Source organism: Burkholderia sp. BCC1640 (genome assembly GCF_902833125.1).
Lineage (GTDB): Bacteria > Pseudomonadota > Gammaproteobacteria > Burkholderiales > Burkholderiaceae > Burkholderia > Burkholderia diffusa.
In genome coordinates this window covers 1-113,040 of record NZ_CADFEF010000022.1, presented here as the reverse complement: position 1 = coordinate 113,040, position 113,040 = coordinate 1, and the positions used below count along the sequence as shown (strand labels likewise).

General features: G+C 68.3%; 102 protein-coding genes, 1 pseudogene and 1 riboswitch (1 of these 104 only partly in view). Of the genes and pseudogenes, 49 read left to right on the top strand and 54 right to left on the bottom strand.

From position 1 onward, the window contains the following. A protein-coding gene (locus HWX25_RS23035) for a biosynthetic peptidoglycan transglycosylase (protein WP_175910690.1) crosses the window boundary here: on the top strand, nucleotides 1–1,007 show its 3' portion. It extends 2,086 nt beyond the left edge of the window; only the last 1,007 of its 3,093 coding nucleotides appear in the window; the start codon falls outside the window, past its left edge; it ends in the stop codon at nucleotides 1,005–1,007. A gap of 34 nt (nucleotides 1,008–1,041) precedes the next feature. Here the strand turns inward: HWX25_RS23035 and HWX25_RS23030 are convergent, their stop codons facing one another. Continuing rightward, a complete protein-coding gene (locus tag HWX25_RS23030; protein ID WP_175910688.1) occupies nucleotides 1,042–1,389 on the bottom strand; it encodes a GFA family protein in 348 nt (115 codons plus the stop codon). 108 nt (nucleotides 1,390–1,497) lie between these two features. Here HWX25_RS23030 and HWX25_RS23025 point away from each other — a divergent pair, with 108 nt between their 5' ends. Further along, nucleotides 1,498–1,743, top strand: a complete 246-nt coding sequence (locus HWX25_RS23025) for a DUF1272 domain-containing protein (protein ID WP_059528077.1) — start codon at nucleotides 1,498–1,500, stop codon at nucleotides 1,741–1,743. Between the two features lie 21 nt (nucleotides 1,744–1,764). On the opposite strand, the gene HWX25_RS23020 is transcribed toward HWX25_RS23025, so the two are convergent. Beyond that, nucleotides 1,765–2,484 carry a FadR/GntR family transcriptional regulator gene (locus HWX25_RS23020; protein WP_236873194.1) on the bottom strand — a complete coding sequence of 240 codons (720 nt, stop codon included), beginning with the start codon at nucleotides 2,482–2,484 and terminating at the stop codon, nucleotides 1,765–1,767. Between the two features lie 119 nt (nucleotides 2,485–2,603). On the opposite strand from HWX25_RS23020, the gene dgoD reads away from it, so the two are divergent. Further along, a complete protein-coding gene (gene dgoD / locus HWX25_RS23015; protein ID WP_040144789.1) occupies nucleotides 2,604–3,752 on the top strand; it encodes a galactonate dehydratase in 1,149 nt (382 codons plus the stop codon). Nucleotides 3,753–3,891: 139 nt separating this feature from the next. Here the strand turns inward: dgoD and HWX25_RS23010 are convergent, their stop codons facing one another. Then, nucleotides 3,892–4,824 (bottom strand): CopD family protein, encoded by a 933-nt coding sequence (locus HWX25_RS23010; protein ID WP_175910686.1) that lies wholly within the window; start codon nucleotides 4,822–4,824, stop codon nucleotides 3,892–3,894. A 377-nt stretch (nucleotides 4,825–5,201) separates the two neighbouring features. On the opposite strand from HWX25_RS23010, the gene HWX25_RS23005 reads away from it, so the two are divergent. From HWX25_RS23005 to HWX25_RS22995, 3 genes are all read left to right on the top strand, one after another. Further along, on the top strand, nucleotides 5,202–5,966 hold the full coding sequence (locus tag HWX25_RS23005) for a c-type cytochrome (RefSeq protein WP_059528087.1): 765 nt from the start codon (nucleotides 5,202–5,204) through the stop codon (nucleotides 5,964–5,966). Nucleotides 5,967–5,985: 19 nt separating this feature from the next. Next, the gene (locus HWX25_RS23000; RefSeq protein ID WP_059528091.1) at nucleotides 5,986–7,284 is read left to right on the top strand and encodes a cytochrome c; all 1,299 of its coding nucleotides are present in this window, start codon (nucleotides 5,986–5,988) and stop codon (nucleotides 7,282–7,284) included. Between the two features lie 128 nt (nucleotides 7,285–7,412). Continuing rightward, nucleotides 7,413–8,858: a DEAD/DEAH box helicase gene (locus tag HWX25_RS22995; RefSeq protein WP_175910684.1), complete on the top strand. Its 1,446-nt coding sequence runs from the start codon at nucleotides 7,413–7,415 to the stop codon at nucleotides 8,856–8,858. On the opposite strand, the gene HWX25_RS22990 is transcribed toward HWX25_RS22995, so the two are convergent. From HWX25_RS22990 to HWX25_RS22980, 3 genes are all read right to left on the bottom strand, one after another. Beyond that, the gene (locus HWX25_RS22990) at nucleotides 8,852–9,361 is read right to left on the bottom strand and encodes a hypothetical protein (protein ID WP_175910683.1); all 510 of its coding nucleotides are present in this window, start codon (nucleotides 9,359–9,361) and stop codon (nucleotides 8,852–8,854) included. The genes HWX25_RS22995 and HWX25_RS22990 overlap by 7 nt on opposite strands. A 71-nt stretch (nucleotides 9,362–9,432) precedes the next feature. Continuing rightward, nucleotides 9,433–10,260: a ferritin-like domain-containing protein gene (locus tag HWX25_RS22985; protein WP_175910682.1), complete on the bottom strand. Its 828-nt coding sequence runs from the start codon at nucleotides 10,258–10,260 to the stop codon at nucleotides 9,433–9,435. A gap of 319 nt (nucleotides 10,261–10,579) precedes the next feature. After that, entirely contained in the window at nucleotides 10,580–12,220 is a 1,641-nt protein-coding gene (locus HWX25_RS22980) for a gamma-glutamyltransferase family protein (protein WP_175910681.1), read from the bottom strand. A gap of 223 nt (nucleotides 12,221–12,443) precedes the next feature. Here HWX25_RS22980 and HWX25_RS22975 point away from each other — a divergent pair, with 223 nt between their 5' ends. Both HWX25_RS22975 and HWX25_RS22970 read left to right on the top strand, forming a co-directional pair. After that, on the top strand, nucleotides 12,444–13,223 hold the full coding sequence (locus HWX25_RS22975) for a DeoR/GlpR family DNA-binding transcription regulator (protein ID WP_044846783.1): 780 nt from the start codon (nucleotides 12,444–12,446) through the stop codon (nucleotides 13,221–13,223). Nucleotides 13,224–13,525: 302 nt separating this feature from the next. After that, the gene (locus tag HWX25_RS22970; protein ID WP_040144790.1) at nucleotides 13,526–13,723 is read left to right on the top strand and encodes a hypothetical protein; all 198 of its coding nucleotides are present in this window, start codon (nucleotides 13,526–13,528) and stop codon (nucleotides 13,721–13,723) included. Between the two features lie 88 nt (nucleotides 13,724–13,811). Here HWX25_RS22970 and HWX25_RS22965 read toward each other — a convergent pair whose 3' ends face one another. Continuing rightward, nucleotides 13,812–14,180 (bottom strand): hypothetical protein, encoded by a 369-nt coding sequence (locus tag HWX25_RS22965; RefSeq protein ID WP_059820372.1) that lies wholly within the window; start codon nucleotides 14,178–14,180, stop codon nucleotides 13,812–13,814. A gap of 162 nt (nucleotides 14,181–14,342) precedes the next feature. Between HWX25_RS22965 and glpD the strand changes: the two genes are divergently transcribed. From glpD to HWX25_RS22945, 4 genes are all read left to right on the top strand, one after another. After that, nucleotides 14,343–15,866, top strand: coding sequence for a glycerol-3-phosphate dehydrogenase (gene glpD / locus HWX25_RS22960; protein ID WP_175910680.1), 1,524 nt, complete (start codon nucleotides 14,343–14,345; stop codon nucleotides 15,864–15,866). A gap of 105 nt (nucleotides 15,867–15,971) precedes the next feature. Beyond that, entirely contained in the window at nucleotides 15,972–17,474 is a 1,503-nt protein-coding gene (gene glpK, locus HWX25_RS22955; RefSeq protein WP_059465737.1) for a glycerol kinase GlpK, read from the top strand. A gap of 96 nt (nucleotides 17,475–17,570) precedes the next feature. Beyond that, on the top strand, nucleotides 17,571–18,287 hold the full coding sequence (locus tag HWX25_RS22950; protein ID WP_175910679.1) for an MIP/aquaporin family protein: 717 nt from the start codon (nucleotides 17,571–17,573) through the stop codon (nucleotides 18,285–18,287). 257 nt (nucleotides 18,288–18,544) lie between these two features. Then, the gene (locus tag HWX25_RS22945) at nucleotides 18,545–19,231 is read left to right on the top strand and encodes an HAD family hydrolase (protein WP_059528111.1); all 687 of its coding nucleotides are present in this window, start codon (nucleotides 18,545–18,547) and stop codon (nucleotides 19,229–19,231) included. A 90-nt stretch (nucleotides 19,232–19,321) separates the two neighbouring features. Here HWX25_RS22945 and ribB read toward each other — a convergent pair whose 3' ends face one another. From ribB to HWX25_RS22930, 3 genes are all read right to left on the bottom strand, one after another. Next, nucleotides 19,322–20,032, bottom strand: coding sequence for a 3,4-dihydroxy-2-butanone-4-phosphate synthase (ribB, locus tag HWX25_RS22940; RefSeq protein ID WP_059690639.1), 711 nt, complete (start codon nucleotides 20,030–20,032; stop codon nucleotides 19,322–19,324). A 118-nt stretch (nucleotides 20,033–20,150) separates the two neighbouring features. Beyond that, a riboswitch (FMN riboswitch) is annotated at nucleotides 20,151–20,299 on the bottom strand. A gap of 182 nt (nucleotides 20,300–20,481) precedes the next feature. Beyond that, nucleotides 20,482–21,165: an XRE family transcriptional regulator gene (locus HWX25_RS22935; protein WP_059465738.1), complete on the bottom strand. Its 684-nt coding sequence runs from the start codon at nucleotides 21,163–21,165 to the stop codon at nucleotides 20,482–20,484. A gap of 212 nt (nucleotides 21,166–21,377) precedes the next feature. Next, nucleotides 21,378–22,553 (bottom strand): MFS transporter, encoded by a 1,176-nt coding sequence (locus tag HWX25_RS22930; protein WP_175910678.1) that lies wholly within the window; start codon nucleotides 22,551–22,553, stop codon nucleotides 21,378–21,380. 147 nt (nucleotides 22,554–22,700) lie between these two features. Between HWX25_RS22930 and HWX25_RS22925 the strand changes: the two genes are divergently transcribed. From HWX25_RS22925 to lnt, 8 genes are all read left to right on the top strand, one after another. Further along, nucleotides 22,701–23,633, top strand: coding sequence for a LysR family transcriptional regulator (locus HWX25_RS22925; RefSeq protein ID WP_175910677.1), 933 nt, complete (start codon nucleotides 22,701–22,703; stop codon nucleotides 23,631–23,633). Between the two features lie 267 nt (nucleotides 23,634–23,900). After that, nucleotides 23,901–25,274: a tRNA (N6-isopentenyl adenosine(37)-C2)-methylthiotransferase MiaB gene (gene miaB, locus HWX25_RS22920; protein ID WP_059528119.1), complete on the top strand. Its 1,374-nt coding sequence runs from the start codon at nucleotides 23,901–23,903 to the stop codon at nucleotides 25,272–25,274. Between the two features lie 33 nt (nucleotides 25,275–25,307). After that, nucleotides 25,308–26,354, top strand: a complete 1,047-nt coding sequence (locus HWX25_RS22915; RefSeq protein WP_059820376.1) for a PhoH family protein — start codon at nucleotides 25,308–25,310, stop codon at nucleotides 26,352–26,354. A gap of 152 nt (nucleotides 26,355–26,506) precedes the next feature. Beyond that, nucleotides 26,507–27,292 (top strand): rRNA maturation RNase YbeY, encoded by a 786-nt coding sequence (gene ybeY / locus HWX25_RS22910; protein WP_059528125.1) that lies wholly within the window; start codon nucleotides 26,507–26,509, stop codon nucleotides 27,290–27,292. Nucleotides 27,293–27,305: 13 nt separating this feature from the next. Further along, nucleotides 27,306–27,938, top strand: coding sequence for a gamma-glutamylcyclotransferase (locus HWX25_RS22905; RefSeq protein ID WP_059701730.1), 633 nt, complete (start codon nucleotides 27,306–27,308; stop codon nucleotides 27,936–27,938). A 53-nt stretch (nucleotides 27,939–27,991) separates the two neighbouring features. After that, the gene (locus tag HWX25_RS22900) at nucleotides 27,992–28,141 is read left to right on the top strand and encodes a hypothetical protein (protein WP_175910676.1); all 150 of its coding nucleotides are present in this window, start codon (nucleotides 27,992–27,994) and stop codon (nucleotides 28,139–28,141) included. Between the two features lie 284 nt (nucleotides 28,142–28,425). Next, a complete protein-coding gene (locus HWX25_RS22895; protein WP_059447841.1) occupies nucleotides 28,426–29,313 on the top strand; it encodes a transporter associated domain-containing protein in 888 nt (295 codons plus the stop codon). A 52-nt stretch (nucleotides 29,314–29,365) separates the two neighbouring features. Further along, on the top strand, nucleotides 29,366–31,057 hold the full coding sequence (lnt, locus tag HWX25_RS22890; protein ID WP_175910675.1) for an apolipoprotein N-acyltransferase: 1,692 nt from the start codon (nucleotides 29,366–29,368) through the stop codon (nucleotides 31,055–31,057). Between the two features lie 37 nt (nucleotides 31,058–31,094). On the opposite strand, the gene HWX25_RS22885 is transcribed toward lnt, so the two are convergent. Further along, complete coding sequence (locus tag HWX25_RS22885; protein ID WP_175910674.1) at nucleotides 31,095–32,732, bottom strand: hypothetical protein; 1,638 nt, start codon at nucleotides 32,730–32,732, stop codon at nucleotides 31,095–31,097. 343 nt (nucleotides 32,733–33,075) lie between these two features. Here HWX25_RS22885 and glyQ point away from each other — a divergent pair, with 343 nt between their 5' ends. Genes glyQ through HWX25_RS22860 form a run of 5 tightly spaced genes read left to right on the top strand, consistent with a single transcriptional unit; the run spans nucleotide 33,076 to nucleotide 38,539 of the window. Further along, a complete protein-coding gene (gene glyQ / locus HWX25_RS22880) occupies nucleotides 33,076–34,080 on the top strand; it encodes a glycine--tRNA ligase subunit alpha (RefSeq protein WP_080294533.1) in 1,005 nt (334 codons plus the stop codon). Nucleotides 34,081–34,102: 22 nt separating this feature from the next. Beyond that, on the top strand, nucleotides 34,103–36,202 hold the full coding sequence (gene glyS / locus HWX25_RS22875) for a glycine--tRNA ligase subunit beta (protein WP_175910673.1): 2,100 nt from the start codon (nucleotides 34,103–34,105) through the stop codon (nucleotides 36,200–36,202). Between the two features lie 10 nt (nucleotides 36,203–36,212). Next, entirely contained in the window at nucleotides 36,213–36,776 is a 564-nt protein-coding gene (gmhB, locus tag HWX25_RS22870; RefSeq protein ID WP_175910672.1) for a D-glycero-beta-D-manno-heptose 1,7-bisphosphate 7-phosphatase, read from the top strand. Nucleotides 36,777–36,819: 43 nt separating this feature from the next. Continuing rightward, nucleotides 36,820–37,584 (top strand): lysophospholipid acyltransferase family protein, encoded by a 765-nt coding sequence (locus HWX25_RS22865; protein ID WP_059528144.1) that lies wholly within the window; start codon nucleotides 36,820–36,822, stop codon nucleotides 37,582–37,584. Between the two features lie 46 nt (nucleotides 37,585–37,630). Then, nucleotides 37,631–38,539, top strand: coding sequence for a SprT family zinc-dependent metalloprotease (locus HWX25_RS22860; protein ID WP_175910671.1), 909 nt, complete (start codon nucleotides 37,631–37,633; stop codon nucleotides 38,537–38,539). 105 nt (nucleotides 38,540–38,644) lie between these two features. Here the strand turns inward: HWX25_RS22860 and gloA are convergent, their stop codons facing one another. Then, a complete protein-coding gene (gene gloA / locus HWX25_RS22855) occupies nucleotides 38,645–39,034 on the bottom strand; it encodes a lactoylglutathione lyase (protein ID WP_011657880.1) in 390 nt (129 codons plus the stop codon). Between the two features lie 358 nt (nucleotides 39,035–39,392). Here gloA and HWX25_RS22850 point away from each other — a divergent pair, with 358 nt between their 5' ends. Continuing rightward, nucleotides 39,393–40,328 (top strand): DMT family transporter, encoded by a 936-nt coding sequence (locus tag HWX25_RS22850; RefSeq protein WP_175910670.1) that lies wholly within the window; start codon nucleotides 39,393–39,395, stop codon nucleotides 40,326–40,328. Nucleotides 40,329–40,451: 123 nt separating this feature from the next. On the opposite strand, the gene rsmA is transcribed toward HWX25_RS22850, so the two are convergent. From rsmA to HWX25_RS22830, 4 genes are read right to left on the bottom strand one after another with little or no spacing between them, the layout of a single operon-like run. Then, nucleotides 40,452–41,282 (bottom strand): 16S rRNA (adenine(1518)-N(6)/adenine(1519)-N(6))-dimethyltransferase RsmA, encoded by an 831-nt coding sequence (rsmA, locus tag HWX25_RS22845; RefSeq protein ID WP_059690644.1) that lies wholly within the window; start codon nucleotides 41,280–41,282, stop codon nucleotides 40,452–40,454. 55 nt (nucleotides 41,283–41,337) lie between these two features. Beyond that, nucleotides 41,338–42,327 (bottom strand): 4-hydroxythreonine-4-phosphate dehydrogenase PdxA, encoded by a 990-nt coding sequence (gene pdxA / locus HWX25_RS22840; protein WP_175910669.1) that lies wholly within the window; start codon nucleotides 42,325–42,327, stop codon nucleotides 41,338–41,340. An 11-nt stretch (nucleotides 42,328–42,338) separates the two neighbouring features. After that, nucleotides 42,339–43,697 carry a peptidylprolyl isomerase gene (locus tag HWX25_RS22835; protein ID WP_059528154.1) on the bottom strand — a complete coding sequence of 453 codons (1,359 nt, stop codon included), beginning with the start codon at nucleotides 43,695–43,697 and terminating at the stop codon, nucleotides 42,339–42,341. A gap of 51 nt (nucleotides 43,698–43,748) precedes the next feature. Beyond that, nucleotides 43,749–46,109, bottom strand: a complete 2,361-nt coding sequence (locus tag HWX25_RS22830; protein ID WP_175910668.1) for an LPS-assembly protein LptD — start codon at nucleotides 46,107–46,109, stop codon at nucleotides 43,749–43,751. A 223-nt stretch (nucleotides 46,110–46,332) separates the two neighbouring features. Here HWX25_RS22830 and HWX25_RS22825 point away from each other — a divergent pair, with 223 nt between their 5' ends. Continuing rightward, nucleotides 46,333–47,382 (top strand): phosphotransferase, encoded by a 1,050-nt coding sequence (locus HWX25_RS22825; protein ID WP_059820383.1) that lies wholly within the window; start codon nucleotides 46,333–46,335, stop codon nucleotides 47,380–47,382. Between the two features lie 22 nt (nucleotides 47,383–47,404). Next, complete coding sequence (gene murU, locus HWX25_RS22820) at nucleotides 47,405–48,127, top strand: N-acetylmuramate alpha-1-phosphate uridylyltransferase MurU (RefSeq protein ID WP_175910667.1); 723 nt, start codon at nucleotides 47,405–47,407, stop codon at nucleotides 48,125–48,127. A 209-nt stretch (nucleotides 48,128–48,336) separates the two neighbouring features. Here murU and HWX25_RS22815 read toward each other — a convergent pair whose 3' ends face one another. Beyond that, nucleotides 48,337–50,208, bottom strand: coding sequence for an ABC transporter ATP-binding protein/permease (locus HWX25_RS22815; protein ID WP_175910666.1), 1,872 nt, complete (start codon nucleotides 50,206–50,208; stop codon nucleotides 48,337–48,339). Nucleotides 50,209–50,383: 175 nt separating this feature from the next. Between HWX25_RS22815 and HWX25_RS22810 the strand changes: the two genes are divergently transcribed. Further along, nucleotides 50,384–50,779 (top strand): acyl-CoA thioesterase, encoded by a 396-nt coding sequence (locus HWX25_RS22810; protein WP_059528170.1) that lies wholly within the window; start codon nucleotides 50,384–50,386, stop codon nucleotides 50,777–50,779. 37 nt (nucleotides 50,780–50,816) lie between these two features. On the opposite strand, the gene HWX25_RS22805 is transcribed toward HWX25_RS22810, so the two are convergent. Continuing rightward, nucleotides 50,817–51,299, bottom strand: coding sequence for a nitrate reductase associated protein (locus tag HWX25_RS22805; RefSeq protein ID WP_059528173.1), 483 nt, complete (start codon nucleotides 51,297–51,299; stop codon nucleotides 50,817–50,819). Nucleotides 51,300–51,418: 119 nt separating this feature from the next. Between HWX25_RS22805 and fdhD the strand changes: the two genes are divergently transcribed. Further along, entirely contained in the window at nucleotides 51,419–52,243 is an 825-nt protein-coding gene (gene fdhD / locus HWX25_RS22800) for a formate dehydrogenase accessory sulfurtransferase FdhD (RefSeq protein WP_175910665.1), read from the top strand. Between the two features lie 22 nt (nucleotides 52,244–52,265). On the opposite strand, the gene HWX25_RS22795 is transcribed toward fdhD, so the two are convergent. The 18 genes from HWX25_RS22795 to HWX25_RS22710 all read right to left on the bottom strand — a co-directional run bounded on the left by HWX25_RS22795 (nucleotide 52,266) and on the right by HWX25_RS22710 (nucleotide 74,325). Further along, on the bottom strand, nucleotides 52,266–53,033 hold the full coding sequence (locus HWX25_RS22795; protein ID WP_059820386.1) for an enoyl-CoA hydratase: 768 nt from the start codon (nucleotides 53,031–53,033) through the stop codon (nucleotides 52,266–52,268). A 90-nt stretch (nucleotides 53,034–53,123) separates the two neighbouring features. After that, on the bottom strand, nucleotides 53,124–54,323 hold the full coding sequence (locus HWX25_RS22790) for an acetyl-CoA C-acyltransferase (protein ID WP_059528179.1): 1,200 nt from the start codon (nucleotides 54,321–54,323) through the stop codon (nucleotides 53,124–53,126). Nucleotides 54,324–54,345: 22 nt separating this feature from the next. Beyond that, nucleotides 54,346–56,781 carry a 3-hydroxyacyl-CoA dehydrogenase/enoyl-CoA hydratase family protein gene (locus HWX25_RS22785; protein WP_175910663.1) on the bottom strand — a complete coding sequence of 812 codons (2,436 nt, stop codon included), beginning with the start codon at nucleotides 56,779–56,781 and terminating at the stop codon, nucleotides 54,346–54,348. Nucleotides 56,782–56,894: 113 nt separating this feature from the next. After that, entirely contained in the window at nucleotides 56,895–58,682 is a 1,788-nt protein-coding gene (locus HWX25_RS22780; RefSeq protein ID WP_175910661.1) for an acyl-CoA dehydrogenase C-terminal domain-containing protein, read from the bottom strand. Between the two features lie 58 nt (nucleotides 58,683–58,740). Next, nucleotides 58,741–59,340 (bottom strand): TetR/AcrR family transcriptional regulator, encoded by a 600-nt coding sequence (locus tag HWX25_RS22775; RefSeq protein WP_006751498.1) that lies wholly within the window; start codon nucleotides 59,338–59,340, stop codon nucleotides 58,741–58,743. Nucleotides 59,341–59,539: 199 nt separating this feature from the next. After that, nucleotides 59,540–60,814 carry a cardiolipin synthase ClsB gene (gene clsB / locus HWX25_RS22770; protein ID WP_175910659.1) on the bottom strand — a complete coding sequence of 425 codons (1,275 nt, stop codon included), beginning with the start codon at nucleotides 60,812–60,814 and terminating at the stop codon, nucleotides 59,540–59,542. Continuing rightward, nucleotides 60,811–61,305 (bottom strand): dihydroneopterin triphosphate diphosphatase, encoded by a 495-nt coding sequence (gene nudB / locus HWX25_RS22765; protein ID WP_059528191.1) that lies wholly within the window; start codon nucleotides 61,303–61,305, stop codon nucleotides 60,811–60,813. The genes clsB and nudB overlap by 4 nt, the downstream gene beginning before the upstream one ends. A 156-nt stretch (nucleotides 61,306–61,461) precedes the next feature. Beyond that, nucleotides 61,462–63,264 (bottom strand): aspartate--tRNA ligase, encoded by a 1,803-nt coding sequence (gene aspS, locus HWX25_RS22760; protein WP_059820390.1) that lies wholly within the window; start codon nucleotides 63,262–63,264, stop codon nucleotides 61,462–61,464. Nucleotides 63,265–63,331: 67 nt separating this feature from the next. Next, the gene (locus HWX25_RS22755) at nucleotides 63,332–63,982 is read right to left on the bottom strand and encodes a DUF502 domain-containing protein (protein ID WP_006477842.1); all 651 of its coding nucleotides are present in this window, start codon (nucleotides 63,980–63,982) and stop codon (nucleotides 63,332–63,334) included. 61 nt (nucleotides 63,983–64,043) lie between these two features. Next, on the bottom strand, nucleotides 64,044–64,382 hold the full coding sequence (locus tag HWX25_RS22750; protein WP_175910657.1) for an FmdB family zinc ribbon protein: 339 nt from the start codon (nucleotides 64,380–64,382) through the stop codon (nucleotides 64,044–64,046). 95 nt (nucleotides 64,383–64,477) lie between these two features. Next, entirely contained in the window at nucleotides 64,478–65,104 is a 627-nt protein-coding gene (locus tag HWX25_RS22745) for an SAM-dependent methyltransferase (RefSeq protein WP_059528340.1), read from the bottom strand. A 17-nt stretch (nucleotides 65,105–65,121) separates the two neighbouring features. Continuing rightward, nucleotides 65,122–66,699 (bottom strand): ubiquinone biosynthesis regulatory protein kinase UbiB, encoded by a 1,578-nt coding sequence (gene ubiB / locus HWX25_RS22740; protein ID WP_175910655.1) that lies wholly within the window; start codon nucleotides 66,697–66,699, stop codon nucleotides 65,122–65,124. Between the two features lie 12 nt (nucleotides 66,700–66,711). Next, a complete protein-coding gene (locus HWX25_RS22735) occupies nucleotides 66,712–67,338 on the bottom strand; it encodes an SCP2 sterol-binding domain-containing protein (RefSeq protein ID WP_175910653.1) in 627 nt (208 codons plus the stop codon). A gap of 163 nt (nucleotides 67,339–67,501) precedes the next feature. After that, nucleotides 67,502–68,542, bottom strand: a complete 1,041-nt coding sequence (locus tag HWX25_RS22730) for a TIM44-like domain-containing protein (protein ID WP_175910651.1) — start codon at nucleotides 68,540–68,542, stop codon at nucleotides 67,502–67,504. Between the two features lie 41 nt (nucleotides 68,543–68,583). Further along, nucleotides 68,584–69,315 carry a bifunctional demethylmenaquinone methyltransferase/2-methoxy-6-polyprenyl-1,4-benzoquinol methylase UbiE gene (gene ubiE / locus HWX25_RS22725; protein ID WP_059528209.1) on the bottom strand — a complete coding sequence of 244 codons (732 nt, stop codon included), beginning with the start codon at nucleotides 69,313–69,315 and terminating at the stop codon, nucleotides 68,584–68,586. 52 nt (nucleotides 69,316–69,367) lie between these two features. Next, complete coding sequence (locus HWX25_RS22720; RefSeq protein WP_011886002.1) at nucleotides 69,368–69,781, bottom strand: DUF971 domain-containing protein; 414 nt, start codon at nucleotides 69,779–69,781, stop codon at nucleotides 69,368–69,370. Then, a complete protein-coding gene (locus HWX25_RS22715) occupies nucleotides 69,778–70,221 on the bottom strand; it encodes an HIT family protein (RefSeq protein ID WP_044846840.1) in 444 nt (147 codons plus the stop codon). The genes HWX25_RS22720 and HWX25_RS22715 overlap by 4 nt, the downstream gene beginning before the upstream one ends. A gap of 87 nt (nucleotides 70,222–70,308) precedes the next feature. Further along, entirely contained in the window at nucleotides 70,309–74,325 is a 4,017-nt protein-coding gene (locus tag HWX25_RS22710; RefSeq protein WP_175910649.1) for a DUF3683 domain-containing protein, read from the bottom strand. Nucleotides 74,326–74,901: 576 nt separating this feature from the next. Between HWX25_RS22710 and ilvA the strand changes: the two genes are divergently transcribed. Together ilvA and queF are read left to right on the top strand one after the other, a co-directional pair. Beyond that, entirely contained in the window at nucleotides 74,902–76,425 is a 1,524-nt protein-coding gene (gene ilvA / locus HWX25_RS22705) for a threonine ammonia-lyase, biosynthetic (RefSeq protein ID WP_059820394.1), read from the top strand. A gap of 12 nt (nucleotides 76,426–76,437) precedes the next feature. Then, on the top strand, nucleotides 76,438–77,262 hold the full coding sequence (gene queF, locus HWX25_RS22700) for an NADPH-dependent 7-cyano-7-deazaguanine reductase QueF (protein WP_175910647.1): 825 nt from the start codon (nucleotides 76,438–76,440) through the stop codon (nucleotides 77,260–77,262). A gap of 84 nt (nucleotides 77,263–77,346) precedes the next feature. Here the strand turns inward: queF and HWX25_RS22695 are convergent, their stop codons facing one another. From HWX25_RS22695 to HWX25_RS22685, 3 genes are all read right to left on the bottom strand, one after another. Beyond that, nucleotides 77,347–77,733, bottom strand: a complete 387-nt coding sequence (locus tag HWX25_RS22695) for a Rid family hydrolase (protein ID WP_006751946.1) — start codon at nucleotides 77,731–77,733, stop codon at nucleotides 77,347–77,349. 123 nt (nucleotides 77,734–77,856) lie between these two features. Further along, nucleotides 77,857–79,338, bottom strand: coding sequence for a D-aminoacylase (locus tag HWX25_RS22690; RefSeq protein WP_175910645.1), 1,482 nt, complete (start codon nucleotides 79,336–79,338; stop codon nucleotides 77,857–77,859). A 2-nt stretch (nucleotides 79,339–79,340) separates the two neighbouring features. Beyond that, complete coding sequence (locus HWX25_RS22685) at nucleotides 79,341–80,273, bottom strand: MurR/RpiR family transcriptional regulator (RefSeq protein ID WP_059528223.1); 933 nt, start codon at nucleotides 80,271–80,273, stop codon at nucleotides 79,341–79,343. Between the two features lie 119 nt (nucleotides 80,274–80,392). Here HWX25_RS22685 and HWX25_RS22680 point away from each other — a divergent pair, with 119 nt between their 5' ends. Together HWX25_RS22680 and HWX25_RS22675 are read left to right on the top strand one after the other, a co-directional pair. Next, nucleotides 80,393–81,673: an amino acid deaminase gene (locus tag HWX25_RS22680; RefSeq protein WP_175910644.1), complete on the top strand. Its 1,281-nt coding sequence runs from the start codon at nucleotides 80,393–80,395 to the stop codon at nucleotides 81,671–81,673. Nucleotides 81,674–81,836: 163 nt separating this feature from the next. After that, the gene (locus tag HWX25_RS22675; protein ID WP_014896064.1) at nucleotides 81,837–82,418 is read left to right on the top strand and encodes a DJ-1/PfpI family protein; all 582 of its coding nucleotides are present in this window, start codon (nucleotides 81,837–81,839) and stop codon (nucleotides 82,416–82,418) included. Between the two features lie 121 nt (nucleotides 82,419–82,539). Here the strand turns inward: HWX25_RS22675 and HWX25_RS22670 are convergent, their stop codons facing one another. Both HWX25_RS22670 and HWX25_RS22665 read right to left on the bottom strand, forming a co-directional pair. Further along, nucleotides 82,540–82,986, bottom strand: a complete 447-nt coding sequence (locus tag HWX25_RS22670; protein WP_175910642.1) for a MarR family transcriptional regulator — start codon at nucleotides 82,984–82,986, stop codon at nucleotides 82,540–82,542. A gap of 34 nt (nucleotides 82,987–83,020) precedes the next feature. Continuing rightward, complete coding sequence (locus HWX25_RS22665; protein ID WP_175910640.1) at nucleotides 83,021–84,616, bottom strand: MDR family MFS transporter; 1,596 nt, start codon at nucleotides 84,614–84,616, stop codon at nucleotides 83,021–83,023. 107 nt (nucleotides 84,617–84,723) lie between these two features. On the opposite strand from HWX25_RS22665, the gene HWX25_RS22660 reads away from it, so the two are divergent. Next, nucleotides 84,724–85,566, top strand: a complete 843-nt coding sequence (locus HWX25_RS22660) for an EcsC family protein (RefSeq protein ID WP_059528235.1) — start codon at nucleotides 84,724–84,726, stop codon at nucleotides 85,564–85,566. Here HWX25_RS22660 and HWX25_RS22655 read toward each other — a convergent pair. From HWX25_RS22655 to HWX25_RS22635, 5 genes are all read right to left on the bottom strand, one after another. Beyond that, nucleotides 85,536–86,498, bottom strand: a complete 963-nt coding sequence (locus HWX25_RS22655; protein ID WP_175910638.1) for an alpha/beta hydrolase — start codon at nucleotides 86,496–86,498, stop codon at nucleotides 85,536–85,538. The genes HWX25_RS22660 and HWX25_RS22655 overlap by 31 nt on opposite strands. A gap of 103 nt (nucleotides 86,499–86,601) precedes the next feature. After that, the gene (locus HWX25_RS22650; protein ID WP_059701698.1) at nucleotides 86,602–87,036 is read right to left on the bottom strand and encodes a CHRD domain-containing protein; all 435 of its coding nucleotides are present in this window, start codon (nucleotides 87,034–87,036) and stop codon (nucleotides 86,602–86,604) included. 363 nt (nucleotides 87,037–87,399) lie between these two features. Continuing rightward, nucleotides 87,400–88,173: a class II aldolase/adducin family protein gene (locus HWX25_RS22645; protein WP_175910636.1), complete on the bottom strand. Its 774-nt coding sequence runs from the start codon at nucleotides 88,171–88,173 to the stop codon at nucleotides 87,400–87,402. 236 nt (nucleotides 88,174–88,409) lie between these two features. Continuing rightward, on the bottom strand, nucleotides 88,410–90,035 hold the full coding sequence (locus HWX25_RS22640) for a phospholipase D family protein (protein WP_175910634.1): 1,626 nt from the start codon (nucleotides 90,033–90,035) through the stop codon (nucleotides 88,410–88,412). A gap of 224 nt (nucleotides 90,036–90,259) precedes the next feature. Continuing rightward, complete coding sequence (locus tag HWX25_RS22635; protein ID WP_175910632.1) at nucleotides 90,260–90,976, bottom strand: FadR/GntR family transcriptional regulator; 717 nt, start codon at nucleotides 90,974–90,976, stop codon at nucleotides 90,260–90,262. Between the two features lie 131 nt (nucleotides 90,977–91,107). On the opposite strand from HWX25_RS22635, the gene HWX25_RS22630 reads away from it, so the two are divergent. From HWX25_RS22630 to HWX25_RS22615, 4 genes are read left to right on the top strand one after another with little or no spacing between them, the layout of a single operon-like run. Next, entirely contained in the window at nucleotides 91,108–91,908 is an 801-nt protein-coding gene (locus HWX25_RS22630; RefSeq protein WP_175910631.1) for a (Fe-S)-binding protein, read from the top strand. Beyond that, complete coding sequence (locus HWX25_RS22625; protein WP_175910629.1) at nucleotides 91,905–92,618, top strand: LUD domain-containing protein; 714 nt, start codon at nucleotides 91,905–91,907, stop codon at nucleotides 92,616–92,618. Before HWX25_RS22630 ends, HWX25_RS22625 begins: the two co-directional genes overlap by 4 nt. After that, entirely contained in the window at nucleotides 92,615–94,060 is a 1,446-nt protein-coding gene (locus HWX25_RS22620; RefSeq protein WP_175910627.1) for a LutB/LldF family L-lactate oxidation iron-sulfur protein, read from the top strand. Before HWX25_RS22625 ends, HWX25_RS22620 begins: the two co-directional genes overlap by 4 nt. A gap of 51 nt (nucleotides 94,061–94,111) precedes the next feature. Beyond that, complete coding sequence (locus HWX25_RS22615; RefSeq protein ID WP_175910625.1) at nucleotides 94,112–95,812, top strand: lactate permease LctP family transporter; 1,701 nt, start codon at nucleotides 94,112–94,114, stop codon at nucleotides 95,810–95,812. A gap of 113 nt (nucleotides 95,813–95,925) precedes the next feature. On the opposite strand, the gene HWX25_RS22610 is transcribed toward HWX25_RS22615, so the two are convergent. From HWX25_RS22610 to HWX25_RS22590, 5 genes are all read right to left on the bottom strand, one after another. Then, nucleotides 95,926–96,687, bottom strand: a complete 762-nt coding sequence (locus tag HWX25_RS22610; RefSeq protein ID WP_059528256.1) for a M48 family metalloprotease — start codon at nucleotides 96,685–96,687, stop codon at nucleotides 95,926–95,928. A gap of 150 nt (nucleotides 96,688–96,837) precedes the next feature. Next, nucleotides 96,838–97,644: a glycosyltransferase family 2 protein gene (locus HWX25_RS22605; RefSeq protein ID WP_059528258.1), complete on the bottom strand. Its 807-nt coding sequence runs from the start codon at nucleotides 97,642–97,644 to the stop codon at nucleotides 96,838–96,840. Nucleotides 97,645–97,754: 110 nt separating this feature from the next. Then, nucleotides 97,755–99,044: an endoribonuclease L-PSP gene (locus HWX25_RS22600; RefSeq protein ID WP_175910623.1), complete on the bottom strand. Its 1,290-nt coding sequence runs from the start codon at nucleotides 99,042–99,044 to the stop codon at nucleotides 97,755–97,757. 97 nt (nucleotides 99,045–99,141) lie between these two features. Further along, on the bottom strand, nucleotides 99,142–99,858 hold the full coding sequence (gene fabG, locus HWX25_RS22595; RefSeq protein WP_175910621.1) for a 3-oxoacyl-ACP reductase FabG: 717 nt from the start codon (nucleotides 99,856–99,858) through the stop codon (nucleotides 99,142–99,144). A gap of 115 nt (nucleotides 99,859–99,973) precedes the next feature. Further along, nucleotides 99,974–100,258: a phosphopantetheine-binding protein gene (locus HWX25_RS22590; protein ID WP_082722004.1), complete on the bottom strand. Its 285-nt coding sequence runs from the start codon at nucleotides 100,256–100,258 to the stop codon at nucleotides 99,974–99,976. A 567-nt stretch (nucleotides 100,259–100,825) separates the two neighbouring features. On the opposite strand from HWX25_RS22590, the gene HWX25_RS22585 reads away from it, so the two are divergent. From HWX25_RS22585 to HWX25_RS22540, 10 genes are all read left to right on the top strand, one after another. After that, complete coding sequence (locus tag HWX25_RS22585; protein WP_175910619.1) at nucleotides 100,826–101,470, top strand: hypothetical protein; 645 nt, start codon at nucleotides 100,826–100,828, stop codon at nucleotides 101,468–101,470. A gap of 65 nt (nucleotides 101,471–101,535) precedes the next feature. Continuing rightward, nucleotides 101,536–103,296 (top strand): AMP-binding protein, encoded by a 1,761-nt coding sequence (locus HWX25_RS22580; RefSeq protein ID WP_175910702.1) that lies wholly within the window; start codon nucleotides 101,536–101,538, stop codon nucleotides 103,294–103,296. Next, complete coding sequence (locus HWX25_RS22575; protein ID WP_059820411.1) at nucleotides 103,293–104,267, top strand: acyl-CoA synthetase; 975 nt, start codon at nucleotides 103,293–103,295, stop codon at nucleotides 104,265–104,267. Before HWX25_RS22580 ends, HWX25_RS22575 begins: the two co-directional genes overlap by 4 nt. Beyond that, a complete protein-coding gene (locus HWX25_RS22570; protein ID WP_175910616.1) occupies nucleotides 104,264–104,908 on the top strand; it encodes an outer membrane lipoprotein carrier protein LolA in 645 nt (214 codons plus the stop codon). The genes HWX25_RS22575 and HWX25_RS22570 overlap by 4 nt, the downstream gene beginning before the upstream one ends. After that, nucleotides 104,908–107,391 (top strand): MMPL family transporter, encoded by a 2,484-nt coding sequence (locus HWX25_RS22565; protein ID WP_175910613.1) that lies wholly within the window; start codon nucleotides 104,908–104,910, stop codon nucleotides 107,389–107,391. Before HWX25_RS22570 ends, HWX25_RS22565 begins: the two co-directional genes overlap by 1 nt. Next, a complete protein-coding gene (locus tag HWX25_RS22560) occupies nucleotides 107,388–108,272 on the top strand; it encodes a polysaccharide deacetylase family protein (RefSeq protein ID WP_175910611.1) in 885 nt (294 codons plus the stop codon). The genes HWX25_RS22565 and HWX25_RS22560 overlap by 4 nt, the downstream gene beginning before the upstream one ends. A 63-nt stretch (nucleotides 108,273–108,335) precedes the next feature. Then, entirely contained in the window at nucleotides 108,336–109,559 is a 1,224-nt protein-coding gene (locus HWX25_RS22555) for a beta-ketoacyl-[acyl-carrier-protein] synthase family protein (RefSeq protein ID WP_175910609.1), read from the top strand. Next, the gene (locus tag HWX25_RS22550) at nucleotides 109,556–110,374 is read left to right on the top strand and encodes a beta-ketoacyl synthase chain length factor (protein ID WP_175910607.1); all 819 of its coding nucleotides are present in this window, start codon (nucleotides 109,556–109,558) and stop codon (nucleotides 110,372–110,374) included. The genes HWX25_RS22555 and HWX25_RS22550 overlap by 4 nt, the downstream gene beginning before the upstream one ends. Next, nucleotides 110,371–110,907 carry a hotdog family protein gene (locus HWX25_RS22545; protein ID WP_175910605.1) on the top strand — a complete coding sequence of 179 codons (537 nt, stop codon included), beginning with the start codon at nucleotides 110,371–110,373 and terminating at the stop codon, nucleotides 110,905–110,907. Before HWX25_RS22550 ends, HWX25_RS22545 begins: the two co-directional genes overlap by 4 nt. Before the next feature lie 22 nt (nucleotides 110,908–110,929). Then, the gene (locus HWX25_RS22540; protein WP_059447900.1) at nucleotides 110,930–111,223 is read left to right on the top strand and encodes a hypothetical protein; all 294 of its coding nucleotides are present in this window, start codon (nucleotides 110,930–110,932) and stop codon (nucleotides 111,221–111,223) included. A gap of 80 nt (nucleotides 111,224–111,303) precedes the next feature. Here the strand turns inward: HWX25_RS22540 and HWX25_RS22535 are convergent, their stop codons facing one another. From HWX25_RS22535 to HWX25_RS22525, 3 genes and pseudogenes are all read right to left on the bottom strand, one after another. Next, on the bottom strand, nucleotides 111,304–111,504 hold the full coding sequence (locus tag HWX25_RS22535) for a hypothetical protein (protein ID WP_059528278.1): 201 nt from the start codon (nucleotides 111,502–111,504) through the stop codon (nucleotides 111,304–111,306). 199 nt (nucleotides 111,505–111,703) lie between these two features. Next, the gene (gene phbB / locus HWX25_RS22530; protein WP_175910603.1) at nucleotides 111,704–112,447 is read right to left on the bottom strand and encodes an acetoacetyl-CoA reductase; all 744 of its coding nucleotides are present in this window, start codon (nucleotides 112,445–112,447) and stop codon (nucleotides 111,704–111,706) included. 216 nt (nucleotides 112,448–112,663) lie between these two features. After that, nucleotides 112,664–113,040 (bottom strand): annotated as a pseudogene (locus HWX25_RS22525) (acetyl-CoA C-acetyltransferase); the annotation flags it as partial.

Here is a 113,040-nt window from a genome sequence, read left to right as displayed (position 1 = left end):
GCGTCGCGCCGAACGAATCGCTCGCGTGGTTCAGCGCGCGGATGCGCGCGCAGCTGAAGGGCACGCCGGCCGCGACGCTGTCGGACGACGATCTCGCCGCGCTCTACGCGAAGTACGCGATCGACCGGTTCAACCTCAACGATCGCGGCTATATCGCGAGCGTCCACCCGCTCGCGCTGTGGACGCTCAATTATCTGCGCGCCCACCCGAACGCGCCGCTCGGCGATGTTCAGCGCGACAGCCGCGATGCGCGCTTCTACACGTACTCGTGGCTGTACAAGACGCGCTACCACGCGACCCAGGACCGGCGCATTCGCCACATGGTCGAGCTGCGCGCGTACGGGGAGATCACGAAAGCGTGGCGTGCGCTCGGCTACCCGTTCGCGGAAGTCACGCCGTCATACGCGGCCGCGATCGGCGCATCGGGCGACCAGCCCGACGCGCTCGCGAAACTGATCGGCCTGATCGCGAACGGTGGCCAGAAGGCGCCGACCGAGACGATCACGCGCCTCGACTTCGCGAAGGGCACGCCGTACGAAACGCGCTTCGTGCGCGCGGCCGCGCAGCCGCAGCCGATGCTGTCGCCGGAGATCGTCGACGTGGCGCGCACGCTGCTGCGCGACGTCGTGCTCAACGGCACCGCGCGGCGTCTCGCGGGCGGCTTCACGCTGCCCGACGGCAAGACGCTCCAGGTGTACGGCAAGACCGGGACGGGCGACCAGCGCTTCAACGTCTACGCGCGCGGCGCGCGGCTGATCGAGTCGCGCAAGGTCAATCGCAGCGGCACGTTCGTGTTCGTGCTCGGCGGCCGCTTCTTCGGCGTGCTGACGGCGACCGCGCACGAGCCGTACGCGGCACGCTACGACTTCACGAGCGCAATGGCCGTCCAGCTGCTGAAGTCGATGGCGCCGGCGCTCGCGCCGCTGATCGAGCGTCCCGTCACGGCGGGCCCGGCGCCGCAGGCGGAAACGCCGGCGCCGCAGGCCGCGCCGGTCGAGCCGTCCTGACGACGGCCCGTGCGCTCACGCGACGACGCGCCGCTCAGTGCGAGCGGCCGTCGTAGTGCGTGACCGGCAGCGCGTCGATATCGACATCCTCGAGGCATCGCACGTTGATCGCGGCCATCGCGGTGCCGTCCGGATGGGTCCCCTCGCCGAACGTATGAATCCCGCAGCGCTTGCAGAAGCGATGGCGGATCACGTGCTTGTTGAACGTATAGGTCGCGAGATGTTCGTCGGGCGTGAGGAGCTTCATGTGATCGCGCGGCACGAACCACATCAGCGCGCCCTTGCGCCGGCAGATCGAGCAGTTGCAGGCCATCACGCCCTGCAGGTCGCCTTCCACCTCGAACTTCACGTCGCCGCAGTGACAGCTTCCACGATAAAGCATGGTCGTCTCCCGGGGCGGCTCAAACGAGTACAGTAGCGCGCACCCGCGTCGCTCGCAACGTGCCGCGGCACCTGTCCCGACCCCACTCCGACCACGAGGAAAACCACCATGCTCGAACTGCGCCCCGGCTGCGAATGCTGCGACAAGGACCTGCCGCCCGATTCGCCGGACGCACGCATCTGCACCTTCGAATGCACGTTCTGCGCGACCTGCGCGGACGACGTGCTGAAGGGCCGCTGCCCGAACTGCGGCGGCGACCTGGTGGTGCGGCCGCGCCGTCCGGCGAGCCTGCTCGCGAAATATCCGGCGTCGACGCAACGCGTGCTGAAGCCGGGCGGCTGCGCGAACCACTGACGGCCCGCACTCCCCTCCCCGTCAGGACATCTCGATCCGCGCGCGCGTCACCGCGAGCAGCGACGCCATCGCGCGGCGCGCACCGTCCTCGTCGCGCACGCGAATCGCGTCGCTGACGGCCGCGTGCTCGGCGAGCGACGCATTGAACACATGCGCCCGGCGCGCGTTCAGATGCAGCTGCGCCTCGAGCGTGCGATCGATCAGCGCGCCGAGCGGCACCAGCAGTTCGTTGCCGCCGGCCTCCAGCACGCTCAGGTGAAAGCGCAGGTCCGCGCGCACCCATTCGTCCACGTTGCGCGCGGCGGCCATCGCGCGCACCGCGTCCTCGATCGCGTCGAAGGCGCCCGGCCCGTGCGCGCGCGCGGCCAGCGCGGCCGCATGCGGCTCGATCATCTCGCGCATCTCCTGCAGCTTCAGCGCGAACGCGAGCGGCGGCGCGACACGCGCGTACCAGTCGAGCAGGTCGGCGTCGAGCAGGTTCCATGCGCGGCGCGGCCGTACGCGCGTGCCGACCTTCGGCCGCGATTCGACCAGCCCCTTCGACGTCAGCGTGCGCAGCGCCTCGCGCAGCACCGTGCGGCTCACGCCGAACATCTCCATCAGGTCCGGCTCCCGCGGCAGCAGCGATTCGGGCGGATAGTCGCCGCGCAGGATCGCCGTCGCCAGCCGGAAGGCCGTCTGTCCATGCAGGTCGCGTTGAATGATCGTTCTCCGGTGACGGGCAACGCCGCGGCTGCCCACTATCTGCACAATAGTGCTATTAATACTATTTTTTATCGGGCTACGCTAGGATAACCGTCACGCATTCGACCGGCGCCGCATCGGCACGTCCGCGCCGGTCACCCCTGGAGACTCGCGACATGAAAATCACCCGCCTCGAAACCTTCGTCGTCCCGCCGCGCTGGCTGTTCCTCAAGATCGAAACCGACGAAGGGATCGTCGGCTGGGGCGAACCGGTCGTCGAGGGCCGCGCGCACACGGTCGAAGCCGCCGTGCACGAACTCGCCGATTATCTGGTCGGCAAGGATCCGCTGCTGATCGAGGATCACTGGCAGGTGATGTATCGCGCGGGCTTCTACCGCGGCGGCCCGATCACGATGAGCGCGATCGCGGGTGTCGACCAGGCGTTGTGGGACATCAAGGGCAAGCATCACGGCGTGCCCGTGCACGCGCTGCTCGGCGGCCAGGTGCGCGACCGCATCAAGGTGTATTCGTGGATCGGCGGCGACCGGCCGAGCGACGTCGCGAACAACGCGCGCGCGGTGGTCGAGCGCGGCTTCAAGGCCGTGAAGATGAACGGCTCCGAAGAGCTGCAGATCGTCGACACCTACGACAAGGTCGAGCAGGTGATCGCGAACGTCGCGGCGGTGCGCGACGCGGTCGGCCCGCACGTCGGGATCGGCGTCGACTTCCACGGCCGCGTGCACAAGCCGATGGCGAAAGTGCTCGCGAAGGAGCTCGATCCGTACAAGCTGATGTTCATCGAGGAGCCGGTGCTGTCGGAGAACGCCGAGGCGCTGCGCGACATCGTCAACCAGACCAACACGCCAATCGCGCTCGGCGAGCGGCTCTACTCGCGCTGGGACTTCAAGCACATCCTCGCGGGCGGTTACGTCGACATCATCCAGCCCGATGCGTCGCACGCGGGCGGCATCACCGAGTGCCGCAAGATCGCGACGCTCGCGGAAAGCTACGACGTCGCGCTCGCGCTGCACTGCCCGCTCGGCCCGATCGCGCTGGCCGCGTGCCTGCAGCTCGATGCGGTGAGCTACAACGCGTTCATCCAGGAACAGAGCCTCGGCATTCACTACAACCAGGGCAACGACCTGCTCGACTACCTGCGCAATCCCGAAGTATTCCGCTACGAAGACGGCTTCGTCGCGATCCCGCAGGGCCCGGGGCTCGGCATCGACGTCAACGAGGAGAAAGTGCGCGAGATGGCGAAGACGGGGCATCGCTGGCGCAACCCGGTGTGGCGTCACGCGGACGGCAGCGTCGCCGAATGGTGATGAGGGAGTGAGATGAGGCGCGTTGCGCGGCGTGCATGCCGCGCAACGGCTTCGCGACGGCTGCCCGACAGGCGGCCGTTTTTGTATCTGCAGCACGCGACGCGCGGGCACCCGGCCCGCCACCGCGCCGCCCCGGCCGTCAGCCGAGCGCCGCGAACCCCGGCACGCTGAACGACAGCACGGCGGCCGCGACGAACACGCCGATCATCGTCAGCGCCTCGAGATGCAGGATGTTGCGGAACGTGTACGCGTCTTCGGTCGACGCGGTCCGGCGCAGGCGCGGCAGCGCCGAGAAGCGGTTCAACCCGCCGAGCACGAGCGCGAGCGCGACGAGCAGCAGCTTGAGCAGCAGCACGCGCCCCCACGTGGTGCCGTCGAGCGGTGCGAGCGAGCCGCCGAGCCCGCGCAGCGCATTGAGCACGCCCGTGCCGAGCACGAACACGACCGCGATCGTCGACGTACGCGACAGCTGCTGACCGATCCGGATCAGCGCGCCGCGCGCGACCGACGAGCCGAGCACCGGCAGCACCGCGAGCCCGCCCGCGAGCACGAGGCCGCCCCACACCGCGGTGGCGAGCAGGTGCAGCGTCTGCACGCCGACCGCCGCGGACAGCGGGCCGGTGTCGGCCGCATGGCCGAGCGACGCCTTGCCGGCCGCGACCACGATCACCGCGAGCCACAGCACCGCATGCGCGACCGGGCCCTCCGGCTTTGCCAGCGCGACGATCGCGAGCACGACGGCGCCGGCGAACGCGACGCTCCATGCGAAGCCCGTGTGCGTCTGCGCGAGCATGACGGGAATCGCGGCGAACGCACCGCCGAGCCCCGCGCCGCTCATCGACGCGGCTTCGTACACCAGCCAGCCGAGATCGGCGAGCACGAGCGCCAGCGCCGCCGCGACCAGCGAATGTTGCGCGCGCAGCCATGCGGGATGCGACGGCGCGACGACCGGCCGCGCGCCGTCCTTGCCGAGCCACGCCTTGAGCAGCGCCGAGCCGACGGCCATCGCGAAGGTCGCGTCCATCAATGCCGCCAACGCGACCTGCCCGATCCACAAGCTGTCGATCCTCATCGCGCGCGCCCTCCCGGGAACGGCCGGCCCGCAACGCGGCGGCAAGTGGAACGACAGCGGGAAGACGGCAACGGCACGGTAGGGAACGTCATCGATGAATCCGGAAACGGGAGAAATGACTGGGTCTGCGGCGGAGGCGGCGCCGCGCGACCCGCGAGTGTACGGTCTTCGATGGTCAAAGCGCACGCCGGTTCACACAACCCGTGCACGAAGCGCGTCAAATTGTCGCAAGTCGCAAACAGGCAGGAACCGATGTCCTTTTGCCAAATAGCCGTCATTACCCATCGATGATAGAATGCCGCGTCGCAGCAGCCCGGCTGTCCTGCCGTCCATGCGCCGAGCCGATCGTAGCCCGGACAGGTCCCCGACGAATAAACATGGAGTCTCGTGTGTCTTCAAGACGCCTCTTCCGTCCGTTGCTTGCCGTTCTCCTGATCGGTGGCGCGGGCCTTACGAGCGCTGCTCAAGCGCAGACCAAGCCCACGGAGCAAGCGCACGCCCAGCAGGCGCCGCTCAAGGCACCCGATACGATGGCCGAGCGTGTGCGCGGCTGTACCGCATGCCATGGCGTTCACGGCCAGGGTACGGACAACGACTATTTCCCGCGGCTTGCCGGCAAGCCGGCGGAGTACCTGTACAACCAGCTCGTCAACTTCCGTGATGGCCGGCGCAAGTACCCGCCGATGAACTATCTGCTGACGTACCTGAACGACGATTACCTGAAAGAGATCGCCGAGCACTTCTCGGCCGAGCGTCCGCCGTACCCGACGCCGGCCAAGCCGACGCTGCCGGCCGCCACGCTCGCGCGCGGCAAGCAGCTCGTCACGCAAGGCGATCCGTCGCGCAAGCTGCCGGCCTGCGTGGCCTGCCACGGCGCTGGGCTGACCGGCATGCAGCCGGCGATCCCGGGCCTCGTCGGCCTGCACGCCGATTACCTGAGCGCACAGCTCGGCGCATGGCGCTCGGGCAACCGCCACGCGAAGGCACCGGATTGCATGCACGAGATCGCGTCGAAGCTGTCGGACGAAGACGTGACGGCCGTGACCGCATGGCTCGCCGCGCAACCGGCGCCCGCCAACCCCGTGCCGGCCCCGGCGCGTTCGATGAAGACTCCGCTCGCCTGCGGCAGCGAACCGCAATAAGGCAAGGGAGACAGACACAATGAAACGCAAGTCCCTGTTTGCACTCTCGGCCGTCGCGATCGTCGCGGCTGCCGCCCTCGTGCCGGTCCTCTGGCCGGGCAACGACACGCTGCACGGCAACGCTGCCGTCGCGGCCACGCCGGCCGACCAGGCCGCGCTGATCAAGAAGGGCGAATATCTCGCGCGCGTCGGCGACTGTATCGCGTGCCACACCGTGCGCGGCGGCAAGTCGTTCGCGGGCGGCCTGCCGATGGCGACGCCGTTCGGCACGATGTACACGCCGAACATCACGCCGGACGACAAGGACGGTATCGGCAAGTGGACGTCGGACGACTTCTACCGCGCGATGCACACCGGCCGTTCGAAGGACGGCAGCCTGCTCTACCCGGGCTTCCCGTTCGCGAGCTACACGAAGGTCACGCGTGCCGACTCGGACGCGATCTACGCGTACCTGCGTTCGGTCCCGCCGGTCTCGGTGCCGAGCCGTCCGCATGAACTGAAGTTCCCGTTCAACAACCGCAACCTGCTGATCGGCTGGCGCACGCTGTTCTTCAAGGAAGGCGAATACAAGCCGGATCCGACCAAGTCGGTCGAATGGAACCGCGGCGCGTACCTCGTCGAAGGCCTCGGCCACTGCTCGATGTGCCACACGTCGATCAACATGATGGGCGGCCCGGTGAGCTCGGCGGCCTTCGCAGGCGGCCTGATCCCGCTGCAGAACTGGTATGCGCCGTCGCTGACGAACGACAAGGAACTCGGCCTCGGCGACTGGCACGTGCAGGAGCTGTCGGACCTGCTGCAGGCCGGCGTGTCGAACAAGGGCGCGGTGTTCGGCCCGATGGCCGACGTCGTGCACAACAGCCTGCAGTACATGAGCGACGAAGATACGCGCGCGATGTCGACGTACCTGAAGTCGATCCCGCAGAAGGCTGAAGCGCCGAAGAACATGCAGTACGAGCCGTCGAAGCAATTCGGCAACGCGCTGTTCGACCAGGGCAAGAAGATCTACGCGGATAACTGCGCGACCTGCCACGCCGAAACCGGCGCGGGCAAGCCGCCGGCGTATCCGCCGCTCGCGGGCAACCATTCGATCGTGATGGAATCGGCGGTCAACCCGATCCGCATGGTGCTGAATGGCGGCTATCCGCCGAGCACGTTCAAGAATCCGCGTCCGTACGGGATGCCGCCGTTCGCGCAGTCGCTGTCGAACCAGGAAGTCGCGGCGGTCGTCACGTATATCCGGATGTCGTGGGGCAACAACGGTACGCCGATCTCGCCGCAACAGGTGAGCGACCTGCGTTCCGCGCCGCTTGACTAAATAACGCGCGACACACACGGGGGCGCGGCTGCGGGAAACCGCAGCCGCGCCCCTTTGCTTTTTGCGACGCCGTTCCCCGCGCGGGCCGCGCGAGGCGTCGCCGATCATAAAACTCAAGAGTGGTATCTATGTCTTTCGAATCTCTCGGCTTGGCCGAACCGCTCGTCAAGGCGGTCAACGAGCTCGGCTACACGTCGCCGACTCCCATCCAGCAGCAGGCGATCCCCGCCGTCCTCGGCGGCGGCGACCTGCTCGCCGGCGCCCAGACCGGCACCGGCAAGACCGCCGGCTTCACGCTGCCGATCCTGCAGCGCCTGCACACGTTCTATGCCGAGCATCGCGGCGCGAAGCGCGCGGTGCGCGCGCTGATCCTCACGCCGACGCGTGAACTCGCCGCCCAGGTCGAGGAAAGCGTGCGCGCGTACAGCAAATACCTGAAGCTGCGCTCGACCGTGATGTTCGGCGGCGTCAGCATCAATCCGCAGATCGATGCGCTCAAGCGCGGCGTCGACATCGTCGTCGCGACGCCGGGGCGTCTGCTCGACCACATGCAGCAGAAGACGATCGATCTGTCGGATCTCGACATCCTCGTGCTCGACGAAGCCGACCGGATGCTCGACATGGGCTTCATCCACGACATCAAGCGCGTGCTCGCGAAACTGCCGCCGCAGCGCCAGAACCTGCTGTTCTCGGCGACCTTCTCGGACGAGATCAAGTCGCTCGCCGACAGCCTGCTCGATTCGCCCGCACTGATCGAGGTCGCACGCCGCAACACCACCGCGGAAAGCGTCGCGCAGAAGATCCACCCGGTCGACCGCGATCGCAAGCGCGAGCTGCTCACGCATCTGATCCGCGAACACAACTGGTTCCAGGTGCTCGTGTTCACGCGCACCAAGCACGGTGCGAACCGGCTCGCGGAACAGTTGACGAAGGACGGCATCAGCGCGATGGCGATCCACGGCAACAAGAGCCAGTCGGCCCGCACGCGCGCGCTCGCGGAATTCAAGAACAGCACGCTGCAGGTGCTGGTCGCGACCGACATCGCCGCACGCGGGATCGACATCGACCAGCTGCCGCACGTCGTCAACTTCGACCTGCCGAACGTGCCGGAGGATTACGTGCACCGGATCGGCCGCACGGGCCGCGCGGGCGCGACGGGCGAAGCCGTGTCGCTCGTGTGCGTCGACGAGAAGCAGCTGCTTCGCGACATCGAGCGGCTGATCAAGCGCGAGATTCCGCAGGAAGTGATCGCGGGCTTCGAACCCGATCCGAACGCGAAGCCGGAGCCGATCCAGCAACGCCGCGGGCAGCCGCCGCGCGGCGGCAACGGCGGCGGCGGCGGCAATCGCCAGCCGCGTGCAGGCGGCGCTGGCCAGCCGGCCGCGAAGCGCGACGGCAATGCACAACCGAAGGCCGCGAAGGCGGCCAAGCCGCGCACGGCCGGCGGCGCGAGCGGCAATGCCGGTGGCGGCGGCGGTCGCCCGTCAGGCGGCAACGGCGCGCGTCCGGCGAACGGCAACGCCGCGCACGCCAACCGCAACCGTTCGTCGCGCAGCGGCCAGCGCGGTCACTGAAGCCGCGCGGCCGCGCGCCGCAGGTGCTCGACCTGGCGCTGCCAGCGCGCGAGCACCTCGGCGCGCGCCTGCCCTTCCAGCGCGAACGTGACGCCCGTCGCGAGACGCCCATAGCCGACCCGCTGCGCATCGCCATGCGCGATCGTCGCGGCGAACCCGGCCAGTCCGCCGAAGTCCCCTTCGAGCGGCTCGATCCTCAGTTGTGCCTGAAAGAATGCGCCGTCCGCGACGAGCGTCAACGCGGCCGCGCGCCGTTGCGCCAGCGCGCGCGCCGCGCGCGATTGCGGCCATAGCGCAAGCAGCAGCGTGTGCGCGTCGCGTGCATGAATCTCGCCGACGCTGAGCAGCGTCGTGCGCAACTGGCCATCGTCGGTCGCGACGATCAGCGATGCGGCGAAGTCGGCATGGCGTTCGAGCGCGGCGCCGTCGAACAGCGAAACGACGGCAGGCGGCCACGCGTCGAACGTCCATTGTTCGAGCGCGTGGCGATGGGTATCGGTCATGATGGCGGGCCCGGTGAAAAGCAGACGATGATGCCGAAGCATACGCGCGCCGCCGGACCGCGCGGTGACGATCAGCGCATGAACACGTGCCGCGTGATCTTCGTCAGCGGATAGTGGACACTCGGCTGGATCTTCGCGGGCAGGTCGAGTGGCTTGAGCAGCATCTTCACGCACATGTCGGCCGACAGGTTGCGCCGCACGAGCGAGCTGATGCGCGCGACGCGCTCGCGGTTGTACTGGCTGTCGCCGACACGGTCCGGGTAGCGAATCGCGAACACGTGGCGCAGCGCGATCTCCGAATCCTCGTTCTTGATTTCCAGCACGCGGCGCGTCAGCGCGCCGAGCACCGCGAACCGGCCGTTGCCTTCGAGCTTGTTGTACTTCTTGAAGAACTTGAAGAAGTGCTTGTAGTGGCGCACCTCGTCCGATCGGATGTTGTCGGTGATTTCCTTCAGCACCGGCTCGTCCGAGCATTCGTTGATCGCGCGATAGAGCGTGGCCGTGCCCGTCTCGACAACGCAGCGCGCGACCATCTCGAGCGCGCGGGTCTTCTCGAATGCGTCGACCGAGCAGGTCTTCGAGTACTCGGCGAAGAAATTCGCGAACGCAGTATCCCAGTCGAACTCGGGCCACACGTGCGCGATGTACGCCTTCAGCGCGCGCCCGTGCTGCAGTTCCTCGTGCTCCCACGCAGTGTTGAGCCACGCGGACACTTCCGGATCGTCGTTGAAGAACTCGCTCAGGTTGCTCGTGTAGAGATCCGAGCCGCTTTCGATGAACGACGACGCGCACAGCAACAGCAGCAGATCCTCGTTCGCGGCGGCGCGCTGACGATCGATCCGGTTGAGGTCGATGTCCTCGATACGCCACGGCATGACATGCGTCGTTTCAGTAGGCATGGTGGTGCGCTCCCAGTCGTCGCGCGGCCGGCCGGCCCCGATCTTCGGCACAGGCCCGGCGCGCCCGCAGGCGACGTTTTGCTTGCATTTTTAGTGAGTTGGTCCGGCCGAACCATCCTGGCATCTTAGCCGGACTTTTATGTTCGTGCTTCAAAGCACTGACCATACCCGACGGGCGCAGTTCCGCCGCGCATGTTGCGGTTCGTTAGACGAGTTGTTCGAACCGGTTCGCGCACGTTCGACGAGATGCGCCGCGTCAAGCGAAACGGGCGGCCATCCGGCCGCCCGTCGAGCGCAAGACTGGACTGGAAGCGTTCCGTCAGAAACCGGCCGCGAGGCCGTCGCGACGGCTGTCGCTCGCGGCCACGTAGCCGCGCTCGGGATCGTCGCGATCGAGCCGCCACACGAACTGCCCCGAGCCGAAATCCATGTAAGGATCGTCGATCGACTTGATCGTATGGCCGCGCGCGGCGAGCGCATCGACCGTGTCGCGATTCATCGTCGACTCGACGTCGAGCGTGAAGTCGCGATTGACCTTCCAGCGCGGCGCGTCGCAGGCGGCCTGCGGCTGCTGCCCGTAGCCGAGCATGCGCACGACGGTCTGCAGGTGGCCCTGCGGCTGCATGTCGCCGCCCATCACGCCGAAGCTCATCACGGCCTCGGTGCGGCCGTCGACTTCCTCGGTGACGAACGCCGGGATGATCGTATGAAACGGCCGCTTGCCGCCCGCGACGACGTTCGGCGACGCCGGGTCCATCGAGAAGCCGTGCCCGCGGTTCTGCAACGCAATGCCCGTACCCGGCACGACGAGCCCCGAACCGAAACCCATGTAGTTCGACTGAATGAAGCTCACCATCATCCCGCGCTCGTCCGCCGCCGACAGATAGATCGTGCCGCCCGAATGCGGCCGGCCGGCAGCGAAGTGCGTCGCGCGTGCACGATCGATCAGCTTCGCGCGTTCCGCGAGGTACGCGTCGTCGAGCATCTGCGCGGGCGTCACGTCCATCGCGCGCGGATCGGCGACGTAGCGATAGACGTCCGCGAACGCGAGCTTCATCGCCTCGATCTGCAGGTGCTGCGAGTCGGCCGAATCGACCGGACATTCGGCCACGCCCGCATGCTCGGCGATCCCGAGCGCGATCAGCGCGGCGATGCCCTGCCCGTTCGGCGGGATCTCGTGAATCGTGTGCCGCCCGAAGCGCTTGCCGATCGGCTCGACCCATTCCGGCCGGTATGCGCGCAGGTCGGCTTCGGTCAGCGCGCCGCCGCCTTCGCGCGCGAATGCCGCGATCTGCCCGGCGAGCGCGCCCTCGTAGAACGCGCGCGGACCGTCCTTCGCGAGGGTGCGCAGCGTCCGCGCGTGGCCCGGCAGGCACATGCGCTCGCCAACCAGCGGCGCGCGCCCGCGCGGCATGAAGGTATCGGCGAAGCCCGGCAGCCCCTGCAGTTCGGGCACCGCGGCGGCCCACTTGTGCGCGACGATCGGCGACACCGAGTAGCCGCGCTCGGCGATCTCGATCGCCGGCTCGAGCAGGTCCGCAAACGGCAGCGAACCGAACTTCGCGTGCAGCGCTTCCCAGCCCGCGATCACGCCCGGCACCGTGACAGTGTCCCAGCCGCGCGTCGGCTTGTTCGCGATGCCGCGTGCGTCCTCGCCGTGGCGCTGGCGGAAGTAGCCGGGGTTCCACGCGGCCGGCGCGACGCCCGACGCATTCAGCCCGGACAGCCGCTCGCCGTCCCACACGAGCGCGAACGCATCGCCGCCGAGCCCGCACGACACGGGCTCGACCACCGTGATCGCGGCTGCCGCGGCCAGCGCCGCATCCACGGCATTGCCGCCCTTCCACAGCATCCGCAGCCCGGCCTGCGCCGCGAGCGGGTGCGACGTCGACACGACGTTGCGCGCGAATACCGGAATGCGGGTCGTCGGATACGGGTTGTGCCAGTTGAAGCCAGTCATCGGTGCCACCTCGTCGAAAGCTGAATGAACGCGCCGGACGCACGGCCGGCGTGCGCGGACAGTCCGCCATTGCAGCGCGATCCGCGTGATCGCACAAATTCATTTGTCACATGAATCCATGTACTTTGCGCATGAATTCCGCGCAGCGATACGCCGCAGGCCGGTCGAACGCCCTTCCCGCCCTTACAATACCCGCTCCGCCTCACGACCTGACCGCCGAGCCATGACCCGAGATCCCCGCCTCACCCTCAACGCGCGCCAGCAGGAACTGCTCGAATGGGTGCAGCGCGACGGCTTCGTGACCGTCGACGATCTCGCCGCGCACTTCGCGGTCACGCCGCAGACGATCCGCCGCGACGTGAACTGGCTCGCCGACCTGAACCTGCTGCGCCGCTATCACGGCGGCGCGAGCCTGCCGACCAGCTCGGAAAACGTGTCGTACACCGCGCGCCAGCGGATGTTCCACGACGAGAAGCGACGCATCGCGGCGCTCGCCGCGTCGCACATCCCCGACCAGGCATCGCTGTTCATCAACCTCGGCACCACGACCGAGGAGGTTGCGCGCGCACTGAACCGCCATCACGGGCTCCACGTGATCACGAACAACCTGAACGTCGCGTCGATGATGAGCGGCTACCCGGACTGCGAGGTGCTGATCACGGGCGGCATCGTGCGGCCGTGGGACAAGGGCATCGTCGGCGAACTCGCGATCGACTTCATCCGCCAGTTCAAGGTCGACTACGCGATCATCGGCACGTCGGCGATCGAGGCCGACGGCACGCTGCGCGACTTCGACACGCGCGAGGTGCGCGTGGCCGAGGCGATCATGCAGCATGCGCGCACGGTCTACCTCGTCGCCGACCACTCGAAGGTCGGCCGCCCGGCGCTGGTGCGCCAGGGACACCTGAGCCAGGTGCATGCGCTCTTCACCGACAAGCCGCTGCCGCCGGAGATGGCCGATGCGGTGGCGAACGCGGGCACCCAGGTGTACGTCGCGGAATGACACTTGCGATGCTGCACCGCACCTGAAACTTCAAGTGAAATCAAGAAGTTGGCGCGCCGGCTGAACCGCTTGCGGCATACGTCCCTGTCAAACTGAAAATTAACGGGGCACGATTTGTCGTTGCCCGCGCGCTCGACTAGACTCCAGTTCCCCGGCCCGTTCGCCCGATACGCCCGTGCCAAGGCGTGTGCGAATCCCAAGGCCGGCGAATACAGCTTTCCCCCCAAGCCATACCCCGTGGGGTATCGCGCACCGGCGTTCGCGCCGGCCGCGCGGGCAGACCGATTGCCATGGAGAGAACGATGCTGAGTCCGCATGAATTCGCCACGCTACTGCTTGTGAAGGACGCCCCTGACCAGGGCGACATGGATCGGGATGAACTCGACGCGCTGCTCGAACAGCAGCTCGTGCGGCTGGAAGGCCTGGGATCGGGACGCAAATACTGCGTGACCGAGACCGGCGACGCCGCGCTGCGATCCATCAAATACCGTTATTCCTGAAGCTCCGCTGTTCCTGACCTGAGCGCGCCGGCCGGATTTCCGGCCGCGCCGCTTTTCCGGTTTTCCCGCCTACCGCAGCTTTGCCGCGTCAGCCGCCGCGCAGCGTCGGATCGACCGCGGCCCGCCAGCTGACGGCCTGCGCGCGTGCACCGTTGAAATAGGCGACCCAACCGGCGCGCCCCGCCGCGTCGGGTGCCGCGTAGTGCGTTGAAAGTTCGTTTACGAACGCGCAATAGTTCGCCTGCGTCAGCCCGCGATACCGTTTCGCCACATACGCGTCGTACAGCGTCGCGTAGACCGGCTGCGCGTCCGCGCCCCAGTCGCGCGCGGTGCCGCCGCACGACGTCTGCAGGTCGACGAACGACGGCGCACGCCAATTGCCGGCCAGCGGCGGCATACCGGCGCTGCACCCTGCCAGAACGACGGCGCACGCACCGGCCCACATCCCAATACGCATGATTCACCTCGCGAAACGGTCGATTCCGCCAGTATCGTCCGGGATCGCGCCGCGCGCTACTGGCCCCGCTTTTTCGAACTTTACTTTTTCGATTTCGTTCGTTAAATTTCGAATTCGAACATTTCGTGTTCGCCCATTTCCATCAGACGATAAGGACAGCAGGTGACCCAACCGAATCGCTACGATCTGCTCGTCGTCGGCGGCGGCATCAACGGCGCGGGCATCGCGCGCGATGCGGCCGGCCGCGGCCTGTCGGTGCTGCTCTGCGAGCAGGACGACCTCGCGTCGCACACGTCGTCGTCCAGCACGAAGCTGATTCACGGCGGCCTGCGCTACCTCGAATACAACGAATTCGGCCTCGTCCGCAAAGCGCTGCAGGAGCGTGAAACGCTGCTGCGCGCGGCGCCGCACATCATGTGGCCGCTGCGCTTCGTGATGCCCCACATGCCGAACCTGCGGCCGGCCTGGCTGATCCGCATCGGGCTGTTCCTCTACGATCACCTCGCGAAACGCGAACTGCTGCCCGGCTCGCGCGGCATCGACATGCGCCGCCATGCGGCCGGCGCACCGCTGATCGACTCGATCAAGCGCGGCTTCGTATATTCGGACGGCTGGGTCGACGACGCGCGACTCGTCGTGCTGAACGCGCTCGATGCGAAGGAGCGCGGCGCCGAGATCCTCACGCGCACGAAGCTCGTGTCGGCGGAACGCCGCGGCGACGAATGGGAAGCTCGGCTGCGGCACGCGGACGGTTCGATCCGCGTCGTGCATGCGCGCGCGGTCGCGAACGCGGCCGGCCCGTGGGTCGGCGAGGTGCTGCACGGCGCGCTCGGCCGCGGCGCGCAACACAGCGTGCGGCTCGTGAAAGGCAGCCACATCATCACGCGCCGCCTGTTCGATCACGATCACGCGTACATCTTCCAGAACCCGGACAAGCGGATCATCTTCGCGATTCCGTACGAGCACGACTTCACGCTGATCGGCACGACCGACGTCGAATACACGAACGATCCCGCGAAGGTCGCGATCGATCGCGACGAGACGCAGTATCTGTGCGATTCGATCAACCGCTACTTCAAGCGCAAGATCTCGCCCGCCGACGTGCACTGGACCTATTCGGGCGTGCGCCCGCTGCTCGAGGACGAAAACGCGGCGAACGCGTCGGCCGTCACGCGCGACTACCGCCTCGAGATGGACGACGGCGCCGGCGCGCCGCTGCTGTCGGTGTTCGGCGGCAAGATCACGACCTTCCGCAAGCTCGCGGAAGAAGCCGGCGACCTGCTGTGCAGCGCGCTCGGCCGCGACGCGAAAACCTGGACGGCCGGCGCGCCGCTGCCCGGCGGCGACATCGCGAACGCGAAGTTCGACGTGTTCGCCGACGCGTTCGCGAAGCGCCATCCGTGGCTGCCCGCCGCGCTCGCGCGCCGCTACGCGCGCGCATACGGCACGCGCGCGGAACGCGTGGTCGACGGCGCGACGTCGCTCGCGGACCTCGGCGCGGAAATCGCGCCGGGCATCCACGACGCCGAACTGCGCTACCTGCGCGACGTCGAATGGGCGACCTGCGCGCAGGACGTGCTGTGGCGCCGCTCGAAGCTCGGCCTGCACGTCACGCCGGGCACGCTCGACGCGGTGACGGCCGCGGTCGACGCGTGGTTCGCCGCCGTGCACGCGCCGCACGCGTGATGCGTTTGCAGTTGCAATTGTCTGACCGACGTTGATTCACCGACGCGCCGCGTAACATGCGGCGCGCATCACAACTACGCCAATCCACGGATGGAGATGAGAGACATGCAGGATCAGTACATCCTCGCGCTTGACCAGGGCACGACGAGCTCCCGCGCGATGCTGTTCGATCGCCAGGGCAACATCGTATCGATCGCCCAGAAGGAATTCGAACAGATCTACCCGCAACCCGGCTGGGTCGAGCACGACCCGCAGGAAATCTGGTCGACGCAAGCCGGCGTCGCCGCCGAAGCGGTCACGCGCACGGGCCTGAACGGCACGTCGATCGCCGCGATCGGCATCACCAACCAGCGCGAGACGACGATCGTCTGGGATCGCGAGACGGGCCAGCCCGTCTACAACGCGATCGTATGGCAGGACCGCCGCACCGCCGACTTCTGCGATTCGCTGAAGAAGCAGGGCCTCGAAGCGAAGGTGCGCGCGAAGACCGGCCTGCCGATCGACTCGTACTTCTCCGCGACCAAGATCCGCTGGATCCTCGACAACGTGCCGGGCGCGCGCGACAAGGCGCGCCAGGGCAAGCTCGCCTTCGGCACCGTCGACAGCTGGCTCGTGTGGAACTTCACGAAGCACGAACTGCACGTGACCGACGTGACCAACGCGTCGCGCACGATGCTGTTCAACATCCACACGCGCGAGTGGGACAGCGAGCTGCTCGAGCTGCTCGACATCCCGCGCAGCATGCTGCCGGAAGTGAAGGCGTCGTCGGAAATCTACGGCCATACGAAGACCACGGTGTTCGCGTCGAAGATCCCGCTCGCGGGCATCGCCGGCGACCAGCACGCCGCGCTGTTCGGCCAGATGTGCACGACGTCGGGCATGGTGAAGAACACCTACGGCACCGGCTGCTTCCTGATGATGAACACCGGCGACAAGCCGATCGAGTCGAAGAACAACCTCGTCACGACGATCGCCTGGCAGATCGGCGACGACGTGCAGTACGCGCTCGAAGGCAGCATCTTCATCGCGGGCGCGGTCGTGCAGTGGCTGCGCGACGGCGTCGGCATCATCAAGACGGCCGCCGAGATCGAAGCGCTCGCCGCGAGCGTGCCGCATACCGACGGCGTCTATCTCGTGCCGGCGTTCGCGGGCCTCGGCGCGCCGCACTGGAATGCGCGGGCGCGCGGTTCGGTGTTCGGCGTCACGCGCGGCACGACGTCCGCGCACCTCGCGCGCGCGGCGCTCGACGCGATCGCTTACCAGTCGCTCGACGTGCTGGCCGCGATGGAAGCCGACTCCGGCATCAGCATCGGCGAGCTGCGCGTCGACGGTGGCGCAAGCGCGAACAATCTGCTGATGCAGTTCCAGGCCGACCTGCTCGGCGTCGACGCGGTGCGTCCGCAGATCACCGAGACGACCGCGCTCGGCGCGGCCTACCTCGCGGGCCTCGCGATCGGCTACTGGAAGAACCTCGACGAAGTGCGCAGCCAGTGGCAGCTCGATCGCCGCTTCTCGCCGTCGATGCCGAAGGAGCAGGTCGAGCGCTGCATGGCCGGCTGGCAACGCGCGGTGCGCGCCGCCAAGGCGTGGGCCGACGACACGCAGTAACCCGCAGCAGCCGAAACCAGAAGCAATCCGAACGAAATAAAACAACACCGGCGGACCGCGCGGCGCGCGAGTCCGCCGTCATCTACGAGAGACAACATGTCACCTTACATTGCGGAATTCATCGGCACGGCGATCCTCGTGCTGCTCGGCAACGGCGCGGTCGCCAACGTGCTGCTTGCGAAGACCAAGGGCAAAGGCGCGGACCTCATCGTGATCGTCATGGGCTGGGCGATGGCGGTGTTCGTCGCCGTCTACGTGACCGCGTCGTTCAGCGGCGCACACCTGAACCCGATCGTCACGATCAGCCTCGCGCTCGCGGGCAAGTTCGCGTGGTCGAAGGTCGGCGGCTACATCCTCGCGCAGATGCTCGGCGGGATGGCCGGCGCGCTGCTCGTGTGGCTCGCGTATCGCCAGCACTTCGCGAAGGAAGTCGATGCGGACCTGAAGCTCGCGGTGTTCTGCACGGCGCCCGCCATCCGCAGCACCACGCACAACGTGCTGACCGAAGCGATCTGCACGTTCGTGCTGATCCTCGGCGTGCTGTACCTCGCGTCGCCGCAGGTCGGTCTCGGCGCGCTCGACGCGCTGCCCGTCGGCCTGCTCGTGCTCGGCATCGGCATCTCGCTCGGCGGCCCGACCGGCTATGCGATGAGCCCGGCGCGCGACCTGTCGCCGCGCATCATGCACGCGCTGCTGCCGATTCCCGGCAAGCGCGACAGCGACTGGCGCTATGCGTGGGTGCCGGTGATCGGCCCGCTGCTCGGCGGCGCCGCGGCGGCCTGCCTGTACCTGCGTCTGCACGCGATGGCCTGATCGCGGTTTCGATCGAGCTTGAGCCTGGGCGCGCGGCAGCGGCTGCCGCGCGCTTCCGCCCTCCCCTTTCGTCACACGAGCGACGACGAGCCCGCCTCGCTCGCGCCGGCCGAGGCCGCAACGGCGCGTCGGCGCGTCGGCCAACGGAGGGCGTAGCCGGGACCGGACGCAGGCGCCAAGCGGTTCGCGGCGCACCTTCGAAAGCACGTATCATGGCGGGATGCTCGGCGTCGCCGACACCCCGCTTCTTCACCATCATGCTCGATCACCTTATCTGCGACTGCGACGGCGTCCTCGTCGACAGCGAAGTCATTGCCGACCGCGTGCTGTTCGACACGCTGTCCGCCACCTTCCCTCACCTCGATTTCGAAGAGGCCGCGAAGTCCGCCTTCGGCCAGCAGACGTCGCGCTTTCTCGCCGGGCTCGAAGCGCATTTCGGCATCCGGATGCCCGACAACTTCATCGAGACCGTCGAGCGCAACATCGAGACCGGTCTCGCACAATCGCTCGCGCCGATCACCGGCGTGCGCGACGCGCTGCTGAAGGTCGGCCTGCCGGCCGCGGTGGTATCGAACAGCCGGCTCGTGCGCGTGCGCAGCTCGCTGAAGCGCGCCTCGCTCACCGAAATCTTCGGCGATCGCGTGTTCAGCTCCGAGCAGGTCGCACGACCGAAGCCCTACCCCGACGTGTACCTGCACGCCGCGCGGACGCTCGGCGTCGCGCCGGCGCGCTGCGTCGTCGTCGAGGACAGCGTGTCGGGCCTGAACGCCGCGCGCGCGGCGGGCATGAAGACGATCGCGTTCGTCGGCGCGAGCCACATCCCCGACAACTACGCGGACGCGCTGCGCGCGATGGGCATCACGCGGATCATGCGCAGGATGGATGAACTGCCGGCGCTCGTCGCGGCCGGCCTGCGCGGCGAATTCGGCGACGTGCAGTCCTGACGGACGGCCGCGCCGGATCGCCATGACCGGCGTGCGGCTCGATGCGCACGCCGTCCCGCGGGCGCATCGGCACGCCCGCCACACCTGCCGTCAGGCCGGCTCGCAGCAGCGCTCGCGCACGGCCGCCAGCGCCTCGCGGAATTCGACGAGCTCCGCGATCGTCAGCATCGGCAACCCGTGCTGCCGCGCGAAACGCTCGACGTCGTCGCCGCGCGTCATCGTGCCGTCCGGATTCATCAGCTCGCACAGCACGCCCGCCGGCTTCAGGCCAGCGAGGATCGACAGATCGACCGTCCCTTCGGTGTGACCGCGGCGCGCCAGCACGCCGCCGGGTTGCGCACGCAACGGAAACACGTGGCCGGGGCGCACGATGTCGTACGGCTTCGCATCGTCGGCGATCGCCGCGCGGATCGTCGTCACGCGGTCGGCCGCGGACACGCCGGTATGCACGCCTTCGCGTGCCTCGATCGACACGGTGAACGCGGTGCCGTTGCGGCTCTCGTTGGTCTGCACCATCGGCGGCAGCTCGAGCGCGCGGACCTTGTCGTCGGTCAGGCACAGGCACACGATGCCGCTGCACTCGCGGATCAGGAGCGCCATCGTCTCGGGCGTGATGCGCTCGGCAGCGACGATCAGGTCGGCCTCGTTTTCACGGTCGTGATCGTCCTGCAACACGACCGCGCGGCCCGCGCGCAACGCGTCGAGCGCAGCGGCGATGCGCGGCGGCACCGGTTCGGAATCGAGCAACGGGAGATCGGCAAAGGCGTCGGCGGGTGCCGACGAAACGGACATGAAGGACATGTGAAACGCTCCTCGCAATTACGATTTGGGCGAAAAACGTTTCAGGGCATTGCAAACAGACAGAACGACAACCCGCTTCGCACGCATGGCAAAGCGGCCCTGACGGACATGACTATCTGCACATCTTCTCTCATCCGGACTATGACCGTCGGCTCTGGCATTCGACCAGATCTGCTGACCCCGCGCGGATGCGCGGGCGCTCGCGGGCTCGCCGGCTTTCGCCAGCCTACCGCCGGTGGGGAATTTCGCCCCGCCCTGAAGACGCACTGATTACCGGCCGGGGTCTACCCCGGAGCCGGCGGGCCAAGCATACATCAGCCGCGCGCACCGCGCAGCGAACCACACCTAAAACCTTACTGACGACTCCGTCTAACGGCATCGTCCGAACGGCCGGCACCCGGACTGCGCGCCGTCCGGAACGGAACCGGCGCCGACCCGGCGACCCGCGCTCAGCCGGCCGCGTGCGCGGCGTCGGGCACGAGCCAGCGCGGCGGCACCTCCGGGCTCACCGTCACGCGGAACGCGCGCGCCTCGCTGTCGCCAGGATTGCGCAGGCTGTACGGCTGGTCGGCGTCGAACACGATTGCATCGCCGGTCGCGAGCAGCTGGCGCCGATCGTGCACGCTGACTTCGAGCGTGCCTTCGCTGACGACCAGGTTGACCGTCGTGCCGGGCGCGCGGCGCGTGCCGGGTTCCGTGTGCAGCGGCGCGATCCGCAACTCGTGGAATTCGGCCGCGGCCGGCTCGCCCTCCGGATACAGCGCGCGCGCCGAGAAGCGGCCGTTCGAACTGACGACGCGCGCCGCGCGCTCGGCCGCCAGGTGCTCGAAGCCGTTCACCGCGTGACGGCGCAGGAATGCGGCCACCGACACCTTCAGCGCCGCGGCGATCTTGCAGAGCACCTTGATCGACGGCACGCTGCGCGCAGATTCGATCTGCGCGAGCATCGCGCGCGACACGCCGGACAGCCGCGCGAGCGCATCGAGCGACAACTGCCGCTCGGCACGCAAGCGCGCGAGATTCACGCCGACGACCTGCTCGAGGACGTCGAGCGACGCGGACGTCCGCGCGTCGGCGGCATTGCCGGACTCGAAGGAAGACACGTCGCGCACCAGCGCCAGGGGTGAAGACATAGCATGGCCTCCGGGCCGCCGCGCGGCCCTGCGAATGGGGTAAGCCGAAATCGGGTTGCGCCACGAACGGCGCGTATCGAAACGCTATCACCCGGCCCCGCCCCGGCAAACGAAGTTATCTTCACACCGTTATCAGCATCGCGGAGGAATGCGTTTCTCGCGAACCTTTTCCTGTCGCCATAGCGCCGGCACGCCGCCGCCCGGTGCTCCGCTCAATGCGCGGCCGGTGCCGCGCCGCGCGCCGGAGCGCGCGCATCGAGCCGCATCGCGAACCACGTGACGACGAGCGCCGCGAACGTCACCGCGACGGCGACCCACGGCAACGCATCGAGCGCGAAGCCGTGCCCCAGCGCGAGGCCGCCGAGCCACGCGCCGCCCGCGTTGCCGACGTTGAATGCGCCGATGTTCAGCGTCGACGCGAGATGCGGCGCGCTCGCGGCCTTTTCGACCACGCGCGCCTGCAGCGGCGGCACCGTCGCGAACGCGGCGATCCCCCAGACGAATACGGTCACCGCGGCCGCGACCGGCAGGTGGCTCGTCTTCGCGAACACGGCCATCACGGCCATCAGCGCGACCAGGATCGCGATCAGCGACGGCATCAGCGCGCGGTCGGCGAGCCTGCCGCCGAGCGTGTTGCCGACCGTCAGCCCCGCGCCGAACAGCACGAGGATCAGTGCGACCGCACGCGGCGAAAAACCGGTGACGGTTTCGAGGATCGGCGCGATGTACGTGAACACGACGAACACGCCGCCGAAGCCGAGCACGGTCATCAGGAGCGCGAGCCAGACCTGCGGCTCCTTGAGCACGCGCACTTCGTGGCCGAGGCCGACGGGCCCGCTGTCGTGGCGGTTCGGCACCAGCAGCGCGACGCCGCCGAGCGACAGCACGCCGAGCGCGGCGACGATCCAGAACGACGCGCGCCAGCCGAGCAGCTGGCCGACGAACGTGCCGAACGGCACGCCGAGCACGTTCGACAGCGTGAGGCCCGTGAACATCAGCGCGATCGCGCTCGCGCGCTTGTCGGCCGGCACGAGCGACGCGGCCACCACCGCGCCGATCCCGAAGAACGAGCCGTGCGCGAACGACGTGACGACACGTGCGACCATCAGCATCGCGTAGCCGGACGCGGTCGCGCACAGCACGTTGCCGACGATGAAGATCGCCATCAGCAGCTGCAGCGCGGCCTTGCGCGGCATGCGGCTCGTCAGCACCGCGAGCAGCGGCGCGCCGACCGCGACGCCGAGCGCGTAGCCCGTGACCAGCAGGCCGGCCGACGGCAGCGACACGGCGAGGTCGTGCGCGACTTCGGGCAGAAGTCCCATGATGATGAATTCGGTGGTGCCGATGGCGAAGGCGCTGATCGCGAGCGCCAGTAGTGGAATGGGCATGACGTTCTCCGAAAAGGCGGCGGACGCGGCATCCGGTCCGTACCGCACCGCACAAGAAGCGGGATGTGCGCGCATTGTCCCGAATACGCCTATCTTTGATAATTGGCGCGGCATTTGAACCATTTTCAAAAAATTCTGGAAAATCCGATGGATCGACTGGGCGACATCCGGCTGTTCGTCGAGGCGGCGGAACTGGGCAGCCTGTCCGCGGCGGGGCGCAAGCTGAACCTCACGCCGGCCGCCGCGAGCGCGCGCCTCGCGAAGCTCGAGGCGAAGGTCGCGACGCGACTGTTCGAGCGCTCGACGCGGCAGCTGCGCCTCACCGACGAAGGCCGGCTCTACCTGAACTGCTGCCGCCAGGCGCTACAGGCGCTCGACGACGCGCACGCGCTGCTGCAGGAAGGCCGCAACGTGGTGGCCGGCAAGGTGCGGCTGTCGTCGACGTCCGATTTCGGCCGCAACCAGCTGCTCGACTGGCTCGACGAATTCACCACGCTGCATCCGGGCGTCACCTTCTCGCTGACGGCGTCCGATTCGTCGTCGAACCTGTGGCAGGACGAGATCGACCTCGCGATCCGCTTCGCCGCCCCGCCCGACGGCGCGCTGATCGCACGCCGGCTCGCCGCGAACCGGCGCGTGCTGTGCGCGGCGCCGTCGTTCGTCGAGCGCCATGGCGTGCCGGCCGATCCGCACGATCTGGCTCGTTTTCCCTGCAACGTGATCACGATCGCATCGGGCCCGATGAACACGTGGCGCTTCACGCGCGGCGACGAGGTGCAGACCCACACGGTGCCGGTGTCGACCGCGTTCGAGACCAACGACGGCGGCCTCACCCGCGAATGGACGCTGCGCGGCCACGGCATCGCGCTGAAGTCGCTGTGGGACATCGGCGACGACGTGCGCGCCGGCCGGCTGCGCGTGCTGCTGCCCGACTGGCGTCATCAGGACGCGCCGCTGCACGCGCTCTATCACGGCAAGCGCTACATGGCGCCGCGCGTGCGCGTGCTGCTCGACTTCCTCGCCGAGCGCTTCGCGCGCGAGGAAGCGGCGCTCGACGACCTGCTGAACGCGTGCCGCTGAGGCCTGCCGCGCCGCCATATCGGGGTCGGAGCGCCACGCCGGCGTCGCGCGGCCGCAACCCGCGGCCCGCCCGCGGCGGCGCGTAAAGCTATAATGGAAAGCTTTCCCGACGGCTTTTCACGCATTCGCGAGGTTTCGCGACATGCCCGCTCGACGCGCGCCCCGGTCCGCCACGCGGCACCGGCACGAGCCGCTGCACCGGCAGCAGCCGTCCCGATTCACCCTTGACGACGCCCCCAGGTCAACCACTGCGAACGGCGAATCCCCATGACCAAGAAAGTTTACGTAAAGACCTTCGGCTGCCAGATGAACGAGTACGACTCGGACAAGATGGTGGACGTGCTCAATGCGGCCGAAGGCCTCGAAAAGACCGATACCCCGGAAGACGCGGACATCATCCTGTTCAACACGTGCTCGGTGCGTGAGAAGGCGCAGGAAAAGGTGTTCTCCGACCTCGGCCGCGTGCGCGAGCTGAAGGAAGCGAAGCCGGGGCTGCTGATCGGCGTCGGCGGCTGCGTCGCCAGCCAGGAAGGCGCGTCGATCGTGTCGCGCGCGCCGTACGTCGACCTCGTGTTCGGCCCGCAGACCTTGCACCGCCTGCCGCAGATGATCGACGCGCGCCGCGAAAGCGGCCGCGCGCAGGTCGACATCACGTTCCCCGAGATCGAGAAGTTCGACCACCTGCCGCCCGCGCGCGTCGAGGGGCCGAGCGCGTTCGTATCGATCATGGAAGGCTGCTCGAAGTACTGCAGCTACTGCGTCGTGCCGTACACGCGCGGCGACGAAGTGTCGCGTCCGCTCGACGACGTGCTGACCGAAGTGGCCGGCCTCGCCGACCAGGGCGTGCGCGAAGTCACGCTGCTCGGCCAGAACGTGAACGCGTATCGCGGCGCGCTGACGGCCGGTTCGACCGAAATCGCCGATTTCGCGACGCTGATCGAATACGTCGCCGACATCCCCGGCATCGAGCGGATCCGCTACACGACGTCGCATCCGAAGGAATTCACGCAGCGCCTGATCGACACCTACGCCAAGGTGCCGAAGCTCGTGAGCCACCTGCACCTGCCCGTCCAGCACGGCTCCGACCGCATCCTGATGGCGATGAAGCGCGGCTACACCGTGCTCGAATACAAGTCGGTGATCCGCAAGCTGCGCGCGATCCGCCCGGACCTGTCGCTGTCGACCGACATGATCGTCGGCTTCCCCGGCGAGACCGAGGAGGATTTCGACAAGATGATGGCGCTCGTGCACGAGATGAGCTACGACACCAGCTTCTCGTTCATCTACAGCCCGCGCCCCGGCACGCCGGCCGCGAACCTGCACGACGACACGCCGCGCGAGGTCAAGCTCAAACGCCTGCAACATCTGCAGGCGACCATCGAGGAAAACGTCGCGCGCATCAGCCAGTCGATGGTCGGAAAGGTCGAGCGGATCCTCGTCGAGGGCCCGTCGCGCAAGGACCCGAACGAACTGTCGGGCCGCACCGAGAACAACCGGGTCGTGAATTTCCCGGCGCCGCTCGCATCGCACCCGCGCCTGATCGGCCAGATGATCGACGTGAAGATCAACCATGCGTACCCGCACTCGCTGCGCGGCGAGCTGCTGCTCGTGAGCGACGACGCGAGCGCGGCCACCCACTGACCGACTGACGTTCAACAGGAGCCCGACGCTACTTTGAAGACCGTCCAAGCACTGGAATTCACCGCGCCGCGCGACGACAACGCGCGCCTCGCCAACCTCTGCGGCCCGCTCGACGAGAACCTGCGGCAGATCGAACAGGCGCTCGACGTCACGCTCGCGCGGCGCGGCCACCGGATCACGATCCGCGGGCGCGGCGCGAAGCTCGCGCTCGCGGCGCTCGAGAACTTCTACAACCGCGCGCGCGATCCGCTGTCGGTCGACGATATCCAGCTCGCGCTGGTCGAAGTGCGCCATACGTCCGGCAACGGCCGTCAGGACACGATCGACGTGCGCTTTCGCGGCGACCCTGACCATCCGTTCGACGAGCCCGTCGTGCAGCTCGACGCGGACATGCCGGACGAAGAACCCGCGCCGAAGCTCTATACGCGGCGCGCCGACCTGCGCGGCCGCACGCCCGCGCAGCGCGAATACCTGAAGCAGATCCTGTCGCACGACGTGACGTTCGGCATCGGGCCGGCCGGCACCGGCAAGACCTACCTCGCGGTTGCGTGCGCGGTCGACGCACTGGAGCGCGACCAGGTCAAGCGGATCGTGCTGACGCGCCCGGCCGTCGAGGCCGGCGAGCGGCTCGGCTTCCTGCCGGGCGATCTCGCGCAGAAGGTCGACCCGTACCTGCGGCCGCTGTACGACGCGCTGTACGACCTGCTCGGCTTCGACAAGACCGCGAAGATGTTCGAGCGCCAGATGATCGAGATCGCGCCGCTCGCGTACATGCGCGGCCGCACGCTGAACCACGCGTTCATCATCCTCGACGAGGCGCAGAACACGACGCCCGAGCAGATGAAGATGTTCCTCACGCGGATCGGCTTCGGCTCGAAGGCCGTCGTCACCGGCGACACGAGCCAGGTCGACCTGCCGCGCGGACACAAGAGCGGCCTCGTCGAGGCGCAGCAGGTGCTCGGCGGCGTGCGCGGCATCGCGCTCACGCGCTTCACGAGCGCGGACGTCGTGCGGCATCCGCTCGTCGCCCGCATCGTCGAAGCGTACGACGACTTCCACGCGCAGCACCGGGACGCGTAACGAGCCGGCGGCGCCCGCGCGCCGCACCGGCCGACGGCCCGGCCCGCCCGACGGCGCGCCGGGCCTTTTTTCGCTTGGGGGCGGCCGGTTCGAATTCGGGAGCGATCGGCCGTTTGGTGTATCCTCAACGCGTTCCAATCGCCGCACCCGTCATGAAATCTTCCCGTTCTCGCAAGTCCGGGCGCGACCAGTCCGCCGCGCCCGATTTCCCCCGTCTCTCGCTGTTCGATGCGAAGGGCAAGGCCCGAACCGTCAGCGCGCAAGGGCTTCGAATCGACTTCCCCGACGGCCGCAGCCTGATGTTCGACCTGTCGGGCAGTTCCGGCGAGGCCGCCGTCGCGATCGTCGCGCAGCACAACGATCCGGCGATGCGCGCGAAGCTCGCGCTGCAGCCCGAGCACTACGACAGCGTGACGCTGCACGTGGGTGCCGAACCCGCGCCGCTCGACGAGGAACTCGCGGAAATGGCGAACGAGGTGCGCGAGCTGGAGCTCGACCTGTCCGTGCAGTACGGTGACGAAATCACCGGCGACATCCGCAAGACGCTTCCCAAGCGCAAGCTGATCGCCGAATGGATCGAACCGGCGCTGTTCGCGAGCGCGCAGCTCACCGTGCGCTTCGTCGGCGAGGAAGAAGGCCGCACGCTGAACGCCGGCTACCGCCACAAGGACTACCCGACCAACGTGCTGACCTTCGCCTACGACCCGGCGCCCGACGGCACCGTGATCGGCGACCTCGTGCTGTGCTGCCCGGTCGTCGAGAAGGAAGCGCACGACCAGGGCAAGCCGCTCGCGGCCCACTACGCGCACCTGCTGGTGCACGGCGCGCTGCACGCGCAGGGCTACGATCACGAGACGAGCGACGAGGACGCCGCCGAAATGGAAGCGCTCGAAGTCGACATCCTCGCGAAACTGGGCTTTCCGAACCCGTACCAGTAAAGTCGTCCGCACCATGCACCACGCCGCGATGCTGCCGCCCGCCTACCCGCCGTCGATCGGCGAGGGACGGCTACTGACGGAAGACGAGCTCGCCGCGTCGCTCGCGCACACGATGCGCGACTGGGACGGCCGGCAGGATCTCTGGCTGTTCGGCTATGGCTCGCTGATCTGGAACCCCGGGCTGCCGACCGTCGCCGCCGTGCGCGGCAAGGTGCACGGCTATCATCGCGGGCTCTACCTGTGGTCGCGCGTGAACCGCGGCACGCCCGAACGGCCGGGCCTCGTGCTCGCGCTCGATCGCGGCGGCTCGTGCTCGGGCATCGCATTCCGGCTCGCGGGCCCGACCGCGCAACCGCATCTCGAGACGTTGTGGAAACGCGAAATGCCGATGGGGTCGTACCGGCCCGCGTGGCTGCCGTGCTCGCTCGAGACCGGCGAACGCGTGAACGCACTCGCGTTCGTGATGCGCCGCGACGTACCCACTTACACCGGCAAGCTGAGCGACCCCGTCGTCAAGGAAGTGTTCAGCTGCGCGGCCGGCCGCTACGGCACGACACTCGACTACGTGAGCCGCACGGTGGACGCGCTGCGCGCGAGCGGCATCCCCGATCGCGCGCTGGAAGGGCTGCTCGCGCGATGCCGGTGAAGCTCGACCAGCCGGCCCGCGCCGCTCGTGCACGCGAAGGAGGCTCCGCGCTCATGAAACCGTCACGCAAATCGCGCATCACGCTGGCCGTGCTGCTCGTCGCCGCGAGCGTTGCGCTGTCCGGCTGCGGCATCCTCGGCTGCGGCGGCGCCGCGACCAACGGCGCGGCTGCCGGCGGCTGCTCTGCCGGCATGCGCTTCTGAGGGTCCGAATGTCGGCCCGGCGTGTCCCGCACGCGACGAAATGCCGCTGACGCCGGCAGCCCGGCCGGTCGCCCCCGCTTTTTTGCCGCCGCTGCCCCGCCGCGCCTTTCTGAGATAGGATGGAGACGAAGGACGGCGCCGCGCCCGGCGCGGCCGTTCCCGAGCGGGGCTCGCGCACCGCATGCCCTGGCCGGACGGCCGGTGTGACACGGCCGCGCCATGCCCTTGGTGTATCCTTGCCTACTCCGTGACCGCGCGCTCCGGCATGACCCGGGCGCACCACCATGAACGATTCGTATCCCAGTCGTAAGCTCACCGACAAACCGCAAGAAAAGCGCTCGCTGCTCGAGCGCCTGACCGACTTCATCTCGCCCGAGCCGGAATCCCGGACCGAGCTGCTGGAAATCCTCCAGGACGCCCACGAACGCAACCTGATCGACGCCGATTCGCTGTCGATGATCGAAGGCGTGTTCCAGGTGTCCGACCTGTGCGCCCGCGACATCATGGTGCCGCGCGCGCAGATGGACGCGATCAACATCGCCGACAAGCCCGAAGACTTCATCCCGTTCGTCCTCGAGAAGGCGCACTCGCGCTACCCCGTGTACGAGGAGAACCGCGACAACGTCATCGGCGTGCTGCTCGCGAAGGACCTGCTGCGCTTCTATGCCGAAGAGGAATTCGACGTGCGCGGGATGCTGCGTCCCGCCGTATTCATTCCCGAATCGAAGCGCCTGAACGTGCTGCTGCACGACTTCCGCGTGAACCGCAACCACCTCGCGATCGTCGTCGACGAATACGGCGGCGTCGCGGGCCTGATCACGATCGAGGACGTGCTCGAGCAGATCGTCGGCGACATCGAGGACGAATACGACTTCGACGAGGAAGCCGGCAACATCATCTCGGGACCGGACGGCCGCTACCGCGTGCGCGCCCTCACCGAGATCGAACAGTTCAACGAAACGTTCGGCACCGACTTCCCCGACGACGAGGTCGACACGATCGGCGGACTGATCACCCATCACTTCGGCCGCGTGCCGCACCGCGGCGAGAAGCTGCAGCTCGGCAACCTCGTGTTCGAGATCCAGCGCGGCGATGCGCGCCAGGTCCACGTGCTGCTGGTGCGCCGCAACCCGCTCGCGAGCCGCCGCGCCGAAACCTCGCACGAGGACTGACCGTCTCGCGCCGGCCGCGTCTCCTTCAACCGCTCGCCCTTTTTCGCTTCACATGGACGATCCGATCCCGTCCCGCCCGGCTGGCGGCCTTTTTGCGCCGGCCCCCGGCCGCACGCTGCCGCGCTGGCACTATCCGGCCGCTCTGCTCGCCGGCGCGGCCAATACGCTCAGCTTCGCACCGACCCCGCACGGCGGCTGGCTGCAGCTCGCCGTATTCGTCTGGTTTTTCGCGCAGCTGACGCGCACGTCGAGCTGGCGCGGCGCCGCGCTCACCGGCGGCGCGTTCGGCTTCGGCAACTTCATCAGCGGCATCTGGTGGCTGTACATCAGCATGCACGTGTACGGCGAAATGGCCGCGCCGCTCGCGGGCGGCGCGCTGGTGCTGTTCTCGCTTTACCTGTCGCTGTACCCGGCGTTCTCGGCGGGGCTCTGGTCGTTCTGCGCGGGCCATGCGTGGCATCGCCGCGAACCCGATCCGCGGCCGTTCTCGCCGACCTGGCACGGCGCGTTCGCCTTCGCGAGCGCATGGGCGCTCGGCGAATGGCTGCGCGGCACCGTGTTTACCGGCTTTCCGTGGCTCGCGAGCGGCTATCCGCAGGTCGACGGCCCGTTCGCGGGCTTCGCACCGGTCGTCGGCGTGTACGGGATCGCGTGGGTGCTCGCGCTGTTCGCCGCGCTGGTCGTGCAGGCGCTCGTCGCCGCGCGCCGGTCGCCCACATCCGAATCCAGCGGCGCCGGCAATGCGCGCGTGCGCGTCGTCGCGCCGGCCGGCATCGCCGTCGCGCTCGTCGCGGCCGGCATCGGGCTGTCGCAGGCCACGTGGACCGTGCCCGCGAACGCGCCGCTCACGGTGCGGCTGCTGCAGGGCAACGTGAAGCAGGACATCAAGTTCGAGCAGGAAGGCATCGACGCGGCGATCAAGATGTACACGCAGATGATCGTCGAGAAGCCGGCCGACCTGATCGTCACGCCGGAGACCGCGATCGCGGTGATGATCCAGGAGCTGCCCGAGCCGTTCGCCGTCGCGATCCGCAAGTTCAGCGACACGACGGGCTCGGCCGTGCTGTTCGGCGCGGTCGGCGCGTCGGTGACGCCGGACGGTCATTACGTCGACTACACGAACAGCCTGTACGGCGTGACGCCGCATTCGCGCGACATCTATCACTACGACAAGCACCATCTCGTGCCCTTCGGCGAATTCATTCCGTGGGGCTTCCGTTGGTTCGTCGACCTGATGAAGATGCCGCTCGGCGACTTCGCGCGCGGCGCGCCGGTGCAGAAGCCGTTCCTCGTGCACAACCAGCCGGTGATGGCCGACATCTGCTACGAGGACTTGTTCGGCGAGGAAATCGCCGCGACGATCCGCGACAACCCGAAACCGCCCGGCGTGCTCGTCAACGTGACGAACCTCGCGTGGTTCGGCGACACGATCGCGCTCGACCAGCATCTGCAGATCGCGCGGATGCGCGCGCTCGAAACGGGCCGGCCGATGCTGCGCTCGACCAACACGGGGATGACGGCCGCGATCGACGCGCACGGCCGAGTGCTCGGCCAGCTGAAGCCGTTCACGATCGGCTCGCTCGACGTGCGCATCGAAGGCACGAGCGGCTTCACGCCTTACGTGACGAGCGGCAACAACATCGTGCTCGCGGTGTCGCTGGTGTTGCTCGCGTTCGGCTTCACGTTCGGGCCGGGCCTGCGCCGCCGCAACGGCGCAAAGGCCGGCGACGACCGCGACGCCTGACGCATCGGGCGGCCGTCGCACGCGGTGCGGCGGCCGCTCAGCCGCTCCGCTTCGCGTCCGCGGCCAGGCCGCGCAGATCCCGCCCGAGCGCTTCCATCACCGGCGCCCATGCGCCGAACGTCGGCTGCCGGTAAAGCGTCGCGGTCGGATACCACGGGCTGTCGGTGCGCTCGAGCAGCCACGGCCAGTGCGGATTCACGTCGAGCAGCACCCAGGTGCGCGCGCCGAGCGCGCCCGACAAGTGCGCGACCGACGTGCACACCGTGATCACCAGATCCAGCGCGCCGATGAACGCGGCCGTATCGTCGAAACTCTTCAGTTCGGCGGTGAAGTCCTCGATCGCGAAACCGGCCGCGCGCGCCGCGGCGACATCAGCGTCCGCTCCCGGCTGCAGCGAATGGAACGCGACGCCGTCGATACCGCGAAATGCATCGGCGTAGCGTTCGAGCCCGACGCGCCGGAACGGATTGCGCTGGTGCCCCGCGCTGCCCGTCCACACGAGCCCGACCTTCAGCCGGCCGTCGCCCGCGAGCCGCGCCCGCCATGCATCGCGCGCGTGCGGATCGGCATGCAGGTACGGCACCGACGCGCCGAGCGTCGACGTCTCCATCCCGAGCATCAGCGGCAGGCCGATGAGCGGCACTTCGTAGTCGAAGGCAGGCAGCTCGTCGACGCCGCCGCCCGCGCTGAATGCGTCCGCGTGCGCGCCGAGGCTGCGCCGCATCAACGTGCCCACTTGCGGAAACGTGTTCCACGCGAGCCGGCCGCCCTCGCGGTGCACGCGCTCCGCGAGTGGCACGACGAAGCGCGCGAACTGCAGCACGTCGCCGAGCCCCTGCTCGCCCCAGACGAGCAGCGTCTTGCCCGCGAGCGGCTCGCCCTGCCAGCGCGGGCCGGGCAGCGCCGGCCGGCGGCCGCGCAGCTCGCCGGCGCCGTCCCAGCGTGCCTCGTGGCCGCGCCAGCCGGCCGCATAGTTGCCGCGCACGAGCTGGATGATCGCGAGGTTGAAACGGAACGACGCGTCGTCGGGCGCCAGTTCGCACGCGCGCGCCGCGTAGCGCTCGGCGTCGTCCCAGCGCTGCGCCTCCTTCATCGCCATCGCGATGTTGTTCAGCGCGAGCGCATTGTCGGGCGCGATCTCCGCAAGCCGTGCCGCACCGGCGAGCGCGCCGTCGAGGTCGAGCGTCGCGAGCCGCGCGACGATCAGGTTGATCCACGCCTGCACGTCGTGCGGGTCGGCTTCCACGGCTGCGTCGAGCAGCGCGATTTCCTCGCGGCGGTCGCCGCCCGACAGCCGCAGCGCGATCGCCAGGTTGTTGCGCAGCGACGGCCAGCGCGGATCGAGCGCATAGGCGGCGCGGTATGGCGCGACGGCCTCCGCGTGACGGCCGAGCATCTGCAGTGCGTAGCCGTGATTGAAACGGGCTCCGGCGTCCGAATAAATGCGCACCGCGCACTCGGCCAGCGCGAGCGCGTCGGCCGTGCGCTGCCGCGCGACGAGCTTCACGGTCAGCTGCGAGAGCGCAGCCGTGTCGACCGCGTGCAGATGGCCGGCGGCGGCGAGCCAAAGTGCGTGCGCGCCGTGCTCGCCGCGCGCTTGCGCGTCGGCAGCCTGCCCGAGCAGCGCGAGCAGCGGCGGCATCAGCGGAATGAGGAGGTCGTTCGAATCGTCCATGCGGTCCGGAGTGGAAAATCGGTCGCGCGGCAGGCGTCGCGCGCACTTCGATACGCGCATCTTAACGCCCGCGCAACGCGGCGCGGCAGGCGGTGCCACCAGCGCATCGCAACGCCGCCGGCCCGACGCACCGCGATACCGGCAACCCGCGCACAGGCTGCGCACGGCTCGCCGAAACACCGCCGGCAGCCCCTTCGTCCGCGTTCCGGCCGCATCCGCCCGCCGATCCGGTAAAATTGCACGTTTCAGCACACTAACAAGCCGCGCCGCCGCGCGAGCCGACCCTCCGGGCCCCGCCCGGAGCGCCGCCCGCAACGGAGCGCCAGCGCCACGAAGGCTCTTCATGCTTACGTTTCAGCAAATCATCCTGACGCTGCAGTCCTACTGGGACAAGCAGGGTTGCGCCCTGCTCCAGCCCATCGACATGGAAGTCGGCGCGGGCACGTCGCACGTTCACACGTTCCTGCGCGCGGTCGGCCCCGAGCCGTGGCGCGCCGCCTACGTGCAGCCGTCGCGCCGCCCGAAGGACGGCCGCTACGGCGAGAACCCGAACCGCCTGCAGCATTACTACCAGTACCAGGTCGTGCTCAAGCCGGCGCCGGAAAACATCCTCGACCTGTACCTCGGCTCGCTGGAAGCGCTCGGCTTCGACCTGAAGCAGAACGACGTGCGCTTCGTCGAAGACGACTGGGAGAACCCGACGCTCGGCGCGTGGGGCCTCGGCTGGGAAGTGTGGCTGAACGGGATGGAAGTCACGCAGTTCACGTATTTCCAGCAGGTCGGCGGCCTCGACTGCAAGCCCGTGCTCGGCGAGATCACCTACGGCCTCGAGCGCCTCGCGATGTACCTGCAGAAGGTCGAGAACGTGTACGACCTCGTGTGGACCGAGTGGGAAGAGCAGGGCCCGAACGGCCCCGAGCTGCGCCGCCTGTCGTACGGCGACGTCTACCACCAGAACGAGGTCGAGCAGTCGACCTACAACTTCGAGCACGCGAACGTCGACCTGCTGTTCACGTTCTTCAACAGCTACGAAGCGGAAGCAAAGAAGATGATCGACGCGCAGCTCGCGCTGCCCGCGTACGAACTCGTGCTGAAGGCCGGCCACACGTTCAACCTGCTCGACGCGCGCGGTGCGATCTCGGTGACGGAACGTGCGGCGTACATCGGCCGCATCCGCGCGCTGTCGCGTCTCGTCGCGCAGGCTTACTACGACTCGCGCGAGAAGCTCGGCTTCCCGATGCTCGGCAACCCGCCGGGCGTGCCGGGCCTCACCACCGACGCCCAGGACGCCGCCCAGCCGGCATGGGCGCCGCCGCTCAAGGTCGAACGCAAGATCGATCAGGACTGACGAGACGAGATTTATTCCAGACATGACGCACAATCATCCCGCCCCCCTGCTCGTCGAACTGCTGACCGAAGAGCTGCCGCCGAAGGCCCTCGCGCGCCTCGGCGACGCATTCGCCGAAGGTCTCGCGCAACGCCTCGCGGCGCGCGACCTCGTCGAAGGCGACCTCGTATTCGAACGCTACGCCACGCCGCGCCGCCTCGCGGTCGTCGTGCAGAACGTGCGCGCCGTCGCACCGGAAAAGCAGGTCCGCGAAAAGGTCCTGCCCGTGTCGGTCGCGCTCGACGCCGAAGGCAAGCCGACCGCCCCGCTCGCGAAGAAGCTCGCGGCGCTCGGTCATCCGAACCTGTCGATCGCCGATCTCGAGCGCGCGCAGGACGGCAAGGCCGAAGCGTTCTTCGTCAACTACTCGGCCGCCGGCGTGACGCTCGCCGACGGGCTGCAGGCCGCGCTCGACGAAACGCTCGAGAAGCTGCCGATCCCGAAGGTCATGACCTACCAGCGCCCGGACGGCTCCGACGTGAAGTTCGTGCGCCCGGTGCACCGCCTGACCGTGCTGCACGACGATCGGATCGTGCCCGTCACGGCGTTTGGCGTCGACGCCGGCGACACCACGCTCGGCCACCGCTTCCTGTCCGACGGCCTCGTCGCGATCCAGCACGCACGCGCGTATGCCGACACGCTGCGCGACAAGGGCCGCGTGATCGCGCACTTCGCCGATCGCCGCGAAACGATCCGCACGCAGCTGAACGAGCACGCGAACGGCGACACCGTCGTGATGCCCGAATCGCTGCTCGACGAAGTGACGTCGCTGGTCGAATGGCCGGTCGTCTATCCGTGCCGCTTCGAGGACGAATTCCTGCAGGTTCCGCAGGAATGCCTGATCCTCACGATGCAGACGAACCAGAAGTATTTCGCGCTGACCGACATCGCCGGCAAGCTGCGCTCGCGCTTCCTGATCGTGTCGAACATCGAGACGAAGACGCCGGACGAGATCGTCGAAGGCAACGAGCGCGTCGTGCGCCCGCGCCTCGCCGACGCAAAGTTCTTCTTCGAGCAGGACAAGAAGAAGCCGCTTGCCGACCGCGTGCCGCTGCTCGCGAACGTCGTCTATCACAACAAGCTCGGTTCGGCGCTCGCGCGCGTCGAGCGCCTCGAAGCGCTGGCCGGCGAGATCGCGCCCGCGATCGGCGCCGACGCCGCGCACGCGAAGCGCGCCGCGCGCCTCGCGAAGGCCGACCTGCTGACCGACATGGTCGGCGAGTTCCCGGAACTGCAGGGCACGATGGGCACGTACTACGCGCGCCACGACGGTGAACCCGACGACGTCGCGCTCGCCTGCGCCGAGCACTACCAGCCGCGCTTCTCCGGCGACGCGCTGCCGACCACGCCGGTGTCCACCGCCGTCGCGCTGGCCGACAAGCTCGAGACGATCGTCGGCATCTGGGGCATCGGCCTCGCGCCGACCGGCGAGAAGGATCCGTTCGCGCTGCGCCGTCACGCGCTCGGCGTGCTGCGCCTGCTGGTCGAGAAGCAGTTGCCGCTCGATCTCGTGTCGCTGCTGCGCACGGCCCACGCACGCTTCGAAGGCGTGCCGGGCGTCGCGGAATCGACCGACGCGATCCTCGCGTTCTTCATGGACCGCCTGCGCGGCCTGCTGCGCGAGCGCGGCTACACGGCCGGCGAAGTCGACGCGGTGCTGAGCCTGAACCCGACGCGCGTCGACGATCTCGTCGCGCGCCTCGACGCGGTGCGCGAATTCACGCGCCTCGCGGAAGCCGAAGCGCTCGCGGCCGCGAACAAGCGGATCTCGAACATCCTGAAGAAGTCGGAAGGCGGCGCGAACGGTGCCGTGCAGCCGACGCTGCTCGTCGAGGCCGCCGAAAAGGCGCTGCACGAACAGCTCGCGGCCGTGACGCCGCACGTGCAGTCGCAGCTCGAGGCGCGTGCGTACACGGGCGCGCTGTCGGCGCTCGCCGCGCTGCGCGCGCCGGTCGACACGTTCTTCAACGACGTGATGGTCAACGCCGAGGACCCCGCGCTGCGCGCGAACCGTCTCGCGCTGCTGTCCGCGCTGCATCAGCAGATGAACTGCGTCGCCGACATCTCGAAGCTCGCCGCATAAGGGCCGAACGATGCCGACCAGCCCCAACCGCAAGCTCGTCGTCCTCGACCGGGACGGCGTGATCAACGTCGATTCTGACGCGTTCATCAAGACGCCCGACGAGTGGATCGCGCTACCCGGCAGCCTCGAGGCGATCGCACGACTCAACCACGCGGGCTATCGCGTGGTCGTCGCGACCAACCAGTCCGGCATCGGCCGCGGGCTGTTCGACATGGCCGCGCTCAACGCGATGCACCTGAAGATGCATCGCGCGGCGGCCGCCGTCGGCGCGCGCATCGACGCGGTGTTCTTCTGCCCGCACGTGTCGGAAGACCACTGCGACTGCCGCAAGCCGAAGCCCGGCATGATGCAGATGATCGCGGAGCGCTTCGAGGTCGACCCCGGTCACACGCCGGCCGTCGGCGATTCGCTGCGCGACCTGCAGGCCAGCGTCGCGGTCGGCTTCAAGCCGCACCTCGTGCTGACCGGCAAGGGCAAGAAGACGCTCGCCGCGGGCAATCTGCCGGACGGCACGAAGGTCCACGACGACCTGCGCGCATTCGCGCTCGACTTCCTTTCACACGAACACGAGTGATGCGGCCGCCGCGCGCATCCTCCCTACTGTCAGACCCACGCCGATGCGCTTCGTCCGCTCCCTGCTGCTGCTGATCTACTTCATCGTGTACACGGTGCCTTACGCCACCGCGTGCTTTATCGCGTTCCCGTTCATGCGTCCCGACGCGCGCTACTGGATGGCGGCCGGCTGGTGCAAGTCGACGCTGTGGGTCGTGCGCTGGCTGAACGGCATCCGCTACCGGATCGAAGGGATGGAAAACCTGCCCGACGGCCCGGCCGTGCTGCTGTCGAAGCACCAGTCGGCGTGGGAGACGCTCGCGTTTCCGGCGCTGATGCCGAAGCCGCTCTGCTACGTGTTCAAGCGCGAACTGCTGTACGTGCCGTTCTTCGGCTGGGCGCTCGGGCTGCTGCACATGGTCAACATCAACCGCAAGGAAGGCAAGAACGCGTTCGCGTCGGTGATCCGTCAGGGCAAGAAGCGCCTGTCGGAAGGTGCCTGGATGATCATGTTCCCGGAAGGTACGCGCACGCCGGTCGGCAAGCAGGGCAAGTACAAGACGGGCGGCGCGCGCTTCGCGATCGAAACCGGCACGCCGGTCGTGCCGATCGCGCACAATGCAGGTCGCGTGTGGCCGCGCAATTCGTTCACGAAATTCCCGGGCGTCGTCACCGTGTCGATCGGCAAGCCGATTCCCGTCGACGGCAAGACGCCCGACGTATTGAACTCGCAGGTCGAAGCATGGATCGAAGCGGAAATGCGCCGCATCGATCCCGATGCCTATCGCCAGCCGGGCAATGCCGGCGCGCGCGATGCCGCGCGCGTCTGAATCACCCGGATTGCAGCCGTTGCGAACGACGAAACGAAGCGAACTGATGAAAAAGCGTCCGCGGCCACGGCCTGCCGTCGTGGCCCTCGATCATCGCCAGATGGATCTGCCGCTCTTCGACGGGCCGACGGCATCGCCGGCACCGTCGGCGCCCGCCGCACCGCCCTCGCCGCCTGAAGCGGCCACGGCCCCCGCGGTGCCCACGGCGCCGCTCGATCCGGGCCCCGCGCCCGATCGCTCCCGCGTCCGCACGTTCGCACTCGACAGCCGTGTGCTCGAATATCGGCTGAAGCGCTCCGCGCGCCGCACGATCGGCTTCACGATCGACGGCAGCGGGCTGTCAATCACCGCGCCGCGCTGGGTCACGCTCGCCGACATCGAAGCGGCCATCGCCGAGAAGCAGCGCTGGATCTTCGCGAAGCTCGCGGAGTGGAAAACCCGCACCGAGCAGCGTGCGCTGCCGCAGATCGACTGGCGCGACGGTGCGCAACTCCCGTATCTCGGCAAGACGATCACGATCGCGCTCGGCGCCGGTGCGGTCGCCTTCGACGCCGATGCGCAGCGGCTGTCGCTGCCGCTGCCCGCGCAAGCCGACATGCAGCAGATCAAGGATCGCGTGCAGGGCTGGCTGCAGGGCGAAGCGAAGCGGATCTTCGGCGAACGCCTCGTCGTCTATGCGGAAATGCTCGGCGTCACGTATTCGATGTACGCGCTGTCGTCGGCCGCGACGCGCTGGGGCAGCTGCTCGAGCGACGGCAAGATCCGGCTGAACTGGCGGCTGATCCATTTCCCGATGTCGATCATCGACTACGTCGTCGCGCACGAACTGTCGCACCTGCGCGAAATGAACCACAGCCCGGCCTTCTGGCAGACCGTCGAGTCGATCTTCCCGGAATTCCGCGAAGCGCGGCACACGCTCAAGCATCACCCGCCCGAGTTGCTGCCGTCGCTGTAACGCGATCGGTCGCACCGAAAATGCGAACGGGCGATGCGGATTCCGCATCGCCCGTTTTCTTTGCGCGCCACGCCCATCGTGCGTCGCGCGCCGCTCATCCCGCGCTCAGTGCGCCTTCTTCTGGATGAACTCGATCTTGTAGCCGTCCGGATCCTCGACGAAAGCGATCACGGTCGTGCCGTGCTTCATCGGACCCGCTTCGCGGGTCACCTTGCCGCCTTGCGCCTTGATCTTGTCGCAGGCCGCGTACGCGTCGTCGACTTCCACCGCCAGATGGCCGAAGCCGTTGCCGAGATCGTAGGACGGCGTATCCCAGTTATGGGTCAGCTCGATCACGGTGCCCGTGCTTTCCGCTTCATAGCCGACGAACGCGAGCGTGAACTTGCCTTCCGGATAATCCTCGCGACGCAGCAGCTTCATGCCGAGCAATTCGGTGTAGAACTTGATCGAGCGGTCGAGATCGCCGACTCGCAGCATCGTATGCAGCAAACGCATGTGTTGTACTCCTGTGGGGACTTTCCAGAAGCGGAAATTCTACCGGAGTCGGGTGAATCCCGCCGTCGGCGCCCCGTCCGCCGTCGGCCGATACCGGCTTCCGGACGGCGAGCCCGATGCCCGTGCGGCGGCAGTCATCACCGCACCCGACAGCACCCCGCAAGTCCATCGATCGGGTAACATCCTCCCACCTCGCACCAAAAGCGGGCATGCCGTCCGCCGCTTGAACGCGACCACCACCTCAATCAGCCACACAGCCTGCCGTGCGAAACCGCCGAATCGAGCGCGCCGGACCCGACCTCCGTCCGCCGCTGCCATTGTCCGTGCCCCCTTCCCGCCGCATCGGCGAGGTCCGCCGATGACCGCGCTCGCCGGCACGCCCGCGCGCCGCGCGCTCGACACGCGCGCCATCGGCGTGATGCTCCTGCTGTGCGCGATCTGGGGCTTCCAGCAGGTCGCGATCAAGAGCACGAACGCGGCGATCCCGCCGATGTTCCAGGCCGGGCTGCGCTCGGTGATCGCCGCGCTCCTGCTGTGGGGCTGGGCTCGCTCGCGCGGCACGCCGCTGTTCCGCGCGGACGGCACGCTCGGCGCGGGCATCGCGGCGGGCGCGCTGTTCGCCGGCGAGTTCGTCTGCGTGTTCTTCGGGCTGACGCTGACGAGCGCGTCGCACATGGCGATCTTCCTGTACACGGCCCCGTGCTTCACGGCGCTCGGCCTGCACCTGTTCGCACCGGGCGAGCGGCTGCAGCGCGTCCAGTGGGCCGGCGTCGGCCTCGCGTTCGCCGGCATCGCGCTCGCGTTCGCGGACGGCTTCCTCAAGCCGCGCGCGCCCGGCGCATCGGTATTGGCCGGGCTCGCCGGCGACGCGCTCGGCATCCTCGGCGGCGCGATGTGGGCCGCGACGACGGTCGTCGTGCGTTCGACGTCGCTCGCGCGGGCCAGCGCGAGCAAGACGCTGTTCTACCAGCTCGCGGTGTCGGCCGTCGTGCTGATCGCGCTCGCCGCGCTACTCGGCCAGACGTCGTTCGCGCAGGTCACGCCGATCGCGCTCGCGAGCCTCGCATACCAGTCGGTGATCGTCGCGTTCGTCAGCTATCTGTCGTGGTTCTGGCTGCTGACGCGCTACAGCGCGTCGCGGCTGTCGGTGTTCACGTTCCTGTCGCCATTGTTCGGCGTCGCGTTCGGCGTGCTGCTGCTCGGCGAATCGGTCGGCTGGCGCTTCATGTCCGCGGCCGCGCTGGTGCTGACCGGGATCGCGCTCGTCAACGTGCCGCCGCGAGGGCGCGCGTAACGCCGCCCGGCCGCGGTCAGACCTCGACGAGAACGGCGCGGAAAAACAAAAAAGGCTGCCCGTCAGGACAGCCTCATGAATCTCGAGCCGGCGGGCACCTCGTGCGTTGCCCGCGTGGCCCTGCTACTCCGCGGCCTTGCGCACCTTCGCCAGGGCCTGCGCGACGCCGACATATTCGGCCACGCTCACATCCTCCGCGCGTCGCGCGAGGTCGAAGCCGAGCCCGTCGAAATCGATCGTCTCGCGGTAGTCGCCGAGCGTGTTGCGCAGCATCTTCCGACGCTGCGAGAACGCTGCCGTGACCACTTCGCCGAGCAGCACGGGATCGACGTCCGGCAGTTCGTGCGGCTCGTACGGAATCATCCGGACGATCGCCGAATCGACCTTCGGCGGCGGCTGGAACGACTCCGGCGGCACGTCGAGCATCTTGTCCATCACGTAGCGGTACTGCAGCATCACCGACAGCCGCGAGAACGCCTTCGTGCCCGGCTCCGCGACCATCCGTTCGACGACCTCGTTCTGCAGCATGAAATGCTGGTCGATGACCACACCGGCGAACGTCATCAGGTGAAACAGCAGCGGGCTGGAAATGTTGTACGGCAGGTTGCCGACGATCCGCAGCGACGGCTTGTCGCCGGGCGCCGCGAGCGAGCCGAAGTCGAACGCGAGCGCATCGCCCGCGTGCAGCTCCAGCAGTGCGCCGAAGCGCTGCTTCAGGCGCCCGATCAGGTCGCGGTCGAGCTCGACCGCGTGCAGCGGCGACTCGGGCGTCGCGAGACGCGCGATCAGCGGCTCGGTCAGCGCACCGAGGCCGGGGCCGATCTCGACCATTCGCTGGCCGCGCGCGGGGCCGATCGTCGCGACGATCGAGTCGATCACGCCGTGATCGACGAGGAAGTTCTGCCCGAAGCGCTTGCGCGCGAAGTGGCCTTGGTGCTGTCTGCTGTTCGACATCGACTGAGAAAAACGAAAAATACGACGAATGAAGTCAGGACTGGGGCCGTGCGCGTCAGGCCGCGCGGCGATGGCGCGCCATCGTGACGGCCGTATCGAGCGCGGCGACCATGCTGCCCGGATCCGCACGGCCCGTGCCGACCAGATCCAGCGCGGTGCCGTGATCGACCGACGTGCGGATGATCGGCAGCCCGAGCGTGACGTTGATGCCCTCACCGAAGGTCGCATACTTCAGCACGGGCAAGCCCTGATCGTGGAACATCGCGAGCACGCAATCGGCATCCTCGAGATAGCGCGGCTGGAACAGCGTATCGGCCGGATACGGGCCGCGCGCGTCGATGCCCTGCGCTTGCGCGCGCGCGAGCGCCGGCGAGATCACGTCGATCTCCTCGCGCCCGAGATAGCCGTTCTCGCCCGCATGCGGGTTCAGCCCCGTCACGAGGATGCGCGGCGCGGCGAGGCCGAAGTCACGCCGCAGGTCGCGATCGACGATCGCCAACGTCTCGACGAGCCCGTCGATCGTCAGCGCGGCCGACACGTCCTTCAGCGGCAGGTGCGTGGTCGCGAGCGCGACGCGCAGCGGCCGCTCGCCGGTGCCCGCCAGCATCATCACGACGCGCGGCGTGTGCGTGCGTTCCGCAAGGTATTCGGTATGGCCGGTAAACGCTACGCCGGCATCGTTGATCGTGCTCTTCTGCAGCGGTGCGGTGACGATCGCGTCGAACCGGCCCGCCATCGCACCGTCGATCGCGGCATCGAGCAGCGCGAGCACGTAGCGGCCATTGGCCGCATCGAGCTTGCCGGCCCGTGCGGGCACAGCGAGCGGATGGTGCTCGACCGACACCGGCCCACCGCCGGCGAGCACTGCACGATCGGCACCGACGGCCGCCGCGCGCGCGTCGAGCAGCGCGGCGTCGCCGAGCACGGTGAAATGCGCGCCCGGCCAGCGCTGCGCGGCATCCTGCAACGCCTGCACGGTCAGCTCCGGGCCAACACCCGCGGGTTCGCCGGTCGTGATCGCGATCTGCAGCGCGGATGCCGTCATGCGAAGCTCGCTCAGTTCGCCGGGCCGACGCCGCCGATCTTGTACTGCACGTACGACGAATCGCGCAGCTCGCGCAGCCAGTCGGCGTACGCCTGCTCGGCCTTGCGCTGGCCGATCGCCTGGCGCGCGATATCCATCTGCTGCTGCACCGAGCCTTCCGCTTCGCGGCGCTCCATCACCTGGATCAGGTGGTAGCCGTACTCGGTACGAATCGGCTGGCTGATCTGGCCGTCCTGCAGATTGTTCATCGCGCGCTCGAATTCCGGCACGGTCTCGCCCGGGCTGATCCAGCCGAGATCGCCGCCCTGCGACGCCGAACCGTCCTGCGAGTAGGTGCGCGCGAACTTCGCGAAATCGCCGCCCGCCTCGACCTGGCGGCGGATGTCCTGCAGCTGCTGGCGCGCCTGGCCTTCCGACTTGCCTTCGCCGACGCGCAACAGGATGTGGCGCACGTGCGTCTGGACGATCTTCGGTGCTGCGGCGGTCGCGCCCTGGCTCTGGCGGCGGTCGACGAGACGCACGATCTCGAAGCCATCCGGCACGCGGATCAGCGTCGGGTTGACCTGGCCCGGGCGCAGCTTCGATGCGGCGTCGACGACGTCGGCCGGCAGCGCGCCCGGCGCCTTGAAGCCGAGGTCGCCGCCCTTCTTCGCGTCGTTCGCTTCCGAATTGTTCTTCGCGAGCTTCTCGAAATCGGCGCCCGACGTGGCCTGCTGCAGCAGCGCTTCAGCCTTCTTCTGCGCGGCTTCGATGTCGGCTTGCGGCGCGTTGGTCGGTGCCTTGATGAAGATGTGCTGGAAGCGCAGGTCCTGCTGCTGCGATGCGTTCGGCCCACGCTGGCTCGCGATGTAGTTCGCGACCTCGGCATCCGACACGGTGATCTTGCCGTCGACCTCGCGCTCGCGCAGCTTCGACAGCATCAGCTCGGTGCGGGCGTCGCTCGTGAACACGCTCCAGGGCACGCCTTGCGCCACGATCCGCGCGCGGTACTGCTCGAGCGTCATCCCGTTCGCCTGCGCGAGGCGCTGCAGCGTGGACTGCACGGTCGCGTCGTCGATGCGGATCCCGTCGTCCTTGGCCTTCTGCACCTGGATGCGTTCGAGCACCATCTGGTTCAGCACCTGCGCGCGCAGCTGGTCGGCCGGCGGCACGGGTGCGTTCTGCTGCTGCAGCCGGCGCGAGATCAGGCCGACGCGCTGGTCGAGTTCGCGGCCCGTGATCACGTCGTTGTTGACGACCGCGACGACTTCGTCGGCGAGCTGCGCGCCTTGCGAACCAAGCGCCTGCGCCGCGGCCGGCGCGGCGGCGAGCAGCGCGGCGGACGCGGCGAGGCTGGACACGACTGCCGCGAAACGAAGGGTTTTCTTCATTGCCACTGATACTCCATTGAAATCGTGCTGACCGGTGCAGACAAGCCGGCGTTACTCGTAATTGCTGAAGCGGGACATCGGCGGCGGCGCGGACGGCAGCGGCGTGTAGCCCGGCACCCCGGCGCGGAATGCGGCCACGAGACCGTTGTCGACGCTCGACAGCCCCTTCAACGTCAGCTGCATCATGACTCGCGTCGACGAATTCTGTTGCCCCGACGTGTTCACGCCGTTCGCGTACCGCTGGACACCGACTCCGAGCGCCCAGCAATCCGCGTCGTATTGTAAGCCGAGCAGACCGTCGACGACCCGGTCGGCGGCCAGGTCGTAGTTGAAGCGGCCGATCGCATACAGGCGTCGCGTGAGCGGCCATTGCGCGGACACCAGGAACTGGTTGATCGGCTGGTTGTCGAGCGTCGTGTTCGCACGCGTATAGCGGTAGCCGACGTTGATCACGCGGCGCTCGCCCGGGCTGAAACCGAAACCGACGCTCGACTTCACGAGCTGGTTGTTGTTCTGGTTGTACTGGAACGCCGTCTCCGACATGAAGCCGGAGCCGAGTTTCAGCGCGGCGCCGACGATCAGGTCCGAGTGGCGCGCCAGCACGGCGCTCTGCCCGGAATTCAGCGTGACGCGCTGGTCGGCGAAATAGTACTGCTGCGCGACCACGAAGCGCGCGCGTTCGTCGCCCGTGCGCGGATCGATGAAGCGCGACGTCAGGCCGGCCGTGATCCGGTTCGCGTCCGCGATCCGGTCGTTGCCGACGAACGTGTTCGGCTGGTAGATCTCCGCGAGGCCGAAGTCCGATTCCGCGGTGTCGAACAGCGGCGCGTTCGACTGGTCGCGATACGGCGTGTACACGTAGTACAGACGCGGCTCGAGGGTCTGGATGAAGTCTTGGCCGAACAGGCGCACCGAGCGGTCGAAGATCAGGCCCGTGTCGAAGCTCACGGTCGGAATCGACTCGGTGAAGCGCTTCGGGTTGTTCGGCGTGCGCGACGACAGATAGTTCAGGTCGTACGACGCGAAGTGATACTGGACCTTCGGCACGACGAAGTAGCCGGGGCCGTACACGCCGTATGCGATGTACGGGTTGAAGACGATGCGGTCGCCTTCGGTCGCATCGGCGGTCGTGATGCGGAACCGCGAATAGTCGGCTTCCGCGCCGAAGTCGAAGCCGCCGACGTTGTACTTCGTGTACTTCACGTTCAACTGCGGTTCGCGGCTGTACGGCGCGATCGACGGCGGCAGCGTCTGCCAGTGCTGGTAGCGCGCGAGCACCGACCACGGGCCGTTGTTGTACGTGAGCCCGGCCTCCTGCTGGTACAGCGTCTGCGTCCCGTTGACGAACTGGTTCATCGACCCAAGGTCTTCGGGATACGTATCGTCCGAGACCTTGTTGTAGTACACGTAGCCGCCGAAACCGCCACCAAAGTTCTGCTGGTGCTGCCAGTAGATCGCGTAGCGGTTGCGGTGCGCGAGCCGGTCGTCGGGCAGGTAATTGGCCGTAAACGTGCCCGAATACGACGGCGACAGATAGCGGAACGTCGCTTCCGTCTGCACGCCGCGCCGCGAGATGATGCGCGGCGTGATCGTCAGGTCGCGGTTCGGCGCGATGTTGAAGTAGTACGGCAGCGTCAGTTCGAACCCGTTGTTCGAGTTCATCGAGAACGTCGGCGGCAAGAGGCCGCTTCGCCGCTCGCCCGACAGCGGGAACGTCATCCACGGGCTCGCGAAGATCGGCACGCCCTGGAAGAACAGCACGCCGTTGCGCGCGGTGCCTTCGTCGGCGCCCGTGTCGAAGTCGAAACGGCTGCCCTTGATGTACCACGCGGGGTTCGTCGAGCACTGGCACGCGGTGTAGGTGCCGTTGACGAACACCGAGCGCTCGCTGTCGAGCAGGTCGACGCGCTCCGCGCTGCCGGACCCGCCCGTCACGTTGAAGTGGTACTTCGGCGCCGTCATGAAGCCCTGGTTCGCCTCGACCTTCAGATGCGCCTCAGGGCCCGCGAACGACGTGCCGCCGTTGACTACCTTGACCTGGCCGTACGCATCGGCCATGTCGGTATCCTGATCGTAGTGGATCGCGTCGGCCTTCACGACCGCGTCGCCGCGGCGCAGCTCGGCCGAGCCCTTCGCGGCGAGGTCCTGATCGGCCGTGCCGCTCGTATGGTCGGCAATCACGAAGGTGGCCGGCTTCGCGCCGTCCTTCAGCGGATGATCCTCGAGCTGCGGGGCGAGACGAAGGTCCCACGGCGAGTCGAGCGGCTGCGGCTGCGCGGCCGCGCCCGACAGCTGCGCGTACGACACGGCCGGCACGAGGCCGGGCACGGCCAGTAGCGCGAGCGCGAGCCGCCGTTTGCGCGGCGCCCCGTCACCGGGGAAGACATTCGGGAATAGCGGTTTGGGCGGCATCTATCGTTTGGCGAATCGCCCCTTGTCAACCGCACCTGCACGGCACATTCGCGCGCGGCGGGCCGCGCCGTCGCACCGCGACTGCGGCTGAGCGCAAACCGGGGAGGCGATCGGGCGGACGGCGCGACAGGCGGCGAGCCTGCACGGCGGAAGCTGACGCGGGGCGCGTCAAAAAAGTCGTGGGGTATTATATGGCAAGACGTTCCCCCCTCCGCCGAGTTTCATGACACCCCCATCCGCCGCATCCCAGCCTGACGCCCGCCTCGACGCACTGACCGCGTGGCTGCGCCCGCTCGCCGAGCGCTTCGCCCTCGACCTGTCGACCCTCGCACCCGCGTCGTCGGACGCCAGTTTCCGCCGCTATTTCCGGGTCGCGTCGGCCACGCGCCCCGGCGGCTCGCTGGTCGCGGTCGACGCGCCGCCGCCCGAGAAATGTCGCGAATTCGTTCAGGTCGCGCAGTTGCTCGCCGCGGCCGGCGACCACGTGCCGGACGTGCTGGCCCACGATTTCGACGCGGGCTTCATGCTCGTGACCGACCTCGGCCGCACGTCGTACATCTCGGTGCTCGATCCGGCCGACCCGGTCGCGGCGCGCCCGTTGATGCGCGACGCGCTCGACGCGCTGATCCGCTTCCAGCTGAGCTCGAAGCCCGACGTGCTGCCGCCGTTCGACGAGGCATTCCTGCGCCGCGAGATGGAGCTGCTGCCCGAATGGTTCGTCGGCCGGCACCTCGGCAAGCCCGTCACCGACGCGATGCGCGGCACGCTCGACCGCACCTTCGCACTGCTGGTCGCGAGCGCCCATGCGCAGCCGCAGGGCTTCATGCTGCGCGATTTCATGCCGCGCAACCTGATGGTCTGCGAACCGAACCCCGGTGTGCTCGACTTCCAGGACGCCGTGTACGGGCCGCTGACGTACGACGTCGTGTCGCTGTTGCGCGACGCGTTCATCAGCTGGGACGAGGAGTTCGAGCTCGACTGCTTCGCGTATTACTGGGAAAAGGCCAAGAAGGCCGGCCTGCCGGTCGATCCGGACTTCGGCGAGTTCTACCGCCAGCTCGAATGGATGGGGCTGCAGCGGCACATCAAGATCCTCGGCCTGTTCGCGCGGATCAACTACCGCGACGGCAAGCCGCATTACCTGAACGATCTGCCGCGCTTCCTCGCGTACGCGCGCAAGGTTGCGCTGCGCTACCGCCCGCTCGTGCCGTTCGCGAAGCTGCTCGACGAGCTCGAGGGCAAGGGCGCGGCCGACGTCGGCTATACGTTCTGACCGCCCTCACATTCAGCCGAACATGAGCACTACCCTGACCACGGCGATGATTTTCGCCGCCGGGCGCGGCGAGCGGATGCGCCCGCTGACCGACACCCGCCCGAAGCCGCTGCTCGAAGTCGGCGGCAAGCCGCTGATCGTCTGGCAGATCGAGGCGCTCGCGCGCGCGGGCATCGAAACGATCGTGATCAACCATGCGTGGCTCGGCGAACAGCTCGAGACAACGCTCGGCGACGGCTCGCGCTGGGGTGTGCGACTCGCGTATTCGGCCGAAGGCGACGCGCTGGAAACCGCCGGTGGCATCGCGCAGGCGCTGCCGCTGCTCGAGCACGACGACCGGCCGACGGTGTTCGCGGCGGTCGCGGGCGACGTGTACTGCGCATTCGACTACCGGACGCTTGCCGCCCGCGCCGCGCGGATGGCCGCGCTCGACGCGCCCGCGATGCATCTCGTGATGGTGCCGAACCCGCCGTTCCACCCGGACGGCGATTTCGTGCTTTGCGACGACGGCCGGCTGGCGCTCGCCGGCGCCCCGCGCGTCACGTTCGGCAGCATCGGCGTGTACGACACGCGGATGTTCCGCGACATCGTGCCCGGCACGCACCGGCCGTTGACGCCGTATTTCAAGGCGACCATCGAGGCCGGCCGCGCGAGCGGTGAATTGTATGAAGGTATCTGGGAGAACGTCGGCACGCCTGCGCAGCTGGGCGAACTGGATGCGCGGCTGCGTGCCGCCGCAGGCTGAGCGTTTCGCGGCTGGCCATCGAGCCACAGGGCGCGGCGGCCAAGGGCCCGCAAGGCCGATGACGGCCCGGCCGATCGCCGGCAGGCCGCTCCTGAATCAAAGGCCGAGCATGCTGCGCCGGAGCGCCCGGCCGTGACGGCGCAACGCCGCCCGATGCCGAACGGCCGGCGAACCGACCGTTCCCGCGCCGCCCGGCGCGGCATCCACGCTCACGCGGCCTCGGCCGCTTCCCCGCCCGCCGCCGCGCGCTGCTGCTGCAGCGCCCACATCTGCGCATACAGCCCGTCCGCGCGCACGAGTTCGTCGTGCGTGCCGCGCTCGACGATCCGCCCGTGGTCCATCACGAGAATCTGCTGCGCATGCACGACCGTCGACAGCCGGTGCGCGATCACGAGCGTCGTGCGGTGCCGCGCGATCTGGTCGAGTTCGTGCTGGATCGCGCGCTCCGAGCGCGAATCGAGCGCCGAGGTCGCCTCGTCGAACAGCAGCACCGGCGGATCCTTCAACAGCGTGCGCGCAATCGCGACGCGCTGCTTCTCGCCGCCCGACAGCTTCAGCCCGCGCTCGCCGACCGGCGTGTCATAGCCCTTCGGCAAGCTCTCGATGAAGTCGTGGATGTGCGCGGCGCGCGCGGCCGCGATCACTTCGTCGCGGCTCGCGGTCGGCCTGCCGTACGCGATGTTGTAGTAGATCGAGTCGTTGAACAGCACGGTGTCCTGCGGCACGATCCCGATCGATGCACGCAGCGAGTCCTGCGTGACGTCGCGAATGTCCTGGCCGTCGATCCGGATCGCACCGCCCGCCTGCCGGTCGAGATCGTAGAAGCGGAACAGCAGCCGCGACAGCGTCGACTTGCCTGACCCGCTGTGACCGACCACCGCGGTCGTCGTGCCCGCGTCGATCGTAAACGTCACGTCGTGCAGGATCTGCCGCGACGCTTCGTACGCGAAGTTCACGTGCTCGAAGCGGACCTGCGCGCCGGCCACCGCGAGCGGTCGCGCGTCGGGCGCGTCCGCGACTTCCTTCGCGGCCGACAGCAGTCCGAACATGCGGTCCATGTCGGTGAGGCTCTGCTTCAGTTCGCGATACACGACGCCGAGAAAATTCAGCGGGATGTACAGCTGCAGCATGAACGTGTTGATCAGCACGAGATCGCCGAGCGTCAGCTTGCCGGCCAGCACGCCCTGCGTCGCGCGCCAAAGGATGAATACGAGCCCGGTGCCGATGATCGCCTGCTGGCCGAAGTTCAGCACCGACAGCGAATTCTGCGAGCGGATCGCGGCCTTGCGGTATCGCTTCAGGTTTTCGTCGTAGCGCTGCGCCTCCCACTCCTCGTTGCCGAAGTACTTCACTGTCTCGTAGTTGATCAGCGAATCGATCGCCCGCGAGTTCGCGCGCGAATCGAGTTCGTTCATCGTGCGGCGAAAGTGCGTGCGCCAGTTGGTGACCTTCACGGTGAACACGATGTACGTGACCAGCGCCGCGAACGTCACGTACGCGTAGTACGCCTCGTACTTGACCACGAAGAAGCCGAGCACGAGCCCGACCTCGACAAGCGTCGGCAGGATGCTGTACAGCGAATAGGAAATCAGTTGCTGGATGCCGCGCGTGCCGCGCTCGATGTCGCGCGACATGCCGCCTGTCTGGCGCTCGAGATGGAAGCGCAGCGACAGCCCGTGCAGATGCCGAAACACCTGCAGCGCGAGCTGGCGCACCGCGCTCTCGGTAACCTTCGAGAACAGGATCTCGCGCAGCTCGGTGAAGAGCGACGTCGACAGCCGCACGAGCGCATAGGCGATGACCAGCAAGCCGACGCCGCCCGCCAGCACGATGCCGGCCGACTGCTCCGCGCGGCCGAGCGCGGTGAGTTGCTGCACCGCCGACAGATGATTGACGATGCGCTTCATCACGACCGGCACGCCGAGGTTCGCGACCTTCGCGCCGATCAGGCAGCCGAGCGCGAGCGCGACGCGCCATTTGTAGGTGGCCAGGTACGGCAGCAGCGACCGGATGGTCTGCCAGTCGTTGCGAGGCCCGGTCTGAGCCGGCGCGGGCTCGCCGGAAGCGGAATATCGGCGCATGGGGGAAGGATCGGCGGCGGCGCGGCACGCGTTGCGATGGCGGCCGGCTCGCCCGCTTTCTCGTACAATTTGCGAACGTTGTATTGTCGCAGAAGCCGCTACGCGCCGCTGCCGGCGGCCTCGCCGGCTGGCCTGCGCGCGGCGGCGCATTTATTACAGGATGAAAGCCCCCGCCATGACCGATTCGACCCTCGAACTTCCGCAAAAGCAGCCCGCGCTGCGCGTCGTCCCGCAACCGCACGACGCGAACGTCCACGGCGACGTGTTCGGCGGCTGGATCATGTCGCAGGTCGACATCGCCGGCTCGATCCCCGCGAGCCAGCGCGCGAACGGCCGCGTCGCGACGGTCGCGGTCAATTCGTTCGTGTTCAAGCAGCCGGTGTTCGTCGGCGATTTGCTGAGCTTCTACGCCACCATCATGCGCACCGGCAACACGTCGGTGACGGTCGACGTCGAGGTGTACGCGCAGCGCATGCGCCTGATGGGCGAAATCGTGAAGGTCACAGAAGCAACGCTCACCTACGTCGCGACCGGCCCCGACCGCAAGCCGCGGCCACTGCCGCCGCTCTGATCGGCGCGCGCCGCGCTGCGGCGCCGCATGCGGCCCGTCAGTGCGTGGCCGTCAGCCCGAACTCCCGCATCGCGGGCAGGAAGTCGTGATTGAGCTTCGGCTTGCGCGACAGCTTCATCAGCACGTAGCGCTGGAACGGCGCGAGCCGCTGCCACTGCGCAAGCGCAGGCGCCGGCAGCCCGGCCAGCGCGCTCTGCTGCACAAGCGCGTCCGGCACCGAATCGGTCGCTCGCCAGCTCGGCTGCTCGTCGGGCTGGAACCACGATGGTTCGAGGTCGGCGTGCGTGCGCAGCATTTCGAACAGCGCGTGATCGAAATTGGGCTCGATCGCGGTGTCGTCGTCGGCCGGGAAGCGTGCGAGCAGCTTGCGGTCCTCGAGCGGCAGCAGCTGCCACTGTTCCAGTGAAATCCGCAGACCGAAACGGTCGAGATTGAAACGCACGATCATCGGGATGTACGTCAGGTTTTCCGACGAATCGTGTTCGAAATTGAATAGCAGCGGAGCGTCGCTGAGTCCCATGGTCGTTACCTGAGTGGCGGATGCCGGCGCGGCCGGCCTGCCTGAGGTATTTTAGAACCTCTGCGCGCGAGCGGCGGACACGATCGTCGCCGCCCTGCCTCGAATCAACGGGAGTGCTCGTGAAACCGACTGAAACAGAAGAACCGCGCGGCGCGATCGAGCTGTCCGTGCGCCGCACGCGCGGCGGCGCCGTCGAAACCGCGCACGATTACGTCGGCCAGGAATGGCCGGTCGCGCTGGTCTTCAACGGCATCTCGCACGCGGTGATGATGTGCACGCCGCGCGACCTCGAGGCGTTCGCGGTCGGCTTCGCGATCTCGGAAGGGATCGTCGAACGCGGCAGCGACATCAAGGACATCGAGGTGATCCTCCACGCCGATGCATCGCTGCCGCACGCGGAGGTGCATCTGGAGGTCGTCCAGCAGGCTTTCGCCGCGCTGAAGGACCGTCGCCGCGCGCTCGCGGGGCGTACCGGCTGCGGCGTGTGCGGGATCGAGAGCATCGACCTGCTCGACCTCGCGCCCGAACGGGTGCCCGACACCGGCTTTCTCCCGCGCCTCGCGCCCGACGCGCTCGCGCGCGCGGCGCACGCGCTGCCGGTGCACCAGGCGCTCACGCAACTCACCGGCGGCCTGCACGCGGCCGCGTGGTGCGACGCAACAGGCGCGATCCGGATGGCGTTCGAGGATGTCGGCCGCCACAACGCGCTCGACAAGCTGATCGGCTCGCTCGTGCTGTCGCGCGCCGACCCGACCGACGGCTTCGTGTTCCTGTCGAGCCGCGCGAGCTACGAGCTCGTGCGCAAGTCGGCGCGGGTCGGAATCCCGATGGTCGCGACGATCTCCGCGCCGTCGTCGCTCGCGATCGAGATCGCGAAGGCGGCCGGCCTGCGGCTGGTCTGCTTCTGCCGCGAAACCGGCCACGTCGATTACGGCACGGCCTGATGCCGGCCGCCCGGCCGCTCCGTCAGTCGAACTGACGGAAATCCGGCTTGCGCTTCTCGAAGAACGCGGTCATCGCCTCGCGGGCTTCCGGCGCGCGCAGCATCGCGGAGAAGTGGCCGGCTTCCTCGTTCATCCGCGCGGCAACGGCCACCCCGCCCGTCTCCTTCAGCAACGCCTTCGTCACGCGCAGCGACGACGCCGGCAGCGCCGCGAGCTTCGCGGCCTGCTTCGCCGCGAATGCGTCGAGCTCGGCGGCCGGCAGCACGCGATTGACGATGCCGATGCGGTGCGCTTCCAGCGCGTCGAACGCTTCGCCGAGCAGCAGCTTTTCAGCGGCGACCTGATGGCCGGCCAGGCGCGGCAGCAGCACGCTCGATGCGGCTTCAGGGCACAGCCCGAGCTGCGCGAACGGCAGCGAGAATGCCGCGGTGTCGGCCGCGTAGACGAGATCGCAGTGCAGCAGCATCGTCACGCCGACACCAACCGCGATGCCCGGCACCGCGGCGACGATCGGCTTGGTCGCGCCGCTGATCCGCGCGAGAAACTGGAATACCGACGCGTTCTCGTCCTTCGGCGGCGCCTTCAGGAAATCCTCGAGATCGTTCCCCGCGCTGAAGTTGCCGTCGCTGCCGCGCAGCAGAATCACGCGGATCGCCTTGTCTTCCTGCGCGTCGGCGAGCGCATCGGCCATCGTCTGGTACATCGCCGCCGTCAGCGCGTTCTTCTTCGCCGGGCGCGCGATCGTGATCGTCATCACGCCATCGGCGCGTTCCACTTGAATTTCGGCCACAACCGTCTCCTTTGACTTTCCTCTTCCGGAATGAAAAACGGTGCGCAAGCTCGTGGCTCGCGCACCGTGATCGCTACTGTCCCGCTCCGCTTACAGGCGTTCGATGATGCCCGCCGCACCCATGCCGGTGCCGACGCACATCGTGACCATCCCGTACTTCAGGTTGCGGCGGCGCAGGCCGTGCACGACGGTCGCCGCGCGGATCGCGCCGGTCGCGCCGAGCGGGTGGCCGAGCGCGATCGCGCCGCCGACCGGGTTGACCTTCGACGGGTCGAGGCCGAGATCGCGGATCACCGCCAGCGACTGCGCGGCGAATGCCTCGTTCAGCTCGATCCAGTCGAGATCGTCCTGCTTCAGGCCCGCGGCCTTCAGCGCGGCCGGGATCGCTTCCTTCGGGCCGATGCCCATGATTTCCGGCGGCACGCCGCGCACCGCGAAGCTCACGAAGCGCGCGAGCGGCGTCAGGTTGAATTCCTTGAGCACCTTCTCCGACACGACCAGCAGCGCGCCCGCGCCGTCCGACGTCTGCGAGCTGTTGCCGGCCGTGACCGAGCCCTTGTTCGCGAACACCGTGCGCAGCTTCGCGAGGCCTTCGAGCGACGTGTCCGCGCGCGGACCTTCGTCGAGCGCGATCTCGCGCGTCTTCACGTCGACTTCGCCCGTCGCGAGGTTCGGGAAACGCTCGGTGATCGTGTATGCGGAGATTTCGTCGCCGAACTCGCCGGCCTGCTGCGCGGCGAGCGCCTTGCGGTGCGACTCGACCGAGAATGCGTCCTGGTCTTCGCGGCTCACCTTCCACTGCTCGGCGACGCGCTCGGCCGTCAGGCCCATCCCGTATGCAATGCCGAAATCCTCGCTGCGATCGAAGATGTGCGGCGACATCGACGGCTTGTTGCCCATCATCGGCACCATGCTCATCGATTCGCAGCCGCCCGCGAGCAGCGCGTCCGATTCGCCGACGCGGATGCGGTCCGCCGCCATCGCCAGCGCCGTGATGCCCGACGCGCAGAAGCGGTTGACCGTCACGCCGCCGACCGTCTGCGGCAGGCCCGCGAGCAGCGCGCCCATGCGGGCGACGTTCAGGCCCTGCTCGGCTTCCGGAATCGCGCAGCCGATGATCGCGTCCTCGATCACTTTGGTATCGAGGCCGGGCACCTGCGCGACCGCCGACTTGATCGCGTGAACCAGCAGCTCGTCGGGGCGCGTGTTCTTGAAGACACCGCGCGGGGCCTTGCCGATCGGGGTGCGGCTGGCGGCGACGATGTATGCGTCTTGCAGTTGTTTGCTCATTTGAAGCTCCTTATCCGCTCGCTCAGTTACGCACCGGCTTGCCGGTCTGCAACATGCCCATGATCCGTTCCTGCGTCTTCTGCGTGCCGAGCAGCTCGACGAACGCGCGGCGCTCGAGCGCGAGCAGCCACTGCTCGTCGACGAGGCTGCCGGCTTCGACGTCGCCGCCGCACACGGCTTCGGCGATGCGGCTCGCGATCAGGTAGTCGTGGTCGCTGATGAAGCGGCCGTCACGCATGTTGACGAGCGATGCCTTGATCGTCGCGATCGCCGAGCGGCCTGCGACCGGCACGTCCTTCGCGCGCAGCGGCGCACGGTAGCCGACGGCCGCCAACGCGCGTGCTTCCTTCTTCGCGGTGTCGAGCAGCTCGAACACGTTGAAGATGATCGTGTCGGACGGCTTCAGGTAGCCCATCGCGCGTGCATCGTGCGCCGACGACGATACCTTCGCCATCGCCGCGTTCTCGAACGACTTCGTGACGAACTTCAGGATGTCGGTGGTCGCGTTCGCGGCCGTTGCCGCATCCGCCGCGCGCAGCGCCGCTTCCTTCAGGCCGCCGCCCGCCGGCACGAGGCCGACGCCGACTTCGACGAGACCGATGTAGCTCTCGACGTGCACGACACGCTTCGCGCTGTGCAGCATCAGCTCGCACCCGCCGCCGAGCGCGATGCCCGACACGGCCGCGACGACCGGCACGTTCGCGTACTTCACGCGCAGCATGCCTTCCTGGAACTTCTTCACGAACGGCTCGATGCCCTTCGCGCCGCCCATCATGAACGCGGGCATCGCCTCTTCGAGGTTCGCACCGGCCGAGAACGGGCCGCCCGGCGTGCCGAGCTTCAGCGACGTCGGCTGCCAGATCACCACGCCCTTGTAGTCCTTCTCCGCGAGTTCGATCGCCTGCACGAGGCCGTCGATCACGCTCGGTCCGATCGTGTTCATCTTCGACTTGAACGACACGATCACGACGTCGTCCTCGCCTGCGCGATCGTCGACCCATGCACGCACGGCGTCGGTTTCGAACAGCGTCTTGCCGTACGTCTTCGGATCGGCGCCGGCTTCGCCGACGAGCGGCGCGCGGAACACCTGCTTGCCGTAGACGGCCAGATCGGAGCGCGGCACGAAGCGCTTCGACGCCGGCGCCCACGAGCCTTCGGCCGTGTGCACGCCGCCCTTCTCCGCAACCGCGCCTTCGAGCACCCACGACGGCAGCGGCACGTTCGCGAGCGCCTTGCCGGCCGCGATGTCTTCCTGCACCCACTCGGCGACCTGCTTCCAGCCGGCAGCCTGCCAGCCTTCGAACGGGCCTTCGTTCCAGCCGAAGCCCCAGCGGATCGCGAGGTCGACGTCACGCGCGTTGTCGGCGATCGACTCGAGATGCACGCCGATGTAGTGGAATACGTCACGGAAGATCGACCACAGGAACCGCGCGTGCGGATGGTCCGTCTCGCGCAGCAGCTTCAGGCGTTCCGCCGGCGGACGCTTCAGGATGCGGCCGACGGTTTCATCCGCCTTCGCGCCCGAATCGACGTACGTGCCCGTCTTCGCGTCGAGCACCTTGATCGCCTTGCCTTCCTTCTTGTAGAAGCCACCGCCCGTCTTCTGGCCGAGCGCGCCCTGCTTCACCAGTTCGGCGAGCACGGCGGGCGTCTGGTAGACCGGGAAGAACGGATCGTCGGCGAGGTTGTCCTGCATCGTCTTGATCACGTGCGCCATCGTGTCCAGGCCGACCACGTCCGCGGTGCGGAACGTCGCCGACTTCGCGCGGCCGAGGCGGCTGCCCGTCAGGTCGTCGACTTCGTCGAAGCGCAGGCCGAACTTCGCGGCTTCGGTGATCACCGCGAGGATCGAGAAGATGCCGACGCGGTTCGCGATGAAGTTCGGCGTGTCCTTCGCGCGCACGACGCCCTTGCCGACGATGCTCGTCAGGAAGGTCTCGAGCTGGTCGAGGATCTCCGGACGCGTGTGCGCGGTCGGGATCAGCTCGACGAGGTGCATGTAGCGCGGCGGGTTGAAGAAGTGCACGCCGCAGAAGCGCGACTTCAGCTCGTCCGAGAAACCTTCGGACAGCTTCGTGATCGACAGTCCCGACGTGTTGGTCGCGAAGATCGCGTTCGGTGCGATGTGCGGCGCGACCTTCTTGTACAGGTCGTGCTTCCAGTCCATCCGCTCGGCGATCGCCTCGATCACGACGTCGCACTCGGCGAGCTTCGCGATGTCGTCTTCGTAGTTCGCGGCTTCGAGGTATTTCGCGTCGTCCTTCACGCCGAACGGCGCGGGCGACAGCTTCTTCAGGTTCTCGATCGCCTTCAGCGCGATCGCGTTTTTCGGGCCTTCCTTGGCCGGCAGGTCGAACAGCAGCACCGGCACGCGCGCGTTGACGAGGTGCGCGGCAATCTGCGCGCCCATCACGCCGGCGCCCAGCACGGCGACCTTGCGAATCAGGAAATTGCTCACGGGATGTCTCCGGATAATGTCGTGCAGCGCGGGTTGTGAGGGCTGCACGGCGAAGTGAGTACCAGGAACCGTTGCGTTCGGGCGGCGCGCGGCGCGCACCGCCCGGACTCGCGTCAGAACAGCGATTCGTCGACTTCCATCAGCGTCTTCGAGCCGGCGCGCGCGGCGCGGATCGTCGCCGCCGTCTCGGGCAGCAGGCGCGCGAAATAGAAGCGTGCGGTCGCGAGCTTCGACTTGTAGAACGGGTCGCCCGACGCTTCCTTGTCGAGGGCGAGACGCGCCATGCGCGCCCAGAAGTACGAGAACACCAGGTGGCCGACCGTGCGCAGGTACGGCACGGCGGCGGCGCCGACTTCGTCCGGGTTCTGCATCGCCTTCATGCCGATTTCCATCGTCAGCTTCTGCACCTTGTCGCCGATGTCGGCGAGCGGGTTGATGAACTCGGCCATCTCCGGCTTCACGCCTTCGGCTTCCGCGAATTCGGAGACGAGCTTGCCGAACTTCTTCAGCTTCGCGCCCATGTCGCCGAGCACCTTGCGGCCCAGCAGGTCGAGCGACTGGATCGAGTTCGTGCCTTCGTAGATCATGTTGATCCGCGCGTCGCGCACGTACTGCTCCATGCCCCACTCGGAGATGAAGCCGTGGCCGCCGTAGATCTGCATTGCGTGGTTGGTCGACTCGAACGCGTTGTCGGTCAGGAACGCTTTGATGATCGGCGTGAGCAGCGCGACGAGGTCGGCCGCTTCCTTGCGCACCGCTTCGTCACCGTGCGACAGCTCCTTGTCGATCTGCAGCGCGGACCAGTACGTGAATGCGCGCGCGCCTTCCGCGTAGGCCTTCTGCGTGAGCAGCATGCGGCGCACGTCCGGGTGCACGATGATCGGGTCGGCCGGCTTGTCCGGGGCCTTCGGGCCCGTCAGCGAGCGCATCTGCAGGCGCTCCTTCGCGTACGTCAGCGAGTTCTGGTACGCGACTTCCGTGAGGCCCAGGCCCTGCATGCCGACGCCCAGGCGCGCGGCGTTCATCATCACGAACATTGCGTTGAGGCCCTTGTTCGGCTCGCCGACCATCCAGCCCTTCGCGTTGTCGAGGTTCATCACGCACGTCGAATTGCCGTGGATGCCCATCTTGTGTTCGATCGAGCCGCACTTGATGCCGTTGCGCTCGCCCGGCTCGCCCGCGGCGTCCGGAACGAACTTCGGCACGATGAACAGCGAGATCCCCTTCGTGCCTTGCGGCGCGTCCGGCAGGCGCGCGAGCACGAGGTGGACGATGTTCTTCGACATGTCGTGCTCGCCGCTCGAGATGAAGATCTTCGTGCCGCTGATCGAGTACGAGCCGTCGCCGTTCGGTTCGGCCTTGGTGCGCAGGATGCCGAGGTCGGTGCCGCAGTGCGGCTCGGTCAGGCACATCGTGCCCGTCCATTCGCCCGACACGAGCTTCGGCAGATACTGCTTCTGGAGTTCCGGCGCGCCGTGCGCGTGCAGGCATTCGTAGGCGCCGTGCGACAGGCCCGGATACATCGTCCATGCCTGGTTCGCCGAATTAAGCATTTCGTAGAGCGCGTTGTTCACGAATGCGGGCAGGCCCTGGCCGCCGTAGTCCGGATCGCAGCCGAGCGCCGGCCAGCCTGCCTCGACGTACTGCCGATACGCTTCCTTGAAGCCGGTCGGGGTCTTCACGACGCCGTCGCCTTCATACGTGCAGCCTTCACGGTCGCCGACCTGGTTCAGCGGGAACAGTACCTCGGAGCAGAACTTGCCCGCCTCCTCGAGGACCTGGTTGATCGTGTCGGCGTCGAGGTCCGCGTGCCGCGGCATTTGCTTGACCTCGGCTTCGACGTTCAGAAGCTCGTGCAACACGAATTGCATGTCGCGCAGCGGCGCGGCGTACTGTCCCATGACTCTCTCCAAAGGTGGGCAAAACGGCTCGAGCTCCCGGCGGGCGGATCACGCGCCGCTAACGGCTCTCGCTCTGATACGAAACGATCGTCTTTTCCAGCGCGGCCCACGTGAGGCGCACGGCATCCGGCGAATGCAGGAATCGTGCGTCGTGATGCAAGCCGAGCGTGAAGCTGTACAACTCGAAGAGCATCAGGTCCGGATCCGTATCCGCACGCAGATGGCCTTCTTCCTTCGCCTGCGAAATGGCACGCAGCATCGCGGCACGCCAGGCCGTCACGCTCGCGATCAACTGCTCGCGCACGGGGCTGTCAGGCCGGTCGTCGTACTCGACGGCGCCGCTGATGTAGATGCATCCGGTCGTCACCTCCTGGATGCGCTTCTCCGTCCAGCGGGCCAGCATCGCCCGAAGGCGCGGCAAGCCTCGCGGCTCGCGCAGGCTCGGAAAGAACACCTCGTTTTCGAAACGATGGTGATACTCGCGGACGACCTCGACCTGCAGGTCTTCGCGCGATCCGAAGTGCGCGAACACACCACTCTTGCTCATCTGCATGCGCTCGGCCAGCAGGCCGATCGTCAGCCCTTCCAGCCCGTCACGGCTGGCGAGGTCCAAAGCAGCTTCGAGTATCGCGGCACGCGTCTGTTCGCCTTTTCGCATAGCTATTTCTGTAACCGTTCGGGGGTTCGAATAAAATCGAACGGCCGTACTATTATTGAGTGCGGCCGCTCGCGAAACAAGGAAATTATTAGAAACCGGTGTCTAACCGAGCCGCTATTTTGCGCGATTCCGGCGGGACCGGAGCGGCTTTTCCGCACGAACGTGCGGACAGATTTTTGAAGCGGATGCTTAGTCCGTGTCAGTCGTAACCACCGACCGTCAGCGCCTTCATCACGATGCGGTACGTGTTGTATGCGAGCCAGTTCAGCATGCGCTCGATGCGCGGCCGCGCGGCATACCGGGCAGCGTCGATTTCACGGCCTTCGGTGAAGGCGGCCGCGATCGCGTCGCGCAGTTCGTTGGTGACCGCATCGTAGCGCACCAGCACGACATTCGCCTCATTGTTCAGCATCAGGCTCAGCGCGTCGAGGTTCGACGAGCCGACAGTCGCCCAGTTGTCGTCGATCACCGCGACCTTGCCGTGCAGGATCGTCTTGTCGTATTCCGCCACGCGCACGCCCGCGCGCAGCAGCGCGTGATACAGGAACGGCACGGCCGTATCGAGCGCCGTGAACTCGTTGCGGCCGATCAGGATCCGCACGTCGACGCCGCGGCGCGCGGCGCCCGTCAGCGCGCGGCGCAGCTTGCGGCCCGGCATGAAATACGGATTCGCGAGCAGGATCCGCTGGCGCGCCTGGCCGATCGCGGCGAGATACGCCTTCTCGATCGCGCGACGGTTCACGACGTTGTCGCGCGCGACGAACGCGACGCTCGGCTCCGTCACGACCCGCAGCGCACCGGCCTTGATCCACCGGTGGCTGCGCATCCAGCGCCGGAACATGTCCGGGAACGCCTCGCCGCCGTGCAGCCCGGCCGCGTACTGCGCGTACGGCTTGTGGCCGAACTGGATGCGGTGCCACTGCAGTTCGAACGCGGCGCGCACGTCCGACACCGCCGGCCCGGCCATTTCGACCGCGAAATCCCAGCGCGGGAACGGCAGCGTCGCGCTGCCCTGCGCGTAGTCGTCGACGATGTTGATGCCGCCGCAGAACGCGACCGCATGATCGATCACCGCGAGCTTGCGGTGCGTGCGCGAGAAGCCGAAGCGGCCGAACAGGTAGCGGTTGTAGATGCAGTGCTCGACACCGGCCTCGGCCCACGTATCGAACAGCGGCAGGCGCGCGGTGCCGACGCCGTCGGTGATCACGCGCACGCGCACGCCGCGCTGCGCTGCGCGAATCAGCGCATCCGACACCGGGCGGCCGGCCGCGTCGTCGCAGAAGATGTAGGTTTCGAGCATCACCTGCTCGCGCGCCGCATCGATCCGTTCGATCAGCGCGTGGAAGAATTCGCTGCCGGTCTCGCAGAGCCGCACCGTGTTGCCGGCCGTGAACGCGAGCCGCGACGCGGAGCCGCGCTCCTGCAGGAACATCTGCCGCAATTGCGCGAAGCGCTTGCGGGTTTCCGCATTCATGCGGACGAGCCGTGCGGCGCCCGCGCGAGCGACACGCGCACGGGCAATTGCAGGATCGCCTCGGCGTTCGACGGCGAGAAGCAGCGCGCGGCCGCTTCGCGGTACGGCAACCACGCGTGGTCGACATGCTCGCGCGGCGACAACGTCACGTCGACGCGGCGCGGCACGCACAGGCCGAACCAGTGCTCGACGTTGCGCGTGACGCCCGGCGCATAGCGATGCAGGTATTGCGGATAGATGCTGTATTCGATCCGGTGGTGCCAGTCGATCAGCGCGGTGGCCGGCACGTCGTGCGACCCGACCGAGATGCCGGTTTCCTCGGCGACTTCGCGCGCGGCCGTGAGCGCGAGCGGCTCGTCGAGCGCGTCCTTCGATCCGGTCACCGATTGCCAGAAATCGGGCTGGTCGGCACGCTTGATCACCAGCACGTCGAGTTCGGGCGTATAGATCACGACGAGAACGGATTCGGGGATTTTCGGCGGCTTCGTCATCTTTGTTTCATGCGGCACAGGGCCGGGCGCCGGGCCTGTGCCGGAACGTGCGGCAAGTGCTGCGACTGTACCGCAAAAAACGAAAAAGGCGCACCACGGCGCCTTTTTCGCTGGATGTCGTGCACGCGTTGCCGCGCACACGACCTGTGGCACGCGTTACGCCTTCGGCTGTTCCGGCTGACGCAGACGGATGTGCAGCTCGCGCAGTTGACGCTCGTCGACCGGGCTCGGCGCCTGCGTGAGCAGATCCTGCGCACGCTGCGTCTTCGGGAACGCGATCACGTCGCGGATCGAGTCGGCGCCGGCCATCATCGTGACGATGCGGTCGAGGCCGAATGCGATACCGCCATGCGGCGGCGCGCCATACTGCAGCGCGTCCAGCAGGAAGCCGAACTTCAGTTGCGCTTCTTCCGCGCCGATCTTCAGCGCGCGGAACACCTTGCTCTGCACTTCCTCACGGTGGATACGCACCGAGCCGCCACCGATTTCCCAGCCGTTCAGCACCATGTCGTACGCCTTCGCGAGGCAACGGCCCGGATCGGTCTCGAGGTACTCGAGGTGCTCGTCCTTCGGGCTGGTGAACGGGTGGTGCGCGGCGACGTAGCGCGCATCTTCGTCGTCGTATTCGAACATCGGGAAGTCGACGACCCACAGCGGCTTCCAGCCGGCCTGGACGAGGCCGTTCGCCTTGCCGAATTCCGAATGACCGATCTTCAGGCGCAGTGCGCCGAGGCTGTCGTTGACGACCTTCGCGCGGTCGGCCGCGAAGAAGATGATGTCGCCGTCTTCAGCGCCGGTGCGCTCGAGGATCGCCGCGATCGACGCGTCGTGCAGGTTCTTGACGATCGGGCTTTGCAGGCCGTCGCGGCCCTTCGCCTTCTCGTTGACCTTGATCCATGCGAGGCCCTTCGCGCCGTAGATGCGCACGAATTCCGTGTAACCGTCGATGTCGCCGCGCGACAGCTCGCCACCCTTCGGCACGCGCAGCGCCGCGACACGGCCGTCCTTCGCGTTGGCCGGCGTGCTGAACACCTTGAAGTCGACATCCTTCATCGCGTCGGTCAGCTCGGTGAATTCGAGCTGCACGCGCAGATCCGGCTTGTCCGAACCGAAACGCGCCATCGCTTCCGAGTACGGCATCACCGGGAATTTCGCGTCGAGTTCGACGTCGATCGTCGTCTTGAAGATGTGACGGATCATGTCTTCGAACAGGTCGCGGATTTCCTGCTCGCCGAGGAACGACGTCTCGCAGTCGATCTGCGTGAATTCCGGCTGACGATCGGCACGGAGGTCCTCGTCGCGGAAGCACTTGGTGATCTGGTAGTAACGGTCGAAGTTCGCGACCATCAGCAACTGCTTGAACAGCTGCGGCGACTGCGGCAGCGCGAAGAACTGGCCCGCGTTCACGCGCGACGGCACGAGGTAGTCGCGGGCACCTTCCGGCGTGCTCTTCGTCAGCATCGGCGTTTCGATGTCGATGAAGCCCTGCTCGTCGAGGTACTTGCGTGCTTCGATCGCGACGCGGTAGCGCAGGCGCAGGTTGTGCTGCATCTGCGGACGGCGCAGGTCGAGCACGCGGTGCGTGAGACGCGTCGTTTCCGACAGGTTGTCGTCGTCGAGCTGGAACGGCGGCGTGACCGACGCGTTCAGCACGTTCAGTTCGTGACACAGCACTTCGATCTTACCGCTCTTCAGGCCGGCGTTGACCGTGCCGTCCGGACGGTTGCGTACGAGGCCCTTGATCTGCACGCAGAACTCGTTGCGCACGCCTTCGGCGGTCGCGAACATTTCCGCGCGATCCGGGTCGCACACCACCTGCACGAGGCCTTCACGATCGCGCAGGTCGATGAAGATCACACCGCCGTGATCGCGGCGGCGCTGCACCCAGCCGCACAGCGACACGGTTTGGCCCAGCAGGTGTTCGGTCACGAGACCGCAGTATTCAGTACGCATCGACATGATGTTTGCTTTCGTTCGGTTTGATCAACGGGTGCCGCAACGCGCGGCCCGGGCGATGATTCGTTACTTACAGCGGCGGCTCGACGGGACGGCGGGCGGGCGCCGGAGCCGGCGCCGAAGGCGCCACGACGCCCATCGAGACGATGTACTTGAGCGCGGCATCGACCGACATGTCGAGTTCGATGACTTCGCTCTTCGGCAACATCAGGAAGAAGCCCGACGTCGGGTTCGGCGTCGTGGGCACGTACACGCTCACGTACTCTTCCGTCAGATGGTTGACCACGTCGCCACCGGGCGTGCCCGTCAGAAACGCGATCGTATACGAGCCGCGCCGCGGGTATTCGATCAGCAGCGCCTTGCGGAACGCGTTGCCGCTGCTCGACAGCAGCGTGTCCGACACCTGCTTGACGCTCGTGTAGATCGGCCCGACGACCGGGATGTGACGTACGACCGCGTTCCACCACGTGACGAGCTTCTGGCCGATGAAGTTCTGCGTGGCCAGCCCGACGACGAAGATGAACGCGAGCGTCAGCACCGCGCCGATCCCCGGCAGGTGGAAGCCGAGCATCCGCTCCGGCTGCCACGATTCGGGCAGCAGCAGCAGCGTCTGGTCCATCGTGCCGATGATGAGGCCGAGCACCCACAGCGTGATCGCGAGCGGGACGAGAACCAGCAGGCCGGTCAGGAACACCGTTTTCAGGGTCGTCTTTTTCATCATCTGCCGTCAATGAACCGCGCCGGAAGCGCGGGTTGGTCGCGGCCCGGTCGGGCCGCGACGGTCAACTGCCGGCGGCGGGCGCCGCAGCCGGGGCCGGCGCGGCGCTCGTCGTCGTACTTTCGGAGCTCGCGGCAGCGGGCGCGGCTGCCGTCGGCGCTGCGGCCGGTGCTGCCGCCGTGTCGCCGGACGCCGTCGCCGGCGCGCTGGTGCCGCCCGAGCCACCGCGGAAATCGGTGACATACCAGCCGGAGCCCTTCAGCTGGAAGCCGGCGGCGGTGACCTGCTTGCGAAAAGCATCCTTCCCGCATTCGGGGCACTGCGACAACGGCGCGTCGCTCATCTTCTGGAGCACGTCCTTCGCGAAACCGCACGCTTCGCATCGATAGGCGTAGATCGGCATGATATTTTTCCCGCAGAAACTGGAAACGGCTTGCAAAACCTTGAATTATAGCCGAAACCCCGACGCGCTCCGGCAACGGCCGCGACGCCCCGGCTTCAGCGACGGCGCCACGTGAGCCAGCGCTCGTGCCCTTCGAACACGGCCAGCGAATCGGTCACCGGCAGATCCTCGATCAGTTCGAAGTGCGGCGCGAGCAGCGCATCGAGTTCGGCGCGCTCGATGCCGAACGGCGGCCCCTTCGGTTTCGTAGTCACGAAGAAATAGCCGGCGAGCAACGCTCCGGCCGGCAACAATTCGGCCATCCGCGCCGCATAACCGGCGCGCAGGCTCGGCGGCAGCGCGCACAGGAACGCACGCTCGTACACCCACTGCACGTCGAACGGCGGTCGGTACGCGAAGAAATCGGCCTGCTCGACGACGTCCGCATGCGCGCCAAGCTGCGCCTTCGCGGTCGCCACCGCCTGCGCCGAGAAATCGATCGCGCGCACGGGCCAGCCGGCCTGCGCGAGCCAGCCGGCCTCCTGCGCACTGCCGCAGCCGGGAATCAGCACCGCACACGGCTCGAGGCGCTGCGCAAACGCGCGAAACCCGTCGGGCACGCCGCCGAATTCCCACGGCGTCACGCCGCGCGCGAAACGCTCGTCCCAGAACGCGGCGTTGCCGGGGTCACGCGTTGCGAAATCGGCGGCGCTCGGTGCGGACGGTCGTGTCGGTTCAGGCATCGCGCGGCTCCCTTCGTTCATGCGCCGTACGCGAGCGCGAGCAGCACGCGCGCGACGAGCGCCCCGACGCCGACGGCAAGCCCGAAGATCAGCAATGCCTGCAGCAGCCGGTTGGTACGTTTCTGCTCGACGAGGATCTGACGCATCAGGTCCTCGCTCGCCGCGCGCGGCGCGTCGTGGCGTGCCGCCATCGCATGGTGGATCAGGCGCGGCAGTTGCGGCAGCGTCTTGCTCCACTGCGGCGCCTCGACCTTGAAGCGCTCGTACCAACCGCGCAGGCCGATCTGCTCGGTCATCCAGCGCTCGAGATACGGCTTGGCCGTCTTCCACAGGTCGAGTTCAGGATCGAGCGAACGGCCGAGCCCCTCGACGTTCAGCATCGTCTTCTGCAGCAGCACGAGCTGCGGCTGGATCTCGACGTTGAAGCGGCGCGACGTCGAGAACAGGCGCATCAGCACCTGACCAAGCGAGATGTCCTTCAGCGCGCGGTCGAAATACGGCTCGCACACCGCGCGAATCGCGCTTTCCAGCTCCTCGACACGCGTCTCGGGCGGCACCCAGCCCGATTCGAGGTGCAGCGTCGCGACGCGGTGGTAATCGCGCTTGAAGAACGCGAGGAAGTTCTGCGCGAGGTAGTTCTTGTCGAAATCCGACAACGCGCCGACGATCCCGAAATCGAGCGCGATATAGCGGCCGAACGTGTTCGGATCGAGGCTCACCTGGATGTTGCCCGGATGCATGTCCGCGTGAAAGAAACCGTCGCGGAACACCTGCGTGAAGAAGATCTCGACGCCTTCGCGCGCGAGCTTCTTGATGTCGACGCCGGCCGAGCGCAGCGTCTCGACCTGGCTGATCGGCACGCCGGTCATGCGCTCCATCACGAGCACCTGCGACGTCGAGAAATCCCAGAACATCTCGGGCACGAGCAGCAGATCGAGGCCCGCGAAGTTGCGGCGCAGCTGGCTGCCGTTCGCGGCCTCGCGCATCAGGTCCAGCTCGTCGTGCAGGTACTTGTCGAATTCAGCGACGACTTCACGCGGCTTCAGGCGCCGGCCGTCGGCCCACATGCGCTCCGTCCACGTCGCGATGTCGCGCATCAGCGCGAGGTCCGAATCGATCACCGGCAGCATGTTCGGGCGCAGCACCTTGACCGCGACGGCCTTGCCCGCGTGCGGGCCCTGCTTCAGCTTCGCGAAATGCACCTGCGCGATCGACGCGCTCGCGATCGGCTCGCGCTCGAATTCGTCGAACAGCTCGTCGACCGGCGCGCCGAGCGACTTCTCGATGATCGCGATCGCGACCGCCGAATCGAACGGCGGCACCTGGTCCTGCAGCTTCGCGAGTTCGTTCGCGAAATCGACCGACAGCAGGTCGCGGCGGGTCGACAGCACCTGGCCGAACTTCACGAAGATCGGGCCGAGGCTTTCGAGCGCGTGACGCAACCGCACGGCGGGCGGATCGGAATAGCGGCGGCCGATCGTCGTGACCCGCAACAGCAGCTTCACACGCCGGTCGTCGATCCGGGACAGCATCACTTCGTCGAGGCCAAAGCGGATGACGGTGTAGACAATCTTGATGAAACGGAAAATGCGCATGCCCTGCGGCCCTCAGTGCGCGCCGCGCGGGCCGGAGCCCGTGCGCGCGCCGATTTTTTGTTCGAGTCGCTCGACCCGTTTCTCGACCCGCGCGAGCGCATCGCGCGCACGCGCCAGTTCGGCGTCGAAGCCGCCGAGCACCGTGCGCCGGACGACTTGCGGGTTTTCGTCGAGCCAGTATTCGGCGACGGAATCGAGCACGTTGCGGCCGGTGCGGCGCGCACGCGCGCCGGCGTCGCGCACGACCGTCGCGATCCGGTGCGCCGCCGCGTCGCCGACCAGCTTCGCGAGATCTTCCTCAGGTTCCCAGCGCAGGTGCTCGGCCAGCTTCGCGATCTGCGTCGCGAACTCCGCGTCGCCCTCGATCTTCACGTGCTTCATCACGGCCGCCTGGCCGCCCTGCAGGAATGCGGCGACGGTGTCGCCCGCGAGCGCGATCGACACGTCGACGTGTTGCGCATCGTGCGCTTCCACGGCGGACAGATAGCCGTCGGGCTGCACGAGCAGCGTGAGCGTGACGGGCGGCACGTCGAGCCGGGCGGTCTTGCCCGAGTAGGGGATCAGGCGGTCGCGCGCCCACGATTCGCGCGCGAGCAGGTGATTGACAGCAGCAGCAAAAGGCTTGGCGGCAAAGGTCATCGGGCTGGGAAAGAAAAAACCCGCGCGGGCCGGGCGCCCACGCGGGTTTCTATTGTAACGTCGGATCGTCGGCAGACCGCGGCCAACCGCACACCCGGGCGGCAAGCGGTCGCAGTGCGGCGGCCGTCGCCCGGGCAGCCGGCAAGCCGGCCGCCGGTCACGTTCAGTGCGTGTTGAGCTGCTGGATACCCGCGAGCAGCCAGCCCTGACTGCCCGACTTCGACAGGTTCCACACCTCGTCGAACGGTGCCGCCGACGCATTCGCCGATTCGCGGATCAGCCCGTGGAAGCGCACGCTCGCCGACTGCTCGATGCCGCGATCCTCGATCGCGACCAGTTCCGCGTCGAGCTGCACGACATCGGTCTGGTTCGCCTCGTTGCCGCGCGAGTCGAGGTCGATCTTGATCTCGGCGAACATTTCCGGCGTCGTGAACTCGCGAATGTCGGCCAGGTTGCCCTGGTCCCAGGCTGCCTGCAGGCGCACGAAGTAGACCTTCGCGCTGCGCAGGAACGCTTCGGTGTCGAAGCCGGCCGGCACCTGCAGCGGCGCGGCCGCCATCGCGCCCGCCGCGCCCGCGGCGGCTGCGCCGCCGCCGAACACGCCTTGCGCTTCGTTCGCATAGCTGCTGCCGCTGCCGCTGCCGGCATAGTTGTTACCGGTGCCGCCTTGCTGGAACGACGGGCTCTGCGAGTAGCCGCCCGACGACGATGCCGAACCGCCCACCGAGTACGCCGGTTCGTGCGAACGGCGACGGTTCATGAACTTGCGGATCAGCCAGATGCCGACCATCGCGAGCAGGGCGATCACGATGACGTTCGCCATCATGCTCGCGAACGCGCCGCCCAGGCCGAAGTGCGACAGCAGCGCCGCGATGCCGAGGCCGGCCGCGAGACCGGCGATCGGCCCGAGCCAGCGCGAGCGGTTCGGCTGCGCGGCCGGAGCCGGTGCGGCCGGATTCGCGCGCTGCGCCTGCGCCGGCGCGGCCTGCTGCATCGGCTGCTGCGCGGGCGGTGTGGCCTGGCGCTGCGTGACGGTGGAGCTTTGACGGCCGATGCTGCGCCCGCCGCCCATGCGCTTGGCTTCAGCGTCGAGCGATGCGAACGTGCCGGCCGTGAGCAGGCCGACCATCAGCAGCGTGCCGACCCGTCGAGCCCACGGCTTCGACGGCTTGCTACGGTTGAACAACGAACGCGATTCGGACATCAGCTTCTCCAGATGTAAGGCGAATGTATGGAAAGAACCCCTTAGTACTTGGTTCCTAGGTGTAACGCTACCACGCCACCTGACAAATTGTAATATTTGACGGCATCGAGGCCCGCTTGTTCCATCATCGTCTTCAGCGTGTCCTGATCGGGGTGCATCCGGATAGATTCAGCAAGATACTTGTAACTTTCAGCATCTTTCGCGAACTTGTCGCCAAGCCACGGTAATACTTTGAAAGAATACAGATCGTACGCTTTTTTCAGCGGGTCCCAGACTTTCGAGAATTCCAGCACCATCACGCGGCCGCCGGGCTTCGCCACGCGGCGCATCTCGGCGAGCGCGGCGTCCTTGTGCGTCATGTTGCGCAGCCCGAATGCGACCGTGACGACATCGAAGTAGTTGTCGGGAAAGGGAATTTTCTCGGCGTCGCACAACAGCGACGGCGTCACGATGCCCTTGTCGAGCAATCGGTCGCGACCGACGCGCAGCATCGATTCGTTGATGTCGGTGTGCCAGACCTCGCCCGTCGGGCCCGCCGCCTTCGCGAACGCCTTGGTCAGGTCGCCCGTGCCGGCCGCGATGTCGAGCACCTTGAAGCCGGGGCGCACGTTCGCCTGGGCGATCGTGAACGCCTTCCACGCGCGGTGCATGCCGGCCGACATCAGGTCGTTCATCAGATCGTAGTTGCTCGCGACCGAATGGAACACGCCCGCCACTTTCTTCGCTTTTTCGGTTTCCTCGACGCTTTCGAAGCCGAAGTGGGTTTTGCTCATCGCGTTGATCCTCAGTAAATGGCAAGACGGCGCCGAGCGGGCGCCGTCGATTTCAGTGGCAGTGACCGTGCGGCGCGGGTGCCGCCTGCATCGGCGCGTCGCGCTCGACGCCCGCCGCCTTCAGTTTGTCAAAATAGTCGCGCCACAGCGCGTCCTGCTGCGTCGCCAGTTCGTACAGCAGATCCCACGAGTAGATGCCGGTCGAATGGCCGTCCGAGAACGTCGGCTGCAGCGCGTAGTTGCCCACGCCCTCGAGCGCGGTGATCGTCACCTCGCGCTTGCCGGTCTGCAGCGTCTCCTGGCCCGGCCCGTGGCCGCGCACCTCGGCCGACGGCGAATAAACGCGCATCAGCTCGAACGGAATCCGGTAGCTCTCGCCATTCGGGTACTGCAATTCGAGCACGCGCGACACCGCGTGCACGACGACGCCGGACGGAATCGGCGTCGTGGAAGTCAAACCGCTCATGGCTGCCTCGAATCGGTCATGCGTTGAATTTCCTCGCGCACCGCATTGTGCAGCAGCGAGGCCTGCGCCGCGCGCGTGCGCAGCAGTGCCTCGGACACGCTGCGCTGGCGCGGCGCCCAGACGGGCTGCGGGAAATGGGCGTCGTTGGAGAAGCGCGGAATCACGTGCCAGTGCACGTGCGGCACCATGTTGCCGAGGCTCGCGAGATTCACCTTGTTCGGCTGCATCACGCGGCGCACGGCCCGCTCCACCGCGTAGACCACGCGCATCAGATGTGCCCGCTCGGGCTCGCCGAGATCGGAAAACTCGGCCACGTGCGTGCCCCAGATCACCCGGCAGAAGCCCGGGTAGTCGTGCTCGCCCGTCGCAAGCACGACGCGCAGCGCATCGTCCTGCCAGAGCACCTCGCCGCCGTCTTCACGGCAAAACACGCATTCCATCGTCGCTCCCATGTAGACGGGCGCCGGCGCTTCAGCGCAGGCGCCCGCTCTCATCCCTCGCCCGGCCGGGCGGCCGTCATGCCCGCATTAGACCAGCACGCGCTCGATCCCGCCATTGTTCGCGTGTGCGACATAATCGGCCATCCAGTTCTCGCCGAGCACCTGGCGCGCGATCTCGACCACGATGTAGTCGGCCTCGAGGTTCGCGTCTTCGTTGTAGCGCGACAGGCCCTGCAAGCACGACGGGCAGCTCGTCAGGATCTTCACGTCCGGGCCGTTCGCGGCGGGCGCCGGCGTGTCGCCGGCCACGACCGGGATGCTGCGCAGCTTCGCGGCGCCCTTGCGGATTTCCTCTTCCTTGCGGAAGCGAACCTGCGTCGAGATGTCCGGACGCGTGACCGCGAGCGTGCCCGATTCGCCGCAGCAGCGCTCGTTCTTCTCGATCTTGTAGCCGTCCTTCTCCGTACCCATCAGCTCGTTGACGAGCTTCACCGGGTCCATCGTCTTGATCGGCGTATGGCACGGGTCGTGATACATGTAGCGGGTGCCCGTCACGCCGTCGAGCTTCATCCCCTTCTCGAGCAGGAACTCGTGGATGTCGATGATCCGGCAGCCCGGGAAGATCTTGTCGAATTCGTAGCCCGCGAGCTGGTCGTAGCAGGTGCCGCACGACACGACCACCGTCTTGATGTCGAGGTAGTTCAGCGTGTTCGCGACCCGGTGGAACAGCACGCGGTTGTCGGTGACGATCTTCTCGGCCTTGTCGTACTGGCCCGAGCCGCGCTGCGGATAGCCGCAGCACAGGTAGCCCGGCGGCAGCACGGTCTGCACGCCCGCCTCCCACAGCATCGCCTGCGTCGCGAGGCCGACCTGCGAGAACAGGCGCTCGGAGCCGCAGCCCGGGAAGTAGAACACCGCTTCCGAATCGACGGTCGTCGATTTCGGGTTGCGGATGATCGGCACGATCTTGTTGTCCTCGATGTCGAGCAGCGCGCGCGCCGTCTTCTTCGGCAGGTTGCCCGGCATCTTCTTGTTGACGAAGTGGATCACCTGCTCGACCACGGGTGGCTTGCCGACCGTCGCCGGCGGATGCTGGGTCTGCTTCGTCACGACCTTCTTCAGCATGTCGTTCGCGAAGCGCTGCACCTTGTAGCCGACGCCCATCATCACGCTGCGCGCGGCGTTGATCGTCTGCGGATTGGTCGCGTTCAGGAAGAACATGCCGGCCGCGTTGCCGGCGTTGAATTTCTTCTTGCCCATCTTGCGCAACAGGTTGCGCATGTTCATCGTGACGTCGCCGAAGTCGATCTTCACCGGGCACGGCGTCGCACACTTGTGGCACACCGTGCAGTGGTCGGCCACGTCGTTGAACTCGTCCCAGTGCTTGATCGACACGCCGCGGCGCGTCTGTTCCTCGTACAGGAACGCCTCGACCAGCAGCGAGGTCGCGAGAATCTTGTTGCGCGGGCTGTACAGCAGGTTCGCGCGCGGCACGTGCGTCGCGCACACCGGCTTGCACTTGCCGCAGCGCAGGCAGTCCTTCACCGAATCGGCGATCGCGCCGATGTCGGACTGCTGCATGATTAGCGACTCGTAGCCCATCAGCCCGAAGCTCGGCGTATATGCATTGCGCAGGTCGGCGCCGTCGAGCAGCTTGCCCTTGTTGAAGCGGCCGTTCGGATCGACGCGCTGCTTGTACGCGCGGAATTCGGCGATCTCGTCGTCGGTCAGGAATTCGAGCTTCGTGATGCCGATCCCGTGTTCGCCGGAGATCACGCCGTCGAGCGAGCGTGCGAGCGTCATGATGCGCGCGACCGCCGCGTGCGCGTCCTGCAGCATCTCGTAGTTGTCGGAGTTGACCGGCAGGTTCGTGTGGACGTTGCCGTCGCCCGCGTGCATGTGCAGCGCGACGAATACGCGGCCGCGCAGCACCTGCTTGTGGATCGCCTGCGCCTCGTCGAGGATCTGCTTGAACGCGCCGCCGTTGAAGATCGCGCGCAGCTCCGCGCGGATCTCCTGCTTCCACGAGATGCGGACCGTACGGTCCTGCGTGACGTGGAACACGGTCGCGCCCGGCTGATCGTCCGCGCGATCGGCGAACTTCTCGGCGAGCGCCTCGTAGCCGAGCTGCACGAGATAGTGCTGTGCCTCGCGCAGCGGCTGATCGAGCCGGTCGCGCACGAATTCCCAGCGTGCACGCACGCGCTTGAGCAGCTCCAGCGCCTGCTGCACGCGATCCTCGAGCAGTTCGGCGCTCGGGATTTCGTTCGCGTCGTCGGTCTTGCCGAGCGGCAGGTTGCCGGCGCGGAAGAACGCTTCGAGCGCGTCGACCAGCTGCAGCTTGTTCTTCAGCGACAGCTCGATGTTGATCCGCTCGATGCCGTCGGTGTACTCGCCCATCCGGTTCAGCGGGATGACGACGTCCTCGTTGATCTTGAACGCGTTGGTGTGCTTCGCGATCGCGGCCGTGCGGCTGCGGTCGAGCCAGAAGCGCTTGCGCGCCTCCGCGCTGATCGCGACGAAGCCTTCGCCGCTCTTGCCGTTCGCCATCCGGATCACTTCGGACGTCGCCTGCGCGACCGCATCGGCGTCGTCGCCGACGATGTCGCCGATCAGCACCATCTTGGGGAATGCGTTGCGCTTGCTCTTGGTCGCATAGCCGACCGCGCGCAGGTAGCGCTCGTCGAGGTGCTCGAGGCCCGCGAGAATCGCGCCGCCCTGCTTCGACGTCTCGAACAGGTAATCCTTGATCTCGACGATGCTCGGGATCGCCTCGCGCGCCTGGCCGAAGAATTCGAGACAGACGGTGCGCGTGTGCGCCGGCATCTTGTGCAGCACCCACCGCGCGGACGTGATCAGCCCGTCGCAGCCTTCCTTCTGCACGCCCGGCAGCCCGGCGAGGAACTTGTCGGTGACGTCCTTGCCGAGGCCTTCCTTGCGGAACCGGCGGCCTTCGATCTCAAGCATCTCGCTCTTCAGCAGCTTCTCGCCCGGCGCGTATGCGCCGTCGAACCACTTCAGCTCGAAACGCGCGACCGCGATGTCGTGGATCTTGCCCTGGTTGTGCTCATGGCGCGTGACTTCGAGCCAGTTGCCGTCCGGGTCGACCATCCGCCACCAGGCCAGGTTGTCGAGCGCGGTGCCCCACAGCACGGCCTTCTTGCCGCCCGCGTTCATCGCGACGTTGCCGCCGATGCACGATGCGTCCAGCGAGGTCGGATCGACCGCGAACACGTAGCCGGCCGCTTCGGCCGCTTCCGTCACGCGGCGCGTGACGACGCCCGCGCCGGAGAAGATCGTCGGCACCTTGTGCGCGACGCCCGGCAGTTCGGTGAGCTCGACCGCGCCGAGCTGTTCGAGCTTCTCGGTGTTGATCACCGCGGAGAACGGCGTGAGCGGCACCGCGCCGCCCGTGTAGCCGGTGCCGCCGCCGCGCGGGATCACGGTCAGGCCGAGTTCGAAGCACGCCTTGATCAGGCCCGCGATCTCGGCTTCGGTATCGGGAGTCAGCACGACGAACGGGTATTCGACACGCCAGTCGGTCGCGTCGGTCACGTGCGACACGCGCGACAGCCCGTCGAAGCGGATGTTGTCCTTCTGCGTGCAGCGGCCGAGCGCCTTGGTCGCACGGCGGCGCAGGTCGGCCATCTTGTCGAATTCGTCGGCGAACTCGTCGACCGCGCGCTGCGCGGCGGCTTCCAGCATCTCGACGCGTCCGGCGCGTTCGCGGCCCGCGTCGTCGCGGTGCTCGGTCAGGTCGGCGCGGCGGCGCTTGCCGATCTCGGTCAGGCGGTGGTTCAGCGCCTCGATCAGCAGCGCGCGGCGCTTCGGGTTATCGAGCAGGTCATCCTGCAGGTACGGATTGCGGCGCACGACCCAGATATCGCCGAGCACTTCGTACAGCATCCGTGCCGAGCGGCCCGTGCGCCGTTCGGCGCGCAGCTCGTCGAGCACCGACCACGCCTCCTCGCCGAGCAGGCGGATCACGATCTCGCGGTCGGAGAAGGACGTGTAGTTGTAGGGAATCTCGCGCAGACGGGGCGCGGGGTCGGCGGCGACGGTGGCGGCCGCGCCATGCGGATCGAAAACTTGTGGTGCGTTCATGTTCGGACGACTCGGAGGGCCGATACACCGTGCACGGGCGTCGGCAAGCGCGTAGGCGCAATCTTGGGGAAATCTGTTCTGGTGCCAGGCGCGCGACTATCTCGCATGGGGCCGGAGCGGGTCTGGACTCACCGTTCCGGGCCGGCGGGGCCTGGCGGCACTCGGAGCCATCAGCACGATCGCGCGCGGCGCGCATGCCGCTCCGCCGCGGGGCTGGCTGCGCGCGGCGTCGGCTTCAACGGGGCGATCCGAGGGTGCCTCTGCATCTTCCGATCCTTGATTCAAAACGGAATTCTAACCCATGATCGGCCCGCCCGTGAGACGCCGGACAGGTCGTGGGGCTTTCGCCGCAACCCGCGCCGGGCCTGCTTCGGCGCGATTTCGCGCCTGCATTCGCCGTCCGTCCGGTCGGTAACCACGCGGTTAACCCGGTAAAAAGGGGACGCTCCGCGCGGCAAACACGCCCGCCGACGCGCTTCCGCGACCGCGCGCCCGGCATGCCGCTTGCGTGCGGACGGACCCTTGGCGCTATCATTGATCCTTTACCGTCTGCTTCCGCACTGCACGCGAGCGCCCATGGCATCCCACGATTACCTGAAGAAAATCCTCACCGCGCGCGTCTACGACGTCGCGCTCGAGACGGAACTCGAACCCGCCCGCAACCTGTCGGCCCGACTGCGCAACCCCGTTTACCTGAAGCGCGAGGACAACCAGCCGGTGTTCTCGTTCAAGCTGCGCGGCGCGTACAACAAGATGGCGCATATTCCGGCCGACGCGCTCGCGCGCGGCGTGATCACGGCATCGGCCGGCAATCATGCGCAGGGCGTCGCGTTCTCGGCGGCACGGATGGGCATCAAGGCCGTGATCGTCGTGCCCGTCACGACGCCGCAGGTGAAGGTCGACGCGGTACGCGCGCACGGCGGCCCGAGCGTCGAGGTGATCCAGGCGGGCGAGTCGTACAGCGATGCGTACGCGCACGCGGTCAAGGTGCAGGCGGAGCGCGACCTCACGTTCGTCCACCCGTTCGACGATCCGTACGTGATCGCCGGCCAGGGCACGATCGCGATGGAAATCCTGCGTCAGCACCAGGGGCCGATTCACGCGATCTTCGTGCCGATCGGCGGCGGCGGGCTCGCGGCCGGCGTGGCGGCCTACGTCAAGGCGGTGCGGCCGGAAATCAAGGTATTCGGCGTGCAGGCCGAGGATTCGTGCGCGATGGCGCAATCGCTGCAGAAGGGCGAGCGCGTCGAGCTGAGCGAGGTCGGCCTGTTCGCGGACGGCACCGCGGTGAAGCTCGTCGGCGAGGAAACCTTCCGGCTCTGCCGCGAATTCCTCGACGGCGTGCTGACGGTCGACACCGACGCGCTGTGCGCGGCGATCAAGGACGTGTTCCAGGATACGCGCAGCGTGCTCGAACCGTCCGGCGCGCTCGCGGTCGCGGGCGCGAAACGCTACGCGGAACGCGAAGGCATCGAGAACCAGACGCTCGTCGCGGTCACGTCCGGCGCGAACATGAACTTCGACCGGATGCGCTTCGTTGCCGAGCGCGCGGAAGTCGGTGAGGCACGCGAAGCCGTGTTCGCCGTCACGATCCCCGAGGAGCGCGGCAGCTTCAAGCGCTTCTGCTCGCTCGTCGGCGATCGCAACGTGACCGAGTTCAACTACCGGATCGCCGATGCACAATCCGCGCACATCTTCGTCGGCGTGCAGATCAAGCGTCGCGGCGAATCGGCCGAAATCGCCGCGAACTTCGAGTCCCACGGCTTCAAGACCGTCGACCTGACGCACGACGAGTTGTCGAAGGAACACATCCGCTACATGGTGGGCGGCCGCTCGCCGCTCGCGCTCGACGAACGCCTGTTCCGCTTCGAATTCCCGGAGCGGCCGGGCGCGCTGATGAAGTTCCTGTCGTCGATGGCGCCGGACTGGAACATCAGCCTGTTCCACTACCGCAACCAGGGCGCGGACTACAGCTCGATCCTCGTCGGGCTGCAGGTGCCGCAGGCCGATCGCGCCGAATTCGAACGCTTCCTCGCGGCGCTCGGCTATCCGTATGTCGAAGAGAGCGCCAATCCGGCTTACCGCCTCTTCCTGTCGTAAAGGCTTCGTGCAATGAATCCCGAACATTCCCCGCTCGGCAAGGCGACCGTCTACGCAGCGCAGTACGACGCGTCGCTGCTGTTCCCGATCCCGCGCGCCGGGGCGCGCGAGCAGCTCGGCATCACGTCGGCGCTGCCGTTCTTCGGCACCGACATCTGGAACGCGTACGAGCTGTCGTGGCTCAACGCGCGCGGCAAGCCGCAGCTCGCGGTCGCGACGTTCTTCGTGCCGGCGGAATCGCCGAACATCGTCGAATCGAAGTCGTTCAAGCTGTATCTCGGCTCGTTCGCGCAATCGAAGTTCGACTCGGTCGACGCGGTGCGCGACGTGCTGAAACGCGACGTGTCGGCCGCGTGCGGCGCGAGCGTGTCGGTGCAGCTCGTGTCGCCGCACGATTTCGGCAAGCTCGAGATGGAGGAGCTCGACGGGCTGTCGCTCGACCGGCTCGACCTCGACACCGACGTGTACGAACCCGATCCGTCGCTGCTGTCGGCGGCCGAGGACGAAGCGCCGGTCGAGGAAACGCTCGTGTCCGACCTGCTGCGCTCGAACTGCCCGGTCACCGGCCAGCCCGACTGGGGCAGCGTGCAGATTCACTACGTCGGGCCGCAGATCGATCACGCGGGGCTGCTGCGCTACATCATCTCGTTCCGCAACCACACGGGGTTTCACGAGCAATGCGTCGAGCGGATCTTCCTCGACATCCTGCATGCGTGCAAACCGGTGAAGCTCGCGGTATATGCGCGCTATACGCGCCGCGGCGGGCTCGACATCAATCCGTTCCGCACGAACTACAACCAGCCGATGCCGGACAACGCGCGGACCGCGCGGCAGTAACACCGGCCCGCCCGAAACGAAACAGCCCCGCCGGCTCGCGCCGACGGGGCTGTTTCACTGTGCGCAGCGGATTGCGCGGACGCGTTACTTCGCCGGCGCCTTATAAGCGATGCAATCGACCTCGACCTTGCAGTCGATGACCATGCTCGATTGCACGCACGCGCGTGCCGGCGGATGCTCGCCGAAGTACGACACGAACACCTTGTTGAACGACGCGAAATCGCGTGCGTCGTCGAGCCACACGCCGCAGCGCACGACGTGTTCGAGGCCGTAGCCGGCTTCCTTCAGGATCGCGATCACGTTCTCGATCGTCTGCTTCGACTGCGTGACGATCCCGCCTTCGACGACCTCGCCGTTCACCATTGGCGTCTGGCCCGACACGTACAGCCAGCCGTCGGCCTCGACCGCGCGTGCAAACGGCATCACCTGGCCGCCGGTACCCTTCGCTTCGCCCACGCCATATCGCTTCATCGTTTCACTCCTTGATTGTCGACCGGCATCGGCGCGCAAGCGCCAGCGCCGGTCCCATGCAACGCACGGTTGCGGATGCGCGCGCCGACATGGCGCACGCGGCAAATCGGATCGGGACCGCGTTCAGAACGCGGCGTCGGCACTTGCCGGCACGCGCTCGCCGCGCGCGACGAAACCACCGGCGCGCGCGCCGGTCGGCTGGCCGTTCTCGTAGGTCAGCACGCCGTTCACCCACACCGCGTCGATCCCGTGCGCGGGCTGCTGCGGCTTCTCGAACGTCGCGGCATCGATCACGCGCGCCGGATCGAACAGCACGAGATCCGCGTGGTAGCCGACGTGCACTTCGCCGCGCCGCGCGATCCCGTACCGGCGCGCGGACAGCGACGTCATCTTGCGGATCGCTTCCTCGAGCGGCAGCAGGTTCGTGTCGCGCACGTAATGGCCGAGCACGCGCGGGAATGCGCCCCACAGCCGCGGGTGCGGCAGCGGATCGTTCGGCAGGCCGTCCGAGCCGACCATCGTCGCCGGGTGCGACAGGATCCGCCGCACGTCGTCCTCGGACATGTTGTGGTACACGGCGCCGGCCGGGCGGATCCGCTGCGCGGCCTCCTGCTCGGTCACGCCCCAGTCGGCCGCGATCGCCCTCAGCAGCTTGCCCGCGACTTCCGGATGCGGCTCCGACCACGTGATCGTGATGTCGATGTCGCCCGTCACCTGCTTCAGGTCGAGCGTCGACGAGCTGCGGCTGTACGGATAGCAGTCGCAGCCGACCGGCTGGTAGCGGCGCGCGCCTTCGAGCGACGCGAGCACCTCGGTGCTGCGCCCCCAGTTCGACGGGCCCGCGCATTTCAGGTGCGAGATCACGACCGGCACCTGCGCGTGACGGCCGACGCGATAAGCCTCGTCCATCGCGTCGAGGATCGCGTCGAACTCGGTGCGCATGTGCGTCGTGTACAGCGCGCCCGCATTCGCGAGCGGTTCGGCGAGCGCCATCACCTCCTCGGCCGGCGCCGCGAACGCGGAGCCGTATGCGAGGCCCGACGACAGCCCGAGCGCGCCGTTCGCGAGCGCCTCCTCGAGCTGCGAGCGCATTCCGGCGATTTCGCCGTCGGTCGCCGCGCGGTCGAGGCGGTCCATCTGGTTGTTGCGCAGCGCGGTGTGCCCGACGAGCGCCGCGACGTTGACGGCCGGACGCGCATCGTTGACGGCCGCGACATAGGCGGCGAAGGTCGGATAGCGAAACGCGTCGCGATCGCCGAGCAGGTTCATCGGGTCGGGCGGATCGCCCGCGAGCGTCACCGGTGACGCGCTGATCCCGCAATTGCCGACGATCACGGTCGTCACGCCCTGCGAGATCTTCGGCAGCATCTCCGGCGCGCGGATCACGTGCGTGTCGTCGTGCGTGTGCACGTCGACGAAGCCCGGCGCGAGCGCGCGGCCGTTCGCATCGACGACGGTCTCGGCGAGCCAGTTCGACAGATTGCCAATCGCCGCGATCACGCCGTTGCGGATCGCGACGTCGCGCGTGACGGGCGGCGCGCCGGTGCCGTCGTACAGCTGCGCGCCGACGATCAGCGTATCGGCGGCTTCGGGATGCGAATGCATGGTCAGTCTCCTACCGGTTGACGGTCTCCGCCGCCGCGGTGCGCATCGAGCGCATGCTTGATGCGGCGCAGCGATTCTCGGCCCGCATCGCCGAGCCGCAGTGCAACTCCGGTGACGAGCACGTCGATCGCCATCATCATCGCGTAGCGCGACGTCGAAGGCTTGTAAATGAAATCGGTTTCGAACGCGACGACCGGGATCAGATGGTCAGCAAGCTTCGCGAGCGGCGAAGCCGGCGCGGTGATCGCGATCAGCTTCGCGCCGTAGCGCTTCGCGAGACGGCAGCTCTCGAGCAGCTCGGGCACGCGCCCGCTCACCGACAGCGCGACGACCACAGCGTCGCGCGACAGCGTCGCCGCCACCATCCGCTGCAGCAGGCTGTCCTGGTAGCTCGCGACCGGCCGGCCGAAACGCACGAGCCGGAAGCGCAATTCGTCGGCGAGCGCGGTCGAGCCGCCGCCCTGCCCGTACACGTAGATCATCTTCGCGCCGGCGAGCAGGTCAGCCGCCGCGTCGAACGACGTGTTGCGCAGCAACTGGTGATTGTGCGCGAGCGCCACGCGGATTTCGTCGTAGACGACCGATGCGGGGCTCGCGTCTTCTTCGGGATGCTCGTCGGCCGGCACGAAAAAGCGCTGGCCGACGGCCGCCGCCTGCGCGACGAGCACCTTCAGTTCGCGCACGTCGCGGCAGCCGACGGCCTTCGCGAAACGCGTGACCGTCGCGACGCTGACCCCCGCGTCGCGCGCGAGCGCACCGATGCTCGCATGCGCGGCGCGCGCGAGATCGGCGAGGATGAATGCGGCAACCTTGCGTTCGGCCTCGCGCAACTCGGGCGCGCATTCGGCGATCCGCGCGACGATGTCGAGGACCGGCTGGGCGACCGAAGCCGATTCGGCTGCGAACGGAGCGGACGGAGTGGCGGACGAATTCATCTGCTGAAAAGGATCTGGCGTCTCATGTTACTAAATAACATCACCGCGCCGATGCTACTTTCTGTACCATCTGCGTGTCAACTTCAGTGCAATGCATAGTGATGATGGAGCGGGATGACATGAAAGTTACAAACTATCAGGAACCGACAATCAATCCGTTGGGCAAGGGCCTCGGCAACCTGCCGAGCGCGAGCGTGCCGCTCGACGACGCGGGCCGCCTCGAGTGGAACCTGCTCGCGGAAGACGTCAGCCTGCCGGCCGCCGTGCTGTACGCGGATCGCATCGAACACAATCTGAACTGGATGCAGGCGTTCGTCCAGCAATACGGCGTGAAGTTCGCGCCGCACGGCAAGACGACGATGGCGCCGCAACTGTTCCGCCGCCAGCTCGACGCCGGCGCATGGGGCATCACGCTCGCGACCGCGCACCAGACGCAGGCCGCGTATCACGGCGGCGTGCGGCGCGTGCTGCTCGCGAACCAGCTGGTCGGCCGCCAGAACATGGCGATCATCGCGCAGCTGCTGTCCGATCCCGAGTTCGAATTCTTCTGCCTCGTCGATTCCGCCGACGGCGTCGACCAGCTCGGCCGCTTCTTCGGCGACGCGAAGAAAACGCTCAACGTCCTGCTCGAGCTCGGCGTGCCGGGCGGCCGCGCGGGTGTGCGCGACGCCGCGCAACGCCAGGCCGTGCTCGACGCGATCGCGCGCTATCCGGACACGCTGAAGCTGGCCGGCATCGAACTCTACGAAGGCGTGCTGAAGGAGGAAGGCGAGATCCGCACGTTCCTGCAGGACGCGGTCGCGCTCACGCGTGAGCTGGCCGAAGCCGGCCGTTTCGCGCGCACGCCGGCGATCCTGTCGGGCGCCGGCTCGGCGTGGTACGACGTGGTCGCGGAGGAATTCGCGAAGGCGTCCGACGCCGGTTTCGCGGAAGTCGTGCTGCGTCCGGGCTGCTACCTGACGCACGACGTCGGCATCTACAAGAAGGCGCAGACCGACGTGTTCGCGCGCAACCCGATCGCCCGCAGGATGGGCGAAGGGCTGCTGCCGGCGCTGCAGCTGTGGGCATACGTGCAGTCGGTGCCGGAGCAGGATCGCGCGATCATCGCGCTCGGCAAGCGCGACGCGGCGTTCGACGCGGGCCTGCCCGAGCCGGCGCGCCACTTCCGCCCGGGCCGCGACAGCGCGCCGCGCGATGTCGCCGCGAGCGAAGGCTGGGCCGTCACCGGGATGATGGACCAGCACGCGTACCTGCAGATCCCGCCGGGCGCGGACGTGAAGGTCGGCGACATGGTCGCATTCGACATCTCGCACCCGTGCCTGACGTTCGACAAGTGGCGCCAGCTGCTCGTCCTCGATCCGCAGTTCCGCGTGACGGAAGTCGTCGAAACCTTCTTCTGACGCCCCGCGCGCCCCGCCCCGCCGCCGCGCGGGGCGGCCGTCACGCGCGCTTCAAGCGGCCGGAGTACACTGCGCTTTCGTCCTCGGGGCCGCTTCGCCGCCGCAGCGCCGTCTGCCGCATGCGGCGCGAACGGACCCTCAACGCTGTTCAATGGAGAAAGCCATGGCCGCGAAGAAGATCCTGTTCCTGACCGGCGATTTCGCCGAAGACTACGAAACGATGGTGCCGTTCCAGGCGCTGCAGGCCGTCGGCCATCACGTCGATGCAGTCTGCCCGGGCAAGCGCGCGGGCGACAAGGTCAAGACCGCGATCCACGATTTCGAGGGTGACCAGACCTACACCGAAAAGCCCGGCCACAACTTCACGCTGAACGCGACGTTCGACGACGTCGATGCGTCGGCCTACGACGCGCTCGCGATCGCGGGCGGCCGCGCGCCCGAATACCTGCGTCTGGATGCGAAGGTGATCGCGCTGGTGCGCGCGTTCGCCGAAGCCGGCAAGCCGATCGCCGCGATCTGCCATGCGGCGCAACTGCTCGCGGCCGCCGACGTGATCCGCGGCAAGCGCATCTCGGCCTACCCGGCCTGCGCGCCCGAAGTGAAGCTCGCGGGCGGCGAATACGCGGACATCCCGGTCGATGCGGCCGTGACCGACGCGCCGTTCGTCACCGCGCCCGCGTGGCCCGCGCATCCGGCATGGCTCGCGCAGTTCCTCGCGCTGCTGGGCACGCGCATCGAGCTGTGAACGAAGCTGAATGAAATGACGTGAAACGCCGGCCGGCGGCGGGTTCGCGCGACCCGCATGCCGCGCCGATCAGGACCGGTCGACGGGGGCGCGCCCCGTCGTGCCGCTTGCGCCCTGCCCTTCAGTGCTGCGCCGGCGTCGAGCCGACTTCCGCGATCCGCGACTCCAGCATCGCCAGCGCACCCGACAGCGCGGTCAGCACGTCGTCCGGCAGTTGCGCCATCGTCTGGTCGAGAAATGCCTTGCGGCGCGGCAGGCACGCGTCGAACGCGGCGCGGCCGTCTTCGGTCAGCGTGACGTTGGTCACGCGGTTGTCGCGGGCGTCGGACGCGCGCTCGATCCAGCCGAGCGCGTCGAGCGATTTCAGCTGGCGCGTGAGCGCGCCCGGATCGATGCGCAGCACCTCGACGAGCTTCTTCTGCGACGAATGCCCGCCCATCGTGTGCAGCGCGACCATGATGCGCCAGCGCGGCATCGGCTGCCCGACGTGCGTTTCGAACGCGCTCAAGAATGCGCGATACGTGCGTCCGAATTGCTGCAAGATCGCGACGCGGTCCTGTTCTTCCATGCGCTGATGTCTACTCGTTCAATCGGTGAATCGTTCAATCGGCCGCGACATGCGGTTCGATCTTGTGCCGCAGCGCGATCGGCGGCACGCGGCGACACTGCCACACCGACACCACGGCGACGAGGGCCGCCATCGCGACCCCCAGATGAATCGCGCCGACCAGCGATTCGCGGGCCGCTTCCAGCAGCAGCGCGCCATTATGCCCGGCGCGGGTCAGCTCCGCGACGAGACCGCCCTGCGCGGCGCGGTCGATCAGGATCTGCGGATCGGCGAGTTGCGCGTGCCACTGCAGCGCGTGGTCGCCCGACAACGCATCGCGCACGCCGCTCGAATACATCTGGTTGACCAGCGTGCCCGTCAGCGCGGTACCGATCATCCCGCCGACCATCCGCAGCGACTGCAGCAGCGCCGTCGCGATGCCGAGGTGCTCGCGGCCGGCCGTCTGCTGCGCGAACACGGTGAGGTTCGGCAGCACGAAGCCGAGGCCGATGCCGCCGGCGACCATCAGCGCCATCAGCACCCAGGTCGGCGTCGTGTGCGTCGACACGACGATGCCTGCGCATGCGATCGCGAACAGCACGAAACCGACGTGCAGCATCGTATTCGGATTGCGGATGCGCGTGACGACGCGGCCGTTCATGATGCTGCCGATCGTGATGAACACGACGAGCGGCGTGATCACGAGCCCCGCCTCCTTCGGCGACATGCCGAAGCCGCCCTGGAACAGCAGCGGCGCGTAGAACAGCAGCGAGAACATCGAGAAGCCGGCGAGGATCGCGAGCACGAACAGCGCCGACAGCGCGCGGTTGCCGAACATGTCGAACGGCAGAATCGGCTGCGCGCAGCGCTTTTCCCAATGCCACAAGCCGACGCCGGCGCCGACCGCGACGATCAGCAGCAGCGACGCCCAGCTCATGACGCCGTACTTCGGCAGCCATTCGACGAACAGCTGCAGCGCGCCGAGCGACAGCGCGATCAGCAGCGCGCCGGGCCAGTCGAGCCGCATCTTGCGGTCGTGCTCGACATGGCGCAGATGCGGCAGGTAGCGCCACACGAAGAACAGCGACAGCAGGCCGACCGGCAGGTTCACGTAGAACACCGAGCGCCAGCCGAACGACTGGGTCAGGATCCCGCCGAGCGACGGCCCGACCGCGTTCGCGATGCCGAACGCGGAGCTCATCAATACCTGCCAGCGCAGCCGCACGACGGAATCGGGGAACAGGTCGGGAATGCACGCGAACGCGGTGCCGACCAGCATCCCGCCGCCGATCCCCTGCAGGCCGCGCGCGAGCACCAGGAACAGCATGTCGTTGGCCATCCCGCACAGCACCGACGCGCCGGTGAACACGACGATCGACACGATCACGAACGGCTTGCGCCCGTAATAGTCGCCGAGGCGGCCGAAGATCGGCACGGTGATCACGGAACTGAGCAGGTACGAGGTCGCGACCCACGCATACAGGTCGAACCCCTTGAGCTCGGCGACGATGGTCGGCAACGCGGTGCCGACGACCGTCTGGTCGAGCGCGACGAGCATGGTGACGAACGAGATCCCGATCATCGCCAGCAGCGATTCGCGGAACGGCAGGACTTGCCCGCTCGAATGGTGGGCGGCAGTATGGACGGCCATTTTTTGTTGATGCAACTTTTGACGAGTCAAACAATCTCAAAATTCTAGCACGCCGGAGTAATCTAGGCTGGCGACGGATTTGGGGCCGATGGCCGCCAGGGAGAAAGATGGAACCGATTTCAATCACGCCTGCCGCGACGCTGTCGCCGGAAGACCAGGACGCATTGCGGCGCGCGAAGCAGGTGCTGGAAAGCCCGTCGCTGACGATGAAGCTGACGGGCGTGCTGGGCGCGCCGGTCGAGAAGATGATCGCGCGGTTGCCCGACTTCGCGACCGGCAAGATCAACGATGCGACGCAGCTGGCGCTGCGCAAGTGCCTGAACATCGCGCTGCGCACGCTCGGCAAGCCGCAGACGCCCGATGCCGAGCCGGACAAGCCGAGCAACCTGCTGCACAAGCTCGCGGTCGCGACGACCGGCGCGGCGGGCGGCGCGTTCGGCTTTCTCGCGCTGCCGGTCGAGCTGCCGGTGACGACTACGCTGATCTTCCGCTCGGTGTGCGACATCGCGCGCAGCGAGGGTGAGGACCTGGGCTCGGTGGATACGCAGTTGCAGTGCCTGGCCGTGCTCGGCATGGGCGGCAACGCGGACAAGCGGGAAGAGGACGCCGATCTCGGCTATTTCGTGCTGCGTGGCGCGCTCGCGCAGGCGATTTCGAAGGCGTCGTCGGACATCACGACGAAAGGGATCACCGCGCACAGCTCGGCGGCAGTGTTCAAGCTCGTGCAGACGGTGGCATCACGTTTCTCGGTGCAGGTCACCGAGCAGATGGCCGCGAAGTCGATCCCGGCGATCGGGGCGGTGCTCGGGGCGACCGTCAACACGCTGTTCATCGACCACTTCCAGCAGATGGCGCACGGCCACTTCACCGTGCGCCGGCTCGAGCGCAAGTACGGCCCGGTCGCCGTCAAGGCCGCGTATCAGGCGATCGACGGCTCGCCCACGCGCTGAACCGCCCGCTCGACTGCGACGCGGCGCAGGAATGCGGCCGCACGGTCGAGCGCGTCGCGCGACTCCGGCACCATCGGCGTGTAGAGCTGCCACACGTGCGGCATGTCGGGCCACACCTCGATCTCCACCGGCACGCCGGCCGCCTTCGCGTTGTCGGCAACGCGGCGCGAATCGTCGAGGAGCACCTCGGTGCTGCCGGCCTGGATGAAGAGCGGCGGCAGCCCGGTGAAGTCCGCATAGAGCGGCGACGCGTACGGATGCGTCGCCGATTCGTCTCCCAGATACAGCTTCGCCGCCTTCGGCAGCGCCGCGGCCGCGAACATCGGGTCGAGGCCGTCGTTGCTGCGCATCGTGTCGCCGGTGCCGGCCAGGTCGGTCCACGGCGAGAACAGGATCGCGCCGGCCGGCAACGGCTCGCCGCGATCGCGCAGCGCGACGAGCGTCGCGAGCGCGAGGCCGCCGCCCGCCGAATCGCCGCCGAACACGATCGACTCGGGCGGCGTGCCGAGCGCGAGCAATTGCCGGTACGCGGCCAGCGCGTCGTCGAGCGCGGCCGGGAAGCGGTTCTCGGGCGCGAGCCGGTAGTCGAGCGAGAACGACCGCACGCCCGCGCGCTTCGTGAGGCCGAACACGAGCGGCCGATGGGTTTTCGTCGAACAGAAGTAGTAGCCGCCGCCGTGGAAATACAGCAGCGTGCGGCCGGGCCCGCGAGCGGCGGCCGCATCGGTGCGTTCGAGCCATTCGCCGCGCAGCGGCGCGTCGCCGGGGCCGTAGCATTCGCGCAGCCGGTAGCCCGACGGTGCGCGACGCGGCACGATCATCCTCAGATCGGTAAAGCGCCGCGCGCGGGCAGGGTCGAGCACCGGGCGCGTGGTCTCGGGACGAAACTGCCAGCGCAGCAGCCAGCACGCGAACTTGCTTTGCCAACTCATCCAATACACTCCATCGTCGCAGTGTGACGATGGTACGTGCGATCGTCACCGCGCCGCTCGACGGGAGCCTCTATATCAAACGCCGGCGCGCGGCTCGCCGGCCTCAGCTCGCCGGCATCATCTGGCCGCGGATCTCGCCGGACGGATGCTCCTTCGTGTGCACGTTGAAGTACCACTTGCCGGCCATCAGGTCGGTCACCTGCGAGTCGGTCAGCTCCTTCGAACCCTTGATCGGGCTCGCGAGCGCGTCCTTCGGGATCGGCACCTGCACGCCGGCGTTCTGGCCGACCGGCGCGGGCCCGTGGAAATGCGCGGCGGTGGCCGGCCCCGTGAGATGTTCGTACGTCACCGTCCACTGCAGCATGTGGGTGGCCGTATCGTAGGTCGCAGCGACGGCGCCGGCGCCCTTGGTCGCGGTGGGCGGCACTTCGCTCGACGGCTGCAGATTGGCGGACAGGCGCACCGTTTCGGCGGCGGCGCTGCCGGCGGCCAGGACGCCCGCGAGCAACGCCACCTGGAGCAAACGCAGCTTCGGCATGAATCCTCCTTGTACGACGGGGTACGCCACCCGGACGGGGGACGTTCCATGATGGTAGTCGATCGTCGCCGATCCGGCACCGCTGCGTCGCTCGCCAGCCTGACGGAACCTGGAAGAGACCTTTGCAGCGGGAGCCCTGAATCCGCGCGCGGCCTTTCGCTACACTTCGTCTCACAGTTGCTTGTTTCCTTCGTCCGAAGGAGTCTGCGAGTATTCACGCGGCCATCCGGCCGCGTTTTTTTTGCCCGTGCCCGGGCGGCATGCACGCCTGCGTCGAGCAAATTCCGCTTCGCGGGCCGTCAAGCATCACGAATCGATTGTCGCCGCGGCGATCGGGTCCGACGTCGCGCCGACCCCGCGCCCTCACGCGCGATAGCCCGGATCGATCCGATCGACGATGCGCTGCAACGCGTCGAATGCGTCCTGCCCCGCGCCGTGCTTCGGATCGAAGTTCAGCGAGTCGCGCACGCAGCCCTCGAGCACCGGCGGCGCAATCGGCAGCGCGTCGCCGATCGCATGGGTCGCGACCTGCACCTCGCACGCGCGATTGAGCAGCCACATCAACGAGAAGGTCTGCGCGAGCGTCGCGCCGATCGTCACGGGCCCGTGGTTGCGCAGCAGCAGCACCGGCCGCCCGCCGGCGCTCTCGACGATGCGCCGCCCTTCGTCGAGGTGCACCGTGATTCCCTCGAAATCGTGATACGCGATCTTCCCGTACAACTGCGCCGAATAGAAGTTCGAGAACGACAGCCCGTCGCGCGAGCAGCACACGGCCATCGTCGGCGTCGTGTGCACGTGCATCACGCAGTGCGCGTCGGGCAGCGCCGCATGGATCGCGCTGTGGAACGTGAAGCCGGCCGGATTGATCGGCCAGTCGGAATGGCCGATCACATTGCCGTCGATGTCGATCTTCACGAGGTTCGACGCGCATACCTCGCGGTAATGGAGCCCGAACGGATTGATCAGGAAATGGCCGTCCTCGCCCGGCACGCGCAGCGAGATATGGTTGTAGATCAGCTCGGTCCAGCCGAGATGGTCGAAGATCCGGTAGGCAGCCGCGAGCTGCACGCGCGCCTGCCATTCGGCTTCGGAGAAGCGGGCGGGACGCGTGAACGGCTGGTTCGGTACACGTTGCATGAGGCACTCCGGTTGCGGGCGGGGCGGCCGTGCGGGCGGCTCGCGCATCGTCCCTCGTCTCCTGGCGGCGCGCGCGGTGCGCAGGCGCGTGCAGCGCGTCGTTCGGCATCGCTGCGGCCCGCGTTGCGCGAGTCGTCCGGCGGCACCCGTCACGATACGCATATCGTTGCGCACACAACCATATCACCTTTCCCCGCGCACCGGTATCGCGGGTTTGGCCCGAGCCGTTCCGGCCCTTACAACTGGTCTTCGACCGGCAGCAGCATGAAGAGGCCGGTCATCAGGTTGCGCATCAGCCCCGCATGCGGATCGACGTGATAGGTGGCCGGCTCGCCGTTGTCGGTGCCGGTCCACTCGAGTTCGGGCGTGCCGCCGCCCGCCGGCGTCGCGAGGCGCACGCGGTAGCTTTCGTCGGGCTGCGTCACGCGCGCGAAGATCGCCGCGGCCTGCTGCGCGATCGTCGGGCTGTGGATCACGAGCGCGAGTTCCGTATTCAGGTACGCCGAACGCGGATCGAGGTTCAGCGACCCGATCACGAGGACCTTGCGGTCGATCACGTACGCCTTCGCATGCAGGCTCGCACGCGAGCGTGAGCCGAACAGGCCCGCGCGCGGCGGGTTCGGCCGCGCCTTGAATTCGTACAGTTCGACGCCGTGCTGCAGCAACGGCACGCGGTACGGCGCGTAGCCGGCCTGCACGGCGACTGCGTCGGTCGCGGCGAGCGAATTGGTCAGGATCGCGACGCGCACGCCGCGCGCGGCCGTGTCGCCGAGGATCTTCACGCCCGCGTCGTGCGGCACGAAGTACGGCGAAAACGCGAGGAATTCCTGCTGCGCGTCGCGCGTCAGTTCGACGAGGCGCTGCATCGGCGGGCTCACGTACGCGCCGGTCGGCCGCATGACCTTGTCCGGTGCGTCGACCTTGAACTCGGCCGGCGCCCACACCAGCTCGAGCTCGTCGCGCGCGATCTGCTGCGCGAGCGGCGTCGCGTTCAGCGGCTTCGCGTTGTACGGGTCGGCGTTCTTGCGCCAGTGGTCGCGCAACTCGTCGCGCATCGCGTCGAGATCCTTCGGATCAAACTTCTGATGATTCAGCACCCGCAGCGGATAGCTGCTCGCGCTTGCCCAGTAGTCGTCGAAGCTCGTCGAGATGTCGTTCGTCACGGGGCCGGCCGCGAGCACGTCGAGGTCGCGGAACTGCAGCGTCGGGCTCGCGCTGAAGTACTCGTCGCCGAGGTTGCGGCCGCCGACGATCGCGATCTGGTTGTCCGCGATCATCGCCTTGTTGTGCATCCGCCGCGTAAAGCTGTCGAGCCGCGTCAGCGAATTGGCCGTGCGCTCGACCATCCCGTACCGCGACGCACCGAACGGGTTGAACACGCGAATCTCGACCTTCGGATGCGTATTCAGCGCGGCCATGACGCGGTCGATGTCGCGGAAATTCAGGTCGTCGACCAGCATCCGCACACGCACGCCGCGATCGGCCGCATACAGCGCCGCGCCGAGCAGCAGCTTGCCGGTCGTGTCCTCGGTCGCGATGTAGTACTGCATGTCGAGCGTCTTCGTCGCCGCGCGCGCGAGCGCGATGCGCATCTGCAGCGCGGTCGCGCCGTCGGGCAGCAGCCGGAAGCCCGATTGCCCCGGATGCGCGGCTTCCGGCGCGGCCAGCGCATTGCGCAGCGGCGTCGCGGTATCGGTCGGCAATGCGTGCGAGACGGGGCGATCGAGCGTGGTGGCGGGCGGATGCGTCGCGCAGGCGGCGACCAGCGACAGCAGCGCGCAGACGGCGAGCGCGCGGGCCGGGCGGCAGGCGGCGCGCCATGAGAGCGCGGCCGGCGCGCGCCGGATCAAAGACATGAGCACGGAAACTTCCTCGACAGGCGGATCAACAGGTCCGCAATCGCCGCGGCGTGCGGCTGACGGGTGGTTCCAATCGATTCTAGTGGGCGCCCGACGAACCGGTCAATCGCGCGGCTCGCGCATGCGGCGCCGTGAACCGCTCGCGCGCCGCCGGCGCGGGCATCCGGGAACGGCAGCCCGCGGCTGGGCCGCCAGACGGGCACGCGGCACCCATGGTCCAACCAATCTCACAGCGTATCGCCGCTTCGCTCGAAGTGGCTGCGCACATAGTCGATATGGGTCTGCATCGCGGTGCGCGCCTCCTCGGGCCGGTGTGCGCAGATCGCCTCGCAAACTACCCGGTGCTGCTGCAACAGCAGTTCTGACGCCTGCTCGTCGTGCGTCGTCATCCCCGCGACGTTGATCGAGATGTGCTCGCGCAGCATCCCGATCACGCTCGTGTGCAGGTGCAGGAACATCGTGTTGTGCGACGCCTGCGCGATCGCCTCGTGCAACTTCGCGTCGGTCGATGCCTCGACGGCCGCGTCGTCGTTCGCGTACGCGGTCTCGAGCTCGCGCAGCAGCGTCCGGATCCGGCGCCGGTCGTTCGCATCCGCGCGCAGCGCGGCGAAATACGCGGTCGCGCCTTCGAGCACGCGACGGAATTCGAGTATGTCGTCGCGCAGCGCCGGGTGGTCGGCGACCAGTTGGCCCCACGGCGACGCGATGCCCGCGCGCAACTGGTCCGTCACGTACACGCCCGCGCCGCGCCGGCTCTGCAGCAGCCCGCGCGCGACGAGCCGCTGCGTCGCCTCGCGCACCGTATTGCGCGCCACGCCGTACTGTTGCGCGAGCAAGCGCTCGGCCGGCAGCCGCGCCCCGGCCGGCCAGGTTCCGTCGAGCAGCGCCGTCTCGATCTTGCGCATCACCACTTCGGTCCGGCCCCGTGCCGTCATCGCCGCCATTGCCGTCTCCCCATCGAATACCCGCCGCGCCGATTGGCCCAACCAATTTGAACTGCGGCGCCGTCGCGGGAATTATGCAGCGAAATCGTCGTCCCGCATTCGCTTGCCGGGCCGGCACCTTGGAGCGAGACATGAACGAAAGGCACTACCCCGCCGCCGCCCCCGCGCACGTCTATCTGTTCGCGACCTGCCTGGTCGACCTGTTCGTCCCCGAAGCCGGGCTCGACGCGGTTCGCCTGCTGGAACGCGAAGGCCTGACCGTCCACTATCCGCGCGGCCAGAGCTGCTGCGGGCAGCCGGCCTACAGCAGCGGCAATCCCGACGAGGCTCGCCGCGTCGCGGCCGCGCAGCTCGATCTGTTCGCCGAGCCGTGGCCCGTGATCGTGCCGTCCGGCTCGTGCGCGGGCATGATCCGGCACCATTGGCCGGCCCTGTTCGCCGACGACCCCGTGCACGGCCCGAAGGCGCGCGCGATCGCGGATCGCACCTACGAACTCGCCGAATTCCTCGTCCATGTGCTCGACGTGCGGCTCGACCACATCGACACGAACGCCGGCCCGAACGAGCGCGTGGTGCTGCACACGTCGTGCGCGGCCCGCCGCGAGATGGGCACGCGCGTGCACGGCGTCGCGCTCGTCGACGCGCTGCCGGGCGTCACGCGCATCGAACACGAACGCGAATCGGAATGCTGCGGCTTTGGCGGCACGTTCTCGCTGAAACACCCCGACATCTCCGGCGCGATGGTGCACGACAAGGTCGCATCGGCCTGCGCGACGGGCTGCGACCGGCTCGTGTCGGCGGACTGCGGCTGCCTGCTGAACATCGGCCACGCCGCGACCAAGGCCGGCGCGACGCTGCCCGTCGAGCATCTCGCAAGCTTCCTGTGGCGCCGCACGGCAGGCGCCGGCTCGCTGCGCGGAGACGCGAAATGAGCGCGCGCGACGCCATCCTCGCGCGCCTGCGCGCCGCCGCTCCCGGCCCCGCCGCGAACGCCGCGCCCGCCCTTGATGCGCGCATCGACACGCATTACGCGGCGCGCCGCGCACCGATCACCCTCGATTCCCATACGCTCGCGCAGACGATGCAGGCCGCGCTCGCCGCATCGCACGCCGACGTCTGGTGCGCCACCGCCGATGCGTGGCCCGCGCAGCTTGCCGCACGGCTCGCCGACGCCGGCGTGCGCCGCCTGCTGCTCGACCCGGCCCGCGCCGAATCCGCGGCCCTCGCGCGTGCGCTGCCCGACGCGGTCACGCCGGTGCCGTTCGACCGGCCGATCGACGCGTGGAAAGCCGAGCTGTTCGACACGATCGACGCAGGCTTCACCGTCGCGCGCTCGGGCATCGCGGCGACCGGCACCGTCGTGCTCGCGCCCGATGCCGGCACGCCGCGCACGGTGTCGCTGGTGCCGCCGCTGCACGTCGCGCTCGTCCATGCGAACACGCTGCACGCGGACCTCCACGCGGCCGTGCACGCCGAGCGCTGGCACGCCGGCATGCCGACCAACGTCGTGCTGGTGTCGGGCCCGTCGAAGACCTCCGACATCCAGCAGACCCTCGCGTATGGCGCACACGGGCCGCGCAACCTCTGGGTCGTGATCGTCACCGAGCCGACCGCAACCGCCCGCCAGGACCTGCCGCGATGAGCGACCAACCGCTGCAATTCGTCGCCCCCGGCGACTTCAAGGCCCGCGCGCGCGCCGCGCTCGACGATCCCGCGCTGCGCCGGAGCTTTCGCGGCGCGATGGACTTCCTGCAGGGCAAGCGCGCGACCCAGTTCCCCGACGACACCGAGCTGCAGCAGCTGCGCGATCTCGGCGAAGCCGTGCGGCAGCACGCGCTCGCGCAACTGCCCGCGCTGCTCGAGCGGCTGGAGGCGAAGCTCACGGCGGCCGGCGTGCACGTGCACTGGGCCGAGACGGCCGCCGACGCGAACGCGATCGTGCTCGGCATTGCGCAGGCGAAGAAGGCGCGCCGCGTGATCAAGGGCAAGTCGATGGCAAGCGAGGAAATCGAGCTGAACCATTACCTCGCGGATCACGGCGTCGACTGCATCGAGTCCGACATGGGCGAGTTCATCGTGCAGCTCGCGGGCGAGAAGCCGTCGCACATCGTGATGCCAGCTATCCACAAGACGCGCGGCGACATCGCCGAGCTGTTCGAGGAGCACATCCCCGGCACGCGCTACACGGAGGACGTCGACGAGCTGATCCAGACCGGCCGGCGCGCGCTGCGCCGCGCATTCGCGGAAGCCGACATCGGCCTGTCCGGCGTGAACTTCGCGGCGGCCGACACGGGCACGCTGTGGCTCGTCGAGAACGAGGGCAACGGCCGGCTGTCGACCACCGTGCCCGACACGCACGTCGCGATCATGGGCATCGAGAAGGTCGTCGAGAAACTCGAGCACATCGTGCCGCTGTCGAGTCTCCTGACGCGCTCGGCCACCGGCCAGGCGATCACGACCTACTTCAACCTGATCTCGGGCCCGCGCCGCGACGGCGAACGCGACGGCCCGCGCGAGCTGCATCTCGTGCTGCTCGACAACGGCCGCACGCAGGCCTACGCCGACGAACAGCTGCGCGCGACGCTGCAATGCATCCGCTGCGGCGCGTGCATGAATCACTGCCCCGTCTATACGCGCATCGGCGGCCACGCATACGGGACGACCTACCCGGGTCCGATCGGCAAGATCATCTCGCCGCACCTGCTCGGCCTCGACGCGACGGCCGACCTGCCGACCGCGTCGACGCTGTGCGGCGCGTGCGGCGAGGTGTGCCCGGTCCGGATTCCGATCCCGCAGCTGCTCGTGCGGCTGCGCACCGAGGCGAACCGCAAGCCCGACGAACCCGTCGCGCATCCGCTGCGCGGCCAGGGCGCGAACTACAACCGCGCGGAAGACCTCGTGTGGCGCTTCTGGTCCGGCGCATTCGCGCATCCGCGTGCGTATCGCGCATTCCGCTGGACCGCGACGCGGCTGCGCGCGCTGACGCCGGCCAGGCAAATGGGCTGGACGCAGCACCGCACGCCGCTCGAGCCGGCGCCGCGCAGCCTGTCCGACCTGCTGCGCGCACGCGGCCAGCCCGAATAGACCCCCTCGCTTTCAAACCCGTACCGATAGCAATCCATGGAGGAGACACCCATGCAGGTTTGGCATCAGATCTACACCCCGCTCGGCAGCCTCGGGCTGTCGGCGCTCGTCGCCGCGATCCCGATCATCTTCTTTTTCGTCGCGCTCGCCGCACTGCGGATGAAGGGGCACGTCGCCGCCGCGATCACGCTGCTGCTGGCGCTCGGCGTCGCGATCCTCGCTTACGGCATGCCCGTGCCGCAGGCGCTCGCGGCGGCCGGCTTCGGCTTCGCGTACGGCCTGTGGCCGATCGCGTGGATCATCGTCGCGGCCGTGTTCCTGTACAAGATCGTCGTGAAGACGGGGCAGTTCGACATCATCCGTGCGTCGGTGCTGTCGATCACCGACGACCAGCGGCTGCAGATGCTGCTGATCGGCTTTTCGTTCGGCGCGTTCCTCGAAGGCGCGGCCGGCTTCGGCGCGCCCGTCGCGATCACGGCCGCACTGCTCGTCGGCCTCGGCTTCAAGCCGCTGCACGCGGCCGGACTGTGTCTGATTGCAAACACCGCGCCGGTTGCATTCGGCGCGATGGGCATTCCGATCATCGTCGCCGGACAGGTGACCGGCATCGACGCGTTCCACATCGGCGCGATGGCCGGCCGCCAGTTGCCGCTGCTGTCGCTCGCGGTGCCGTTCTGGCTCGTGTTCATGATGGACGGGCTGCGCGGCGTGCGGCAAACCTGGCCGGCCGCGCTCGTCGCCGGCGGCAGCTTCGCGATCACGCAGTACTTCACGTCGAACCATATCGGCCCCGAGCTGCCGGACATCACGTCGTCGCTCGTCAGCCTCGTGTCGCTTGCCGCGTTCCTGAAGGTCTGGCAGCCGAGCAGCGCGAAGCAGACGGCCGGCGGCCTCGTCGCGTCCGGCGGCGGCGCGGCGCTCGCAGGTTTCGGCGCGGGCGGCAACAGCTCGGGTGCGAGCCGCCAAGCGTCGCCGTATACGCTCGCGCAGACCGTACGCGCGTGGTCGCCGTTCCTGATCCTGACGGCCGTCGTCACCGTGTGGAGCATCGCGCCGTTCAAGGCGCTGTTCGCCGCGCACGGCGCGCTCGCGTCGACCGTCCTGAAATTCCATGTGGCCGGGCTCGACCAGCTCGTCGTGAAGACCGCGCCGATCGCCGCGACGCCGAAGGTGCTCGACGCCGTGCTGAAGATCGATCTCGTGTCGGCGGTGGGCAGCGCGATCCTCGTGACCGCGCTGATCTCGATGGCGCTGTTGCGGATGAAGCCGCGCGACGGGCTCGTCACGTTCGGCGAGACGCTGAAGGAACTCACGCGCCCGATCCTGTCGATCGGCCTCGTGCTCGCGTTTGCGTTCGTCGCGAACTACTCGGGGATGTCGTCGACGCTTGCGCTGATGCTCGCCGCGACCGGCGCCGCGTTCCCGTTCTTCTCGCCGTTCCTCGGCTGGCTCGGCGTATTCCTGACCGGCTCGGATACGTCGTCGAACGCGCTGTTCTGCTCGCTGCAGCAAGCGACCGCGCACCAGCTCGGCGTGCCCGAGACGCTCGCCGTCGCCGCGAACACCACGGGCGGCGTGACCGCGAAGATGATCTCGCCGCAGTCGATCGCGGTCGCATGCGCGGCGACCGGCCTCGTCGGCAAGGAATCGGAGCTGTTCCGCTTCACGGTGCGCCACAGCCTGCTGTTCGCGGTGATCGTCGGCCTGATCACGCTCGTGCAGGCCTACGTGCTGCCGGGGATGGTGCCGTAAGCAAGCGGCGCGGCCGCTTTCCGGTTCGCCGAAAAACAAAAACCCCACGCCCGCAAGAGCGTGGGGTTTCGTTCATCCCGGGCGCCGGACGCGGCCGGCGCACCAGACGGCGATCAGCTGCCCTTCGCGATGCGATCCTGGATGTGCTGGGCACGGCTCGCCGACGACGGGTGCGAGCTCATCATCGAGCTCTTGCCGCCATCGAGCTGCGCGAGTTTCTGGAACGCGGTGACGAGGCCCTTCTGATTCATGTTCTTCTGCTTCATCAGGTCGAACGAGTAGTCGTCGGCCGCGCTTTCCTGCGTCTGCGAGAACTGCGCGTTGATGAACTTCTCGGTGATGTCGCCGAGCTGCGAGCTCGTCAGGGCCGCGACGCCCGGCGATGCCGCGCCGGCCGCGGTGCGCGCCGCGCTGACCGCGTAGGCGGTCTGCATCGCCTTCTTCGAGTGACCCAGCGCGACGTGGCCCATTTCATGACCGATCACGCCGCGCAGTTCGTCGTCGTTCATCATGTCCATCAGGCCGCTGTATACGCGCACGCAGCCGTTGCCCATCGCCCACGCGTTGACGTCCTTGGTCACGTAGACCTTGTAGTTGATCTTCTGGCCGTTCAGCGTCATGTCGCCGAAGCCCTTCATCACCTTCGTCAGGCGCTTCGAGTACGCGCTATTCGGCGCGGCGATCTTCGATTCGGCGTCGCTCGCCTTGCACGAGTCGTTCGACAGCGCCGCGATGTCGCTGTCCGACAGCGTCGCCGCCTTGAACAGGCTGGTCCCCGCCGACGTCAGGCTGTTCGCGTCGAGATTCTGCACGCCGCCGCATGCGCTCAACAGGAACGCCATGCCACACGCTGCCGCCGCTTTCTTGATATGCATCCCGGATCCCTCGGTAGTTGTATTTAGGAGCGGCGATTTTGCATAATCCGGCAGAAAATTACCAGACGTTTACATCAAATGACAACTTGATTGCGCAGCGATTCGAAACTAACGACGCGATTGCTCAGCGAATTGACGGCAATCAGCTCATCAATCGCCGCGACCGGATGACCGGCTGAACGTCGAACGCGACCGGCGCGTGAGCCGCCGCGCGACCAGCATCGGCAGCCGCACCACGAAACCGGCGAAGAGCCGCAGGTGCATCCATGCGAGCAGCACGTTGTCGCGGCCATAGTGGAAATGCGACACGCCGCCCTCGTGCGCGCCGAAGTAGCGCACCGGCGCTTCGATGCGGATCGGCCGCACCCCGGCCCAGCACAGCCGCACGGCCGCTTCCGGATCGAAGTCGAAGCCGCGCATCCACGGCTGGCGATGCATGATCGCGGCGAGCGGCGCGACGGGATACACGCGAAAGCCGTACAGCGAATCGCCGATCCCGGCCCACAGCGTCTCCAGGTCGGCCCATCCGTTCGACAGCCGCCGGCCCTGCACGCGCAACTGCGGCGCGCTCGCGTCGAACTTCGGCAGGCCCAGCACCATCGCGTCCGGCGCCGCCTGCGACGCGGCCATGAATTCGGGAATCAGGTCGGCCGGATGCTGGCCGTCGGAGTCCATCGTCAGCACGTGCGTGAAGCCGCTTGCGGCCGCCGCGTCGAGCCCGGCCAGCACCGCGGCGCCCTTGCCGCGGTTCTCCGGCAGCACGATCACGCGCAGCCCGGGGTCGCGCTCGGCCATCGCCTGCAGCCGCTCGGCGCTGCCGTCGGTGCTGCCGTCGACGACGACCCACACCGGGTTCCACTGCGCGCGGGCGTTGCGCACGGTCGTGTCGACCTTGACGCCCGGGTTGTAGCTCGGAATCAGTACGAGATGGGTGGACGAGGCGTGCAGCTTGGACATGGGAACGGCCGATTGCGAAGACGGGGATCCTGACAAAAGTTTATGACCTGCAGGCGACTGTCGACAGGCTTCGTCGACGCCGCGTTCGCGCAGTGACAGGGCGGCGCGCTTCACGACAGGTGCTCCAGCGGATGGCCGGCGCTCGCTTCGATCTCGACCAGCAGATCGTCGCGGCACACGTCCGCGTGGACGAACAACGGCCGCACGCCGGGGCCCGCCGCAGCGCGCAGCGCGCGATCGATCGCGGCGAGCGCCGCGGCATCGCCGGCGTCGCGCACGTAGACGCGGTAGTTCAGGTCGGCGAGCGCGAACGGGCCGTGCCCTTGCCGCGCCGCCTGCTCGAGCACGGCGGCCAGGTTCGCGATGGTCTCGCGCGTTTGCGCGACGACGTCGCCGCGATGCACGGTGCGATGCCCGACGATGCTGGCGGTGCCCGACACGAACAGCAACGGCGCGGCATCGTCGCCGGGCCACGCGGCCGCGCGCGCGAACGTCGGCGCACGCGGGCCGTACTCCGCCGGATAGTGATACGCGCTGATCTGGCGCGGGTTCTCGACCGGATCGGCCGGCGTGCGGCTCGCGATGAAATGGATCGCGAGCGGCGCGGCCGGCGGCGTGTCGCCCGCGACGGGCACGACCGAGCCGAGCGCGCAGGCCGCCGGCACGCTGCCCGTCAGCGCGCGACGGCACGCGTCGAACGCGCGCTGCCTGCCGATATTGAACTGACGATAGCGCTCGATCCCGAACTGCAGCGCGTTGATCGCGGGCACGGTATTCCAGATTCGCAGCGGATGCGCGATGCCGAGTGCATCGAGCGCGTCGAACAGCGCGCGGTATGCATCGTGTGTCGCGCGCTCGAGCGGTGTGCCGCCGTCGCGATCGGCATCGGCCGCTTCCTGCTCTTCCTGCACGACGATGCTGCCAAATACGAGCCCCGCCGTTTCGCTGAAGCGATACTGCAGCGCGCCGCGTCGCTCGCTGCGCAGGTCCGGCGCGTCGCACTGCCAGATTTCGCAGACCGCGCCGGCGCGTGCGTGGCCGCCGGCGTCGAGCAGCGCCATCTGCACCGGTGCGAGCGGCAGGTCGGGCGCGGCGGCGGCGAGCATGCGGGCCATCGCATCGGTCGGCACTCCGGCCGCGCCGATGCAGACCGCACCCAGCGCGCCGGGAAACACGCGGTCGAATGCGTCGCCGCGCTGCCGCGCATCGTGCAGCAGCGCAGCCAGCCGCGCATGATCGATCCGGACGAGTCGCAGCGCACGGTTGCCGCCGTTTGCTGCGGGCGAAATGCCCGCGCCCGATACGGCGGCTCCGCCCGTCATGTGTTCACGCGCGACCGCGGTCGTGGCGGACGACAGGGAACACGCTCGCCGTTCGGCGTCGACTGGATGCACTGACACTTCGATTTCCTCACTATGCGATGCGGGCTCCCGGCATCGTGGCCACGCGCCACGTTGCGCGCCGTTGCTTCACGTCAAGCCGACACCGCGCGCGTCGTCATGCAAGCCCGCCGTTGACGGACAGCACCTGTCCCGTCACATAAGCAGCCGCATCGGATACCAGATACGCGACCATCGCCGCGACTTCGTCGGGCCGGCCCGCGCGTTGCGCCGGCACGAGCTGCTTGATCCGTTCGGCGGGAAACGCAGGGTCGGCCATCGGCGATTCGATGATGCCGGGCGCGACCGCATTCACCGTGATGCCGCGCGACGCGAGCTCCAGCGACAGCGACTTCGTCGCGCCGATCAGCCCCGCCTTCGCGGCCGCGTAGTTGACCTGCCCGCGGTTGCCGGTCACGCCGGCGACCGACGCGATGTTGACGATCCGGCCGCGCCGCGTGCGGATCATCGGCAGCAGCAACGGCTGCGTCACGTTGAAAAAACCGTTGAGCGTCACGTCGATCACGCTGTGCCACTGCCGGCGCGACATGCCGGCCATTGGTGCGTCGTCGTGAATGCCCGCGTTGTTGACGAGGATCTGCACCGGTGCGTCGTCGAAGAACGGCGCGAGCGCGGCGAGCGTCGCATCGGCGTCGGTCACGTCGAATGCAAGCGCATGCGCGGTGCCGCCGGCCGCGACGATCTGCTGCGCGACCGCCTCCGCCTGCGCGAGATTCCGGTTCGCGTGCACCCACACTTCGTGGCCGGCTTGCGCGAGCGCCGTGCAGATCGCCTGCCCGAGTGCGCCGCTGCCGCCCGTTACGAGCGCCCGCATCGCCTTGCTCCGTTCATCGCGTTTCCTCTCGATCGACGCGGCCGCGGTTCGTCCAGCGGCCGCCGCCGCGTGCCGTCATCGTCTGCGTGCCGCGTCGCGTTCGCGCGCGCCGCCGTCACTTGGTGCGATGCGCGGCGACGTACTCGGCAAGCGCGCCGAGCGTCGCGAAGATCTTCTGGTTGTCCGGATTGTCCGAGCGCAGTTCGAAGCCGTATTTCTTCGAGATCAGCAGCGCGATTTCCAGGATGTCGATGGAGTCGAGCCCGAAGCCCTCGCCATACAGCGGGGTCCCGGCCGTCACCGTTTCGAGCGGGACGTCTTCGAGATTCAGTTCGCCGATGATCAGCGTGGCGAGCTCTTGTTCCAGTGCGTTCATCATGCTTGCGGGCAGGCGGCCCATGGCAGCGGGAGGCGCCCGGAAACGGCAATCGTCGTGCACGCCCGGCGCGTGCGAAGCGCGCGCCAATCTCCGTCCCTCCGGCGTCTGCCGGCTTCCCCGCCTGCGTTATTGGGGGTCGTTTGTAAAAGTTACGCGGATTCTAGACGATGGGTATCGGCACGTATACGGGGAATGGTTACAGACTGAAGGCCCCCGCCGCGGCCGGTTTCGGGACCCGATCGCAGCAGACGCTTGAGCCGCTTCGGGCGGAAATGAATCGCCATCGCGTAAGGTTCAGTTCGCTGCCATACATTCGGTTACAAAACCCGGCTGCGCCGACCTCGAACCGCCGCGCCGCGGCCCTAAAATGTGCGTGCATGACAGCCGGCCCGGACATGCGTCCCGGCCACCATTCATATGATGTTTGACGGCCCGACGAACGCGTCCGGCCCCCCCGATCCGCCCGATGTTTCCAGCAGCCATACCGCGCCCGCTCATTCGCCTCGCCCCGGTTTGCCCGCCCGTCCGCCGCCGTGCCGCGACGGACGACGGCAATGCGCGCACGCGCCGCGCGCCCGGAGCGCCGCGATGAGCTCGCCGCTCGGCATCGCACGCGGCGTCGGCGCGGTCGCCGCGGTGGCGGCGTACCAGATCGGCGCGCACTACGCGGCCGCGACACCCGGCGCGCACGGCTTCGGCCTCGCGATGGCGCTCGTGCCGCCGCTGCTGCTCGCGCTCGGCGCAGCGCTGCGCTCGCCGAAGCGGGCATGGCTCGTGCCGGCGTGGCTGCTCGCCGCCGCCGCGCTGTGGGCCGCGCGCGCCCCGCTCGCGCGCCATTTCGAATGGGGCCTGTATCTGGAGCACGCGAGCTTCAACCTCGCGATGGCGCTGCTGTTCGGCCGCACGCTCGCGGCCGGCCAGGTGCCGCTGTGCACGCGCTTCGCGACGATGATCCACGGCACGATCTCGCCGGCCGTCGCGCGCTACACGCGGCGCATCACGCTCGCATGGACGCTGTTCTTCGTCGCGATCGCCGCCGTGTCGACGCTGCTGTTCGCGACCGCGCCGATCGTCGCGTGGTCGACGTTCGCGAACTACCTGTCGCTGCCGCTCGTCGCGGTGATGTTCGCGGCCGAGCATGCGTGCCGGCGCTTCGCACTGCCGCACGACGCGCGGCCGCGGATGGTCGACGCGGTGCGCGCATACCGCGCGTCGACGCAGCCGTCACGATGAATTCATGGCCGGCGCGGCGCCGCATTGCGGCCGCGCCGGTCACCGTCTCCCGCTTCAGCCGATTTATGCCGACTTACCCGCTGGTGTTCCATTCCTCGCCGGACCAGACGATCGCCTGGCGCGACGGCACGCCCGTCAGCGTGCGCGCGTTCGTCGCCGACGTCGCGCGCGTGGCCGCCGCACTGCCCGCCGGCGGTCACGTGTTCAACGTGTGCCGCGATCGCTACCGCTTCGCGGTCAGCCTGTGCGCGGCGCTCGTCGCCGGCAGGATCAGCCTGCTGCCGTCGACGCACACGCCGGAGATGGTGCGCCAGCTCGCGTCGTTCGCACCGGACGCGTTCTGCCTGCACGACGCGCCGGACTGCGCAATCGACCTGCCGCGCTTCGCCTATCCGGACGCCGCACCCGGCGACCGCCTCGACGACGCGCCGTTCGCGGTGCCGCAGATCGACGCGTCGCGCATCATGGCGTACGTGTTCACGTCCGGCTCGACCGGCGCGCCGGTGCCGCACCGCAAGACGTGGGGCTTCCTGGTCGGCTGCGTGCGCGCGGCGGCCGACCGCCTCGGCCTGCTCGACGGCCGCGCGGCCACGCTGATCGGCACCGTGCCCGCGCAACACATGTACGGCTTCGAGTCGACGGTGCTGCTCGCGCTGATCGGCGGCCTCGCGTTCAGCAACCGCCAGCCCTTCTACCCCGTCGACATTCGCGACGAACTCGCCGCGATCCCGCAGCCGCGCGTGCTCGTCACGTCGCCGATTCACCTGCGCGCGCTGCTGTCGGCCGGCCATGCGCTGCCGCCGGCCGCGCTCGTGCTGTCGGCCACCGCACCGCTGTCGGAAAAGCTCGCGTGCGAAGCCGAGGCCGCGCTCGATGCGCCGCTCGTCGAGATCTACGGCAGCACCGAGACCGGCCAGATCGCGACGCGCCGCACGTCGCAAGGCGCGACGTGGCAGTTGTTCCCCGGCATTCGCCTCGACGCGCGCGCGGCACAGGACGAGCCGGGCCGCGACGCCGCGGGCGACGACAGCGGCCCGACCGTGTGGGCGTCGGGCGGACACGTCGAAACCCCCGTGCCGATGGGCGACGCGCTCGAACTGCTCGGCGACGGCCGGTTCCTGCTGCACGGCCGCAAGGCGGACCTCGTCAACATCGCGGGCAAGCGCACGTCGCTCGCCTATCTGAATCACCAACTGAACGCGATCGCCGACGTCGTCGACGGCGTGTTCTTCATGCCGGACGACGCCGCACCGGCCGACGCCGATGCACCCCGCGAACCGGTCACGCGGCTCGTCGCGCTCGTGGTCGCGCCGACGCTCGCCGCGGCCGACCTGCAGCGCGCGCTGCGCGAACGGATCGATCCCGCCTTCATGCCGCGTCCGCTCGTGTTCGTCGACGCCCTGCCGCGCAACGAAACGGGCAAGCTGCCGCGCGACGTGCTCGCCGCGCTGGTCGCACGGCACACGCGCGCCGCCGCGGCCGACGCGAGCGCGCGCGCCGAGACGGATGCGCCGCTCGCGTTCACGATTCCCGCCGATCACCCTGCGCTGCCCGGTCATTTCCCCGGTCATCCGATCGTGCCGGGCGTCGTGCTGCTCGATCACGCGATCGCCGCGCTCGGCGCGTCGCTGAACCGCCCGCTGCACACGTGGCGGCTGGCTTCCGCGAAATTCCTGAGCCCGGTCGCGCCCGGCGAGCCGCTCGATCTCGCGTTCGATGCGGCGGCCGGCGGCGCGATCCGCTTCACGCTGCGCGCCGGCGCGCGCGACGTCGCCACCGGCGTGCTGTCCGCGCCGGCCGCCGCGCAGGACGGTGCACGGCCATGAAGCGCACCGCGTGGGCCGAGCGCCAGGAACGCAGCAACGCGGCGTTGCTGCGCGCGATGACCTGGATCTCGCTGCGGTTCGGCCGGCGGCCGTCGCGTGTCGTGCTGCACGCCATCGCAACCTATTTCGTGCTGTTCTCGCCGGCAGCCTGCTCGGCGTCGCGCGACTATCTGCGCCGCGCGCTCGGCCGTCCCGCGCGCTGGCGCGACGTGTATCGGCACGTGTTCACGTTCGCCGCGACGATCCACGACCGCATCTACCTGATGAACGGCCGCTTCGACCTGTTCGACATCCGGCTGCATGGCGAAACGCAGGTTGACGACGCGCTCGCGGGCGGGCGCGGCGCATTCCTGATGGGCGCGCACCTCGGCAGCTTCGAAGTCGTGCGCGCGATCGGCCGCACGCGTCCGGACCTGCGCGTCGTCGTCACGATGTTCGAAGAGAACGCGCGCAAGATCAACGCGACGCTCGCCGCCGTGAACCCGGCCGCGAAACCGGAAGTGATTCCGCTCGGGCAGGTCGACTCGATGCTGAAGGTGCGCGAGCGTCTCGACGCGAACTGCATGGTCGGCATGCTCGCCGACCGCACGCTGCTCGACGATGCGGCAACCTCGCTGCGGCGGCTGCCGCTGCTCGGCGCACCGGCCGCGTTTCCGCTCGGGCCGCTGTACATGGCCGCGATGCTGCGGCGCCCGGTGTTGTTCATGACGGGCCTCTATCGCGACGGCAACCGCTACGACGTGCACTTCGAGACACTCGCCGATTTCTCCGACGTGCGTCGCGACGCGCGCGCGGCGGCCGTCGACGCGGCGCTCGCGCGTTACGTCGCGCTGCTCGACAAGTATTGCCGCGCGGCCCCGTACAACTGGTTCAACTATTTCGATTTCTGGCAGACCGGCACGGCCGCCGCGCGCCGCGACGATGCGCGCGCGTGCGCCGGCCTGTCCGCCACGAGGGATTCCGACGCATGACCGCCGTTCTCCGCTTCCTGTCGCTGTTCCCGCTGCCGTCCGCGCCCGTGCTGCGCCGCTCGGCGCGCACGTTCGCCGTCACGGCCGCCGTCGCGCTCGCGCTGCCCGCGCACGCGGCCGACACCGGTTCGGCGTGGACCCTCGACCGGCTGATGTCGACGCTCGCGCAGCACAAGTCCGGACGCGCGACGTTCACCGAGACGAAGTCGCTATCGATCGCCGCGCAGCCGCTCGAATCGTCGGGCGAACTCGTGTTCGTCGCGCCCGACCACCTCGAGAAGCACACGCTCAGTCCGAAGCCCGAACATCTCGTCGTCGACGGCGACATGCTCACCGTCGAGCGCAACAACCGCAAATACACGCTCGCGCTCGCGCGCTATCCGGAGCTCGGCGCGTTCATCGACAGCATCCGCGCGACGCTCGCCGGCAATCGCTACGCGCTCGAGCAGGTCTACAAGGTCGCGCTCGCCGGTCGCGGCGACGACTGGACGCTGATGCTCACGCCGCTCGATTCGCGGATGCTGAAGGTCGTCAGCACGATCACGCTCGAAGGCTCGCGCGACGTGTTGCGCAGCGTCGCGATCCAGCAGGCCGACGGCGACCATTCGACGATGCGCCTGCAACCCGTCCCGGCGAAGTGATGGACGAGCGCACCCGGCCAACCGCCCCCGTCGCGCACCGCCCGTCCGCGTGGCGGCAGCGCGCGGTGCTCGTGTGGCTGCTCGCGCTCGTCGCGTGCGGGATCGCGATCGCCCGCGCGAATTTCACGGCCGACCTGTCCGCGTTCCTGCCGCGCGCGCCGAGCGCCGGGCAGCGCGTGCTCGTCGATCAACTGCGCGACGGCATCGTGTCGCGGCTGATCCTCGTCGCGATCGACGGCGGCGATGCGGCCACGCGCGCCGCGCTGTCGCGGCGCGTCGCCGGCACGCTGCGCGCCGACCGGCAATTCTCGGCGATCAACAACGGCGAAGCCGTCAACGACGCGCGCGACCGGCAATTCGTGTTCGACCATCGTTACCTGCTGAGCCCGGCCGTCGCGCCGCAACGCTTCAGCGCGGACGGCCTGCACCAGGCGCTCGGCGACAGCCTCGACCTGCTGAGCTCGTCGGCGGGTCTCGTCGCGAAGGCGATGTTGCCGCGCGACCCGACCGGCGAAGTGACCGCGCTCGTCGACCAGCTCGACAGCGGCGCGCAGCCCGCGATGCGCGACGGCGTGTGGGCGTCGCGCGACGGCACGCGCGCGGTGCTGGTCGTGCAGACGGCCGCCGCCGGCTCCGACACCGAAGCGCAGGCGCGCGCGATCGACGCGGTGCGCCGCGCGTTCTCCGCCGCGACGCAGACGCTGCCGAACCGCGCCGCGTACACGCTCGCGATGACCGGCCCCGGCGTGTTCTCGGTCGACACGCGCGACACGATCCGGCACGACGTCGAACGGCTGTCGACGGCGAGCGTCGTGCTGATCGTCGCGCTGCTGCTAACGCTGTACCGCTCGCCGCGCACGCTCGCGCTGGGGCTGCTGCCGGTGCTGACGGGCATCGCGGCCGGCATCGCGGCGGTCAGCACCGCGTTCGGCACGGTCCACGGACTGACGCTCGGCTTCGGCACGACGCTGATCGGCGAAGCCGTCGACTATTCGATCTACCTGTTCGTGCAATCGGCGCAGGTCGGCGCGCGCGGCACGGCGCGGCCCGCCGACGCGACGCGCGCATGGCTCGCCGCGTACTGGCCGACGATCCGGCTCGGCGTGCTGACGTCCGTGTGCGGCTTCGCGTCGATGCTGTTCTCCGGTTTTCCGGGCCTCGTGCAGCTCGGGCTGTACTCGATCGCCGGGCTGACGGCCGCCGCGCTCGTCACGCGCTTCGTGCTGCCTCACCTGCGCGGCGAGCACGTCGCGATTCGCGACGTGTCGCGCGTCGGCGCGGTGCTCGCGCGTGCGGCCGCTGCGGCGCCGCGGCTGCGCTGGCCGCTCGCCGTGCTCGTGCTCGCCGCGTGCGCGACGCTCGTGCTGCATCGCGGCGGCCTGTGGAGCCGCGAGCTTGCGGCGCTGAGCCCCGTCCCCGCCCGCGCGCAGGCCCTCGACGCACGTCTGCGCGCCGATGTCGGCGCGCCGGACGTGCGCTACCTCGTCGTGATTTCCGCGCCGACCGAACAGGCCGCGCTCGAACGCGCGGAACAGGTCGCCGCGCAATTGCAGCCGCTCGTCGATCGCGGCACGCTCGCGGGCTTCGAAAGTCCCGCGCGCTACCTGCCGAGCGACGCCGCGCAGCGCGCGCGCCAGGCGAGCCTGCCGGACGCGGACGTGCTCGCCGCGCGCATGCGTGCGGCCGTCGCGAACCAGCCGATCTCGGTGCGGCCCGAGCTGTTCGCACCGTTCATCGCCGATGTCGAAGCCGCACGCCACGCGCCGCCGATCACGCGCGCGGACCTGCGCGGCACGTCGATGGCGCTCGCCGTCGACGCGCTGCTGACCGAGCGCGCGGGCCGCTGGAGCGCGATGTTGCCGCTGCGCGCGCCGGATGCCGCACGCTCAGCTTCGGCGGCGTCGGCGCCGGCGCTCGATGCTGCGCCGATCCGCGCGGCCGTCGCGCGCGCCGGCGTGCCGGATGCGCTGTTCGTCGACATGAAGGCCGAAGCCGACCGCCTGTACGTGAACTATGTGCACGAGGACATCCGGCTGTCGCTCGCGGGTTTCGCGGCGATCGCCGTGCTGCTGCTGATCGCGCTGCGCTCGCCGCGCCGCGTCGTGCGCGCGCTCGCGCCGCTGGTCGCGGCCGTGCTGGTGGTGACGGCCGGCTTCGCGCTCGCCGCCGTGCCGCTGACCATCCTGCATCTCGTCGGGATGCTGCTGATCGTCGCGGTCGGCTCGAACTATGCGCTGTTCTTCTGCAAGCGCGACGACGCGCAACCGGTCACGCCGTACACACTCGTATCGCTGCTGATCGCGAACCTCGCGACGGTCGCCGGCTTCGGCCTGCTCGCGCTGTCGCGCGTGCCGCTGCTCGAAACCTTCGGGCTGACCGTCGGCCCCGGCGCGATGCTGGCGCTCGCGTTCGCCGCGATTCTCGCGCCGCGCGCCGCGGCGACGAGCAGCGCTCGTCCCGACCTGACAGGAGCCCGCGCATGAACGCGCCGTCGTCCGTTCCACCTCGGCTGTCCGGCGATGCGCGCCGCTGGAAACCGACGCCGCTGATCGCGGGCACCGCGGCGTTGCACGCGGGTGCGCTCGCAGCGGTCGTCGCGCAACCGGCTGCCTGGCCGTGGGCCGCCGGCGGCGTGGTTGCGTCGCATCTCGCACTGACCGCCGCCGGCCTGTGGCCGCGCAGCGCGCTGCTCGGACCGAACTGGACGCGCCTGCCGGCCGGCGCCGGCCGCCGGATCGCGCTGACGATCGACGATGGCCCGGACCCCGACGTCACGCCGCGCGTGCTCGACCTGCTCGATCGTCACGATGCGCGCGCGACGTTCTTCTGCATCGGCGATCTCGCGCGCCGCCATCCGAAGTGGATCGAAGCGATCGTCGCGCGCGGCCATGCGGTCGAGAATCACAGCCAGCGGCACCGGCATACGTTCTCGCTGTCGGGGCCCGCCGCGCTGCGGCGCGAAATCGCGGCCGCGCAGCAGACGCTGACCGAGATCGCCGGCACGCGCCCGCGCTTCTTCCGCGCGCCGGCCGGCCTGCGCAATCCGTTTCTCGAGCCGGTGCTGTGCGAGCTCGGCCTGCAGCTCGCCAGCTGGACGCGCCGTGGTTTCGACACGCGCGCGCGCGACGCGGACCTCGTCACGCGCCGCCTGCTCGACGGACTGGCGCCGCGCGACATCCTGCTCGTGCACGACGGCCACGCGGCACGCGACGCGCGCGGAGAACCGGTCGTGCTCGACGTGCTGCCGGCGCTGCTGCGCGCGGCCGCCGATGCGCAGCTGCACTGGACCACGCTGCGCGCCGCGCTCGCGCCCGAACCGCCCGGCCAGCCGGGCATGCCGGCACCCCCGTTTGATAAAATCTGACCATGCCCGGCGCGCCCGCCAGCCCCGCTGCGGCGCCCGTTCCGGCCACCGGATACGACCCTCGTGAAACCTCTCCTGCTCTCGCACTTCACCGCCACCAGTTGCATCGGCAGCGGCCTCGACGCGACCCTCGACGCGCTGCGCAACGCACGCGGCGGGCTCACGCCGTGCGACTTCGAACGCGCCGATCTCGACACCTGGATCGGCGCCGTGGACGGTGTCGATACGCATCCCGTGCGCACGGATCTCGCCGACTTCGACTGCCGCAACAACCGCCTCGCGCAACTCGGCCTCGTCCAGGACGGCTTCGACGCGCGCGTCGCGGCGGCCGTGGCGCGCCATGGCGCCGCGCGCGTCGGCGTGTTCATCGGCACGAGCACGTCAGGCATCCTCGAAACCGAGCGCGCATACGAGCAACGCGATCCGGCGAGCGGCGCGCTGCCCGCCGGCTTCCGCTATGCAAACACGCACAACCCGTATTCGCCGGCCGCGTTCGTGCGCGCGTATTTCGCGCTGCGCGGGCCGGCGATGGCGATCTCGTCCGCGTGTTCGTCCGGCGCGAAGGTGTTCGGCTCCGCGCGACGGATGATCGAAGCGGGGCTGATCGACGCGGCCGTCGTCGGCGGCGTCGATTCGCTGTGCCTGACGACGCTGTACGGCTTCAATTCGCTCGAACTGCTGTCGCGCCGGCCGTGCCGGCCGTTCGACGTCGCGCGCGACGGCATCTCGATCGGCGAAGCGGCTGCGTTCGCGCTGCTCGAACGCGTGCCAAATACACGCACCGCGCTCGACGACGACGCGATCCTGCTGCTCGGCATCGGCGAATCGAGCGATGCGCATCACATGTCGTCGCCGCATCCGGAAGGGCTCGGCGCGCGCATCGCGATCGAACAGGCGCTCGCGTCGGCCAGCCTCGCCGCAGGCGACATCGACTACGTGAACCTGCACGGCACCGCGACGCCCAGCAACGATGCCGCCGAAAGCCGCGCCGTGGGCGCGCTGCTCACGCGCACGCCGTGCAGCTCGACGAAGGGGGCGACCGGTCACACGCTCGGTGCGGCCGGCGCGCTCGAAGCGGTCGTCGCCGCGCTCGCGCTGCGCGAGCAGTTCGTGCCGGCCGGCGTCAACACGACGCAACCCGACCCGGCGCTGGCCGCCGACTACGTGCTCGCGAGCCGCGACGCCCGCGTGCGTGCGGTTCTGTCGAATTCGTTCGGATTCGGCGGCACGAACTGCAGCCTGATCCTCGGCCGCGCCGAGCATGCCCGCCGCGGGGAGCCGACATGACCCTCACCGCCTTCATCGAAAGCGTCGGCCTCGTCGGGCCGGGACTGAACGACTGGCCGCACGCGGCCGACGTGCTCGCGGGCCGCGCGGCCTATGCGAGCACGCGCACCGTGCTGCCGCCGCCCGCCAGCCTGCCGCCGGCGGAACGCCGCCGCACCGGCCCCGTCGTGCGCGTCGCGCTGGCGGTCGGCCTCGAGGCGGCAGCCGCGAGCGGGCGCGATGCCGCCACGCTCGCGACCGTGTTCAGCGCGTCCGGCGGCGACGGCCAGAACTGCCACGCGATCTGCGAGACCCTCGCCGGCGACGATCGTCACCTGTCGCCCACGCGCTTTCACAACTCCGTGCACAACGCGCCGGCCGGCTACTGGAGCATCGCGACCCGCGCGATGGCGACGTCGAACGTGCTGTGCGCGCACGACGGCAGCTTTGCCGCGGGCCTGCTCGAGAGCGTGTGCCAGGTCGCGGTCGATCGCGTGCCGAGCCTGCTGATCGCCTACGACACCGACTATCCGGAGCCGCTGCGCGCGGTACGGCCGATCGTCGACGCATTCGGCGTCGCGCTCGTGCTCGCGCCCGACGCGAGCGAACGCACGCTCGCGCGCATCGACGTGCAGCTCACCGACGCGCCGGCGACGACGCTCGCGAACCCCGAACTCGACGCGCTGCGCACCGGCAATCCGGCCGCGCGCGCGCTGCCGCTGCTCGACGCGCTCGCCGCGCGGCGCACGGCAAGTGTCGTGCTCGATTATCTGGAAGATGCGCGCGTGCAGGTCGATATCGCGCCGGCGAATCCCACGGCGGGGCACGCGCCATGACGACGCCCGTCTCGACGCCGATGCCTGCGCTGACGACGGCCACGCTCGATCGCGCATGGATCGCCGCGCACATTCCGCACGACGGCGCGATGTGCTTGCTCGATCGGGTCGAAGCATGGGATGCCGCGCGGATCCGCTGCAGCGCGACGAGCCATCGCGATCCGCACAACCCGCTGCGCTCGCGCGGCCGGCTCGCATCGGTCTGCGGAATCGAATACGCAGCACAGGCGATGGCCGTGCATGGCGCGCTGATCGGTACGCAACGCGCGCAAACGGAACCCGCGCGGCCGCGCGCCGGCTATCTCGCGAGCGTGCGCAACGTCGACGCGTTCGTCGATCGGCTCGACACGTTCGACCTGCCGCTGACCGTCGACGCCGAGCGCATCGGCGGCGACGACCGCTCTGTGCTGTACGGCTTCACGCTGCGCTGCGGCGAGCGCGTGCTGCTCGGCGGCCGCGCCGCGGTGATGCTCGATGCATCGGCGGCCGGCGTACTCGTTCCGCCGCCTGCCGGCCGCGCGGACCCTCGATGACTAGCCCCAAGGAAACCAGGTCGTGAAAGCACGTCAGTTCATTTGCACCGCGTTCGTTCTCGCGCTGATCAGCCCGATCGCGCACGCGGACATGTCGGAAGTGAAGCAGGACATCAAGCGCGATTCGAAGGAAGCCGCGCACAAGACCGGCGAGGCCGCGCGCAGCTTCGGCCACGCGACCGCGAGCGCCGCGAAGACGGTCGGTCATGGCATCGCGCATGCGTCGCGCGAGGGCTGGGATGCCACCAAGCGCACGACGAAGCGGATCTTCCACAAGAACGATTCGGGCGAAGGCTCGGCGAAAAGCAGCGATTGAGCGCGGGCGTCCCGCGCACCGCACATGAATGCGCGCGATGCGGCACGACGCGTGAACGCGCCGTTGCCGCACCGCCGCCGTCAGCGCGCGCCGCTGCGCGTGCGACGCGCCGGCCCGCGCGCGAGGCACTTGCCGTACGCGACGAGCCAGCAATCGCGATGATCGAAGTTGCGCAGCAGCCGCGCGCGGCGCCGCTCGAGCCAGTGAAGCGCGATCGCCATCGTCAGCGCGACGGCCAGTGCCGAGCCGCCGATCGCGAGTCCCATCCAGGTGTCACCCATGCCTCCTCCGGAATGCGAGGCCGGTGCGGCGCGCGTGCCGCGACGCGGTGGCCGGAGCGCGGGCGCACTCGGGCCGCCGCATGCGCGGCGAGCCTGCGTCCGTGATCCGTCACCGCACGCTTGGCGCGTCGCCCCGGCGCTGGATACAGCGGGAGCACGGCCCGGATGCGCGCGCGAACGCCGCCCGGGCCGCCGCGCGTCAGTGCATGTGCTGGCCGCCGTTGATCGCGATGTTGGAGCCCGTCACGAAGCCGGCCTCCTCCGAGCACAGAAACGCGATCAGCGCCGCGACTTCCTCGGGTCGACCGAGCCGTCCCGCCGGAATCTGCGGAAGGATCTTCGTATCGAGGATGTCCTGCGGGATCGCCGTCACCATCTTCGTCGCGAGATAGCCCGGCGATACCGTATTCACCGTCACGCCCTTGCGCGCGATCTCGAGCGCGAGCGATTTCGTGAAGCCGTGCATGCCGGCCTTCGCAGCCGCGTAGTTGGTCTGGCCGACCGAGCCCTTCGAGCCGTTGACCGACGAGATGTTGACGATGCGTCCCCAGCCGCGCTCGACCATGCCGTCGCAGACCGGCTTCGTCATGTTGAACACGGAATCGAGGTTGGTGCGGATCACCGCATCCCAGTTGACCTTGTCGAGCTTGCGCAGCGTCATGTCGCGCGTGATGCCCGCGTTGTTCACCAGGATGTCGACCGGGCCGACGTCCCGGGCGATCTTGTCGATGCACTGCTGGCACGAATCGTGATCGGCCACGTCCACCGGATACGCATGGAATTCGCGGCCGGCCGCATGCATTTCCGTCAGCCAGCGATCGGCGCCCGCGTTGTTCGGCGAATACGTGACGACGACCCGGTGGCCCGCATCGTTCAACCGGATGCTGATCGCTTCGCCGAGGCCGCCCATTCCACCAGTCACAACTGCAATTCGCTTAGTCATCCTATGAGTTACCGACAAAAAAGTAATCAATGATGCGGAGCGACGGCATGGCACATGCTGCCGCCCCACCGCTGTGGTGCGCTGGCGCCCGCAAGGCGGACACGGTGCGCACCGGAACATCACGCGTATTGTTGGCTGCTTGTTCCGCGCGAAGGTTGCTGCGCATGTGTGCGGCGCTGGCCGGCGCCGCACGCGTGCAATATCGTCAGACCGTGCTCAATCGCGTTCGACCGCGAGCGCGACGCCCATCCCGCCGCCGATGCACAGCGACGCCAGCCCGCGCTTCGCATCGCGCTTGGCCATCTCGTGCAGCAGCGTCACCAGGATCCGGCAACCCGACGCGCCGATCGGGTGACCGATCGCGATCGCACCGCCGTTCACGTTCACCTTCGACGTGTCCCAGCCCATCTGCTTGTGCACCGCCAGCGCCTGCGCCGCGAATGCCTCGTTGATTTCCATCAGGTCCAAGTCGCCCGGCGTCCAGCCCGCTCGCTCCAGGCAGCGGCGCGATGCCGGCACCGGACCCATGCCCATCACGCTCGGATCCACGCCCGCGTTCGCGTATGCCTTGATCCGCGCGAGCGGCGTCAGGC

Excerpts from the sequence above, each read along its gene's own strand:
- HWX25_RS23030 (WP_175910688.1), bottom strand. The coding sequence starts at position 1,389 with ATGCTTTATCGTGGAAGCTGTCACTGCGGCGACGTGAAGTTCGAGGTG.
- HWX25_RS23025 (WP_059528077.1), top strand. The coding sequence starts at position 1,498 with ATGCTCGAACTGCGCCCCGGCTGCGAATGCTGCGACAAGGACCTGCCG.
- dgoD (WP_040144789.1), top strand. The coding sequence starts at position 2,604 with ATGAAAATCACCCGCCTCGAAACCTTCGTCGTCCCGCCGCGCTGGCTG.
- HWX25_RS23010 (WP_175910686.1), bottom strand. The coding sequence starts at position 4,824 with ATGAGGATCGACAGCTTGTGGATCGGGCAGGTCGCGTTGGCGGCATTG.
- HWX25_RS23005 (WP_059528087.1), top strand. The coding sequence starts at position 5,202 with ATGGAGTCTCGTGTGTCTTCAAGACGCCTCTTCCGTCCGTTGCTTGCC.
- HWX25_RS23000 (WP_059528091.1), top strand. The coding sequence starts at position 5,986 with ATGAAACGCAAGTCCCTGTTTGCACTCTCGGCCGTCGCGATCGTCGCG.
- HWX25_RS22995 (WP_175910684.1), top strand. The coding sequence starts at position 7,413 with ATGTCTTTCGAATCTCTCGGCTTGGCCGAACCGCTCGTCAAGGCGGTC.
- HWX25_RS22990 (WP_175910683.1), bottom strand. The coding sequence starts at position 9,361 with ATGACCGATACCCATCGCCACGCGCTCGAACAATGGACGTTCGACGCG.
- HWX25_RS22985 (WP_175910682.1), bottom strand. The coding sequence starts at position 10,260 with ATGCCTACTGAAACGACGCATGTCATGCCGTGGCGTATCGAGGACATC.
- HWX25_RS22980 (WP_175910681.1), bottom strand. The coding sequence starts at position 12,220 with ATGACTGGCTTCAACTGGCACAACCCGTATCCGACGACCCGCATTCCG.
- HWX25_RS22975 (WP_044846783.1), top strand. The coding sequence starts at position 12,444 with ATGACCCGAGATCCCCGCCTCACCCTCAACGCGCGCCAGCAGGAACTG.
- HWX25_RS22970 (WP_040144790.1), top strand. The coding sequence starts at position 13,526 with ATGCTGAGTCCGCATGAATTCGCCACGCTACTGCTTGTGAAGGACGCC.
- HWX25_RS22965 (WP_059820372.1), bottom strand. The coding sequence starts at position 14,180 with ATGCGTATTGGGATGTGGGCCGGTGCGTGCGCCGTCGTTCTGGCAGGG.
- glpK (WP_059465737.1), top strand. The coding sequence starts at position 15,972 with ATGCAGGATCAGTACATCCTCGCGCTTGACCAGGGCACGACGAGCTCC.
- HWX25_RS22950 (WP_175910679.1), top strand. The coding sequence starts at position 17,571 with ATGTCACCTTACATTGCGGAATTCATCGGCACGGCGATCCTCGTGCTG.
- HWX25_RS22945 (WP_059528111.1), top strand. The coding sequence starts at position 18,545 with ATGCTCGATCACCTTATCTGCGACTGCGACGGCGTCCTCGTCGACAGC.
- ribB (WP_059690639.1), bottom strand. The coding sequence starts at position 20,032 with ATGTCCTTCATGTCCGTTTCGTCGGCACCCGCCGACGCCTTTGCCGAT.
- HWX25_RS22935 (WP_059465738.1), bottom strand. The coding sequence starts at position 21,165 with ATGTCTTCACCCCTGGCGCTGGTGCGCGACGTGTCTTCCTTCGAGTCC.
- HWX25_RS22930 (WP_175910678.1), bottom strand. The coding sequence starts at position 22,553 with ATGCCCATTCCACTACTGGCGCTCGCGATCAGCGCCTTCGCCATCGGC.
- HWX25_RS22925 (WP_175910677.1), top strand. The coding sequence starts at position 22,701 with ATGGATCGACTGGGCGACATCCGGCTGTTCGTCGAGGCGGCGGAACTG.
- miaB (WP_059528119.1), top strand. The coding sequence starts at position 23,901 with ATGACCAAGAAAGTTTACGTAAAGACCTTCGGCTGCCAGATGAACGAG.
- ybeY (WP_059528125.1), top strand. The coding sequence starts at position 26,507 with ATGAAATCTTCCCGTTCTCGCAAGTCCGGGCGCGACCAGTCCGCCGCG.
- HWX25_RS22905 (WP_059701730.1), top strand. The coding sequence starts at position 27,306 with ATGCACCACGCCGCGATGCTGCCGCCCGCCTACCCGCCGTCGATCGGC.
- HWX25_RS22900 (WP_175910676.1), top strand. The coding sequence starts at position 27,992 with ATGAAACCGTCACGCAAATCGCGCATCACGCTGGCCGTGCTGCTCGTC.
- HWX25_RS22895 (WP_059447841.1), top strand. The coding sequence starts at position 28,426 with ATGAACGATTCGTATCCCAGTCGTAAGCTCACCGACAAACCGCAAGAA.
- lnt (WP_175910675.1), top strand. The coding sequence starts at position 29,366 with ATGGACGATCCGATCCCGTCCCGCCCGGCTGGCGGCCTTTTTGCGCCG.
- HWX25_RS22885 (WP_175910674.1), bottom strand. The coding sequence starts at position 32,732 with ATGGACGATTCGAACGACCTCCTCATTCCGCTGATGCCGCCGCTGCTC.
- glyQ (WP_080294533.1), top strand. The coding sequence starts at position 33,076 with ATGCTTACGTTTCAGCAAATCATCCTGACGCTGCAGTCCTACTGGGAC.
- glyS (WP_175910673.1), top strand. The coding sequence starts at position 34,103 with ATGACGCACAATCATCCCGCCCCCCTGCTCGTCGAACTGCTGACCGAA.
- gmhB (WP_175910672.1), top strand. The coding sequence starts at position 36,213 with ATGCCGACCAGCCCCAACCGCAAGCTCGTCGTCCTCGACCGGGACGGC.
- HWX25_RS22865 (WP_059528144.1), top strand. The coding sequence starts at position 36,820 with ATGCGCTTCGTCCGCTCCCTGCTGCTGCTGATCTACTTCATCGTGTAC.
- HWX25_RS22860 (WP_175910671.1), top strand. The coding sequence starts at position 37,631 with ATGAAAAAGCGTCCGCGGCCACGGCCTGCCGTCGTGGCCCTCGATCAT.
- gloA (WP_011657880.1), bottom strand. The coding sequence starts at position 39,034 with ATGCGTTTGCTGCATACGATGCTGCGAGTCGGCGATCTCGACCGCTCG.
- HWX25_RS22850 (WP_175910670.1), top strand. The coding sequence starts at position 39,393 with ATGACCGCGCTCGCCGGCACGCCCGCGCGCCGCGCGCTCGACACGCGC.
- rsmA (WP_059690644.1), bottom strand. The coding sequence starts at position 41,282 with ATGTCGAACAGCAGACAGCACCAAGGCCACTTCGCGCGCAAGCGCTTC.
- pdxA (WP_175910669.1), bottom strand. The coding sequence starts at position 42,327 with ATGACGGCATCCGCGCTGCAGATCGCGATCACGACCGGCGAACCCGCG.
- HWX25_RS22835 (WP_059528154.1), bottom strand. The coding sequence starts at position 43,697 with ATGAAGAAAACCCTTCGTTTCGCGGCAGTCGTGTCCAGCCTCGCCGCG.
- HWX25_RS22830 (WP_175910668.1), bottom strand. The coding sequence starts at position 46,109 with ATGCCGCCCAAACCGCTATTCCCGAATGTCTTCCCCGGTGACGGGGCG.
- HWX25_RS22825 (WP_059820383.1), top strand. The coding sequence starts at position 46,333 with ATGACACCCCCATCCGCCGCATCCCAGCCTGACGCCCGCCTCGACGCA.
- murU (WP_175910667.1), top strand. The coding sequence starts at position 47,405 with ATGAGCACTACCCTGACCACGGCGATGATTTTCGCCGCCGGGCGCGGC.
- HWX25_RS22815 (WP_175910666.1), bottom strand. The coding sequence starts at position 50,208 with ATGCGCCGATATTCCGCTTCCGGCGAGCCCGCGCCGGCTCAGACCGGG.
- HWX25_RS22810 (WP_059528170.1), top strand. The coding sequence starts at position 50,384 with ATGACCGATTCGACCCTCGAACTTCCGCAAAAGCAGCCCGCGCTGCGC.
- HWX25_RS22805 (WP_059528173.1), bottom strand. The coding sequence starts at position 51,299 with ATGGGACTCAGCGACGCTCCGCTGCTATTCAATTTCGAACACGATTCG.
- HWX25_RS22790 (WP_059528179.1), bottom strand. The coding sequence starts at position 54,323 with ATGAGCAAACAACTGCAAGACGCATACATCGTCGCCGCCAGCCGCACC.
- HWX25_RS22780 (WP_175910661.1), bottom strand. The coding sequence starts at position 58,682 with ATGGGACAGTACGCCGCGCCGCTGCGCGACATGCAATTCGTGTTGCAC.
- HWX25_RS22775 (WP_006751498.1), bottom strand. The coding sequence starts at position 59,340 with ATGCGAAAAGGCGAACAGACGCGTGCCGCGATACTCGAAGCTGCTTTG.
- clsB (WP_175910659.1), bottom strand. The coding sequence starts at position 60,814 with ATGAATGCGGAAACCCGCAAGCGCTTCGCGCAATTGCGGCAGATGTTC.
- nudB (WP_059528191.1), bottom strand. The coding sequence starts at position 61,305 with ATGACGAAGCCGCCGAAAATCCCCGAATCCGTTCTCGTCGTGATCTAT.
- aspS (WP_059820390.1), bottom strand. The coding sequence starts at position 63,264 with ATGTCGATGCGTACTGAATACTGCGGTCTCGTGACCGAACACCTGCTG.
- HWX25_RS22755 (WP_006477842.1), bottom strand. The coding sequence starts at position 63,982 with ATGATGAAAAAGACGACCCTGAAAACGGTGTTCCTGACCGGCCTGCTG.
- HWX25_RS22750 (WP_175910657.1), bottom strand. The coding sequence starts at position 64,382 with ATGCCGATCTACGCCTATCGATGCGAAGCGTGCGGTTTCGCGAAGGAC.
- HWX25_RS22745 (WP_059528340.1), bottom strand. The coding sequence starts at position 65,104 with ATGCCTGAACCGACACGACCGTCCGCACCGAGCGCCGCCGATTTCGCA.
- ubiB (WP_175910655.1), bottom strand. The coding sequence starts at position 66,699 with ATGCGCATTTTCCGTTTCATCAAGATTGTCTACACCGTCATCCGCTTT.
- HWX25_RS22735 (WP_175910653.1), bottom strand. The coding sequence starts at position 67,338 with ATGACCTTTGCCGCCAAGCCTTTTGCTGCTGCTGTCAATCACCTGCTC.
- HWX25_RS22730 (WP_175910651.1), bottom strand. The coding sequence starts at position 68,542 with ATGTCCGAATCGCGTTCGTTGTTCAACCGTAGCAAGCCGTCGAAGCCG.
- ubiE (WP_059528209.1), bottom strand. The coding sequence starts at position 69,315 with ATGAGCAAAACCCACTTCGGCTTCGAAAGCGTCGAGGAAACCGAAAAA.
- HWX25_RS22720 (WP_011886002.1), bottom strand. The coding sequence starts at position 69,781 with ATGAGCGGTTTGACTTCCACGACGCCGATTCCGTCCGGCGTCGTCGTG.
- HWX25_RS22715 (WP_044846840.1), bottom strand. The coding sequence starts at position 70,221 with ATGGAATGCGTGTTTTGCCGTGAAGACGGCGGCGAGGTGCTCTGGCAG.
- HWX25_RS22710 (WP_175910649.1), bottom strand. The coding sequence starts at position 74,325 with ATGAACGCACCACAAGTTTTCGATCCGCATGGCGCGGCCGCCACCGTC.
- ilvA (WP_059820394.1), top strand. The coding sequence starts at position 74,902 with ATGGCATCCCACGATTACCTGAAGAAAATCCTCACCGCGCGCGTCTAC.
- queF (WP_175910647.1), top strand. The coding sequence starts at position 76,438 with ATGAATCCCGAACATTCCCCGCTCGGCAAGGCGACCGTCTACGCAGCG.
- HWX25_RS22695 (WP_006751946.1), bottom strand. The coding sequence starts at position 77,733 with ATGAAGCGATATGGCGTGGGCGAAGCGAAGGGTACCGGCGGCCAGGTG.
- HWX25_RS22690 (WP_175910645.1), bottom strand. The coding sequence starts at position 79,338 with ATGCATTCGCATCCCGAAGCCGCCGATACGCTGATCGTCGGCGCGCAG.
- HWX25_RS22685 (WP_059528223.1), bottom strand. The coding sequence starts at position 80,273 with ATGAATTCGTCCGCCACTCCGTCCGCTCCGTTCGCAGCCGAATCGGCT.
- HWX25_RS22680 (WP_175910644.1), top strand. The coding sequence starts at position 80,393 with ATGAAAGTTACAAACTATCAGGAACCGACAATCAATCCGTTGGGCAAG.
- HWX25_RS22675 (WP_014896064.1), top strand. The coding sequence starts at position 81,837 with ATGGCCGCGAAGAAGATCCTGTTCCTGACCGGCGATTTCGCCGAAGAC.
- HWX25_RS22670 (WP_175910642.1), bottom strand. The coding sequence starts at position 82,986 with ATGGAAGAACAGGACCGCGTCGCGATCTTGCAGCAATTCGGACGCACG.
- HWX25_RS22665 (WP_175910640.1), bottom strand. The coding sequence starts at position 84,616 with ATGGCCGTCCATACTGCCGCCCACCATTCGAGCGGGCAAGTCCTGCCG.
- HWX25_RS22660 (WP_059528235.1), top strand. The coding sequence starts at position 84,724 with ATGGAACCGATTTCAATCACGCCTGCCGCGACGCTGTCGCCGGAAGAC.
- HWX25_RS22655 (WP_175910638.1), bottom strand. The coding sequence starts at position 86,498 with ATGAGTTGGCAAAGCAAGTTCGCGTGCTGGCTGCTGCGCTGGCAGTTT.
- HWX25_RS22650 (WP_059701698.1), bottom strand. The coding sequence starts at position 87,036 with ATGCCGAAGCTGCGTTTGCTCCAGGTGGCGTTGCTCGCGGGCGTCCTG.
- HWX25_RS22645 (WP_175910636.1), bottom strand. The coding sequence starts at position 88,173 with ATGCAACGTGTACCGAACCAGCCGTTCACGCGTCCCGCCCGCTTCTCC.
- HWX25_RS22635 (WP_175910632.1), bottom strand. The coding sequence starts at position 90,976 with ATGGCGGCGATGACGGCACGGGGCCGGACCGAAGTGGTGATGCGCAAG.
- HWX25_RS22630 (WP_175910631.1), top strand. The coding sequence starts at position 91,108 with ATGAACGAAAGGCACTACCCCGCCGCCGCCCCCGCGCACGTCTATCTG.
- HWX25_RS22625 (WP_175910629.1), top strand. The coding sequence starts at position 91,905 with ATGAGCGCGCGCGACGCCATCCTCGCGCGCCTGCGCGCCGCCGCTCCC.
- HWX25_RS22620 (WP_175910627.1), top strand. The coding sequence starts at position 92,615 with ATGAGCGACCAACCGCTGCAATTCGTCGCCCCCGGCGACTTCAAGGCC.
- HWX25_RS22615 (WP_175910625.1), top strand. The coding sequence starts at position 94,112 with ATGCAGGTTTGGCATCAGATCTACACCCCGCTCGGCAGCCTCGGGCTG.
- HWX25_RS22610 (WP_059528256.1), bottom strand. The coding sequence starts at position 96,687 with ATGCATATCAAGAAAGCGGCGGCAGCGTGTGGCATGGCGTTCCTGTTG.
- HWX25_RS22605 (WP_059528258.1), bottom strand. The coding sequence starts at position 97,644 with ATGTCCAAGCTGCACGCCTCGTCCACCCATCTCGTACTGATTCCGAGC.
- fabG (WP_175910621.1), bottom strand. The coding sequence starts at position 99,858 with ATGCGGGCGCTCGTAACGGGCGGCAGCGGCGCACTCGGGCAGGCGATC.
- HWX25_RS22590 (WP_082722004.1), bottom strand. The coding sequence starts at position 100,258 with ATGGGCCGCCTGCCCGCAAGCATGATGAACGCACTGGAACAAGAGCTC.
- HWX25_RS22585 (WP_175910619.1), top strand. The coding sequence starts at position 100,826 with ATGAGCTCGCCGCTCGGCATCGCACGCGGCGTCGGCGCGGTCGCCGCG.
- HWX25_RS22580 (WP_175910702.1), top strand. The coding sequence starts at position 101,536 with ATGCCGACTTACCCGCTGGTGTTCCATTCCTCGCCGGACCAGACGATC.
- HWX25_RS22575 (WP_059820411.1), top strand. The coding sequence starts at position 103,293 with ATGAAGCGCACCGCGTGGGCCGAGCGCCAGGAACGCAGCAACGCGGCG.
- HWX25_RS22570 (WP_175910616.1), top strand. The coding sequence starts at position 104,264 with ATGACCGCCGTTCTCCGCTTCCTGTCGCTGTTCCCGCTGCCGTCCGCG.
- HWX25_RS22565 (WP_175910613.1), top strand. The coding sequence starts at position 104,908 with ATGGACGAGCGCACCCGGCCAACCGCCCCCGTCGCGCACCGCCCGTCC.
- HWX25_RS22560 (WP_175910611.1), top strand. The coding sequence starts at position 107,388 with ATGAACGCGCCGTCGTCCGTTCCACCTCGGCTGTCCGGCGATGCGCGC.
- HWX25_RS22550 (WP_175910607.1), top strand. The coding sequence starts at position 109,556 with ATGACCCTCACCGCCTTCATCGAAAGCGTCGGCCTCGTCGGGCCGGGA.
- HWX25_RS22545 (WP_175910605.1), top strand. The coding sequence starts at position 110,371 with ATGACGACGCCCGTCTCGACGCCGATGCCTGCGCTGACGACGGCCACG.
- HWX25_RS22535 (WP_059528278.1), bottom strand. The coding sequence starts at position 111,504 with ATGGGTGACACCTGGATGGGACTCGCGATCGGCGGCTCGGCACTGGCC.
- phbB (WP_175910603.1), bottom strand. The coding sequence starts at position 112,447 with ATGACTAAGCGAATTGCAGTTGTGACTGGTGGAATGGGCGGCCTCGGC.